General features: G+C 68.2%; 110 protein-coding genes (1 of these 110 running past the window's edge). 70 read left to right on the top strand and 40 right to left on the bottom strand.

The features are described 5' to 3' along the window. From AB0M14_RS37035 to AB0M14_RS37025, 3 genes are all read left to right on the top strand, one after another. Window positions 1–154 carry the 3' end of an AraC family transcriptional regulator gene (locus AB0M14_RS37035; protein ID WP_365004637.1) on the top strand. Its footprint begins 695 nt before the window's first position, so only the last 154 of its 849 coding nucleotides appear in the window; the start codon falls outside the window, past its left edge; its stop codon occupies window positions 152–154. Between the two features lie 20 nt (window positions 155–174). Further along, a complete protein-coding gene (locus AB0M14_RS37030) occupies window positions 175–591 on the top strand; it encodes a DoxX family protein (protein WP_365004634.1) in 417 nt (138 codons plus the stop codon). A 297-nt stretch (window positions 592–888) separates the two neighbouring features. Beyond that, window positions 889–1,341 (top strand): universal stress protein, encoded by a 453-nt coding sequence (locus tag AB0M14_RS37025; RefSeq protein WP_365004631.1) that lies wholly within the window; start codon window positions 889–891, stop codon window positions 1,339–1,341. 67 nt (window positions 1,342–1,408) lie between these two features. Here the strand turns inward: AB0M14_RS37025 and AB0M14_RS37020 are convergent, their stop codons facing one another. From AB0M14_RS37020 to AB0M14_RS37010, 3 genes are read right to left on the bottom strand one after another with little or no spacing between them, the layout of a single operon-like run. Then, window positions 1,409–3,676, bottom strand: a complete 2,268-nt coding sequence (locus AB0M14_RS37020) for an ATP-binding domain-containing protein (protein WP_365004629.1) — start codon at window positions 3,674–3,676, stop codon at window positions 1,409–1,411. A gap of 43 nt (window positions 3,677–3,719) precedes the next feature. Beyond that, entirely contained in the window at window positions 3,720–4,010 is a 291-nt protein-coding gene (locus tag AB0M14_RS37015; RefSeq protein ID WP_365004627.1) for an antibiotic biosynthesis monooxygenase, read from the bottom strand. Between the two features lie 11 nt (window positions 4,011–4,021). Continuing rightward, a complete protein-coding gene (locus AB0M14_RS37010) occupies window positions 4,022–5,347 on the bottom strand; it encodes a diguanylate cyclase (RefSeq protein ID WP_365004624.1) in 1,326 nt (441 codons plus the stop codon). Window positions 5,348–5,586: 239 nt separating this feature from the next. Here AB0M14_RS37010 and AB0M14_RS37005 point away from each other — a divergent pair, with 239 nt between their 5' ends. Next, the gene (locus AB0M14_RS37005) at window positions 5,587–6,732 is read left to right on the top strand and encodes a beta-ketoacyl synthase N-terminal-like domain-containing protein (RefSeq protein ID WP_365004621.1); all 1,146 of its coding nucleotides are present in this window, start codon (window positions 5,587–5,589) and stop codon (window positions 6,730–6,732) included. Here the strand turns inward: AB0M14_RS37005 and AB0M14_RS37000 are convergent. Further along, window positions 6,729–8,474: a GAF domain-containing sensor histidine kinase gene (locus AB0M14_RS37000; protein WP_365004618.1), complete on the bottom strand. Its 1,746-nt coding sequence runs from the start codon at window positions 8,472–8,474 to the stop codon at window positions 6,729–6,731. The two genes, AB0M14_RS37005 and AB0M14_RS37000, sit on opposite strands and share 4 nt — an antisense overlap. Before the next feature lie 138 nt (window positions 8,475–8,612). Here AB0M14_RS37000 and AB0M14_RS36995 point away from each other — a divergent pair, with 138 nt between their 5' ends. Continuing rightward, window positions 8,613–9,410: a sigma 54 modulation/S30EA ribosomal C-terminal domain-containing protein gene (locus AB0M14_RS36995; RefSeq protein WP_365004616.1), complete on the top strand. Its 798-nt coding sequence runs from the start codon at window positions 8,613–8,615 to the stop codon at window positions 9,408–9,410. Between the two features lie 9 nt (window positions 9,411–9,419). Here the strand turns inward: AB0M14_RS36995 and AB0M14_RS36990 are convergent, their stop codons facing one another. Then, window positions 9,420–10,052: a response regulator transcription factor gene (locus AB0M14_RS36990; RefSeq protein WP_365004614.1), complete on the bottom strand. Its 633-nt coding sequence runs from the start codon at window positions 10,050–10,052 to the stop codon at window positions 9,420–9,422. Window positions 10,053–10,495: 443 nt separating this feature from the next. Here AB0M14_RS36990 and AB0M14_RS36985 point away from each other — a divergent pair, with 443 nt between their 5' ends. From AB0M14_RS36985 to uvrA, 3 genes are all read left to right on the top strand, one after another. Beyond that, complete coding sequence (locus tag AB0M14_RS36985) at window positions 10,496–11,554, top strand: glycosyltransferase family 4 protein (RefSeq protein WP_365004611.1); 1,059 nt, start codon at window positions 10,496–10,498, stop codon at window positions 11,552–11,554. Window positions 11,555–11,621: 67 nt separating this feature from the next. Beyond that, window positions 11,622–13,715 carry a glycogen debranching N-terminal domain-containing protein gene (locus tag AB0M14_RS36980; protein ID WP_365004608.1) on the top strand — a complete coding sequence of 698 codons (2,094 nt, stop codon included), beginning with the start codon at window positions 11,622–11,624 and terminating at the stop codon, window positions 13,713–13,715. A gap of 184 nt (window positions 13,716–13,899) precedes the next feature. Then, on the top strand, window positions 13,900–16,869 hold the full coding sequence (gene uvrA / locus AB0M14_RS36975) for an excinuclease ABC subunit UvrA (RefSeq protein WP_365004605.1): 2,970 nt from the start codon (window positions 13,900–13,902) through the stop codon (window positions 16,867–16,869). Window positions 16,870–17,241: 372 nt separating this feature from the next. Here uvrA and AB0M14_RS36970 read toward each other — a convergent pair whose 3' ends face one another. Further along, the gene (locus AB0M14_RS36970) at window positions 17,242–17,583 is read right to left on the bottom strand and encodes a DUF1844 domain-containing protein (protein WP_365004602.1); all 342 of its coding nucleotides are present in this window, start codon (window positions 17,581–17,583) and stop codon (window positions 17,242–17,244) included. A gap of 338 nt (window positions 17,584–17,921) precedes the next feature. Here AB0M14_RS36970 and infC point away from each other — a divergent pair, with 338 nt between their 5' ends. The 6 genes from infC (at window position 17,922) to AB0M14_RS36940 (ending at window position 22,443) form a co-directional block, all read left to right on the top strand. After that, the gene (infC, locus tag AB0M14_RS36965; protein WP_365004838.1) at window positions 17,922–18,617 is read left to right on the top strand and encodes a translation initiation factor IF-3; all 696 of its coding nucleotides are present in this window, start codon (window positions 17,922–17,924) and stop codon (window positions 18,615–18,617) included. A gap of 61 nt (window positions 18,618–18,678) precedes the next feature. Then, window positions 18,679–18,873: a 50S ribosomal protein L35 gene (gene rpmI, locus AB0M14_RS36960; protein ID WP_356978697.1), complete on the top strand. Its 195-nt coding sequence runs from the start codon at window positions 18,679–18,681 to the stop codon at window positions 18,871–18,873. A gap of 74 nt (window positions 18,874–18,947) precedes the next feature. After that, entirely contained in the window at window positions 18,948–19,334 is a 387-nt protein-coding gene (gene rplT / locus AB0M14_RS36955) for a 50S ribosomal protein L20 (protein WP_365004598.1), read from the top strand. A gap of 26 nt (window positions 19,335–19,360) precedes the next feature. After that, on the top strand, window positions 19,361–20,158 hold the full coding sequence (locus AB0M14_RS36950) for an RNA methyltransferase (RefSeq protein ID WP_365004596.1): 798 nt from the start codon (window positions 19,361–19,363) through the stop codon (window positions 20,156–20,158). A 67-nt stretch (window positions 20,159–20,225) separates the two neighbouring features. After that, complete coding sequence (locus tag AB0M14_RS36945) at window positions 20,226–21,740, top strand: APC family permease (RefSeq protein ID WP_365004593.1); 1,515 nt, start codon at window positions 20,226–20,228, stop codon at window positions 21,738–21,740. Window positions 21,741–21,765: 25 nt separating this feature from the next. Continuing rightward, window positions 21,766–22,443, top strand: a complete 678-nt coding sequence (locus tag AB0M14_RS36940; RefSeq protein ID WP_365004590.1) for a class I SAM-dependent methyltransferase — start codon at window positions 21,766–21,768, stop codon at window positions 22,441–22,443. Here the strand turns inward: AB0M14_RS36940 and AB0M14_RS36935 are convergent, their stop codons facing one another. Next, complete coding sequence (locus tag AB0M14_RS36935; protein WP_365004587.1) at window positions 22,444–24,639, bottom strand: MMPL family transporter; 2,196 nt, start codon at window positions 24,637–24,639, stop codon at window positions 22,444–22,446. A gap of 103 nt (window positions 24,640–24,742) precedes the next feature. Here AB0M14_RS36935 and AB0M14_RS36930 point away from each other — a divergent pair, with 103 nt between their 5' ends. Beyond that, on the top strand, window positions 24,743–25,375 hold the full coding sequence (locus tag AB0M14_RS36930; RefSeq protein WP_365004584.1) for a TetR/AcrR family transcriptional regulator: 633 nt from the start codon (window positions 24,743–24,745) through the stop codon (window positions 25,373–25,375). Here AB0M14_RS36930 and AB0M14_RS36925 read toward each other — a convergent pair. Then, on the bottom strand, window positions 25,372–26,772 hold the full coding sequence (locus AB0M14_RS36925; RefSeq protein ID WP_365004581.1) for an MFS transporter: 1,401 nt from the start codon (window positions 26,770–26,772) through the stop codon (window positions 25,372–25,374). The two genes, AB0M14_RS36930 and AB0M14_RS36925, sit on opposite strands and share 4 nt — an antisense overlap. A 92-nt stretch (window positions 26,773–26,864) precedes the next feature. Here AB0M14_RS36925 and AB0M14_RS36920 point away from each other — a divergent pair, with 92 nt between their 5' ends. Beyond that, window positions 26,865–27,443, top strand: a complete 579-nt coding sequence (locus AB0M14_RS36920) for a TetR/AcrR family transcriptional regulator (protein WP_365004578.1) — start codon at window positions 26,865–26,867, stop codon at window positions 27,441–27,443. On the opposite strand, the gene AB0M14_RS36915 is transcribed toward AB0M14_RS36920, so the two are convergent. Continuing rightward, entirely contained in the window at window positions 27,444–27,800 is a 357-nt protein-coding gene (locus AB0M14_RS36915) for a hypothetical protein (RefSeq protein ID WP_365004575.1), read from the bottom strand. Window positions 27,801–28,028: 228 nt separating this feature from the next. Here AB0M14_RS36915 and pheS point away from each other — a divergent pair, with 228 nt between their 5' ends. Together pheS and pheT are read left to right on the top strand one after the other, a co-directional pair. Then, window positions 28,029–29,093: a phenylalanine--tRNA ligase subunit alpha gene (gene pheS, locus AB0M14_RS36910; protein WP_365004835.1), complete on the top strand. Its 1,065-nt coding sequence runs from the start codon at window positions 28,029–28,031 to the stop codon at window positions 29,091–29,093. 35 nt (window positions 29,094–29,128) lie between these two features. Next, complete coding sequence (gene pheT, locus AB0M14_RS36905) at window positions 29,129–31,636, top strand: phenylalanine--tRNA ligase subunit beta (protein ID WP_365004572.1); 2,508 nt, start codon at window positions 29,129–29,131, stop codon at window positions 31,634–31,636. Between the two features lie 52 nt (window positions 31,637–31,688). On the opposite strand, the gene AB0M14_RS36900 is transcribed toward pheT, so the two are convergent. The 3 genes from AB0M14_RS36900 to AB0M14_RS36890 all read right to left on the bottom strand — a co-directional run bounded on the left by AB0M14_RS36900 (window position 31,689) and on the right by AB0M14_RS36890 (window position 33,493). Continuing rightward, window positions 31,689–32,018 (bottom strand): hypothetical protein, encoded by a 330-nt coding sequence (locus AB0M14_RS36900; RefSeq protein WP_365004569.1) that lies wholly within the window; start codon window positions 32,016–32,018, stop codon window positions 31,689–31,691. A 99-nt stretch (window positions 32,019–32,117) separates the two neighbouring features. Then, on the bottom strand, window positions 32,118–32,834 hold the full coding sequence (locus AB0M14_RS36895; protein ID WP_365004566.1) for a cutinase family protein: 717 nt from the start codon (window positions 32,832–32,834) through the stop codon (window positions 32,118–32,120). Between the two features lie 80 nt (window positions 32,835–32,914). After that, a complete protein-coding gene (locus AB0M14_RS36890; RefSeq protein ID WP_365004563.1) occupies window positions 32,915–33,493 on the bottom strand; it encodes a hypothetical protein in 579 nt (192 codons plus the stop codon). Window positions 33,494–33,575: 82 nt separating this feature from the next. Between AB0M14_RS36890 and AB0M14_RS36885 the strand changes: the two genes are divergently transcribed. From AB0M14_RS36885 to AB0M14_RS36840, 10 genes are all read left to right on the top strand, one after another. Then, window positions 33,576–34,049, top strand: a complete 474-nt coding sequence (locus tag AB0M14_RS36885; protein ID WP_365004560.1) for a MarR family winged helix-turn-helix transcriptional regulator — start codon at window positions 33,576–33,578, stop codon at window positions 34,047–34,049. Between the two features lie 45 nt (window positions 34,050–34,094). Continuing rightward, complete coding sequence (locus AB0M14_RS36880) at window positions 34,095–34,862, top strand: alpha/beta hydrolase (protein ID WP_365004557.1); 768 nt, start codon at window positions 34,095–34,097, stop codon at window positions 34,860–34,862. A 33-nt stretch (window positions 34,863–34,895) separates the two neighbouring features. Continuing rightward, a complete protein-coding gene (locus AB0M14_RS36875) occupies window positions 34,896–35,402 on the top strand; it encodes a hypothetical protein (protein ID WP_365004554.1) in 507 nt (168 codons plus the stop codon). A gap of 33 nt (window positions 35,403–35,435) precedes the next feature. Next, a complete protein-coding gene (locus AB0M14_RS36870) occupies window positions 35,436–36,464 on the top strand; it encodes a hypothetical protein (protein WP_365004551.1) in 1,029 nt (342 codons plus the stop codon). Between the two features lie 268 nt (window positions 36,465–36,732). Continuing rightward, window positions 36,733–39,129 (top strand): nitrate- and nitrite sensing domain-containing protein, encoded by a 2,397-nt coding sequence (locus AB0M14_RS36865; RefSeq protein WP_365004548.1) that lies wholly within the window; start codon window positions 36,733–36,735, stop codon window positions 39,127–39,129. Window positions 39,130–39,184: 55 nt separating this feature from the next. After that, window positions 39,185–39,616, top strand: a complete 432-nt coding sequence (locus AB0M14_RS36860) for a roadblock/LC7 domain-containing protein (protein ID WP_365004545.1) — start codon at window positions 39,185–39,187, stop codon at window positions 39,614–39,616. Beyond that, a complete protein-coding gene (locus AB0M14_RS36855) occupies window positions 39,613–39,948 on the top strand; it encodes a DUF742 domain-containing protein (RefSeq protein ID WP_365004542.1) in 336 nt (111 codons plus the stop codon). Before AB0M14_RS36860 ends, AB0M14_RS36855 begins: the two co-directional genes overlap by 4 nt. Before the next feature lie 28 nt (window positions 39,949–39,976). Then, window positions 39,977–40,543 carry an ATP/GTP-binding protein gene (locus AB0M14_RS36850; protein ID WP_365004832.1) on the top strand — a complete coding sequence of 189 codons (567 nt, stop codon included), beginning with the start codon at window positions 39,977–39,979 and terminating at the stop codon, window positions 40,541–40,543. A gap of 32 nt (window positions 40,544–40,575) precedes the next feature. After that, on the top strand, window positions 40,576–41,133 hold the full coding sequence (locus AB0M14_RS36845) for a sugar O-acetyltransferase (protein WP_365004539.1): 558 nt from the start codon (window positions 40,576–40,578) through the stop codon (window positions 41,131–41,133). Window positions 41,134–41,189: 56 nt separating this feature from the next. Continuing rightward, complete coding sequence (locus AB0M14_RS36840) at window positions 41,190–41,609, top strand: VOC family protein (RefSeq protein WP_365004536.1); 420 nt, start codon at window positions 41,190–41,192, stop codon at window positions 41,607–41,609. Here the strand turns inward: AB0M14_RS36840 and AB0M14_RS36835 are convergent. Next, the gene (locus AB0M14_RS36835; protein ID WP_365004533.1) at window positions 41,594–42,097 is read right to left on the bottom strand and encodes a nitroreductase/quinone reductase family protein; all 504 of its coding nucleotides are present in this window, start codon (window positions 42,095–42,097) and stop codon (window positions 41,594–41,596) included. The two genes, AB0M14_RS36840 and AB0M14_RS36835, sit on opposite strands and share 16 nt — an antisense overlap. A gap of 89 nt (window positions 42,098–42,186) precedes the next feature. Between AB0M14_RS36835 and ppc the strand changes: the two genes are divergently transcribed. Beyond that, window positions 42,187–44,967, top strand: a complete 2,781-nt coding sequence (ppc, locus tag AB0M14_RS36830) for a phosphoenolpyruvate carboxylase (protein ID WP_365004528.1) — start codon at window positions 42,187–42,189, stop codon at window positions 44,965–44,967. A gap of 92 nt (window positions 44,968–45,059) precedes the next feature. Here ppc and AB0M14_RS36825 read toward each other — a convergent pair whose 3' ends face one another. After that, window positions 45,060–45,359, bottom strand: a complete 300-nt coding sequence (locus AB0M14_RS36825) for a PPOX class F420-dependent oxidoreductase (protein ID WP_365004526.1) — start codon at window positions 45,357–45,359, stop codon at window positions 45,060–45,062. Window positions 45,360–45,445: 86 nt separating this feature from the next. Between AB0M14_RS36825 and AB0M14_RS36820 the strand changes: the two genes are divergently transcribed. Both AB0M14_RS36820 and AB0M14_RS36815 read left to right on the top strand, forming a co-directional pair. Further along, on the top strand, window positions 45,446–46,741 hold the full coding sequence (locus AB0M14_RS36820; protein ID WP_365004524.1) for an amino acid deaminase: 1,296 nt from the start codon (window positions 45,446–45,448) through the stop codon (window positions 46,739–46,741). Between the two features lie 96 nt (window positions 46,742–46,837). Then, complete coding sequence (locus AB0M14_RS36815) at window positions 46,838–47,938, top strand: FAD-dependent monooxygenase (protein ID WP_365004521.1); 1,101 nt, start codon at window positions 46,838–46,840, stop codon at window positions 47,936–47,938. On the opposite strand, the gene AB0M14_RS36810 is transcribed toward AB0M14_RS36815, so the two are convergent. Continuing rightward, complete coding sequence (locus AB0M14_RS36810) at window positions 47,935–48,594, bottom strand: Clp protease N-terminal domain-containing protein (protein WP_365004517.1); 660 nt, start codon at window positions 48,592–48,594, stop codon at window positions 47,935–47,937. The two genes, AB0M14_RS36815 and AB0M14_RS36810, sit on opposite strands and share 4 nt — an antisense overlap. An 84-nt stretch (window positions 48,595–48,678) precedes the next feature. After that, the gene (locus tag AB0M14_RS36805; RefSeq protein ID WP_365004829.1) at window positions 48,679–49,644 is read right to left on the bottom strand and encodes a WYL domain-containing protein; all 966 of its coding nucleotides are present in this window, start codon (window positions 49,642–49,644) and stop codon (window positions 48,679–48,681) included. A 63-nt stretch (window positions 49,645–49,707) separates the two neighbouring features. On the opposite strand from AB0M14_RS36805, the gene AB0M14_RS36800 reads away from it, so the two are divergent. Next, on the top strand, window positions 49,708–50,910 hold the full coding sequence (locus AB0M14_RS36800) for an epoxide hydrolase family protein (protein WP_365004515.1): 1,203 nt from the start codon (window positions 49,708–49,710) through the stop codon (window positions 50,908–50,910). A gap of 28 nt (window positions 50,911–50,938) precedes the next feature. Here the strand turns inward: AB0M14_RS36800 and AB0M14_RS36795 are convergent, their stop codons facing one another. Further along, window positions 50,939–51,907 carry a WYL domain-containing protein gene (locus AB0M14_RS36795; protein ID WP_365004513.1) on the bottom strand — a complete coding sequence of 323 codons (969 nt, stop codon included), beginning with the start codon at window positions 51,905–51,907 and terminating at the stop codon, window positions 50,939–50,941. Window positions 51,908–51,969: 62 nt separating this feature from the next. On the opposite strand from AB0M14_RS36795, the gene AB0M14_RS36790 reads away from it, so the two are divergent. Then, window positions 51,970–52,458, top strand: a complete 489-nt coding sequence (locus AB0M14_RS36790) for a pyridoxamine 5'-phosphate oxidase family protein (protein ID WP_365004509.1) — start codon at window positions 51,970–51,972, stop codon at window positions 52,456–52,458. Window positions 52,459–52,461: 3 nt separating this feature from the next. Here AB0M14_RS36790 and AB0M14_RS36785 read toward each other — a convergent pair whose 3' ends face one another. From AB0M14_RS36785 to AB0M14_RS36770, 4 genes are all read right to left on the bottom strand, one after another. Continuing rightward, entirely contained in the window at window positions 52,462–53,631 is a 1,170-nt protein-coding gene (locus AB0M14_RS36785) for an alpha/beta hydrolase (RefSeq protein WP_365004506.1), read from the bottom strand. 62 nt (window positions 53,632–53,693) lie between these two features. Further along, window positions 53,694–54,308 carry an adenylate kinase gene (locus AB0M14_RS36780; protein ID WP_365004504.1) on the bottom strand — a complete coding sequence of 205 codons (615 nt, stop codon included), beginning with the start codon at window positions 54,306–54,308 and terminating at the stop codon, window positions 53,694–53,696. Window positions 54,309–54,409: 101 nt separating this feature from the next. Then, window positions 54,410–55,192: an isocitrate lyase/phosphoenolpyruvate mutase family protein gene (locus tag AB0M14_RS36775; protein ID WP_365004502.1), complete on the bottom strand. Its 783-nt coding sequence runs from the start codon at window positions 55,190–55,192 to the stop codon at window positions 54,410–54,412. Beyond that, on the bottom strand, window positions 55,189–55,911 hold the full coding sequence (locus AB0M14_RS36770; RefSeq protein ID WP_365004499.1) for a hypothetical protein: 723 nt from the start codon (window positions 55,909–55,911) through the stop codon (window positions 55,189–55,191). The genes AB0M14_RS36775 and AB0M14_RS36770 overlap by 4 nt, the downstream gene beginning before the upstream one ends. A gap of 65 nt (window positions 55,912–55,976) precedes the next feature. On the opposite strand from AB0M14_RS36770, the gene AB0M14_RS36765 reads away from it, so the two are divergent. From AB0M14_RS36765 to AB0M14_RS36725, 9 genes are all read left to right on the top strand, one after another. Continuing rightward, a complete protein-coding gene (locus AB0M14_RS36765; protein WP_365004496.1) occupies window positions 55,977–56,684 on the top strand; it encodes a winged helix-turn-helix domain-containing protein in 708 nt (235 codons plus the stop codon). Window positions 56,685–56,789: 105 nt separating this feature from the next. Beyond that, the gene (locus AB0M14_RS36760; protein ID WP_365004493.1) at window positions 56,790–58,031 is read left to right on the top strand and encodes a cation:proton antiporter; all 1,242 of its coding nucleotides are present in this window, start codon (window positions 56,790–56,792) and stop codon (window positions 58,029–58,031) included. Window positions 58,032–58,062: 31 nt separating this feature from the next. After that, on the top strand, window positions 58,063–59,136 hold the full coding sequence (gene argC / locus AB0M14_RS36755) for an N-acetyl-gamma-glutamyl-phosphate reductase (protein WP_365004490.1): 1,074 nt from the start codon (window positions 58,063–58,065) through the stop codon (window positions 59,134–59,136). Beyond that, the gene (gene argJ / locus AB0M14_RS36750; protein ID WP_365004487.1) at window positions 59,133–60,350 is read left to right on the top strand and encodes a bifunctional glutamate N-acetyltransferase/amino-acid acetyltransferase ArgJ; all 1,218 of its coding nucleotides are present in this window, start codon (window positions 59,133–59,135) and stop codon (window positions 60,348–60,350) included. Before argC ends, argJ begins: the two co-directional genes overlap by 4 nt. After that, window positions 60,347–61,258 carry an acetylglutamate kinase gene (gene argB / locus AB0M14_RS36745; RefSeq protein WP_365004485.1) on the top strand — a complete coding sequence of 304 codons (912 nt, stop codon included), beginning with the start codon at window positions 60,347–60,349 and terminating at the stop codon, window positions 61,256–61,258. Before argJ ends, argB begins: the two co-directional genes overlap by 4 nt. Further along, window positions 61,255–62,454, top strand: coding sequence for an acetylornithine transaminase (locus AB0M14_RS36740; protein ID WP_365004482.1), 1,200 nt, complete (start codon window positions 61,255–61,257; stop codon window positions 62,452–62,454). The genes argB and AB0M14_RS36740 overlap by 4 nt, the downstream gene beginning before the upstream one ends. After that, entirely contained in the window at window positions 62,451–63,392 is a 942-nt protein-coding gene (argF, locus tag AB0M14_RS36735; protein ID WP_365004478.1) for an ornithine carbamoyltransferase, read from the top strand. Before AB0M14_RS36740 ends, argF begins: the two co-directional genes overlap by 4 nt. Next, complete coding sequence (locus AB0M14_RS36730) at window positions 63,389–63,868, top strand: arginine repressor (protein ID WP_365004476.1); 480 nt, start codon at window positions 63,389–63,391, stop codon at window positions 63,866–63,868. The genes argF and AB0M14_RS36730 overlap by 4 nt, the downstream gene beginning before the upstream one ends. A 50-nt stretch (window positions 63,869–63,918) precedes the next feature. Continuing rightward, on the top strand, window positions 63,919–64,725 hold the full coding sequence (locus tag AB0M14_RS36725) for a class I SAM-dependent methyltransferase (RefSeq protein ID WP_365004474.1): 807 nt from the start codon (window positions 63,919–63,921) through the stop codon (window positions 64,723–64,725). A 56-nt stretch (window positions 64,726–64,781) separates the two neighbouring features. Here AB0M14_RS36725 and AB0M14_RS36720 read toward each other — a convergent pair whose 3' ends face one another. Together AB0M14_RS36720 and AB0M14_RS36715 are read right to left on the bottom strand one after the other, a co-directional pair. Next, window positions 64,782–64,934, bottom strand: a complete 153-nt coding sequence (locus AB0M14_RS36720; protein WP_365004472.1) for a hypothetical protein — start codon at window positions 64,932–64,934, stop codon at window positions 64,782–64,784. Between the two features lie 148 nt (window positions 64,935–65,082). Beyond that, window positions 65,083–66,522 carry a serine/threonine-protein kinase gene (locus tag AB0M14_RS36715; protein ID WP_365004470.1) on the bottom strand — a complete coding sequence of 480 codons (1,440 nt, stop codon included), beginning with the start codon at window positions 66,520–66,522 and terminating at the stop codon, window positions 65,083–65,085. A gap of 169 nt (window positions 66,523–66,691) precedes the next feature. Between AB0M14_RS36715 and AB0M14_RS36710 the strand changes: the two genes are divergently transcribed. From AB0M14_RS36710 to argH, 3 genes are read left to right on the top strand one after another with little or no spacing between them, the layout of a single operon-like run. Further along, window positions 66,692–67,894, top strand: coding sequence for an argininosuccinate synthase (locus AB0M14_RS36710; RefSeq protein ID WP_365004467.1), 1,203 nt, complete (start codon window positions 66,692–66,694; stop codon window positions 67,892–67,894). A gap of 57 nt (window positions 67,895–67,951) precedes the next feature. Beyond that, on the top strand, window positions 67,952–68,866 hold the full coding sequence (locus AB0M14_RS36705) for a class I SAM-dependent methyltransferase (protein ID WP_365004464.1): 915 nt from the start codon (window positions 67,952–67,954) through the stop codon (window positions 68,864–68,866). Next, complete coding sequence (gene argH / locus AB0M14_RS36700; RefSeq protein WP_365004461.1) at window positions 68,863–70,287, top strand: argininosuccinate lyase; 1,425 nt, start codon at window positions 68,863–68,865, stop codon at window positions 70,285–70,287. The genes AB0M14_RS36705 and argH overlap by 4 nt, the downstream gene beginning before the upstream one ends. A 12-nt stretch (window positions 70,288–70,299) precedes the next feature. Here the strand turns inward: argH and AB0M14_RS36695 are convergent, their stop codons facing one another. Both AB0M14_RS36695 and AB0M14_RS36690 read right to left on the bottom strand, forming a co-directional pair. Next, complete coding sequence (locus tag AB0M14_RS36695; protein WP_365004458.1) at window positions 70,300–70,629, bottom strand: hypothetical protein; 330 nt, start codon at window positions 70,627–70,629, stop codon at window positions 70,300–70,302. Continuing rightward, window positions 70,626–70,979 carry a hypothetical protein gene (locus AB0M14_RS36690; protein WP_365004455.1) on the bottom strand — a complete coding sequence of 118 codons (354 nt, stop codon included), beginning with the start codon at window positions 70,977–70,979 and terminating at the stop codon, window positions 70,626–70,628. The genes AB0M14_RS36695 and AB0M14_RS36690 overlap by 4 nt, the downstream gene beginning before the upstream one ends. A gap of 248 nt (window positions 70,980–71,227) precedes the next feature. Here AB0M14_RS36690 and AB0M14_RS36685 point away from each other — a divergent pair, with 248 nt between their 5' ends. The 6 genes from AB0M14_RS36685 (at window position 71,228) to AB0M14_RS36660 (ending at window position 76,023) form a co-directional block, all read left to right on the top strand. Further along, window positions 71,228–71,887, top strand: coding sequence for a hypothetical protein (locus AB0M14_RS36685; protein ID WP_365004453.1), 660 nt, complete (start codon window positions 71,228–71,230; stop codon window positions 71,885–71,887). After that, entirely contained in the window at window positions 71,884–72,726 is an 843-nt protein-coding gene (locus AB0M14_RS36680; RefSeq protein WP_365004450.1) for a hypothetical protein, read from the top strand. Before AB0M14_RS36685 ends, AB0M14_RS36680 begins: the two co-directional genes overlap by 4 nt. Window positions 72,727–72,797: 71 nt before the next feature. Beyond that, a complete protein-coding gene (locus tag AB0M14_RS36675) occupies window positions 72,798–73,121 on the top strand; it encodes a multidrug efflux SMR transporter (protein ID WP_194820381.1) in 324 nt (107 codons plus the stop codon). A 104-nt stretch (window positions 73,122–73,225) separates the two neighbouring features. After that, window positions 73,226–74,023 (top strand): ATP-binding cassette domain-containing protein, encoded by a 798-nt coding sequence (locus tag AB0M14_RS36670; protein ID WP_365004447.1) that lies wholly within the window; start codon window positions 73,226–73,228, stop codon window positions 74,021–74,023. After that, window positions 74,020–75,012 carry an ABC transporter permease gene (locus AB0M14_RS36665; protein ID WP_365004444.1) on the top strand — a complete coding sequence of 331 codons (993 nt, stop codon included), beginning with the start codon at window positions 74,020–74,022 and terminating at the stop codon, window positions 75,010–75,012. Before AB0M14_RS36670 ends, AB0M14_RS36665 begins: the two co-directional genes overlap by 4 nt. A gap of 45 nt (window positions 75,013–75,057) precedes the next feature. Then, complete coding sequence (locus tag AB0M14_RS36660; protein ID WP_365004441.1) at window positions 75,058–76,023, top strand: ABC transporter substrate-binding protein; 966 nt, start codon at window positions 75,058–75,060, stop codon at window positions 76,021–76,023. Window positions 76,024–76,042: 19 nt separating this feature from the next. Here the strand turns inward: AB0M14_RS36660 and ilvA are convergent, their stop codons facing one another. Then, window positions 76,043–77,263: a threonine ammonia-lyase gene (ilvA, locus tag AB0M14_RS36655; RefSeq protein ID WP_365004439.1), complete on the bottom strand. Its 1,221-nt coding sequence runs from the start codon at window positions 77,261–77,263 to the stop codon at window positions 76,043–76,045. A gap of 599 nt (window positions 77,264–77,862) precedes the next feature. Between ilvA and AB0M14_RS36650 the strand changes: the two genes are divergently transcribed. Next, window positions 77,863–78,375 carry a hypothetical protein gene (locus tag AB0M14_RS36650; protein ID WP_365004437.1) on the top strand — a complete coding sequence of 171 codons (513 nt, stop codon included), beginning with the start codon at window positions 77,863–77,865 and terminating at the stop codon, window positions 78,373–78,375. Here the strand turns inward: AB0M14_RS36650 and AB0M14_RS36645 are convergent. Then, entirely contained in the window at window positions 78,310–79,044 is a 735-nt protein-coding gene (locus AB0M14_RS36645) for an HAD family hydrolase (protein ID WP_365004434.1), read from the bottom strand. The genes AB0M14_RS36650 and AB0M14_RS36645 overlap by 66 nt on opposite strands. 10 nt (window positions 79,045–79,054) lie before the next feature. Then, the gene (locus AB0M14_RS36640) at window positions 79,055–80,227 is read right to left on the bottom strand and encodes a serine hydrolase domain-containing protein (protein ID WP_365004432.1); all 1,173 of its coding nucleotides are present in this window, start codon (window positions 80,225–80,227) and stop codon (window positions 79,055–79,057) included. Between the two features lie 124 nt (window positions 80,228–80,351). Here AB0M14_RS36640 and AB0M14_RS36635 point away from each other — a divergent pair, with 124 nt between their 5' ends. From AB0M14_RS36635 to AB0M14_RS36625, 3 genes are all read left to right on the top strand, one after another. Beyond that, window positions 80,352–81,077 carry a GntR family transcriptional regulator gene (locus AB0M14_RS36635; RefSeq protein WP_365004430.1) on the top strand — a complete coding sequence of 242 codons (726 nt, stop codon included), beginning with the start codon at window positions 80,352–80,354 and terminating at the stop codon, window positions 81,075–81,077. Window positions 81,078–81,161: 84 nt separating this feature from the next. Next, window positions 81,162–82,628: an NCS1 family nucleobase:cation symporter-1 gene (locus tag AB0M14_RS36630; protein WP_365004427.1), complete on the top strand. Its 1,467-nt coding sequence runs from the start codon at window positions 81,162–81,164 to the stop codon at window positions 82,626–82,628. Beyond that, entirely contained in the window at window positions 82,628–83,356 is a 729-nt protein-coding gene (locus tag AB0M14_RS36625; protein WP_365004424.1) for an aspartate/glutamate racemase family protein, read from the top strand. The genes AB0M14_RS36630 and AB0M14_RS36625 overlap by 1 nt, the downstream gene beginning before the upstream one ends. Window positions 83,357–83,366: 10 nt before the next feature. Here the strand turns inward: AB0M14_RS36625 and AB0M14_RS36620 are convergent, their stop codons facing one another. From AB0M14_RS36620 to AB0M14_RS36600, 5 genes are all read right to left on the bottom strand, one after another. Then, the gene (locus AB0M14_RS36620; RefSeq protein WP_365004421.1) at window positions 83,367–83,717 is read right to left on the bottom strand and encodes a hypothetical protein; all 351 of its coding nucleotides are present in this window, start codon (window positions 83,715–83,717) and stop codon (window positions 83,367–83,369) included. 276 nt (window positions 83,718–83,993) lie between these two features. Continuing rightward, window positions 83,994–84,551: an isopentenyl-diphosphate Delta-isomerase gene (idi, locus tag AB0M14_RS36615; RefSeq protein WP_365004419.1), complete on the bottom strand. Its 558-nt coding sequence runs from the start codon at window positions 84,549–84,551 to the stop codon at window positions 83,994–83,996. Beyond that, a complete protein-coding gene (locus tag AB0M14_RS36610; RefSeq protein WP_365004417.1) occupies window positions 84,548–85,414 on the bottom strand; it encodes a geranyl diphosphate 2-C-methyltransferase in 867 nt (288 codons plus the stop codon). The genes idi and AB0M14_RS36610 overlap by 4 nt, the downstream gene beginning before the upstream one ends. 5 nt (window positions 85,415–85,419) lie before the next feature. Continuing rightward, on the bottom strand, window positions 85,420–86,748 hold the full coding sequence (locus AB0M14_RS36605) for a family 2 encapsulin nanocompartment cargo protein terpene cyclase (RefSeq protein WP_365004414.1): 1,329 nt from the start codon (window positions 86,746–86,748) through the stop codon (window positions 85,420–85,422). A gap of 15 nt (window positions 86,749–86,763) precedes the next feature. After that, window positions 86,764–88,170, bottom strand: coding sequence for a family 2B encapsulin nanocompartment shell protein (locus AB0M14_RS36600; protein ID WP_365004410.1), 1,407 nt, complete (start codon window positions 88,168–88,170; stop codon window positions 86,764–86,766). Window positions 88,171–88,899: 729 nt separating this feature from the next. On the opposite strand from AB0M14_RS36600, the gene AB0M14_RS36595 reads away from it, so the two are divergent. From AB0M14_RS36595 to AB0M14_RS36570, 6 genes are all read left to right on the top strand, one after another. Beyond that, a complete protein-coding gene (locus tag AB0M14_RS36595) occupies window positions 88,900–89,685 on the top strand; it encodes a hypothetical protein (RefSeq protein WP_365004408.1) in 786 nt (261 codons plus the stop codon). 160 nt (window positions 89,686–89,845) lie between these two features. After that, window positions 89,846–92,863, top strand: a complete 3,018-nt coding sequence (locus AB0M14_RS36590) for an AMP-binding protein (protein WP_365004405.1) — start codon at window positions 89,846–89,848, stop codon at window positions 92,861–92,863. Window positions 92,864–92,937: 74 nt separating this feature from the next. Beyond that, window positions 92,938–95,139: a hypothetical protein gene (locus AB0M14_RS36585; protein ID WP_365004826.1), complete on the top strand. Its 2,202-nt coding sequence runs from the start codon at window positions 92,938–92,940 to the stop codon at window positions 95,137–95,139. A 13-nt stretch (window positions 95,140–95,152) separates the two neighbouring features. Beyond that, a complete protein-coding gene (locus tag AB0M14_RS36580; protein WP_365004402.1) occupies window positions 95,153–95,617 on the top strand; it encodes a GtrA family protein in 465 nt (154 codons plus the stop codon). A 407-nt stretch (window positions 95,618–96,024) separates the two neighbouring features. Continuing rightward, window positions 96,025–96,339 carry a L,D-transpeptidase gene (locus tag AB0M14_RS36575; protein WP_365004399.1) on the top strand — a complete coding sequence of 105 codons (315 nt, stop codon included), beginning with the start codon at window positions 96,025–96,027 and terminating at the stop codon, window positions 96,337–96,339. A gap of 133 nt (window positions 96,340–96,472) precedes the next feature. Continuing rightward, window positions 96,473–97,072: a methyltransferase domain-containing protein gene (locus AB0M14_RS36570; RefSeq protein WP_365004396.1), complete on the top strand. Its 600-nt coding sequence runs from the start codon at window positions 96,473–96,475 to the stop codon at window positions 97,070–97,072. 12 nt (window positions 97,073–97,084) lie between these two features. Here AB0M14_RS36570 and rffA read toward each other — a convergent pair whose 3' ends face one another. Further along, entirely contained in the window at window positions 97,085–98,227 is a 1,143-nt protein-coding gene (gene rffA, locus AB0M14_RS36565; protein ID WP_365004393.1) for a dTDP-4-amino-4,6-dideoxygalactose transaminase, read from the bottom strand. Continuing rightward, a complete protein-coding gene (locus tag AB0M14_RS36560) occupies window positions 98,214–99,287 on the bottom strand; it encodes a glycosyltransferase (protein ID WP_365004390.1) in 1,074 nt (357 codons plus the stop codon). Before AB0M14_RS36560 ends, rffA begins: the two co-directional genes overlap by 14 nt. 237 nt (window positions 99,288–99,524) lie before the next feature. On the opposite strand from AB0M14_RS36560, the gene AB0M14_RS36555 reads away from it, so the two are divergent. Together AB0M14_RS36555 and AB0M14_RS36550 are read left to right on the top strand one after the other, a co-directional pair. Then, entirely contained in the window at window positions 99,525–101,684 is a 2,160-nt protein-coding gene (locus AB0M14_RS36555; protein WP_365004823.1) for a hypothetical protein, read from the top strand. 10 nt (window positions 101,685–101,694) lie between these two features. Further along, window positions 101,695–101,928, top strand: a complete 234-nt coding sequence (locus AB0M14_RS36550; protein ID WP_365004387.1) for a Trm112 family protein — start codon at window positions 101,695–101,697, stop codon at window positions 101,926–101,928. 3 nt (window positions 101,929–101,931) lie between these two features. On the opposite strand, the gene AB0M14_RS36545 is transcribed toward AB0M14_RS36550, so the two are convergent. The 5 genes from AB0M14_RS36545 to AB0M14_RS36525 form a co-directional block, all read right to left on the bottom strand. Further along, window positions 101,932–102,558 carry a TetR family transcriptional regulator gene (locus AB0M14_RS36545; protein ID WP_365004384.1) on the bottom strand — a complete coding sequence of 209 codons (627 nt, stop codon included), beginning with the start codon at window positions 102,556–102,558 and terminating at the stop codon, window positions 101,932–101,934. Then, on the bottom strand, window positions 102,555–103,337 hold the full coding sequence (locus tag AB0M14_RS36540; RefSeq protein ID WP_365004381.1) for an ABC transporter permease: 783 nt from the start codon (window positions 103,335–103,337) through the stop codon (window positions 102,555–102,557). The genes AB0M14_RS36545 and AB0M14_RS36540 overlap by 4 nt, the downstream gene beginning before the upstream one ends. Next, window positions 103,334–104,062, bottom strand: coding sequence for an ABC transporter ATP-binding protein (locus tag AB0M14_RS36535; RefSeq protein ID WP_365004378.1), 729 nt, complete (start codon window positions 104,060–104,062; stop codon window positions 103,334–103,336). The genes AB0M14_RS36540 and AB0M14_RS36535 overlap by 4 nt, the downstream gene beginning before the upstream one ends. A gap of 90 nt (window positions 104,063–104,152) precedes the next feature. Further along, entirely contained in the window at window positions 104,153–105,688 is a 1,536-nt protein-coding gene (locus tag AB0M14_RS36530; RefSeq protein WP_365004375.1) for a multicopper oxidase domain-containing protein, read from the bottom strand. 64 nt (window positions 105,689–105,752) lie between these two features. Then, entirely contained in the window at window positions 105,753–106,226 is a 474-nt protein-coding gene (locus AB0M14_RS36525) for a MarR family transcriptional regulator (protein ID WP_365004372.1), read from the bottom strand. Window positions 106,227–106,322: 96 nt separating this feature from the next. Here AB0M14_RS36525 and AB0M14_RS36520 point away from each other — a divergent pair, with 96 nt between their 5' ends. From AB0M14_RS36520 to tyrS, 7 genes are all read left to right on the top strand, one after another. Then, window positions 106,323–107,018, top strand: a complete 696-nt coding sequence (locus AB0M14_RS36520; RefSeq protein WP_365004368.1) for an NAD(P)H-binding protein — start codon at window positions 106,323–106,325, stop codon at window positions 107,016–107,018. 112 nt (window positions 107,019–107,130) lie between these two features. After that, complete coding sequence (locus AB0M14_RS36515; RefSeq protein WP_365004365.1) at window positions 107,131–108,315, top strand: FAD-dependent oxidoreductase; 1,185 nt, start codon at window positions 107,131–107,133, stop codon at window positions 108,313–108,315. Between the two features lie 83 nt (window positions 108,316–108,398). Further along, window positions 108,399–109,289 carry an RNA polymerase sigma-70 factor gene (locus tag AB0M14_RS36510; protein WP_365004361.1) on the top strand — a complete coding sequence of 297 codons (891 nt, stop codon included), beginning with the start codon at window positions 108,399–108,401 and terminating at the stop codon, window positions 109,287–109,289. A 70-nt stretch (window positions 109,290–109,359) separates the two neighbouring features. Next, window positions 109,360–110,508, top strand: a complete 1,149-nt coding sequence (locus AB0M14_RS36505) for a low temperature requirement protein A (RefSeq protein ID WP_365004359.1) — start codon at window positions 109,360–109,362, stop codon at window positions 110,506–110,508. Window positions 110,509–110,530: 22 nt separating this feature from the next. Further along, window positions 110,531–111,145 (top strand): DNA-3-methyladenine glycosylase, encoded by a 615-nt coding sequence (locus AB0M14_RS36500; protein WP_365004356.1) that lies wholly within the window; start codon window positions 110,531–110,533, stop codon window positions 111,143–111,145. A 108-nt stretch (window positions 111,146–111,253) separates the two neighbouring features. Beyond that, window positions 111,254–111,694 carry a DoxX family protein gene (locus AB0M14_RS36495; protein WP_365004353.1) on the top strand — a complete coding sequence of 147 codons (441 nt, stop codon included), beginning with the start codon at window positions 111,254–111,256 and terminating at the stop codon, window positions 111,692–111,694. Between the two features lie 269 nt (window positions 111,695–111,963). Further along, window positions 111,964–113,247, top strand: coding sequence for a tyrosine--tRNA ligase (tyrS, locus tag AB0M14_RS36490; protein WP_365004820.1), 1,284 nt, complete (start codon window positions 111,964–111,966; stop codon window positions 113,245–113,247). Window positions 113,248–113,648 lie beyond the last annotated feature (401 nt).

The following is a 113,648-nucleotide window of genomic DNA, read 5'->3' as shown; positions in this document are numbered from 1 at the left end:
CGCCAAAGGCCGCACCGCGGATTTGGCCGCGCTCGCCGTGGAACTCGGCTATTTCGACCAAGCACATTTCTCCCGGGAGTTCGCCGCCGAGATCGGAATGCCTCCCCTGGAATATGCCCGCAATTCGTTACGCTCGGCCGAGGATGTTCGGTAAATACTCGGAGAGGTGTGACTGTGGACGCAGTAGTGCTGATCGGCCGAGTGTTGTTCTCGGTGCTGTTCCTGGGTTCGGCAATGGGGCATTTCACGAATACCGAGGCGATGGCGGGCTACGCGCAGAGCCAGGGGGTGCCCGCGCCCAAGGCCGGCGTTCTGGCCTCCGGCGGCTTGATGGCTCTCGGCGCGCTGAGCGTGCTGCTGGGGATCTGGGCCGACGCGGGCATGCTGCTGCTGGCGATCGTGCTGGTGCCGATCACCTTCATGATGCACGCGTTCTGGAAGGAGACCGGCCCGGAGGCCAAGCAGCAGCAGATGATCCAGTTCAACAAGAACCTCGCGCTGATCGGCGCGGCGCTCATGTTGTTCGCGTTCTTCGCCCACACCCCGGAACTCGGCCTCACCGTGACCGGCCCGCTATTCGACCGGGACTGACGACCGCGGAATAGTCGTTGTGATGAATCTCCCAGGGTCCCAAGCGCGTTCGTGACCTGTTGTGATGCGTCACAGAAATGGCCGGGAAGAATAGGATCGGCGCTGGTAGCTTCGGCCCCGGCGCCATTCACTCGACCAACGCGTGCTCTGAAAGCCCGACACCACCGAGTGTGATGTGTTGCGATTTCTGATATTTCCCCCCGTTTTGCGGCTATGGTCGACCGCAGTCGCCGCGACGGTGCTCCGACTTGTCCGGATGCACCGTACATAGGCACCCGACCCAAAGTTGGAGGAAAGATGACCGCCTACCGGACCATTGTTGTCGGTACCGATGGCTCGGACTCGTCGTATGTCGCTGTCGAGAAGGCCGCCGCACTGGCCGGCGCCGCCGATGCCACGCTGATCGTCGCCTGCGCCTACTACCCGACCGACGACCGCGACGTAGCCGCCGCCGCCGACGTGCTCAAGGAAGAGGCATACCAGGTGCGCGGCTCCGCGCCGACGAACGAGATCCTGCGGATCGCCCGCGATCGCGCCACCGAGGCCGGCGCCAAACAAATCGTCGAGCGCGCCGTCGTCGGCGAGCCCGTCGAATCGCTGCTCACCCTCGTCCGTGAGGTCGAGGCCGACCTGCTCGTGGTCGGTAACCGGGGCCTGAACACCCTGGCCGGTCGCCTGCTCGGCTCCGTGCCCTCGGATGTGGCCCGCAAGTCGCGGTCCGACGTGCTTATCGTGCACACCGTCCGCTAGACCAGAACCCGCTCGAGCCCCGTAGTGCCCGGAACCCGGTGCGCTACGGGGCTCGCGCGTTCGAGGCTCAGCGCAGCGCGCCGAGCACCTCGGGCAACTCGCCCGTGTGGAAGACCGTGAGCCGCTGCGTCGCACGGGTCAGCGCCACATAGAGATCGTTCAATCCTCGCGGCGACTCGTCCAGAATCCCCTGCGGCTGCACCAGGAACACCGCGTCGAACTCCAGACCCTTCACATCGTGCACGGTCAGCACCGACACTGATTCTCCGGCCAGCTCCGAGAATTCGGCCAGCAGTTCATGCGGCACGATGACCGCACTGGTGCCGGGCCCCTGCTCCCGCGCCACCGCTTCCCGGACCGTACTGATCATCGCCGATGCCGAAACCTCGTGTGCCGCAGGCGGATTCCCGCTCTCGCGCACCGACCGCGGCACCGTGACGCCCGGATCGATGGCGGCCAGCACGTCGGCCGCCACCGCCATGATCTCCGCGGGCGTACGGTAGTTCACCGTCAGCTCGGTCAGCTTCCAGCGTTGCGCCACATAGGGTTCCAGCATCCGCTGCCAGGACGACGCACCAGCCGGATCACCGGTCTGCGCGACATCGCCGACCACGGTGATCCACCGGTTCGGGATGCGCCGCATCACCATTCGCCATGCCATCTCCGAAAGCTCTTGCGCCTCGTCGACGATGACGTGCCCGTAGGTCCAGGTGCGGTCGCCCGCCGCCCGTTCGGCGGTGGTCTGATTGCTGCGGTAGGCCTGCCGGTCGGCGAGCTGCGAGGCGTCGATGAGGTCGTAGGCCATCAGGATCTCGTCGGCGTCCAGCGCGTCCTCGACCTCGGCGGCCGCGGACCCGGCCAGGATGTCGAGCGCCTCCTGTGCTTCGGCGATCTGCGCGTGCCGGCGGCGGCGCGACCGTTCGCGTTCCTCGCTGTCGTCGACGCCGAGGAGTTCGGCCAGCTCGTCCAGCAAAGGCGCGTCCGCGGCGCTGAATTCGCCGGTGTGCGGGCGCACCAGTTCGGCCCGGTCCGCGGCGGGCAGCGCCGCGGCGACCCGGTCCAGCCGCTTCGCGTCGGCCAGCAGATCGCCGAGCACCTCCTGCGGCGACAGGATCGGCCACAGCTTCGCGATCGCCGCCTGCACCTCCGGGTCGGACTTCATCTCGTCCCGAATCTCGGCGATATCGGTCCGGCTGAGCAGACTTTGACCACCCGACAGGTCCTGGCCCATGGTCTGGGCGACCTGATCGGTCAGCGCGTCGATGACCGAGCTCGCGAAGATCGGCCGCGCCAGGTTGTGCGGGCGGCGCGAGGACCGGGCCCGGCCGCGTGCCTTGGTGGCGATTTTGCGGTCCAGCGTCACCGGGTAGCCGTCGAAGCTGAGCAGGATCGGATCGGCGGGCGCCTCCTGCCGGTCCCGCACCGCCTGCTTGAGCACCTCGACGATCGCGAGCGAACCCTTGATCTCGCCGGCCCGCAGCGAATCCTCCCGCGTCGCCTTCACTCCCGGGTACAGATCGCCGATGGTGGACAGCAGCACGCCGGTCTCGCCGAGCGAGGGCAGCACCTGCCCGATGTAGTCGAGGAAGGTGGCGTTCGGCCCGATGATCAGCACACCGCTCTTGGCCAGCTGCTGCCGATAGGTATAGAGCAGGAAGGCCGCGCGATGCAGTGCGACGGCGGTCTTGCCGGTACCCGGCCCGCCCTGCACCACCAGCACGCTCTTGTGCTCGGAGCGGATGATCGTGTCCTGCTCGGACTGGATCGTCTCCACGATGTCGTTCATGTGCCCGGTGCGCGCGGCGTTCAGCGCCGACAGCAGCGCGCTCTCGCTGCCCACGCCGCCGTCGCCTTCGACCATGCCGTCGCGTTCGGCGGCCGCGAGATCGAGGTACTCGTCGTTGACGGCGGTGACCCGGCGGTTGCGGGTACGGATGTGCCGGCGCCGGGTCACCCCGTCCGGTGCGGCGGTGGTGGCCAGATAGAACGGCCGTGCCAGCGGCGCCCGCCAGTCCAGCAGCAGCGTCTCGTAGTCGTCCTTCTCGTCGAGAATGCCGAGCCGGCCGATGTAGCGGGCGGTCTCGTCACCGTTCAGATCGATGCGGCCGAAGCACAGTCCGTGTTCGGCGGCGTCGTACTTGGCCAGATCCTCGTTGTAGAGCTGGCTGAACGACTCCCGTTCGCTGCGGGCCTGAGGCGTGCCGCCGTTCTCCAGCAACACGGTCTTGAGGCGGTTCTTCGCGTAGGCGCGCATACCGTCGAGCCGGTCGTACAGGACCGACAAATAGGCCTGTTCCTGTGCTAACTCGCGGTCCTGAGCGAGAGGGTCGGGCAAACTGAACTCCTTGGGTCACCGCGTGAAAACAAGGTTGTCAAGTCTACGCCACCGGCTCGAAGTGCAGCACGGCCGGAAACGGATCGTAGAAGTGGTGCAGCAATGCCTTCCACTGCTGATACTCCGGCGAGCGGCGAAACCCCTCGACATGATCTTCGAGCCGATCCCATTCGACCAGCAGCAGATAGCTGCCGGGCGTTTCGAGGCACCGCGACAGCGACAACGACCGGAACCCGGGCATTCCGGCGATGATCGGCCGGGCTTCGGTGAACGCGGCCTCGAATGCTTCGGACAATTCGGGCCGGACGGGCAGCAGGACATGTTCGATGATCACGAAAGAAACCTTCAGGACGCGTGGGTGTTGTTGGGCCGGCGGCCCTTGACGGTGGCCTCGCGGTCACCGACCGGCTTGGCGCGATACATGGCCACGTCGGCGTCGTGCAGTACCGCTTCGGGGGTGCGGTGATCGCCCTGCACGAGCTCGGTGACGCCGATGGACGCGTTGACCTCGATGCGGTGCCCGCGCGCGACGATCGGCTCGGACATGGTCGACCGCAGCCGTTGCACCAGCGCGTCCAGATCCTCCCGCCGGGTCGGCCCGGCCAGCAGCACCAGGAATTCGTCGCCGCCGAGCCGCCCGACCAGGTCGTCGCCGCGCAGCGCCCGCTGTAGCCGCTGCGCCACGATCTGCAGCACGGTGTCACCGATGGCGTGGCCCAGCGTGTCGTTGATCGCCTTGAACCCGTCCAGATCGATGAACAGCACCGTGGACACCTGCGGATCGGCGCTGCTGGCCAGTGCGGCCGCGAGCTGGGACAGGATCAGCGACCGGTTCGCCAGCCCGGTCAGCGAGTCGTGGGTGGCCTGATACTCCAATTGCCTGCGGCTGGCCCGGAATTCGGTGACGTCGGCGAACGAGGACACCGCGGGGGAGGCCGGGTCGTCGGGGTTCAGCAGCCGGCTGGAACCGGAGAGCCAGCGGCGCTGCCCGTCGGCGCGATCGACCCCGAAGGTGTACCCGGTGATGGTTTCGCCGGTTTCCAGGGTGCGTGCGATCGGGTGCCGGGACGGCGGCAGCGGCTGCGCGTTCGCGTCCAGCAGCACCATCGGCAGTTCGTGGATGCTCAGCCCGACCAGTTCCTCGGCGTGTTCGGGCTTGCCGAAGATGCGCCCGGCGGCCGGGTTCGCCGATTCGATGCGGCCGTTGCGATCGATGACGACCACGCCCTCTTCGAGCTGCGAGACCACGGTGGTGAAGTGTTCCTCGGCCAGGCGCTGGGCCTGCTCGGCGGCGCGCTGCGCGGTCAGATCGTGGATGACCACCTGATAGGCGAAATGGTGCTGCCAGGGCGTCAGCACCGACACCGTCTCCACCGGAACCGGACGCCCGTCCAGGCGTAGCAGCTGCATTTCGGTGGGGTGCGAGGCCGCGCCCGCGGTGGTGAGGTGGCTGATGCGGTCGAGCATGCCCGGCACGGAATCAGGGTGCACGAATTGGGTGACCGGTTTGCCCAGGATGTCCTCGGAACCGGCGGCCCCGAGCAAGCGGATGGTGGCCTGGTTCACGTAGACGACGAGGCCGTCCTGGTGCACGCAGATCCCGTCCGGGGTGTGATCGACCAGCGACCGGTACCGCTGCGCGAGCTCCTCGGCATCGTATGCGTCTGCCACTCCGAACCCCCGATCGCTCGACCGACCTATGGCCATTGGAACATGGGAATTATCCTGGTATCGACATGAACAAGATCACGTCGGTATAGCGGTAGCTTTCGTGACTGATCGATCACAGTCCGGCTCTTCATCGGGTGCTGCCCGAAGATCATTACAGGTTTTACGAACAACGACAGCGCAGGCCGAGGAGCAAGGCTATGCCAGGCGTCAATGCGAGAACGGTAGAGCACCAAGATCATATGACGATCGCCGGGATCGGTGCCGTCACCGGATACGGCTGGGGTAAAGAGGCGCTCTGGCAGGGCCTGCTGAGCGGCAAATCCGCGGCTACGCTGCAGTCCGGCTACGGCCGGGGCCGCAACGAACACGCCTGGGTGGCGCTGGTGCCCGACGGCGGCGATCCGGCGATCAGCAAGAGCCGTTACGGCCGCGCCCTGCACGAGGCGGCGCGCGAGGCCATCGCCGACGCCACCGCGCGCGGCTGGCGCCCGGCCCGCACCGTCGGGATGGTGCACGCGATCGTGCTCGGTGACGTGGTGAATTGGCGCGACTTCTATCTCGTGGACCACGGGCACCGCCGCTCCCGCGACTACTTGCCGCTGCTGCCCTCCACGCCGATCTCGATGCTGATGCAGGAGTTCGGTTTCCACGGGCCCTCCATGAATGTCTCGGCGGCGTGCAGTTCGGCCAATGTCGGTCTGATCACGGCCAAGCTCTGGCTGGACGCGGGCGTCGCCGATGACGTCATCTGCGTGGCCTCGGACATGTCCGCGACACCGGACATGCTCGAGCATTTCGTGCACATGGGCGCCGCGGTGTCCGACGCCGAGCCGATGGACGCCTGCCGGCCCTTCCAGCGCGGCAGCCGCGGCTTCAGCATGGCCGAGGCCTCGACTGCATTCGTATTGAGCAGAGCCGTGGATCGGCCCTATGCCACGATCCTCGGCGGCGGCATGACCAACGACGCCTACCACGTGGTCTCGGTGGAACCCGATCACCGGCAGATCTTCGACTGCGCGCGCCGGGCGCTGGCCCAGGCCGGTCTGGAACCCGCGGACATCGCCTACTTCAACGCGCACGGCACCGGCACCCGCCAGTGCGGCGCCGCCGAAACCGACCTGATGGCAAGGATGTTCGACGACGGCCCGCTGATCTACGCGCTCAAGCCGCTGGCCGGGCACAGCCAGGGCGCCGCCGCCGGCGTCGAGGTGGCCGCCGCGGCCCTGGGCTACGAGCGCCGGGTCATTCCGGCCGCGCCGATCGTCGCGCAGGCGCATCCGCGGCTGATGGACGGCCCGCAGCCGTTCCAGGGCGGGTACACCCTGAAGGCTGCGCTGGGAATGGGCGGTCATAATTCCATGCTCGTGCTCGGGGAGCCGGGCTAACCGGTCGGCAGCGGCACCGACCAGCAGAGCCGGGTGCCGGGTAGCTCGTCCGGATTGCCGCTGGGCCGGATCGCGGGTCCGATGATGAACTCGCCGTTGGCCTTCTCGGCCCGCTGCTCCAGATTGCGCAGCCCGCTGCGGATGACGTGATGCGGAATGCCCCAGCCGTCGTCGAGCACCACGATGGTCAGGTTGTCGTCGACGCTGATCTCCACCGTGACGGTGCTGCCGCCGGAGTGCCGCACCGCGTTGCTCACCGCCTCGCGCACCACGGCCTCGGCGTGATCGGCGAGTTCGGCCTCCAGCACCGACAGCGGCCCGGTCACCTGGAGGCTGCCGCGCAGCGGGGTGTCCGAAGTCTGCTGCCGCACCGCGTGTTCCAGGCGCTGCTGGAGCCGGTTGGTCTGGGCGTCGCCGCCGTGCAGGTCGAAGATCGAGGTGCGGATCTCCTGCACCACCTCCTGAAGATCGGAGACCCCGGTCGAAATGCGCTGCCGCACCTCGGGCACCTGGGCCTGCGGCAGCGCGGCCTGCAGACTCAGGCCGATCGCGAAGAGCCGCTGGATGACGTGATCGTGCAGGTCGCGGGCGATGCGGTCGCGGTCGGCCAGGATGTCGAGTTCGCGCATCCGGCGCTGGGTACCGGCCAGCTGCATGGCCAGCGCCGCCTGATCGGTGAACGCCGCGGTGAGTTCGACGAGTTCGTCCGGGTACGGCGCGGAACCGGCGGGGCGGACCGCGACCAGCACGCCCAGCGTCGCGTCCGGGGTGCACAGCGGCAGGATCAGCACCGGGCCCACGTCGGCGAGCGGGACGCCGAGATCGATGGCGCCCGCGTCGTCGAACCGCAGCGGCGTGCGGCGATGGAACGCCTCGCCCAGCGCGGTGGCCTCGGTGAGCACCAGCCAGCCCTCGTGCCCGGCGCCGGGACCGGACCACTGGGTCAGCATCAGCTCGCTGACCTCCCCGGCGCGGCGCTGCACCCCGGTCGCGCCGGCCAGGAACGCGCGGTGCGAACCGGTGAGGGTGCGGGCGTGGTCGACGACGTGCGCGAGCACCTGCTCGGATTCGGTGCCCGCGAGGAATTCGGTGGCGATGTCGCGGGTGGCCTCGATCCAGGCCTGCCGGGTGCGCGCGGATTCGTAGAGCCGGGCGTTGTCGACGGCGATGCCCGCGGCCGCGGCCAGCGCTTGCACCAGGACGTCGTCGTCCTCGGTGAACGGGTGCCCACCGGCCTTCTCGGTGAGGTACAGGCTGCCGAAGACCTCGTCGCGGATCCGGACCGGCACGCCGAGGAAGGTGTGCATCGGCGGGTGGCCGGGCGGCAGGCCCACGGACTCCGGATGTTTGGTCAGGTCCTCCAGGCGCAACGGTTTGCTGCGATGGAACACCGCGCCGAGCACGCCGTGCCCCTCGGGGAGTTTGCCGATGCTTTCCCGAGTCGGTTCGTCCATGCCCTCGTCGAGGAACTGCGCCACCTGCATGTCGTGCCCGAGTACCGCGAGTGCGCCATAGCGGGCGTCTACCAGACTTGTCGCGGTGCGCACGATGGCGCGCAGGGTGTCGTCCAGGTCGAGCCCGGAGGTTACTGTCAGCATCGCCTCGACCAGGCCGTCCATCCGGTCTCGCGAGTCGATGATGAGCTCGACGCGTTCTTTGACCTCGCTGAGCAGCTCGCGCAGTCGTAGCTGGGACAGCGTGTCGCGCACCGAGTACAGGTCGTTGCCGCGGTCGTCGGGCATCTCGACTTCTCTCCTGAGCGGGGCGCGAAGTGCGTTGGTCCCAGTCTAATTCGCGGATCAAGGACTTTCGGCCCTGTTCGCGGCAGCGTTGCGGGAGTGGGATAGGGGCATCAGGTGAATAGAGAGCAGAGGTGTCCTATGAATTCGTCGCAGGCGTTGTATTCGGAGCGCGGCAACGCGCGGGGCAACTCGGAGCAGTGGACCACCGCCGCCGATCCGGGTCTCGCGGTCACCACCCGTGGTGCGGTACCCGCGGCGGATGTCACGCGCGCGGTGCGGGCCATCGGGCGCGTTCTGCGCCGCCATCACCTGGATGTCCCCGCGCGGGTGCGGGTTACCGCGCCCGCGGACGGCGACCAGCCGACGGTGGTGCAGGCCAATGTGCGGCTGCACGACACCCCGGCGCGGGTGCAGGTCACGGGGCCGCGCGGGTTCGCGGTCACCTTCGCGGTGGAGCGCCTGGATCGGCAGATCGCCCGGCTGGCCTCGAATCAGTCCCGGGCCTGGCCGGATCCGGCCCGCCCGCCGCTGGCCCGGGTCACCGAGCCGCGCCCGATCGTGCGCCGCAAGTCGGTCTCGCTGCTCACCGGCACCCCCGGCGAGGCGATGGCGATCCTGGACGCGATGGATTACGACGCCTACCTCTTCATCGATCAGGAGACGGGGGAGGAGGCGATCGTGCACTGGTGCGAATTACTGGGCGTCGGGGTCGCGCGTCAGCACAGCACCGACGAACCCGGGGAGCAGACGGTGAATTCGCTGCCGCTGTCGGTGGATTCGGAGCCTGCCCCGCAGCTCACGGAGCTGGACGCGGCGGCCTGGCTGTGCCGCACCGGCCTGCCCTACCTGTTCTTCACCGACGCCGACTGCGGGCGCGGGCGGTTGCTCTACCGCCGCTACGACGGCGACCTGAGCATCGTCATCCCGGCCGAGTGACCGAAACGCTCAGCCCTCACGCAGTTTCGAAGCCAGGACCGCCGCCTGCGTGCGGCGCTCCATGCCCAGCTTGGCCAGCAGGCGGGAGACGTAGTTCTTGACCGTCTTCTCGGCGAGGAACATCCGCGCGGCGATCTGCCGGTTGGTGAGCCCCTCGCCGAGCAGGGCCAGCAGTCGGCGCTCCTGGTCGGTGAGACCGGCCAGGGGGCCGTCGTTTTCGGCGCTGTTGCGCAACCGCGCCTTCAGCGCCGTCGCGGCCCGGGTGTCCAGCAACGAGCGGCCCGACCCGACCGCCTTGATCGCCTCCGCGAGCTCCATCCCCTTGATGTTCTTGACCACGTAGCCGCCCGCGCCCGCCAGAATCGCGTCGAGCATGGCGTGCTCGTCGGTGTAGGAAGTCAGGATGAGACACCGCAATCTGTCGTTTTCGGCGAGCAGATCGCGGCACAGTTCGATGCCGTTTCCGTCGGGCAGGCGAACATCGAGCACGGCCACGTCGGGCCGCAGCGCGCGGATGCCGGCCATGGCGTGCGCGACGTCGCCGGCCTCGCCGATCACCGACAGTTCCGGATCGCTTTCCAGCAGGTCGATCAGGCCGCGGCGGACGATCTCATGGTCATCGACCAGGAACACTTTGAGCACCACGGCCTCCCACCGGCGAACGGGCTACCACGCCAAGGTATCTCGTCGCGGGCTGTCGCGGCTACACCTCGGCGCGGCGGGTTGGAGACCTACGGTTAATTACGAGTAATGCCGACTCGAATTACAGAAAACCATGCCCGCATTGTGGTTTCGAGTATCATAGGACCGAAGTCATTCAAAGAGGGCTTATGGCAGCGGAGCCGCAGGGCCCGTGCACAGTTATCTCGGACAATGGCATATTCAGCAAATCTTGATTTCAGTAATATTTTCGGTCCACCGCGCAACTGCCCAGGATGTGGTTCGGGTGCGGTCGGTATCTACGACGACCTGCGGGATGCCCGCTTCCACTGCCTCGACTGCGGTGCGCGCTGGCGACTAGCGCACGGGAGGACGATTGTGGAATCCCTGATCGGAGAAGAAGACAGCGGCATACGGGCGGCCCGATGAAGATCGGACTTATTGTTCCGCCCTGGGTTCCGGTTCCGCCGCCTGCTTATGGCGGCACCGAAGCCGTAGTCGGAAACCTGGCTCTCGGTCTGGATCGGCTCGGTCATGAAGTTCATCTTTTCACCGTTGGGGAGTCCACCTGTCCGGTCAAATGTTCGTATCTGTTCGAACACCCGACCGCGCAGATCGGTGTCGGCGAAGCCGAATTGATGCACGTGCTGCACGCCTATGAAGCGCTCAGCGATTGCGACATCATTCACGACCACACCTCCCTCGGGCCGTTCATCGGCGCCTCGGCCGGCGGTCCGCCGGTAGTGGTGACCAATCACGGCCCCTTCACGCCCATGCGCCAGGACATGTTCCGCGCCATGGCCGAACAGCACGCGCACATCATCGCGATCTCGGAGTCCCAGAAGCGGGCGGCGGGCGCCAAGGTGCCCATCGACGAGGTCATCCATCACGGCATCGACCTCGACGCCTACCAGTACGGTCCCGGCGACGGCGGCTACGTGGTGTTCGTCGGCCGGATGAATCCGGAGAAGGGCGTACACCGAGCCGTGCAGGTGGCACGGCTGGCGAAGCGAAAGCTGCTGCTGATCACCAAGATCAGGGAACCCGAGGAGTGGGCGTACTACAAGGAGCGGGTACGCCCGCTGATGGCGCCGGACGATCCGGAACCGCGTGAGGAGCCGCTGGCGACCCGGGTGGAGCTGGTCCGGCACGCCGACGCGCTGATCAATCCGATCGGCTGGCCCGAGCCCTTCGGTCTGGTGATGGCGGAGTCCTTGGCTTGCGGCACACCGGTTCTGGCGTTCCCGAACGGCGCGGCGCCGGAGATCGTCGAGCACGGCCGTACCGGCTTCCTCTGCCGCGATATCTGGGACATGGCCGACGCGCTCGACCGTGTCGGCACCATAGATCGGCGCGTTTGCCGGAATTCGGCGGAGCGACGGTTTAGCCTGCTCCGCATGGCCCGTGACCACGAGCGGCTCTACCGCCGCATTCTGACCGGTGAACGGACGAGCCGGGCGATGGTGCCCGAAACGGTGTCGTGAGGGAGGCCGATGCGCGACCCGAAGTCCTGAGTTCCACTCATGCGTACCCGCGCGTCGGTGAGACGCCGTGGTGAACAATCCCTGGGGTGACGCCGCCGGCGAGGTAGGCGAGCCCAGCGTTGTCGGCGCCGGTGTGACGCTGGTCGAAGGCTCGACCTTCTGCATCAGCGAGAGCGGCGGCGTCATCAATCCGAACCGCCCCGAAGGGCTGTTCGTGCGCGACACCCGGGTGGTGTCGCAGTGGCGGCTGACCGTGGACGGTCAACCGCCGCAACCCCTTACGGTGCAGTACGCCGACCCGTACAGCGCGACGCTGCTGGCCCGCACGCCGCCGCGGCCCGGCCGCGCCGACAGCACCGCTCTGGTGGTGCTGGGCCGGCACGTCGGCGACGGCATGCGCGAGGACCTCACCGTGCGCAACCTTTCCGGCGATCCCATCACCTGCACCGTCGCCCTCGAGATGGACGCCGACTTCGCCGATCTGTTCGAGGTGAAGGAAGGCCGCATCGGCGAAGGCGTGGTCACGCAGTGCCGGGTCGTCGACGACGGGGCGTTCGAGATCAGCCGCCCCGAACTGAAACTCGCGGTCACCGTCGCCGGATCCGGCGCCACCGCCTCCGAACGGGCGCTGCGCTGGCAGGTCATGCTGCCCGCGCGCGGCGAATGGTCGGCCTGTATCCAGTACCGCCCGGCGCTGGGCTCGGTGCCGGTGACGCCGCGCTACGGCTGCGGCAGCCCGGTCTCGCACAGTGCGCCGTATCAGCGGCTGCGCGACTGGTATCAGAACTCCCCGACGGTGCTCACCGAGGACGAAACGCTCGCCGCCGTCCTGCAGCGCGCCGTCGGCGACCTCGGCGCGCTGCGCATCTTCGATCCCGGTCATCCCGAACGCGCGGTCGTCGCCGCGGGCGCGCCTTGGTTCATGGCGCTGTTCGGGCGTGACTCGCTGCTCACCTCGTGGATGGTGCTGCCGCTGGACCGGCGGCTCGCCGTCGGCACGCTGCAGAGCCTGGCGGGCATGCAGGGCAACGAGATTCGCCCCTTGCAGGAGGAACAGCCCGGCCGCATCCCGCACGAGGTGCGCTTCGGCCGCGCCGCGACGCTGCTGCTGGGCGGCGACACCGTCTATTACGGCACCGCCGACGCCACACCGCTGTTCGTGATGCTGCTCGGCGAACTGCACCGCTGGGGCCTGGACGCCAAAACCCGCGACGAACTGCTGCCGCACGCCGATCGCGCGCTGGAGTGGATCGAGCAGTACGGCGATATGGACGGCGACGGCTTCGTCGAGTACGCCCGCGCCGCCGAGCACGGCCTGGCCAACCAGGGCTGGAAGGACTCCTGGGACGGCGTCAACTTCATCGACGGCAGCATGCCGCACGCGCCGATCGCGCTCTCCGAGGTGCAGGGCTATGTGTACGCGGCCTACCTGGCGCGCGCCGACCTGGCCGACGAGATCGGCGAGGACGAGCTGGCCGTGCGGCTGCGCGCGAAGGCCGCGCGGCTGAAAAAGGCGTTCAACGAACAGTTCTGGCTGCCCGAGAAGGGCTGGTTCGCCATCGGGCTGGATCGGGACAAGCGCCCGATCGACGCGCTGACCTCGAATATGGGGCACTGCCTGTGGACCGGCATCGTGGACGACGACAAGGCCAAGTCCGTCGCCGACCACCTGCTCTCGCCGGAGATGTTCAGCGGCTGGGGGATTCGCACCCTCGGCACGAACATGGGCGCCTACAACCCGGTCAGCTACCACAACGGGTCGGTGTGGCCGCACGACAACGCGATCTGCGCGGCCGGCCTGATGCGGTACGGCTTCACCGAGCACGCCAACCGCGTTATCGACGGCGTGCTCGACGCCGCGGTCCGGTTCGGGCATCGCCTGCCGGAACTGTTCTGCGGTTTCGACCGCGCCGAGTTCGCGTCGCCGGTGCCGTATCCGACCTCCTGCTCGCCGCAGGCCTGGGCCTCGGCGACGCCGCTGCTGTTCATGCGGACCATGCTGCGGCTGGAACCGGGCAACGGCGACAAGGTGGTCGATCCGGTGATTCCGCAGCGGTATCTGCCGTTGCGGGTCAGTGGGCTGCGGGTCGGCGACGATGTGCTGACCGTCACGGTGAACGACGCCGGCTTCCGGGTGCACGGACTCTCCACCGGGCGCTGACCCGGTCATCCGGGTGTCACCCCGCATCGCCGATGCGGGGAATCCCCGCGTGCGGCATCCTGTTGAAAAGGGGAGGCTACGCGGGCGGGGCAGTCGCTCGGCAAAACTTGTCGGTGGGTCGGCCTAGCATGACGGCGGGGGTCAGTCTGTATGTAGCCGACACGTTCGAGAAGGGACTCACCTGGTGGCGGAACGCCTCACTGTGCGCGGAGCTCGGGAGCACAACCTCAAGGGGGTCGACCTCGACCTGCCCCGCGACAGTCTCATCGTGTTCACCGGTCTTTCCGGTTCGGGCAAATCCAGTCTTGCCTTCGACACGATCTTCGCCGAGGGTCAGCGGCGCTATGTGGAATCGCTCTCGGCCTACGCGCGCCAGTTCCTCGGGCAGATGGACAAGCCCGATGTCGATTTCATCGAGGGCCTCTCGCCCGCGGTGTCGATCGATCAGAAGTCGACCAACCGCAACCCGCGCTCGACCGTCGGCACCATCACCGAGGTCTACGACTACCTGCGCCTGCTCTACGCCCGCGCGGGCACGCCGCACTGCCCGACCTGTGGCGAGCTGATCGCGCGGCAGACGCCGCAGCAGATCGTCGACCAGGTGCTGGCCATGGAAGAGGGCATCAAGTTTCAGGTCCTCGCCCCGGTGGTGCGTACCCGCAAGGGCGAGTTCGTCGACCTGTTCGAGTCGCTGAACACCCAGGGCTATTCGCGCGTGCGGGTGGACGGCGTGGTGTACCCGCTCACCGATCCGCCGAAGCTGAAGAAGCAGGAGAAGCACGACGTCGAGGTGGTCGTCGATCGGCTCGCGGTGAAGCCGAATTCCAAGCAGCGCCTGACCGATTCGATCGAGACGGCGCTGCGGCTGGCCGACGGCATCGTGGTGCTCGACTTCGTCGACCGCGACGAGCACGCGCACGATCGGGAGCGGCGCTTCTCCGAGCGGCTGGCCTGCCCGAACGGCCACCCGCTCGACATCGAGGATCTCGAACCGCGCTCGTTCTCGTTCAATTCGCCCTACGGCGCCTGCCCGGACTGCACCGGCTTGGGCATCCGCAAGGAGGTCGACCCGGACCTCGTGGTGCCCGACCCGGAATTGAGCCTGGCCGAGGGCGCGATCGCGCCGTGGTCCCGGGGCCAGACCGCCGAGTACTTCAACCGGCTGCTGTCCGGTCTCGCCGAATCCGTGGGCTTCTCCATGGACACCGCCTGGCAGGATCTGCCGGCCAAGGCGCGCAAGGCGGTGCTCGAGGGCAGCTCCGACCAGGTGCACGTCTCCTACACCAACCGCTACGGCCGGAAGCGTTCCTACTACGCCGATTTCGAAGGCGTGATGCCGTTCCTGCAGCGGCGCATGGAGAACACCGAGTCCGAGCAGATGAAAGAGCACTACGACGGGTACATGCGCGACGTGCCGTGCCCGGTCTGCAACGGCGCCCGGCTGCGCCCGGAGATTCTCGCGGTCACCCTCGGCGCGGGCGCGGAGCACAAGTCCATCGCCGAGGTCAGCGATCTGTCCATCGGCGACTGCTCACACTTCCTGAACGCGCTGACGCTGGGGGATCGGGAAGCCGCGATCGCCGGGCAGGTGCTCAAGGAGGTGCAGGCGCGGCTGGGCTTCCTGCTCGACGTCGGCCTGGAATACCTGACGCTGTCGCGCGCCGCCGCGACGCTGTCCGGCGGTGAGGCGCAGCGTATCCGGCTCGCCACCCAGATCGGGTCCGGTCTGGTCGGCGTGCTCTACGTGCTCGACGAGCCGTCCATCGGCCTGCATCAGCGCGACAACCGCCGGTTGATCGAAACCCTCACGCGCCTGCGCAATCTCGGCAACACGCTGATCGTGGTGGAACATGACGAAGACACCATCCGCGCCTCGGACTGGGTGGTCGACATCGGCCCGCTCGCGGGCGAGCACGGCGGTCAGGTGGTGCACAGCGGTCCGTATCAGGAACTGCTGAACGAGCCGAAATCGCTGACCGGCGCGTACCTTTCGGGCCGGGAGCGGATCGAGCTGCCGCTGGTGCGGCGGCCGGTCGACAAGAAGCGCCAGCTCACCGTCGTCGGCGCGAACGAGCACAACCTGCGCGGTGTCGACGTCAACTTCCCACTGGGCGTGCTCACCGCCGTCACCGGCGTGTCCGGTTCCGGTAAGTCCACGCTGGTCAACGACATTCTGGCGACGGTGCTGGCGAACAAGCTGAACGGCGCCCGCCAGGTGCCGGGCCGGCATCTGCGGATCAAGGGCCTGGACCATCTGGACAAACTGGTGCAGGTGGACCAGTCGCCGATCGGGCGCACCCCGCGCTCCAACCCGGCCACCTACACGGGTGTGTTCGACAAGATCCGCACCTTGTTCGCCGCCACCACCGAGGCCAAGGTGCGCGGCTACCAGCCGGGCCGGTTCTCCTTCAACGTCAAGGGCGGGCGCTGCGAAGCCTGTTCCGGCGACGGCACTTTGAAGATCGAGATGAACTTCCTGCCGGACGTGTACGTCCCGTGCGAGGTGTGCCAGGGCGCGCGCTACAACCGGGAAACCCTCGAGGTGCACTACAAGGGCAAGACCATCGCCGAGGTGCTGGACATGTCGATCGAGGAGGGCGCGGAGTTCTTCGAGCCGATCACCTCCATCCACCGGTACCTGAAGACCCTGGTCGATGTCGGCCTGGGATATGTGCGGCTCGGCCAGAGCGCGCCGACGCTGTCCGGCGGTGAGGCCCAGCGGGTGAAGCTGTCGGCCGAACTGCAGAAGCGCTCGACCGGCCGCACCGTCTACATCCTGGACGAGCCGACCACGGGCCTGCACTTCGAGGACATCCGCAAGCTGCTCAAGGTGATCAACGGGTTGGTCGACAAGGGCAACACGGTGATCGTCATCGAGCACAACCTGGACGTCATCAAGACCTCCGACTGGGTCATCGACATGGGTCCCGAGGGTGGTTCCGGCGGTGGCACCGTGGTCGCCGAGGGCACTCCGGAAGACGTCGCGGCGGTCGCGGGCAGCTACACCGGGCAGTTCCTGAAGGAAGTGCTGGAGCAGCCGGCCGCGCCGAAGAAGGCGGCGGCCAAGAAGGCCCCGGCGAAGAAGGCGGCCGCGAAGAAGACGCCGGAGCAGACCGCCAAGCGTCTGGCCCGCAAGGCCGCCGCGCTGCGCTGAGGTTTGGTGGTGCTTTCCGAAACCGCCCGAAAGTGAAACACGCGTGTGTACGATCTGCTCACTGTTCGAGACCGACCGGACAGTAGTGAGAAAGGAACACGCGATGGAAGGCGTGGATATCGGTGCCATCATCACCCAGATCCTGGGCTTGATCACCGGCTCGTCGCTGAACTACACGCCGGGCAAATAGGCGCTGGCGATCTCGGAAGGAAGCACACTATGGACAGCGGAAGCGCGGGCTTCGGCGCCCTCTTCACGGCGCTCGCCAACTTGATCTCCAGCGGCTCATCCATCTCGGTGACTCCGCCGCCGGCCTGAAGACCGGGCAAACGACAGAACGGGATCGGCGCGCGGCCGATCCCGTTCTCGTTTTCAGAACACCGGGCCGGTGTACTTCTCGCCCGGACCCTTGCCCGGCTCGTCCGGATGCGCCGACGCCTCGCGGAACGCGCGCTGCAGCGACTGCAAGGCCTCGCGGATCGGGCCGGCGTGCGGGCCCAGGTACTCCACCGACGAGGTGACCAGCCCGGCCAGGGCGGTGATCACGCGGCGGGCCTCGTCCAGATCGCGGCGCGGGCTGTTGTCCGGATCCTCGTCGGCGAGCCCGAGCTTCTCCGCGGCCGAGCTCATGAGCATGACGGCGGCGCGGCTGATCACCTCGACGGCGGGGATGTCGGCCAGGTCGCGAACGGCGGTGTCGGGCTCTTCTGTCATGCGGAAAAGGCTAGGCTGTGTCATCTGTGGCGGCTCGAGCGCCCCGGTCGGCGCGCGCTCGCACCACGATTTCAGCTATAGCGGTCGGCAATGCTAAACTATTCGCTGACGACCGCCCCGGTCGTTCTTCTTTTGCGGAGACACAGCTGGGGCAGATAAGTGGAGCCCGACTCCCACCGTTGCCCGCGAGCGATCGCAGAGGTTAAACGGTCCGGTCACCCGCTCGGCTTCGAGTGGGTTCTCGACGCGCGTTGTGCGCGTCCTCTGACCGGTCGACTCGGGCCCCGTGGCGGTAGAAATATCGCTCGGGGCCTTTGTGTTGAAAAGGGGTTGCAGTTATTGCCTGCGGTCGTCCGACGACACCGCTTGACCTAGGAGGCCCCATCAGCACTGAGACCCGCATCAACGATCGCATCCGTGTTCCCGAGGTTCGGCTCATCGGACCCAGCGGCGAGCAGGTTGGGATCGTGCGTGTTGAAGATGCACTACGCGTCGCCCTCGAAGCCGACCTCGACCTGGTCGAGGTGGCCCCGGATGCCCGTCCGCCGGTCTGCAAGATCATGGACTACGGCAAGTTCAAGTACGAGACGGCGCAGAAGGCGCGCGAATCTCGCAAGAACCAAGTCCAGACCGTGATCAAGGAGCAGAAGCTCCGGCCGAAAATCGACGATCACGACTATGCAACCAAGAGGGGCCACGTGATGCGGTTCCTCGAGGCCGGGTCGAAGGTCAAGGTCACCATCATGTTCCGCGGGCGCGAGCAGTCCCGGCCGGAACTGGGCTACCGGTTGCTGCAGCGCCTCGCCGCTGACGTGGCCGACCTGGGTTTCGTGGAGACCTCCGCAAAGCAGGACGGTCGCAATATGACCATGGTCCTCGCCCCGCACAAGGGTGCGAAGACGCGGGTTAAGGCTCAGGAAGAGTCGGCCGCGCGGCCTGCGCCGCGTCCGGCCGCCGCTCCGGCGCCTGCGGCTCCCGCACCCACTGCGGAAGCGCCCGCCGCTGAGCCGTCAGCGCCGGCCGACCCGCAGTAGTACCGATCAGCACACCGGTAGTCCTCCCAGGGGGTACCGGCACGACCAGATAGAGGAATCCATGCCGAAGATGAAGAGCCACAGCGGCGCCTCGAAGCGTTTCAAGGTTTCGGGCCGCGGCAAGCTGCTGCGCCAGCAGGCGAACCGTCGCCACCTGCTCGAGCACAAGTCGACCCGCCGGACTCGTCGTCTGGATGGCACGGAGTCGGTTGCGGCCGTCGACGTTCCCCGCGTCAAGCGGCTGCTCGGCCTCTGAGGCCCGAAGCAGCATTCGACACCGACCAACCGGGCGCCACATCGCGCCCCCTATTTCGACTTAAGGACTGACCAGTGGCACGCGTCAAAAGGGCCGTCAACGCTCAGAAGAAGCGCCGTTCCATCCTCGAGGCCTCCAAGGGCTACCGGGGCCAGCGCTCGCGGTTGTACCGCAAGGCCAAGGAACAGCAGCTGCACTCGCTCACCTACGCCTACCGGGACCGCCGGGCGCGCAAGGGTGACTTCCGCAAGCTGTGGATCGCCCGCATCAACGCCGCGGCGCGCATCAACGACATCACCTACAACCGCTTCATCCAGGGCCTGAAGGCCGCGGGTGTCGAGGTCGACCGCAAGATCCTCGCCGAGCTCGCCGTCTCCGACGCCGAAGCCTTCGCCGGCCTGGTCGCGGTCGCCAAGGCCGCGCTGCCGGCCGACGTCAACGCTCCGGCCTCGGCTGCCTGAGGTTGACAGATACTTCGGAACGACCCGTGGATCCGCTCTCGCCGAGCAATCCACGGGTCGTTTCAGCTTCCAAGCTGCATCGTTCGGCGCAGCGCCGCAAGACCGGCCAGTTCCTCGCCGAGGGTGCGAACTCCGTCGCCGCGGCGCTGGAGACCGGTCGTGTGCGTGAGCTGTTCTACTCGCTGGACGCCGCGACCCGCGAACACGAGCTGATCGCCGGCGCCGCCGCCTCCGGCGTGCGCACCACGCTGGTCAGTGACCGCGCCGCGCAGCATCTCGGCGAAACCGTCACCGCGCCGGGACTCGTCGCCGTCTGTGACCTGCTCGACGTCCCCCTGGCCGGCGTGCTCGCCGAACAGCCCCGCATCCTCGCCGTCCCGGTCGAAATCTCCGAGCCCGGCAACGCGGGCACCCTGATCCGGGTCGCCGACTCCGTCGGCGCCGACGGAGTCGTGCTGGCCGGCGACACCGTCGATCCGCACAACGGTAAATGCGTCCGCGCCAGCGCGGGCAGCCTCTTCCACGTCCCGGTCGCCCGCAGCCGCGACGTCACCGAAACCCTGGATTCGATTGCGGCAGCGGGCATTACGCTCCTCGCCACCGCCGCCGACGGCGAAATCGACCTGGACGACGCCGATCACCTGTTCGCGGGCCCGGTCGCCTGGCTCTTCGGCAACGAGGCCCACGGCCTCGACCCCGCCGTCGCCGCCCGCGCCGACCACCGCCTCCGCATCCCCATCCGCGGCCGCGCCGAAAGCCTCAACCTGGCCACCGCCGCCGCCATCTGCCTCTACGCCAACTCCCGCGTCCGCTACGCGAAATAGCCTCGGCGGCATATCTCTCGGGGCGTGCCGGTGTGGTGTGCTGAATAGTTGCCCGTAGCCTTGTCCGGTGACTTCGCCCAGCACTCTGCGGTCCGGAGCGCTCTCCCTGGTCTCCTCTGTGGTGATCGGGGTGGCCTCGGCGGGACCCGCTTACAGCATCACCGCCACGTTGGGTCTCGTGGTGGCGGCGGTGGGGTTGCAGGCGCCGATCATCGTGGTGCTGGCCTTCGTGCCGATGTTGCTGGTGGCCATCGGGTATCGGGATCTGAATGCGGCGGAGCCGGATCCGGGGACCACGTTCGTGTGGGCGACGCGGGCGTTCGGGCCGTTCACGGGGTGGATGGCCGGGTGGGCGATCGTGGTGTCGGATCTGCTGGTGATGGCGAGCCTGGCTCAGGTCAGCGCGCAGTACACCTTTCATCTGTTCGGTGCGGACGGGATCGGATCGGATGCGACGAGTTGGTGGGTGCTGCTGGTCGGCATCGTCTATCTGGTGGTGATGACCGCGGTGGCGGTGGCGGGCATCGATGTGTCGGCGCGTGTGCAGTCGGTGCTGCTGACCATCGAATTCGCGATGCTGGTGGTTTTCTCGGTGGTTGCTCTGATCCGAGTGGCCTTCGGGAACGCGGCCGCGGGGGCGAGCCTGCCGCAGTGGGAGTGGTTCAACCCCTTCGCGATCGGGTCGTTCTCGGCGTTCGTGAACGCGCTGCTGCTGATGGCGTTCATCTATTGGGGCTGGGATTCGGCGGTCTCGGTGAACCAGGAGACGGTGGACCCGCGGCGCACCCCGGGCCGGGCCGCGGTGTTGTCGACGATCACGCTGGTGGCCTTGTATCTGCTGGTGACGGTCGCGGGTCAGGCGTTCGCGGGCGTCGGCACCGAGGGGCTCGGCCTGGCCAACCCGGAGCACGTGGACGACGTGCTCGGCGCGCTGGGCGTCGCGGTGTTCGGAGACAGCGCGATCGGCGGCGTGGCTGTGCATCTGCTGTTCCTGATGGTGCTCACCTCGGCGGCGGCCTCGACTCAGACCACCATCCTCCCGACCGCGCGCACCACCTATTCGATGGCGCTGCATCGCGCGCTGCCCGCGGCGTTCGGCCGCGTCCATCCCCGCTTCCGCACGCCCGTGGTCTCCACCGTCGCCTTCGGCGCGCTCTCGGTCGTGCTCTACGTGGCGTTGAACTTCGCCTCGGGCGGCCGCCTGATCGCCGAGGCGGTCACCGCGATCGGCATCTCCATCGGCGTCTACTACGGCCTCACCGGAGTCAGCTGCGCCTGGCTCTACCGCCACCGATTCGCCTCGGACCCAAGGGCACTCATCATGCAGGGCGTGCTTCCGGCATCCGGCGGATTCATGCTCCTGTTCGCCGCCGCCTGGACCGCCGTCACCTCCTGGCAGCCGGAAGACGAAGGTTCCTACTGGCAACTCCCGTTCCCGCCGCACTGGCAGATCGGCTCGATCTTCCTGCTCGGCGTCGGCACCCTGCTGCTGGGCATCCCGCTTTACCTGATCCTGGCCCGCCGCATGCCCGCCTTCTTCCGCGGCGAAATCCTCGCCCGCGAACTCCACTACGTGAAATAGCCCGCGCCGAAAGTAGGCTCGGAGAGTGAACGACGGGCGATTACTCGATGACGCGGCGCTGGAACGTTCGTCGGTGGTCGCCAACAACGCGATGAACCGGGAGCGGCGGCTCATCGGTTCGAATGGGTACGGCCGAGATCTCGGCATCGATGTGGCCGAACTGGCCCGCGAGCGCCTGGCCGCCGGTGCGCAGACCTTCCGCTGGCTCGACTTGTGTTGTGGCTCGGGCAGAGCGCTGCTCGAATGCGCGGCAGTCGTCGACGACGCACGACTCCGGATCACAGGTGTCGACCTGGTGGACGCCTTCGCAAGCGACCCGCCCTCGGGCGTCGAGTTCGTCACGGCCTCGGTCGCCACCTGGACCCCGGCTGATCGCTTCGACCTGATCACCTGTGTGCACGGCCTGCATTATCTGGGCGACAAACTGAAAATCCTTGCGGCGATCGCGTCTTGGCTCACCGACGACGGACTGTTCGTCGCGAACCTCGATCTCGCCAGTATCCGGTCGGCCGATGAGCTTCCGCTCGACCGCCGCCTGCGTACCGCGTTGCGCTCGAACGGTTTCGACTACGACGGCCGGCGCCGGCGGATCACCCGCAAGGGCAGCGCCGCGATAGCGCTGCCCTTCGAGTACGCCGGCGCCGACGATCAGGCGGGGCCGAATTACACCGGCCAGCCGGCCGTGAATTCCTACTACCGGTAGCTAACGGGTGGGCAGCGGGGCGGGCGCGGCCGGAATCGGTGCGGTCTCGGAGATTCCGATGCGTGCGTGCAGACGTTTCAGGGGTGCGGGCGCCCACCAGTTCCAAGCGCCGGTCAGGCGCATGATGGCGGGCACGAGCAGACCGCGGACGATGGTGGCGTCGACCAGGACGGTCACGGCCATGCCGACACCGAGCTGTTTGAGGAAGGTGATTCCGCTGCCGGCGTAGACCAGGAACGAGACGGCCAGGATCGCGGCCGCGCTGTTCACCAGCGGAGCCGAGCGTGAAATGCCCAGAACGACAGAGCGTTCGGTGTCGCCGGTGCGGTCGAACTCTTCCTTGATCCGGGACAGGAGGAAGACCTCGTAGTCCATGGACAGGCCGTAGGCGATGCAGAACATCAGGATCGGAATGCTGGTCTCGATCGAGCCGGTGGGGGTGAATCCGAGTGCGTCCGAGAAGTTTCCGTCCTGGAACACCCAGACCAGCACACCGAACATGACGGTCAGCGACGCCAGATTGAGCACGGTCGCTTTCAGCGGCGCGATGACCGATCCGGTCATCAGGAACAGGATCACGAAGGTCACCACCGCGATGAGTGCGAGGACCAGCGGCAGCCGCGCGACCACGCCGGTGGTGTAGTCGGCGAGCATGGCGGGCGCACCGCCGACCATGATGTCGAAGGGCGCGGGCACCGATCGGATGTCGTCGACGAGTTCGTCGGCGCCATCGTCGAGTTGTGCGCGGGTGGGTAGCACCGACAACCAGGTGCCCGCGCCGGAGACGAAGCGCGCCGCGGATACCGGGGAAGCGTGGTCGCGAACGCCCGCGGCGTAGGTGCCCGCCGCGGAGTCCACCCGCAGCACGCCGGGCAGTTGCGAGAGCCGCGCCGCGTACTCGCCGCTGCGCTGTACATCGCCCCCCGGCGCCACCACCATGATCGCGTCGGCGTCCTCGGTGCTGAACTCGGCGCGGATGGTGTCGTAGACCGCGCGCACGGGGTGGGTCGGGGGCATGATCCGGTCATCGGGCGCACCGAAGTTCACGCCGAGCGCGGGAGCGCCCAACGCGAGCAGCACGATCACGCCGGCCGTCAAGGCGGCCACTGGCCTGCGCATGATCGCCGCGGCCCAGCGGCCCCACCGGCCGTCCTCGGGCCGGGTCACCGCCGACTTGCCGGTGCGGGGGATCGCGCGGTGCCCGAGCAAGACCAACGCGGCGGGCAGCACGACCGTAGCGCCGAGCACGGCGGTCGCGACGACGGCGATTCCGGCGTATGCGAACGAGGACAGGAACGGAAACGGAAAGGCGAACAGGACCGCGACCGAAGCCGCCACCGTGGCGCCGCTGAAGACGATCGTGCGTCCCGCGGCGCTCGTCGCCGCGCGCACCGCGGTCGGCACGTTCACCGCGGTGCGCATCTCCTCCCGGAACCGGTAGATCAGGAACAGCCCGTAGTCGACTCCGAGCGCGATCCCCATCACCAGCGCGATATTGGCGGCGAAGGTCGATACCTCGGTGAAGGCGGTGACCACTCGCAGGATCGCCAGCGTCGCCACGACGGAGAACAGTCCGATCGCGAAGGTGGTCAGCGCGAGGGCGAACCGGCGGAATACCAGCCACAGCAATCCGACCACCAGCGGCAGGATCAGCAATTCCGCGCGCAGGAAGTCGGTTCGCGCTTGTGCGGCACCGGCTTTGAACACCTGATCCGATCCGGCGAGGGCGATCCGGGTGGCTCCGGTGTCGAGGTCGGCCAAACGTTCTTCGAGTGCGGGCAGTACGACCTTGCGGACGTGATCGGCGTCGCCGGGGGCCCAGGCCAGGATCAGCGCTTCGCCCTGATCGGCGCTGGCCAGTGTCGGTGAGGCGCCGTCGTCCCAGTACGAACGGACGTCCGCGATCCCCGGTTGCTGCCGCAGTAGCGCCGCTGCCTCTCGGCCGGCGCCGGCCGTGGCCGAGTCGGTGACGTCCGCTCCGGCGTCGGCGGTCACCAGGACCGCGACGTTCGGCGTGCCGGTGCCGAAGGCCGCCAATGCCCGTTCGGCGTGGGCGGATTCGGCGGTTTCGGATTCGAACCTGTTGAGCGACAACGCGTTCATCGTCCCGGCCGCGACCGCGGCGAGCAGGACGAATGTCAGTACTGCCATCGTCACGATCCAGCGCGGGTAGCGCGTGACCAACCTAGCGATCATGGGGACAATTCCTCCAGCCGAGCTATTTACGATTATTTGCTCGTATTACCGAGGTGTAGATTACGAGCAGATACTCGTAACGTCCAGCCGGAGAAGGAAAAGTATGTCCAGCGTTCACTCGACCGAAAACGGCCAGCGGCGCTCGGCAAACCGTCAGGCGCGCGGCATCCGCCGGCGGGCGGAGATCCTGGCCACCGCGGAATCGGTGTTCACGGAAGTGGGTTTCGAGGGCGCCACCACCAACCTCATCGCCCAGCGCGCGGGTGTCTCGCCGGGTTCGCTCTACCAGTTCTTCCGTAGCAAGCAGGACATCGCGGTCTCGCTCGCCGAGTTGTACGTGGCTGAACTCACCAAGGCGCAGTCCGCCGCGGTCGGTGCGCCCGGAGCGCGCGAGAGCGACCTGAACGAGTTCGTGGACCGGTCGATCGACGTGATGGTGCGATTCAACGCCGCTTATCCGGGGTTTCTCGCGCTGTTCATGCGCGCGGACAGCCCGCCCCCGCTGCGCGAGGCCATCGCACCGTTGCAGCACATGCTCTCGGCCCGCATCCACGAGGTTCTCGCGGCGCACATGCCGGACCGGTCCGAGGCCGAAATCGCCCGCTACACACTGATGGTCCTGCAGTTGGCACGCGGCGTCATGCCTGTAATCGCCACCGAGGAAAACCCGCTCGAGTCCCCGTTGACCGGGGAACTCAAGCGGGCGCTGCGGGCATACCTCGCCGAGATCGGCTAACGGATCACCCGGGGTATCAGCAGCGAGACCACCGCGCCGACCGCGACGATGACCGCGCCGACCCAGATGGCCGGGACCAGCCCGTCGACGTAGGACTGCGGGTCGGTGTAGGAGCCGTAGGAGGCGAACACCGAGGCAAGGATGGCGACACCCATCGCGACGCCTACCTCGCGCACGGTGCTGTTGGTGCCCGAGGCCATCGCCTGCTCATCGGGTCCGGCGCTGGCCATGACGACGGTGGCGCTCGGGGCGAAGGTGAGGCCCATGCCGATGCCGCCGAGCAGGAACGGTCCCACGAACGCGGCGTAGCCGACGTCGATAGTGGTGATGACCGCCATCCACGCCAAGGCCGCGGTCAGCAGGAACTGTCCGGTGGCCAGCAGGGCGCGCGCGCCGACCTTGTCCACGATGGCGCCCGCGATCGGCGCGACGAACATCGGCGCGAGCGTCCACGGCATGGTGCGGATGCCCGACTCCAGCGGCGAATAGCCTTGCACCACCTGGAAATACTGCGCGATCAGGAAGATCGCGCCGAAGACGCCGACCGAGAACGCGAAGCCGGTGATGTTGGCGACGCGGAACGCGCGCGACCGGAACAGCCGCAGCGGCAGCATCGGATCCGGTGTCCGCAGTTCCCATACGACCATCACGGCCAGCAGGATCGCGCCGCCGACCAGGGCGCTCAGCACGCCCGCGGAAGTCCAGCCGTCCTCGGCTCCGTGAATCACGCCCCACACGATGGCGAGCACGCCGCCGGCCGACAGCACCAGCCCGAGCGGATCGAGTTTGCGTGCGCCGCCGAAGGATTCGTTCAGCGCCCAGGCTACGAACGGCACCGCCAAGATCCCGATCGGCACGTTCAGCCAGAAGATCCACTGCCAGTTCAGGCCCTCGACGACCGCGCCGCCGACCAGCGGGCCGAGTGCGACGCCGAGTCCGGTAATGCCGCCCCAGATGCCGATGGCGGCGCTGCGCATGTTCTCCGGCACCGCGGCCGAGAGCAGCGTGAGCGACAGCGGCAGCACGCCGGCCGCGCCGACACCCTGAATCGCCCTGGCCAGGATCAGCATCCACGGTTCGGTGGCCAGCGCGCAGGCGGCCGAGGCCACGGTGAACAGCGCGATGCCGGCCAGGAAGACGCGGCGGCGGCCGAGCCGGTCGCCGATGGCGGCGGCGGTGAGCAGCAGCGAGGCGAAGGACAGCGTGTAGGCGTTGACGAACCATTGCAGGTCGGTGAGCGAGGCGCCGAGTTCGGTGCGGATCACCGGTAGCGCGTTCGTCACGACGAGGTTGTCGAGCACGACCATGAACATCGGGATGCCCACGGCGGCGAGCACCGCGGCGAGCGGGCGAGGGCGGGGTGGCGCGTCGCGGTTCGGCGTCAGCGTAACGGTCATGTCCGGCCTTTGTTGTAATCGACTGATAACTAATTGCTCGTAGAGTATGCATTGACTGATAACATGTCAACGCCGCCTTCGAAAGGAGCCCTGTGAGTTCCAGGACTCGGATGACCGCGACCGATCGTCGCGCCGAGGTGCTCGCCGCCGCCGTCTCCGCCTTCGCCGAATCCGGCTATGCCGCGACGAAGACCGACGAGATCGCGCGCCGCGCGGGCGTCTCGCAGCCGTATGTGATCCGGCTGTTCGGCACCAAGCAGCAGCTGTTCGTCGCTGTCATCGGGCAGGTCTGCGATCGCATCGAGGAGATCTTCCGCGAGGCGGTCGTCGACCTGGATCCCGCGGCGACCCCGGGCGAGGCGATCAAGGCCCTGGGCAACGCCTACGACAAGTTCCTCGACGAACGCGAACCGCCGCTCGGCATGCTGCACGGCTTCACCGCCAGCGGCGACCCGGTGATCGGCGACGCCGTGCGCGCCGGTTTCGGCGGCATCTACGACCTGGTGCGTGAACTGACCGGAGCTTCGGTCACCGAAGCCCGCCGCTTCATCGCCACCGGCATGCTGCTCACCGTGATGAGCGCGATGCGGGTGGTCGGCGACGACGCCATCCCGGCCTCGTGGGCCGCCGAGATCCTCGAGGACATCCAGGCCGCGCCCGACCCGGGCTGATCAGGCGCCGCGGATCGCCTGCTGGAGCACGCCGAGCACCTCGTCGAGCTTGTTGACCACGAACAACTCGACCGATCCGTCGGAGAGTTCCAGCCGCAGCCGCTTGCGCAGCCCGCCGTTGAACAGCGAACCGTCCGCCGGCTGCACCCCGACCGCCCGGATCGCGCCCAGCGGCGCGTGCCAGGATCGGCCCCCGGTGGCGCCGTCGAGCTGATTCGGCTCGAACAGCAGACGCGTCTGCGTCAGATACAGCCGCCCGCCGATCGCGCGGTTCCGCGACTGCGAGTGGTTGGCGAAGTGCTTCCAGGTGACCGTCTCGGAGCCCGCCAAAGTGGGCGAGCGCAACCAGATACCCATGTGTTCCTCCACCGATAGCCTGCGGTCCGGTGAAAACCGTTGCCGCCCAATTAGAACCTAGCAGCCCGGCGAGTCGGACGACCTTCCCGGATTCGGACAATTCGCACTGGTAGCGCCCGGTGGGCGGAGGGGGCCGGTAATCCGGATGAAGTGCGCACCGGCCATCGAATACGATTGCGACCAGCAGCAATCCTATTTACCACCCGATCCCCAGGGGAGAGTCGAACCATCGTGGCCGACAACGACGCAGTCGAGCAGACCGGCACCGCGCTGACCGAGGAGGCCCTCGCGGCCGCCGCGGCCGAGGCCGAGAAGGCGTTCGCGGCTGCCGCCGACCTGGACGCGCTCGCGGTCGCGAAGACCGAGTACATGGGCGGCAAGTCGCCGATCGCGCTGGCGCAGCGCGCCCTGGGCACCCTGCCCAAGGAGGAGAAGGCCGACGCGGGCAAGCGGGTGAACGTGGCCCGGCAGCGGGTGTCGCAGGCGTTCGAGACGCGCCAGCAGGAGTTGCAGGCCGAGCGCGACGCCGCCGTGCTGGTCGCCGAGTCGATCGACGTCACCCTGCCCGCCGCGCGCACCGCGACGGGTGCGCGGCACCCGATCACCGTGCTCTCCGAGCAGATCGCCGATGTGTTCGTCGCCATGGGCTGGGAGATCGCCGAAGGCCCCGAGGTCGAGACCGAGCACTTCAATTTCGACGCGCTGAACTTCCCGCCGGATCACCCGGCCCGCGCCATGCAGGACACCTTCTACATCGCTCCTGAGACCTCACGCCAGGTGCTGCGCACCCACACCTCGCCGGTGCAGGTGCGCTCGATGCTGACGCGTGAGCTGCCGATCTACGTGGCCTGCCCGGGTCGCACCTTCCGCACCGACGAGCTGGACGCCACCCATTCCCCGGTGTTCTCGCAGATCGAGGGCTTGGCCATCGACAAGGGCCTGACGATGGCGCACCTCAAGGGCACCCTGGATCTGCTGGCCCGGGCGCTGTTCGGCGCCGAGTCCAAAATCCGGATGCGGCCGAGCTACTTCCCCTTCACCGAGCCGTCGGCGGAGATGGACGTCTGGTTCCCGGACAAGAAGGGCGGCGCCGGCTGGGTCGAGTGGGGCGGCTGCGGCATGGTGAACCCGAAGGTGCTCATCGCCAGCGGCATCGACCCCGAGGTGTACAGCGGTTTCGCCTTCGGCCTGGGCATCGAGCGCACCCTGCAGTTCCGCAACGGCCTGCCCGACATGCGCGAGATCATCGAGGGCGACGTGCGGTTCACCGTGCCCTTCGGCATCCAGTCCTGACCTGACCATCACCGATCGAGGAAGCGAAACAACCCGTGCGAGTAGCGCAGTCCTGGCTGACCGAAATCCTGCGGCGCACCACCCCCGAGTGGGCCGTGACGCCGGAGGAGCTCGACGCCGCGTTCGTGCGGGTCGGCCTGGAGGTCGAGGAGGTCCAGACACTCGAGCGGATCGGCGGCGACGGCGACGGGCCGTTCCTGGTGGTCGGCCGGGTCGCCGAGATCACCGAGCTGACCGAGTTCAAGAAGCCGATCCGGTTCTGCAAGGTCGATATCGGCAAGCCGGAGCACCTGCAGGAGATCGTCTGCGGCGCGACCAACTTCGCGGTCGGCGATCTGGTGGTCGTGGTGCTGCCCGGCGGCGTGCTGCCCGGTGGCTTCCAGATCTCCTCGCGCAAGACCTACGGTCATGTCTCCAACGGCATGATCTGCTCGCTGTCCGAGCTGGGTATCGGCAAGGAGCACAACGGCATCCTGGTGCTGCGCCCCGGCACCGCGGAGCCGGGCGCGGACGCCAACGAGCTGCTCGGCCTGGGTGATTCCGTCATCGAGCTGGCCATCACCCCGGACCGCGGTTACGCGTTCTCGGTGCGCGGCCTGGCGCGCGAGGTGGCCTGCGGCTACGACCTGGAGTACGCCGATCCGGCGGTCCGCACCCTGCCCGACGCGCAGGAGGAGGCATGGACGGTCAAGCTGGAACCGGAGTCGCTGTGCACCCGGTTCGCGGTGCGCCGCGTCACCGGCATCGATCCCACGGCGATCAGCCCGTGGTGGTTGCAGCGACGCTTGCTGCTCGCCGGTGTGCGCCCGATCTCTCCCGCCGTCGACGTCACCAACTACGTGATGCTCGAACTGGGTCAGCCGCTGCATGCCTTCGACGCGTCGAAGGTCAACGGCGCCTTGGTCGTTCGCCGTGCCCACCGGGGCGAGACGCTGCGCACCCTGGACGACGCCGAGCGTGTGCTCGACGCCGAGGACGTGGTGATCGCCGACAATTCCGGTGTGATCTCCCTGGCCGGCACCATGGGCGGCGCCACCACCGAGGTGAGCGACGACTCCACCGACATCCTGCTCGAGGCCGCGACCTGGAACCCGGTCGCGATCGCCCGCACCGTGCGCCGGCACAAGCTGCCCTCGGAGGCGGCGAAGCGTTTCGAGCGCGTCGTCGACCCCGAGGTGAACCTGGCCGCGCTCGACCGCGCCGCCACGCTGCTGGTCGAAATCGCCGGTGGCACGGTCGAATCCGCGGTCACCGATGTGCGGGTCCCGGTGCCGGCCGCGGCGCCGATCCGGATGGACATCGATCTGCCCGACCGCACCGCCGGGATCAGCTACCCGACCGGCACCGCGGCCCAGCGGCTGGCTCAGGTCGGTTGTCAGGTCGAGGTGGGTGTCAGTGACGCCGGCCACGGACAGCTGATCGTCACCCCGCCGAGCTGGCGGCCCGACCTCACCCAGCCCGCCGACCTGGTCGAGGAGGTGCTGCGGCTGGAGGGCCTGGACAAGATCCCGTCCGTGCTGCCCACCGCCCCCGCTGGGCGCGGCCTGACCCCGGCCCAGCGTCGCCTGCGGGCCGTGAGCCGGGCGCTGGCGTTCTCCGGCGCCGTCGAGGTGCCGTCGCCGGTCTTCATGTCCGGCAACGTCTTCGACGTGTGGGGCCTGGACGCCGAGGACCCGCGCCGCAACACCATGAAGGTGCTCAACCCGCTCGATGTGGAGCGCGCCGATCTGCCCACCACGTTGCTGCCGGGTCTGCTGGAAGTGGCGGGCCGGAATATCTCACGCGGCGCGCGCGACCTCGCGATCTACGCGATGGCGCAGATCGTGCAACCGAGTGCGAACACGCGCGCGATCGACGCCCTCCCGGTCGACCGCCGCCCCACCGACGAGCAGATCGCCGAACTGAACGATTCGCTCCCGCACCAGCCGCTGCATGTCGCCGCGGTCCTCACCGGCCGTCGCGACCCGCGCGGCCCGTGGGGCCAGGGCCGCCCGGCCGAGGCCGCCGACGCGTTCGCGCTGGCCGACGCCGCGGCCGCCGCGGCGGGCGTCACCCTCGAGCGCCGGGCCGCCGCGCACCTGCCCTGGCATCCGGGCCGCTGCGCCGAACTGCTGGTCGACGGCGTCGTCGTCGGTCACGCCGGCGAACTGCACCCGGCCGTCCTGGAACGCTCGGGCCTGCCCAAGCGCACCTGCGCCGTCGAACTCGATCTCGACGCCCTGCCGCTGCGCGAAACCCGTCCGGTCCCCACGGTTTACCCGTTCCCGGCGGTCTTGCAGGACGTCTCGGTCAGCGTCGAGAAGGCCGTCCCGGCGGCGTCGGTGGAGTCCGCGCTCCGCTCCGGCGGCGGCGACCTGCTGGAAGACATCGCCCTCTTCGACGTCTACGAAGGCGCGCAGGCCGGTGAGGGCCGCAAGTCCCTCACCTACGCGCTCCGCTTCCGCGCGGCCGACCGCACCCTCACCGAGGACGAGGCCTCCGCGGCGCGCGACGCCGCCGTCGCGGCCGCCGCCGCCTCGGTCGGCGCGGTCCTGCGCGGCTGACACCGACAAACACCGAGACCCCTGTGGCGCCAACGCCACAGGGGTCTCGGGTCTAGGTCCAGGTGCCGATCGGGAGCGGCGGCAGGGCGCGGACGAGTGCCATCAGGCCGTCGCAGTAGAAGGTGGGGACGCCGGGCCCGGTGGGGCAGACCTCGTTGCCGAGTTTGTCGTAGTTGAGGGTGAACTTCATGCCGAGGTTGTCGGCCCAGGTCAACCCATCCGGCGACGGCGTGTACTGGCAGTCCTGTGGCTGTTTGCCTTTGCAGGGGCCTTCGACGCCCCACGGGCCGGCCGGGTACGCGTTGGCCGAGGGTGCGAGGCCCAATGTGAGCAGCGCTCCCGCGGTTGCGGCCAGCAGCAGTTGAATTGGCTTGTATGCCATGGATATTCCCCTCTCATCGATGATGGCCCAACCGCTGCACGCTAGTACACGCGTCGCCGATCAGAGGGGCTGTCAGGAGACCGCAAAGTAGATCGGCCGTCAGTGCGACCGGAGGCGCTCCTCGATGAAGGTCGCGGCCTGGTCGCGAGTTCCGTCGACGAAGTACGCGACATGGCCGGGGGTGAGCGCGTTGGAGAACCCGGCGGCCGGGTCGCCGCCGTTGCAGACCCGGTCTCCGGCGGCGCAGTAGTCGCGCAGCCGGTCAGCGAACTGCGCGAGCGCGCCGGCCGGGCGCGGCTGCACGCCGGTCAGGGCCGGGTCGAAACTGCCGCGGTTGTAGGGTTCGGCGTTGTTGAAGTTGGGGTTGCCGAACATCGCGACCGCGGAAACCTGCGCTGCGGCCTTGTCCGACAACCGGTTTCGGGCACTCAGTACTTCGCCGGTGACGCGCGCGCCTTGCGAGTAGCCGAGCACGACGAACCGCTGACCCGGGCAGCGGGCCGCCGCGGTGTTCAGCAAGCTGGTCAGGGCCTCGGCCCCCTTGGCGGAGCTGTCCGCGTCGCGGGACGCCGGGTACGGCAACTCGGTGACGCTGCCGCCGTGCTCCTGGGCGATTCGCGTAGCCAACGGGGTCAGCAGCAGGCTGCCGAACTGTGGCTCGAACGTGCCCCGAATGCTGATGACCCGCACGTCGTCGCAGCCCTCGGCGACTTCGGCGTGGGCCGTCGCGGCCGGCAGGCCCGCCACCGCCAGCGCCGCCGCGGCGACACCGGCGAAGCGCCGCAGGGAAATCGGGTGCCGCAACTGTTCACGCATATCCCGACCCTATTGGCGATGACCTTGGCGCTCAATACCTCGCAGTGCGCGATTTCGGGGCGGGCCATCGGTGCTCGGGCCTACGCGGGGGCCGGCGTGCGGCGGAAGTCGACGACTCGACGACCTTCCTGAGCCGCACTGGCGGTCAGCAGCGCGCCTGCCGCCAGGACGGTGACGCCGTAGCCGCTCATGGCGTCGAAGCCGACCGAGGTGAGCATCGCGACGGCGAAGGAGGCCAGCAGGGCTGCGGTGGCGGAAGCTGTTGCCCGCATAGCGATTCCGACGACCAAGGCGATCCCCAGGAGGGCTTCCGCAGCGGTGGCCGCGATCGCGGCGGGGGAGGTGAGCGCGTGCAGGAAGCTGGGGAGCAGGGAGCGCGTGTAGTCGGTGAAGGCGTCGAAGGAGCCCCACGAGACGCCGGAATCGCCTGGGGCGCCCAGCAATCCGAAGCGATCGGCGACCGAGCCCAGCAGCAGGAGACCGAGCGCCGTGCGGACGACGATAGTGACGGGGCGGAGTCGAGCGGCGGTGGCCAGCTGGAGCGCGACGCAGGCGACCGCGACCGCGGTGATCCAGCCGATCGAGCCGTGCAGGAACAGAATCCAGATCAGTTGCCCGGTCAAGGCGACGCCAGTGAGAACTATTGCGGCTGTGCGCATCTTCGTGCCTCTCAAGTAGTAAGGTTCCTTACTAACAGTAGAAGCGGAAGGAATTATGGTCAAGCGCCTTACTAATCCATTGGTGGATCGCCCCGCGCCGCTGGGCAACTTGCTCGCGGCCGCGGCGCGCACGCTGGCAGCCGAGCTGGATGCCGGGATCGCGGCGGCCGGGTTCGAGGATGTGCGGGCGGCACACGCGCCGGTGTTCCAGCTGATCGAGCCCGCGGGCACCCGGCTGACCGTGCTCGCCGAGCGCGCCGGAATGACGAAACAGGCTATGGGAGAGCTGGTTCGGCACCTGGATCGCCAGGGCTACGTCGAGGTGGCGGGTGATCCGGACGACCGCCGGGCCAAGCTGGTCCGCCTGACCGAGCGCGGCTGGGCCGTCGTCGACGCGGGCGTCGCCGTGATCGAACGTTTCGACAACCACCTGGATGACATCGTCGGCGCCGACGAGGTCACCCGCCTGCGCCGCACGCTGCTGCGGATCATCGGCGGCGCCGGCTCGACCTATGCGGGCGACTCGCCGAGCACCGCCGTGATGCGCATGGAATGAGCGGCGGGTACGCGGGCGTCGCGCGGGGAGAGTAAGAACAGGGGCATGCGACATCCGGCCAGTCCTATTCTGAACGCGCTGACGTACATGCGGGATCGGCGCATCCTGCAGACGCCCGACGTCCTCGGGCTGGCCTATCGGGATCTGTCGATCGAGACTGCCGACGGGGAGACGGTCAACGCCTGGTGGCTGCCCGCACGGCGCTCGATCGGCCATGTCCTGTTCGCGCACGGCAACGCGGGCAACATCGGTGACCGCATCCCGATCTACGCGCTGCTGACCGATGCCGGATTCGACGTCCTGGCCTTCGATTACCGCGGCTACGGTCGCAGTACCGGCCGTCCGAGCGAACGCGGCACCTATCTGGATGCCCGCGCGGCGCGGCAGGCGTTGCTCGAGCAACCCGGCGTCGATCCGGAACGTGTTGTCTACCTTGGCAAGTCGCTCGGCGGCGGCGTCATGCTGGAGCTGGCCTCGGAGTTCCCGCCCGCGGGCCTGGTGCTGGTCTCCACCTTCACCGGAATCCGTGACGCCGCCCGCTCGGTGTACCCGTTCCTGCCCGCCCCGTTCGTCCCGAACGCCTACCCGAGCCTGCGGCGGATCCGGAAACTCAACGTGCCCGTACTGATCACGCACGGCGACCGGGACGACCTGCTGCCGCTGCGGCACGCCGAGCGACTGTACGAGGCCGCGCGCGAGCCCAAGCGGCTGGAAGTCTTCGCGGGCGCGGGCCACAACGATCTGATCTTCTCCGCGGGCTCACGCTGGATCGACCTCATCGGCGCGTGGGCGAAAGGCGTCCTGCAACGCTGACCTGGTCGCCACGCGCGTGCGTAGCCTGGCTCTATGACTGAGTACAGCGAGATCGCCGCCCGGCTGGCGGCGTTGCCGGACGCGGAATTGGCCAGCGTGCTGCACGCGGCGACCGCCGGTCGCCCCGCGTTCTGGGCGGTGCGCGCGGCGCTGGAGGAAATGGCGGGTGTGGCCCATGCGACTTCGACCGGGGATGTGAGTCCCGCCACTGAATCGGCCCAGGCGCATGACCAGGCCGTCGACGGCGGGGCATCGGGCCAGGTCGGGACCGCTTCTGCGGTACCGGTGGTACCGGTACACCCCGCCGGTATCCCGGCGTCGCCCGCGACGGGTGGATATTCCAGCGGTGGAGTCCCTACTTTCGAGTCAGTTCGCGATAAGGTCGAGCAGCGCTTCGGCACCGCCCAGGGGATGGGCGAACTCGACCGGCAGACTCCGGCGGGCCGCAGCGCCGATGAGCAGTGGGAGGCGCGCGAGAAAGCCGCGCGCGAGCGTCTGGACCAGATTCGGAAATCGGTGCACGGCAACGACAATCCGTAATCCTGGTCCGGGCATACCGGACGAAGGAAGAATATGAGCGAGCCGCGCGAGATCGCCGATCGACTACTCGATGCCCAGGTGGAGTTCCTGCTCGCCGAGGTGACCGGCGAGCGTTTCGCGGAGGTCATCGCGCGCGACACCGAAGCGGTGCTCGGGGTCGCCGACACCCTCGTCTTCCGTGACGTGGTACAGATCGCCGACGCCAAGGAAACCGTCCGCACCGTCATCGAGCTGATCGGCGGCAGCCCCGTCATCGCCGACATGGTGGGCGTCTTCGCCGATTCGATCTACGACAACATCGCCGAGAACCACGACTACACCCTGGGCCAGGTCGTCGACCGTGAGCCGGTGGAAGCGTTGCTGGAGAAGATCTTCGGCATGCACCAGGCGCAGGAGCGCATCCTGGACCGGCTCACCGAGAGCCCGCTGGTCGCGACGGTCGCCTCGAAGTTCGTCGACAAGCTGGTCAACGACTTCATGGCGTCCAATATGGAACGCGCGGAGAAGATTCCGGGTGTCTCCTCGCTGATGTCGCTGGGCCAGTCCGCCGCCAATCGCGCCAAGAAGGCCGCGGAGAGCACCTTCGTCGGCGATCTGGCCGGCAAGGGCGCCATGTTCGCGCTCAAGCGCACCAACAACGCCATCCGCGAGATGCTGCGCGACGCGCCCGTGCACTCGGCCGCCATGCAGTTCTGGGATCTGCACGCCGACGAGCCGGTCAGCGGCCTGAAGGAATACCTGACCCAGAAGGATCTGAACGAGCTGGTCCTGATCTGCTACGAGATCGCCATGACCACCCGGGAGAAGGAATTCTTCGGCGAACTCGTCGACGAGTGCGTCGAGGTGTTCTTCACCAAGTACGGCGACTACACCCTCGCCGCGATGCTGCCCGAACTCGGCCTGACCGGCGACGATATCGCCAAGGAGATCCTGCGCTACGGGCCCGCCGTGATCGAGGGCGCGAAAGCGAACGGCGTGCTGGCCAAGCTGATCCGCGAACGGCTGGAGCCGTTCTATACCTCCGACGCGGTGCTGGGCATCCTGGGCGACGTGTCCAAGTAGAAACTTTCCGGCGTGAGGCCGGGGTCCGGAGTCCGGGCCCCGGCCTTTTGCGTACGCGAGTCGTTTGCGTCACGGTTGCCCGCGCTCCGGTGTGAGCGGATCGAAACTACGAAAATTGTTGATTACCAGCGTGTATCCATCTCTAGGCGTTGTCCGTTTTGCCCGATTTGCGCGTTGACACGGGGTAGCCGCTGTGGAAATTTGCTCCCTGTCTTTTCCGTGCGCTCACCGTGGAGCCGCCACGGCTACGCGTTGGAGGAGCAGGGTGGTGCGTACACGTCCGAAACCGGAATCAGCCGGTGCGGCAACAGCTGTCGTACCCAGGCTGGTCCGGCCGCGCACCATCCGCGGGCAGTTGGCGCGCATCCTGCTGGTATCGCTGACGCTGGTGTTCGCGCTGCTCGGCGTCGCCATCGCTGGGGAAGTCCAATCCTATTGGCGCAGTGGGGATACCGTCGCCGAGGTCGGCCTCGCCCTGGCCGTGCAGGACGTCCTGCACGAGACGCAGCGCGAACGTGGCCTCAGCAACGGCCTGCTCGGCGGCGGCCGACTGGAACAGGCGGTCACCGACCAGCGCGGGAACACCGACCGGGCGCTGCGCGCACTCGACACCGCGCTGACCGGGAACGCTCCGGGCGTATCGCAGGTACGGCAAGCCGTCGACCACCTGTCCGGGTTGGCCGATGTCCGCGCCCGGGTCGACGCCAGGCGTATCGCGCGTCCGGCGGCGTTCCAGTTCTACACCGATGCCATCAACGCGCTGAACTATCTCGAACTGGGGTTGGATCAGGCCGATGACGCTGCGGTCCGGCACGGCTTGCAAGCGCTCTACGCGCTGGCCGAGGCGAAGGAGCAGACGGCGCGGGAACGCGGGTTCCTGAACGGCGTTTTCGCCGCCGACGGGTTCGCGCCCGGCGAGTACGTGCAGTTCCTCGATATCCGGGCCGCCAAACTGGCCGGCCTGGCGGCATTCGGCCGGGACGCCACCGGACCTCAGCAAGCGCTGCTGGACACCGCGATGCGCAGCGAAAATGCCGTCCGGGCAACCGAATCCGAAAGCATCGCCATCGCGTCCAGCACGGGTCGGCTGGCTCGATCGGTGGACTCGAGTACTTGGTGGGCGCAGATGACGGCCGTTATCGACGCGCAGCGTGAGGTGCAGCAGGCCGTCGGCGCCGCCGTGCGGCACCGCGCCGAAGATCTGCGCACCAGCGCCGCGATCAAGCTGGGTGGGTTCCTGCTGCTCGCCCTGACCGCGCTGGCCGTCGAAATCGCCCTGGTCTTCGCCAGTTTGCGGGCCATCGTGCGCCCGTTGGCGACCCTGGCGGCCGAAGCCGACGAGGTCGCGGGGCAGCGTCTACCCGCGGTGATCGCGGCCTGGCAGACCGCCGACTCCCCGCCCGACCCACCCGCTCCGGTCCGCACGCCGCCCGGCGCGAGCGTCGAAATCGTGGCTGTCGCAGACGCTTTGGACCGCGTTCAGGGCACTGCCTACGAATTGTCCTCGCAGCAGGCACTATTGCGCCGCAACAGCACCGAATCCATGGCCAACCTGGCGCGCCGCAACCAGAACCTGGTACGCCGCCAACTCGGCCTGATCAGCGAATTCGAGCGCGAGGAAATGGATCCGAAGGCGCTGTCCAACCTCTTCGAACTCGACCACCTCGCCACCCGCATGCGCCGCAACGCCGAAAGCCTGCTGGTCCTGGTCGGCGAAGCCGGCCCGCGCCGCTGGGCCGCACCCATCCCGCTCACCGACGTCATCCGCGCCGGCCTCTCCGAAGTCGACGACTACCGCCGGGTCGCCCTGCGCCGCATCGACGACGTCGCCGTCACCGGCGCCGTCGGCAGCGAACTGGCCCACATGCTCGCCGAACTGATCGAAAACGGCCTGGCCTTCTCCCCACCCGACCTCGAAGTCGAAATCTACGGCCGCAAGACCCCCACGGGCTACGTCCTCGCCGTCGTCGACCACGGCGTCGGCATGCCCGCCGACCAACTCGCGGAAGCCAATTCCCGCCTCAGCGGCGCCACCGACTTCCTGCTCACCCCCACCCGCTACCTCGGCCACTACGTCGTCGGCCGCCTGGCCCGCCGCCTCGGTATCGAAGTGGAGCTCACTGTCTCCCCGGTCAGCGGTGTGGTTGCTCGCCTGCTGCTGCCGCCGGAACTCCTGGGCGAAGCGAAGGATCAGCCGACGCCCTCCGCTGCTCAGCAGCCGATGCCGCTCGAATCGCGAGCCGCCGAACCCGCAAACAGCGTCGAGCCCGCAAACAGCGCCGAACCCGCGGAAATTGCGGCCTACGGCGCGAAACCGGCAATGCTGGGCCGAGGGTTGTATGCCGAACCTGCCGACAAAACGCGCTCTCCCAAGCATGCGGCCTCGGTGAAGGCCCGCGCCGGCGCTCCGTCGGACGCCGAGACCGCGGCCCCCGCCGACAGCCGATCGGCGGCTGAACCGGACAGCGTCCAGCGAACCCGGAATGGACTCGTCAAGCGCACCAAGAGATCTCGGTCGATCGACGCGGCACAGCGTCCAGCGGCCGCACGCCCGAGCGCGCCGTTGCCGGAGCGATCCCCGGAGGAGGTGCGCGGCATGTTGTCGGCGTTCCGGGCCGGGCATCAGCGCGGCAATTCCGCGGAGAGCGTTGTGGAGAGCCGATGACCATGCATTCCAGCCGAAGCAAGCCACCAGCAGAGCGCACCGCGAAGGGGAGCCGATGACCACACAACTACCGACCGCCGCCGATCCGCATACCTTCAATTGGCTGCTGGCCAACTTCGTGCGCAATACCGACGGTGTGCGCGACACCGTGGCGGTGTCCTCCGACGGTCTGCTCATCGCGATGTCCGAGGGACTGGACCGGAACGGCGCGGACCGGCTGGCGGCGATGGTGTCGGGTCTGTCGAGTCTGGCCCGAAGCGCCGCGCGCAGTTACGCGTTCGACGGGTTGAAGCTGATCATGATCGAGATGCAGCGCGGTTTCCTGCTGGTGTCCGCACTCGGTGACGGGAGCTGTCTGGGTGTGATCGCCGAGGGCGGTTGCGATGTCGGGCTGGTGGGTTACGAGATGGCGGTGCTGGCCGAGCGGGCAGGTGCGCTGCTCGATCCGGCGCTCATCTCGCACTTGCGAGAGACCTTGCGCAGATGACCTTCGACCGTGACGAGGCGTTCGTGCGCCCGTTCATCGTGACCGCCGGACGCACCACCCCGCTGGTGGACGGGTTGCGGATCGAGACCCTGGTGCAGGCGCCGCCCGCCGCGCTGTCCGCCCCGCTGCGCTTCGAGGAACGCACGGTGGTGCGCCTGTGTCAGGCGCCGCACTCCATCGCCGAAATCGGTACCGCGCTGCGGGTTCCGGTGGGCGTCGCGAAAGTCATCGTCAGCGACCTGGCCGCCGCGGGTCATGTCACCGTGCGCGATGGGCAGGAACTGTCGACCGCGGCCATCGAGAGGATCAGGGATCTTGTTCGGGCACTCTGAAATTGGCACACCGGCGGCGGAACGCCCCTTGGCGTCCTCGGTGAAGATCGTCGTCAGCGGTGGATTCGGCGTCGGCAAAACGACATTCATCGGCGCCATCTCCGAAATCGAGCCGCTGGTCACCGAGGCCGCCATGACCGAGGTCGCGATCGGCGTCGACGATCCCGGCGGACACGCGGGCAAAACCCAGACCACCGTCGCCCTGGACTTCGGCCGCGTCACCTTGGATTCGTCGCTGATCCTCTACCTCTTCGGCACCCCCGGCCAGGACCGCTTCGTCTTCCTCTGGGACGACCTGGTCGACGGCGCGCTGGGCGCGGTGATCGTGGTCGACACCGGCCGCGTCGAAGACTGCTACCCGGTCCTCGACTACTTCGAAGCGCACAGCACCCCCTTCGTCGTCGTGGTCAACCGCTTCGACCGGGCCCCGGCCTTCGCCCTCGACGAGGTCCGCGAAGCCCTCGGCCTGGACGAATGGATCCCGCTGCTCGAATGCGATGCCCGCCAGCGGGACTCGGTCCGCGACGTCCTGGTCGCCCTGCTCGAGCAAGTCCTCGTCCACCGGCTGTCGGCTCCCCGCCTCCAGGTGAGCTGACCGAGATGATCTTGAACCCGTAGCCTGACGGGGTGGGCGAACAGCGGGAGCGGATGCTCCGGGGCGAGTTGTATCGGGACAGCGACCCGGAGCTGGTGGCGGAGCGGCGGCGGGCGCAGCGGTTGTGCGACGAATTCAATCGGACCGGGCCGGAGGAGACCGAGCGCCGGGACGGGGTGCTGCGCGAGTTGCTCGGGAAGCTGGGGGAGGGGTCGTGGATCATGCCGCGCTTCCAGTGCGACTACGGCTATCTGATCGAGATCGGCGCGAACAGCTTCCTCAACTACGACGCGATCCTGCTGGACTGTGCGCCGATCAGCATCGGTGACGACTGCTCGATCGGCCCGCGATGCCAGCTGCTGACCGCCCTGCATCCCATGGAAGACCACGAATTACGCAGGCAGCGCTGGGAATCGGCCGCGCCGATCACCATCGGAAACAATGTCTGGTTCGGTGGCGGCGTCATCGTCTGCCCCGGCGTCACCGTCGGCGACAACACCGTGGTGGGCGCGGGCAGCGTGGTCACCCGCGACCTCCCGCCCCGTGTCTTCGCCGCGGGCAACCCGGCCCGCGTCCTCCGCGAGCTGTAGCCGCGGCCGCCGCCGAGTTTGTACACTTCCCTTCCGATTCGACAGAGAGAAATGCAATGAGCAACGGCAAAGACCTCGCCCTCACCCATGTCTCCTTGCTGGTCGGTGACCAAGAGCAGGCGCTCGAGTTCTATCGCGATGTCATCGGGCTGGAGGTGCGCCAGGACATGCCGTTCGCCGGTGTCCGCTGGCTGACTGTCGGCCCGGCCGGTCAGCCGACAATCGAGTTCTTGCTCGAGGTCCCGGAGATGGTGCCGGACGAGCCGCGGCGGCAGGCGGCGCAGGCGCGCCTGGCGGGCGGTGCGCAGGGCACGCTGATCTTTACGACCGACGATTGTGAGGCGACGTTCTCGCGGCTGCGGGATGCGGGCGCGGTGGTGGCGCAGGAGCCGATCACCCAGCCGTACGGCATGAAGGACTGCGGCTTCGTCGATCCGTGGGGCAATCACCTGCGGTTCTCTCAGATCCTGGGCTGATCACCCGCGGCGGCGCGGCTGAGAACGGCTACGGGGAGCTTGCGGGGGCTCAGGGCCTGGTAGGTGGTGAAGTCGGGGTAGGCGGCGGCGAGGGTGCGCCAGTGGGCGGCGTATTCGTCCGGGTCGGTGATGACCCGGGCGGTGACGGGCCAGCTGTCGCGGCCGACCCGGACGGTGCCGCCGCCTGCGGCGACCAGGTTGTGCCACCAGGCCGGGGCGGTGGGGCGGCCGCCGAAGGAGCCGCAGACCAGTAGGTCGTCGCCGTCGCGGACGAGCATCAGGATGACCGCGCGGGGCGCGCCCGATTTGCGGCCGGCGACCGTCAGTTCGAACACCGGGCGGTTCATCCACTTGCCGAACCGGGTGCCGCCGAAGCGGTGGTACAGGCGCTGGTGCACCCGCCCGGACAATTTGCTGATTCCGGTCAGATGAGTGCTGCCGAAATTCGCGAACCGGCCGCTGACACTCAGGGGGTTCTGCTCCACCATGATCGACCTCACTCCTGACCGCCCGATGCCTGGCAGGCTACCGCGTGGTCGCTCCGGCCGGAAAGATCAACCGCAAGTAGGGTCGGGGTATGACCGAATCGCGGATCGAATCAGCACAGGACGCGACCCGGCCGCTGCGCGACGACATCCGGTTTCTGGGTGGCGTGCTCGGTGAGACCATCCGAGATCATGAGGGTCCGGAAGTGTTCGACCTCATCGAGCGGGTGCGCATCGAGGCCTTCCGGGTGCGGCGCGAGGAGGTGGGACGCAGCGCCGTCGCCGACATCCTGGCCGGCGTCGATATCGAGACCGCGATCCCGCTGATCCGTGCGTTCAGTTACTTCGTCCTGCTGGCGAACCTGGCCGAGGACATTCAGCGCGATCGCCGCCGGGCCGCGCATGTGGCGGCCGGTGAGCCGCCGCAGGATTCGTCGCTGGCCGCCACCTACCGCAAACTCGACGCGGCCCGCCTCGACGGCGCTCAGGTCGCCGATCTGCTGGTGGACGCGCTGGTCTCCCCGGTGATCACCGCGCATCCCACCGAAACTCGCCGCCGCACCGTCTTCGACGTGCAGACCCGCATCACCGACCTGATGCGGATGCGGCAGCGCTACGACGACACCGAGGCCGAGCGCGCCGATTTCGAGTTGCAGATCCGCCGGCAGGTGCTGGCGCTGTGGCGGACGGCGCTGATCCGGCTGGCGCGCCTGCGGATTCAAGACGAGATCGCGGTGGGTCTGCGGTACTACGAGCTCACCCTGCTGGAGGTGATCCCGGCGATCAACGCCGAAGTCCGTGCGGCGCTGCGGTCCCGCTGGCCGGGCGCCGACCTGCTGCCGCGCCCGATGCTGCGGCCCGGCTCCTGGATCGGCGGCGACCGCGACGGAAACCCGTATGTGACAGCGGAGGTGGTACGCCACGCGGCGCAGCAGGCCGCCGGGGTGGCGTTCGGGCATTATCTGCGCGAGCTGGTGGAGCTGGAGAAGTCGCTGTCGCTGTCGGCGCGGCTGGCCGAGGTGTCGCCGGCGGTGACCGCGCTGGCGGACGGCGGTTACGCGGACCCGCTGGTGCATGCCGACGAACCGTATCGTCGTGCGCTGCACGCGATCCGGGCCCGGCTCACGGTCACCGCGGAGCGTGCTCTCGGCAGCGCGCCCGCCTACGGGCTGGCCGGTCGGATCGACGGGGTCGAGCCGTATCCGTCGCCGCGCGCGGTCCTCGACGACCTCGACGCGATCGACGCCTCGCTGCGCGCCAGCCGCGACGATCTGCTCGCCGACGACCGCCTGGCCGCGTTGCGAAATGCCGTGGAGACCTTCGGTTTCCACCTGCAGGGTCTGGACATGCGGCAGAACTCGGAGGTGCACGAGCAGGTCGTCGCGGAGATATTCGCCTGGGCCGGTGTGCATTCCGACTACGCGAGCCTGCCGGAAGCGCAGCGCGTCGAGCTGCTGGCCGCGGAACTGCGCACCCGCCGCCCGCTGCTCGGCCCGCACGCCCGGCTCAGCGAACTCGCCGCCAAGGAACTCGGTATCGTCCGCGCCGCCACCGAGGTAGTGGAAACCCTTGGTGCGGAGGCGATTCCGAACTACATCATCAGCATGTGCACTTCGGTCAGCGACATGCTCGAGGCCGCGCTGCTGCTCAAAGAGGGCGGCCTGCTCGATCCGGGACCGCCGGACGGCGGGCCCAGCTGCACGGTGGGCATCGTGCCGCTGTTCGAAACCATCGAGGATCTCGGCGCGGGCGCGGCGACGCTGTCGGCGGCCCTGGAAGTACCGGTGTACCGAGATCTGGTGGCCGCCAGGGGAATGCGCCAGGAGGTCATGCTCGGCTACTCCGACTCCAACAAGGACGGCGGGTATCTCGCGGCGAACTGGGCGCTGTACCGGGCCGAACTCGACCTGGTCGAGATCGCGCGCAAGGCGGGAATTCGCCTGCGACTGTTCCACGGTCGCGGCGGCACCGTCGGTCGCGGCGGCGGCCGCAGCTACGACGCCATCCTCGCCCAGCCCGCCGGCGCCGTGCGGGGCGCGCTGCGGCTGACCGAACAGGGCGAGGTGATCGCCGCCAAGTACGCCGAACCCCGTGCGGCACACCGCAATCTGGAGTCGCTGATCGCGGGCACGCTGGAATCGACCCTGCTGGACGTGGAAGGTCTCGGCGCCGACGCCGAACCCTCCTACGCGCTCATGGACGACCTGGCCGCCCGCGCCCGCGCCGCCTACTCCCGGCTGGTGCACGAAACCCCGGGCTTCGTCCAGTATTTCCGCCAGTCGACCCCGGTCGCGGAGGTCGGCGACCTCAATATCGGCAGCCGTCCCGCCTCCCGCAAACCCACCAACTCGGTGTCGGACCTGCGCGCCATCCCGTGGGTGATGGCCTGGAGCCAAGCCCGCGTGATGCTGCCCGGCTGGTACGGCACCGGCACCGCGCTCGAAGAGTGGGTGGGCGACGATCCCGAACGCCTGGCCACCCTGTCCGACCTGTACCGGCGCTGGCCGTTCTTCGGCACCGTCCTGTCCAATCTGGCCCAGGTGATGGCCAAGTCCGACCTAGAGATCGCCGCCCGCTACGCCGACCTGGTCGACGACAAGACCTTGCGCGACACCATCTTCGAGATGATCCGCGACGAGCATGCCCGCACCGTCCGCATGCACGCCGCCATCACCGGCAACGATCAGCTACTGGCCGACAACGCTTCGCTGGCCGAGTCCATCCACAACCGCTTCCCTTATCTGGAGCCGCTGAACCAGATGCAGGTCGAGCTGCTGCGCCGCCTGCGCTCCGGCGACGACAGCGATCTGGTGAAGCGCGGCATCCTGCTCACCATGAACGGCCTCGCCACCGCCCTGCGCAACTCCGGTTAGGTGATGTAGCCGGTGACCTTCTCCGGTGTCACCCGTACGACGACGCGCACCGCTCCGGGCGCGTCGTCGCCGGCCGGCCGGCCGTGATACTTTCAGGAGAGTTTGTCGTCGAGTTCGCGGCCGCCGTCCTCGACGATGGTCGCGTGCCCGCGGATCTCGGCGTACGCCTCCGGGTCCGACCGCAGCATGATCGTCACGCTCACCCGGGGATCACGCCGGATATTGCGCTCTTTGCGGCGGCCGGCGACGGTCGAGAACACCAGGTCGTCGCCGTCGAGCCCGATCCACATCGCGGAGCTCTGCGGGCTGCCGTCGGCGTTGATCGTGCACAGCGTCGCGTAGTTGGCGGCGTCGACGAGTGCGCGGACCCGTTCGGATAGCTGAATACCCATGCCCGCACCGTACTGGCCAGTCCGCTGGTTCGCGCGAGATTCGCCAGGCGGCCGCTAGGGTGTGACCTTCGTTCGGAAGGAGTGTTGTGGAGATCGACGAGAGGGCAGTCGCGGCGCTGGGCGATCGGGTCCTCGGACCAGAGCACAAGAGCGTGCCGGCGGTGGCGTGGGGCCGCACGGTCCGCGAGTTTCTCGGTACCGGCCCGCGCCTCGAGGATTTCCAGACGCCGGTATTCACCCTGGATCGCTCGGCGCTGAACCACAACTCGGCGATCATGGCGGAGCTGGCCGACGCCGCCGGCGTCCGCCTGGCCCCGCACGGCAAGACGACGATGGCCCCGCAGCTGTGGGCCGAGCAGCTGGCGGCGGGTTGCTGGGGCATCACCTTCGCGACACCCTGGCAGGCGCAGGTCGCGCGGTCGTTCGGGGTGCGCCGCATCGTGCTCGCCAACGCGCTGGTCGATCCGCTCGGATTGCGCTGGATCGCCGGGGAATTGGCACGCGACCCGGCTTTCGAGTTCGTCTGCTGGGCCGACAGCGTCGCCACGGTCGAGCTGATGGATCACCAGCTGCGGTCTGTGCCCGGCTCCGCCCGAATCCGGGTCCTGGTGGAACTCGGTGGCGCGCAAGCGCGTACCGGCGCCCGCACGCTCGGGGAGGGCCATGCCATCGCCACGGCGATCGAGCGCTCGGACCGCCTGACGCTGGCGGGTGTCGGCGGATACGAGGGTGCGCTCGCCCGCGACCGCAGCCCGGAATCGATGGCGGCACTGCGCCGTTACCTCGATGACGTCGCCCGTCTGCACCGCGAACTCGCCGCCGCGGGTCGTTACCGGGACGGCGCGATCGTCACGGCGGGCGGCAGCGCCTACCAGGACCTGGTTCTCGAACGCCTGGCCGGCCTCGCGGACGAGCAAGGCGCACACGGTGTTCCGACCACCGTCGTGCTGCGTTCGGGCGCTTACCTCATCCACGACGACGGCCTGTACTCCGAGGTCTCCCCGCTCACCCCGAATCGCAGCCCGCACCCGCTACGCGCGGCCATGCACGCCTGGGCCCGTGTGCTGTCCCGTCCGGAACCGGACCTGGCGCTGCTGGACGCGGGCCGCCGCGACGTCCCTTACGATTCCGGACTGCCGACGCCACAACTCGTTGGGACACAACCGGTTTCGGAGGTCGGCGCGCTGACCGTCGCCAAGCTCGCCGACCAGCACGCCTTCCTGCGCGTCCCGGCAGCGGCCGATCTCCCGATCGGCTCGGTCGTCCGCCTCGGCCTCTCACACCCCTGCACCGCGTTCGACAAGTGGCGCCTGATTCCGGTAATCGATGACGCGAACGCCGCCCGCCCGCGCGTCGTCGACCTCGTCCACACCTTCTTCTGACCCGCCGGAACCCGGTGAGCTCGGACACTGCCGGTACCGATGTCGAAGCGGCACCATAGGCTCGGTGAACGTATTCCACTAGAGCGGGGAGCGGCAATGTCGAAGGTGATCATTGTTGGCGGCGGCATCGGTGGGTTGACGGCGGCCGCGGCGTTCCACCAGCAGGGCTGGGACGTGGAGGTGCTGGAGCAGGCGCCGGAGATCGCCGAGGTCGGTGCGGGAATTTCGCTGTGGTCCAATGCGCTGCGCGCCCTCGATGTGATCGGCTTGGGAGCCCAGGCGCGCGACCGGGCCCGCGCGGAAGCGTCCGCGGGTATCCGGGAGAGCAAGGGCGGCTGGCTGTCGCGCGCCGACGTCGCCGCGATTCGCGACACCTACGGCCTGCCGATTCTGCTGCATCGCGCCGACCTGCTCGACCTGCTGCGGGCCGCGGTCCCGGAATCCGCGCTGCGCCCAGGTATCTCGGTGCGCGAGGCGCGCTCCGACGGCACCGTCGTGCATTCGGCAGGCAGCTCCACCGCCGACCTGATCGTGGGCGCGGACGGCCTGCGCAGTGTCGTGCGCCGTGCGGTCTGCGGCGAGATCGCCCCGAGGTACGCCGGCTACACCGCGTGGCGAGTCCTCGTCACGCCGACCGCCCCGATCGGTGACCTCGCGGAAACCTGGGGTCGCGGTGAACGTTTCGGCTACGCCGCGCTGGCCGACGGCCGCGTCTACTGCTACGCCACCGCGAACCTGCCCGAGGGGACCCGCACCGACGGCCGCGCCGAACTGCGCCGTCGTTTCGGCAGGTGGCACGACCCGATCCCGGGTCTGCTCGCCGCCGCTGACGACGACGCGGTGCTGCAACACGATATCTACGCGCTGCCACCGCTGAAAACCTATGTCGCCGAACGCATCGCGCTGGTCGGTGATGCCGCCCACGCGATGACCCCGAATCTCGGCCAGGGCGCCTGCCAGGCCATCGAGGACGCGATCGTGCTCGCCCGGGTCGCGAAGGAGGACGGCGACCTGACCCGCTACGACCGGCTGCGCCGCCCGCGCACACAGATGATCGTCGCCCGTTCGGGGCGGATCGGGCAGGTCGCGCAGCTGTCCTGGCCGCCGGTGGTCGCAGTCCGCAACGCGATGCTGAAACTCGTGCCCGCCGCCGCGCAGGTGAAAGCCCTTGGTGCGGTGGTGGATTGGACGCCCTAGTCGGTGCCGGTGACGATTCCGCGCACCTTCGCGGTCACCTCGTCGGTGTCCACGCCCAGCGCCCCGAACACCCGCTTTGCCAGTTCCGGATCGGCGTCGAGCAGCCCGAGCAGCATGTGCTCGGTGCCCACCAGGTCGCTACCCGCCCGCTGCGCTTCGGCGTTCGCGTGCAGGAACGCCATCCGGACCAGCGGCGCCATCTGCAACCGGCTCGGGCCGACGGGGCGGCGCAACTCGTCGGCGGTGAGCCCGAGGGCGGTGATCGCCGCGGCGGCGGTGGAGTCGACGTGCGCGGATTCACTGCGAATAATGCCCAGCAGCACGTGATCCGGGGTGATCGCGGTGTGGCCCAGCGCGATCGATTCCCGCAGCGAGGCCTGCAACGCCGCTTTGGCTCCGTCGGTGAAGGGCAGGAATTCCGGCGTCGCCGCGGTGTCGGGGTCGGCGGCCAGCCCGATCCGCTCGATCGCCTCGGACGGTGTAAAGCCGTGCCGGGACAGCGCTTTGGCGGTCGGCGAATTCGCTTCGGATTCCGCTTCGCGCAGGACCGCCACGAGTAGATGTTCGGCCCCGATGACATGGTGGTTGAGCGCCCGCGCCTCTTCCTGCGCGAGCACCACCACGCGGCGCGCCCGGTCGGTGAATTTCTCGAACACTTCGCCTCCTAGTCCGGAAGCTGTCGGCGATTTCCATCGTAGTGCGGATTCGCACGGCCGCCGCCGGATTCAGCGACGCGAGGGCTACTCCGGGAACTCGCGCACCGCGCCCGAGCAGCGCGCGGACTGCCTGCGCAGCGCCGCGACGAGCTCGGGCGGGCCGGTGAGCAGCGTGAAATCGAGGTCGGAGGAGGAGATCATCCAGACCAGGGCTTCGGGAGTCTCGGCGCCGACGTGCAGGCGGCAGCTGTGGTCGTCGACCGCTTCGACCGTGCCCATGCCCGGCCAGATCCGCGCGCTGGCGATCTCGGCGGACACGTGCAGCAATACCAGCGCCTGATACGGCCAGGTGCGCACCGACAGCTGGCGCGAAAGATAGGTCGCCACATCGCTTTCCGGCAGTTCCCGCGGCGTGAAACGGGGACCGGTCGGTATCCGCGGGGTCAGCCGATCCACCCGGAACGTGCGCCAGTCACCGCGATCGACATCCCAGGCCACCAGATACCAGTGCCGGCTGAAGTGAACGAGGCTGTGCGGCTCCGCTTTCCGGATGCTGGACGCGCCACCGTGGGCGCGGTAATCGAAGCGCAGCTGTTCGTGGCGCTGGCAGGCCTCGGCGATCGCCATCAGCGTGTCCGGCGCCACCGTCGGCCGCGGCGCGCCGACCCGGACCGTCGCGCCTTTGAGTGTGCGGACCCGATGCCGCAGCCGCGGCGGCAGCACCTGCTCCAGCTTGCTCAACGCCCGCACCGCCGCCTCCTCGATACCGGCGACACTGCCGTCGGAGGCGCTGCGCAGGCTCACCGCGACCGCCACCGCCTCTTCGTCGTCGAGCAGCAGCGGCGGCAGCGCCGCCCCCGCGCCCAGCCGGTAACCCGCCGTGCCCTGGCTGGCGTGCACCGGATAGCCCAGTTCCCGCAGCCGCTCCACGTCCCGGCGTACGGTGCGCCCGGTGACGCCGAGGCGTTCGGAGAGTTCGGTGCCGGTCCAATCGCGGTGGGTCTGCAACAGGGCCAGCAGTTTGAGCAGTCGCGCCGAGGTTTCCAACATGACTTCGAGCATGCCAGCTGCTTAGGAACGGAGCTGTCCTAACACGCTTCTACTGTTCTGGTTATGAGCAACAGCGAGATCCGCCCCTTCCGCATCGACATCCCGCAGGCCGACCTCGATCGGCTGCACAGCCGGCTGGCCGACACCCTGTGGCCCGACGAACTGCCGGGAGTCGGATGGGATTACGGCATGCCGGTCAGCTACCTGAAGGAGCTGGCCGAGTACTGGCGCACCGGCTACGACTGGCGTGCGCAGGAAGCTCGGCTCAACGAGCTGCCGCAGTTCCTGACCGAAATCGACGGGCAGCAACTGCATTTCGTGCATGTCCGCTCGCCGGAGCCGGACGCGCTGCCGCTGCTGCTGACCCACGGCTGGGCGGCGACCTACACCGAGTTCCTCGATGTGATCGGGCCGCTGAGCGACCCGCGGGCGCACGGCGGCGACCCGGCCGACGCTTTTCATCTGGTGATCCCTTCGCCGCCCGGGTTCGCGTTCTCCGGCCCGACGCAGCAGGTCGGCCAGAGTTCGACCGAACGGTACGCGGCATTGTTCGCGCAGTTGATGGCGCGGCTCGGCTATGACCGCTACGGCGCGCAGGGCGGTGACGTCGGTTCGTTCGTCTCGCCGGAGCTGGGGCGCATCGACGCCGAGCACGTGATCGGCATTCATATGAACGGCCCGATCACGATGCCGTCCTGGGACGAAGAATCCGGGGCGGGCGACGAGCAGTCCTGGGGTGCGGAGGACCAATCCTGGGGCGGCGGAACCGAATACAGCGACGCCGACAAGGCGCGGCTCGAAGAGCTCACGGGCGAGGGCAGTTTCACCAGATTCGGCTATGCCATGGTGCAGGCCGGGCGGCCGCAGACCCTGGCCATCGGGCTGCATGATTCACCTGCCGGCCTGCTGGCCTGGCTGGTGGATCTGTTCCAGCGCTGGACCGATCCGGCCATCGAACTGCCCGATCGGGCGGTGGACCGGGACGCGCTGCTCACCACGATCAGCATCTATTGGCACACCAAGACCTTCGCGTCCTCGATCCGGCTGTACAAGGAATCCGAGTCCTGGGGTGCGCAATTGAAGAACTCGGGCGTGCCGACCGGCGTCGCGATCTTCCCCGGCGACCTGTCCATCCGGGCCCTCGCCGAGCAGCAGCACACCATCGTGCACTGGAAGGAATACGACCGCGGCGGTCACTTCGCGGCGATGGAAGCGCCTGATCTGCTGACTGCCGATGTCCGCGAATTCTTCCGCGGCTTGCGCTGATTCGCCGCCGGACTACCGCCGGTGCGGGTCACCGGCGGTAGTTCTCGGCCATGGCCGCGGCGATGGCGGCCACCTCGGCCCGCAGCTCCGGCGGATCCAGGATCTCCGCGGCCGCGCCCAGGGGCAGAATGCTGTGCACGAGAACGGGATAGGACTCACAGGCCAGGTCGATCTCGGCCCAGCCGTCCGCGTCCGGTTCGGTCATCGACGCCAGCGCCGCGGTGACGACGGCGGGATCGAAACTGTGCCGGAGCAGCCGGACGTGATCGGCCCGGATGCGGCAGCGGGCGTGCACGCGCAGCATGGATTGCGCGAAGCCTTCCTGAACTTCGACCCAGTGCGCGGCGAGGTCGAAATCCACTGGGCGGGTGAAGAATTCGCCGGTCTGCTGGGCGGACGAGATGCGCCCCACCCGATAGGAGCGGATGTCGTCGCGATGGCGCGCCAGCAGGTACCAGGTGCCGGCCTTGAGCACCAGGCCGAGCGGGTCGAGCAGGCGTTCGACCGGGCGGTCCTTGCGGCCGTAGGTCACCTGGAGTCTGCGGTCGTGCCACAGGGCGTCGGCGAGGGTGGCCAGGGTCGGGGTTTCCTCGGGGCGATGGAACCAGCCGGGCACGTCGATGTGCACGCGCTCGGCGACCCGGGTGGCGCGCCCGCGCAGTTCCGGTGGGAGCGCCGCGAGCACCTTGAGCTGGGCGGTCGCGAGCACCGTGCCCAGCCCGAGGTCGGCGGCCGCACCGGGCAGGCCGGCGAGCAGCACCGCGTCGGCTTCCTCCGAGGTCAGGCCGGTCAGCCGGGTGCGATAGCCGTCGACCAGCCGGATGCCGCCCAGCCGGCCGGGCTCGCTGTACACCGGAACCCCCGCCTCCGAGAGCGCCTCGACGTCGCGGTACACCGTCCGTACCGACACCTCCAGGGCCTCGGCGAGTTCCGGTGCGGTGGCCCGGCCGCGGGTCTGCAGCAGCAGGAGGAGTTGCACCAGTCGGCTCGCACGCATCTCTCGAGACTAGCCAGATAACCTGACATAGGGTGTCAAGGTTGGCTCGTACGGTTGCTGACATGACCCTTTGGAGCGAGTTCGTCCAGGAAGCACCGAAAATCGCGTCCGTGTTCCACCGGCGGCACAAAGCGACGGGCAATCTCTGCCTGCTCGCCACCCTGCGCGCCGACGGATCCCCGCGCATCAGCCCGATCGAACCGCGCGTCTTCGACGGCATGCTGGTGATCGCGGGCATGCCGAACACCACCAAATTCCAGGACCTGGAGCGCGACCCCCGGTTCTGTCTGCACACCGCCACCGTTGACACCATGGTCGGCGACGGCGACGCCAAACTCTTCGGCACGGTCACCGACCTTCCGGACAAGGAGGTGCACGCCCGCTTCGCGCAGGACCTGTTCGAGGAATCGGGCTTCGACATCCGTGGTCAGGAGTTCGACCACTTCTACGTAGCCGACCTGAGCGGTGCCTCGTGCGTCGAGGCCACCGACGACCAGCTCGCCATCACCATCTGGAAGCCGGGCGAGGGCGAGCGCGTCGTCCGGAAGTGAGGGTCAGGCCGCCGGGAAGTGCCGGTCGAGGAACCGGGCGAACACCTGACGGGTGATCTGGGTGCCCCAGTCGCCCCAGCTGAAGTCGTAGACGTGGTCGCCGTAGGGGATCGGCAGCAGATCATGCTGCACCCCTGCGGTTTCCAGCTTCGCCGCCAGCAGCTCGGACTGGGCGTAGGCGACGATGTGGTCCCGGGTGCCGTGCAGCAGCAGGGTCGGTGGGACGCCGGGGCGGACGTAGGTGATCGGCGAGGCCGCGGCGTACCGGTCCGGGAACTCCTCCGGGGTGCCGCCGATGTAGTCCCGCAACACTTTTCGCGCGTAATCCGGGTCGCCGGAGTCGCGGTAGCCCAATGCCAGGTCGGCCGGCGGATAGAACGCGGCGACCGCGCGCACGGCGGTGTCGCCCACCGGGCAACTCGGCGACACCCGGTCATCGGCGTAACCGCCCAGCAGGGCGAGGTTTCCGCCCGCCGAGCCGCCCGCCAGCATGACCCGCTCCGGATCCACGCCGAACTCCCGCGCGTGCTGCTTGACCCAGCCCACAGCGCATTTCACATCACCGGGCGCCTGGTTCCAGCGCGCCGGCGGCGCCAGCCGGTATTCGATGGCGAACACCGCGTAGCCCTTGTCGTTGAGCCATTGGTGCCACCGCGGAGCCTCACCCCGGTCGCCTTCCGACCAGCCGCCGCCGTGCACCCACACCACCGCCGGGCGCGGGGTGTCCGAGGCGCGGGACGGAAGTTTCGGATCCAGCAGCAAATTCGTGCCGTCGACGGTGGCGTAGGTGGTCGACATCGATTCCAGCGGTTTGCCGTTGTTCGATCCGCCGGTGAGGTAGTCCATGACCGACAATTCGGCGCCACGCCGGTGCGCCTCCCGCCAGGAGGCGACCAGCGGAAAGCACGCGGCGATCATCGCCACCACGCACACGACGCCGACCAGCTTGCCGGTAATTCGCAGTGCGCCGGAATTGCGCCGTTGCAGCAGTATCGCGCTGATTCCGAGGCCCAGCAGGCCCGCCGGCAGCAAATAGAATCCGAAATTGCTGACCAGCAACGAGAGTGAAATCAGTCGCGCTGGAATATCCGACCAGGCGATCACGAACGTGATCACGGCCAGCAACGCGGCCAGCGCCAAACCGATTGCGGCAACAATCCAGCGGATCACCATGCGCCCATTAACCCACGGGCCCTGCGGTCTCCGGCTCCGGCGCGCCGCGTCCTCGTGCGCGCTCAGTCCGGCGGCAGCACCGCACGCACTCGCTCCGCGACCGTTTGCACGTCGCCCACTCCGTCAACGCGACGCAGCACCCCGCGCGCTTCGTAGAAGGGCAGCAATTCCGCCGTCATCGCCTCGTAGTTCTCGATCCGCTGCCGCACGACGTCCTCGTGATCATCGGAACGGTGTTCCAGCTCGACGCCTGCCGGCGGCGGATTCGACTTCAGGTGATAAATCTTTCCGGTCTTCTTGTCCGCGCGCCGATAAACCGCCCGCTCGATCAGTTGATTCGCAGGCACTTCCAATGCCACGACCACATCGATGGCGGCGCCCTGGTTGCCGAGAATGCCGTCCAGCCCGGTGGCTTGCGCTGTGGTCCGCGGAAACCCATCCAGCAAGAACCCGTCCCGGCAATCGTCCGCGCGCAGCCGCTTATCGATCAGCTCGAGCACCACCTCGTCCGGCAGCAACCCACCCTCGGCCATCTGCCGTGCCAATTCCCCGGGCAACTCACCCGCGGCCTGCGCCGCCCGCAACATGTCGCCGGTCGAAATCTGCGGGATGCTCAGCCGCTCACAAAGAATCCCGGCCTGCGTCCCTTTACCCGCCCCCGGCGGGCCCACCAACACCAGTCGCATACCTGTCCTCCTGCGCCATGCACGGCCCCTGCGCCCGAACTGGATTCCGAGATTACTGGAGTCGAGCGCGGGAACCGGCTGGCCACGCGGGGTTACCGGAGGGGTGAATACGCCTGAATGTCTTTGTAGCTCGGGAGTCCTGTAGGTATCGCGGCGCCATCGCGGACCGCGCGTGCCGTGCCGACGGCCGTGGCGAGGGAAGCCCGGTACAGCAGTGATCCGGTACTGATCCGGCGAACACCCAGGGCGGCGAGCTCGGCGACGGAGGGGCCGGTGCTCAGGTAGAGGACGTTGAGGGGGAGTCCGGTCGCATGGACCACCGTGCGGATCTGCTCCGAATCGGTCAGCCCGGGGACGAAAATCCCATCGGCGCCTGCCTTTTCGTACCGGGCGACGCGGGCGAGGGTGGAGCTGGGATCCACACCGAGCCAGTGCGTGTCGACGCGCGCGTTGACGAACAGCTCGGGCACGCGGGCTTTGACCGCCGCGATCAACTCCGATTGGTGGCCCGGGTCGGCCAGCGCTGTGTCCGCGCGACCGTCCTCCAGATTGACTCCGGCGATTCCGAGTTCCCCCAGCTGCCAGGCGAATTCAGCCACCTCGTCGGGATCTTCGCTGAAACCGCCTTCGATGTCGACGGTGATCGGCACCGCCAATCGGCTGAGTCGCGTTGCCAGCACCAAAGTCTCGTCGCGGGTGACGCCGGTGCCATCGGGCAGCCCAGCCCCCGCCGCCACCCCGAGGCTGGTCGTGCCGACCGCCGGAAAGCCTTCGGCGGCGAGCATCGCCCCCGAGGCGAAGTCCCAGGCGTTGGGCAGCACGAGCGGTTCACCGCGGTAGTGGAGGTCGCGAAACACTGTTGCCTTGGCGGTCATCGAGAGTCCTTTCGTTGGCCGGGATCGTGGCCTTCGAGGATTCCGGCTGCGATAGCGATGGCGTGCGTCCGCCCGGGGCACTCGTGGGGTCCCGCGCCGAAACCGAGTCCGTCTCGTGTCAGATCGAGTTCGACAAGTTCTCCGTCGACGATCCGGCGGGTCCGCGGGACCGGTGGATGCTGGTCCATGGTGCGTGCGAGAACCTCGGCGGCCCGATTACTCGCACCTGCGCGGAGCTGCTGCGTTCGAGCGTTGGCGAGCAGGTCTGCGGTTGCCTGGCACGCCTGTACCAGCAGGGATATCCGTGCCGCGGTCACCTCGTCGGCGACGCCCCCGCAGGCCGCGATGAGATCCTCGACCGCTCCGTCGGCGGCCGGGTTGTCGGGCGTATGTGGTTGATAGTGTGCCGCAACGAGTTCCACGGCTTCGACGGAAATGTCCGGCAACCCGAGTGCGTCGGCGAGCACCCGTACGTGGGGGAGCGGGCCGCGGGTGGTTCGCGCCGCGGTTCGGAGCGCATGCGGGTCGAGCCGTTCCAATTCCGCGAGCACCAGAGCCCGCCTGCGGCGATGCTCGTCGCCGTTGCTGAAGCGTGGAACCTGTGCCCGTAGCCAACCGATCCCGGTAGTCGCCGCTCGATGTACCGCGGGCACGGGGCAGTGGGTCAGTGCCTCGCGCACGCGCTGAGGTTCGCTGATCAGGGGCAGTGTCGCGTCCATGCCGCGACGGTAGCCCCGGGACAGTTCGGTGGCGGCCGAACTATCGGCAGCGCATCCTGGGTGGCATGCGAACTCGCGGAGCGGAGCTGGCCGGACTGGCGGCCCTGCTGGCTGACCCCACCCGAGCCGAGATCTGCCTGTCCCTGCTCGACGGGCGGGCCTGGACGGCGGGCGAATTGGCTCGTCATGCCGGTGTAGCTCCCTCGACTGCGACCGAACACCTGAACCGGCTGCTTGCGGGCGGCCTGCTGGCCGAACGCCGCCAGGGGCGGCACCGCTATGTCCAGCTGGCCGACGCTCGCGTGGCCGAACTCCTCGAAGCCATGGTCGGGCACTTCGAACCGCAGCGAGCCAACCCGTCGTCCCTGCGCGCGGTCACCGCCACGGCGGCCCTGGCTCGCGGCCGCACCTGCTACGACCATCTCGCCGGTCGCCTCGGCGTCACGATCGCCGACGCCATGATCGACCGCGGCCTGCTCGACCCGGACTCCGGCTTCGCGCTCACCGATACCGGGCTGACCTGGCTCACCGGCCCACTCGGCATTGATCTTGCCGAACTCCGAAAGACTCGCCGCCCACTGGCCAAACCCTGCCTCGACTGGACCGAACGCCGCACTCACCTCGGCGGCGCGGCGGGCGCACACCTCTGCCGCCGGCTGCTCGACCTGGACTGGGTACAGCGCAGCGGATCCGGCCGTGCCGTCCGCGTCACGCCCCGCGGCGCCGCCGGGCTCGCGGATCTGCTCGACATCCCGCCCGCGGCGTTGAACTGAGCGTCAAAGCTGGTTCGACTTCCTTGTGGCTATTTTCTGGCGAGGCTTCGTCTCGGGCTGATGTCGGAGCCGCCGAATCCCGTACTGCTGTGCCAATATTGGTCAATGGACCTGCTCGGCGCGGCTCATGAGGTGGTGCACCCCACTGCGATCACCTCCTTGTTCTTGATCGCCCTGGTCGCCGTCATCGGCCCGGTCGCCTCACGGTTACTGCGCGGCTACATCCCTGACGTGGTGATTCTGCTGCTGCTCGGCGCGATCATCGGCCCGAACGCGCTGCACTGGGCGGGCACGGAAGGCGGCGTCGACCTGCTCAGCGAACTCGGGCTCGGCATGCTGTTCCTGCTCGCCGGGTACGAGCTGGATCCGAAACTGTTGCGCGGTAAACCGGGGCACACCGCGTGGCTGGTGTGGGCGGGTTGCCTGGTTTTCGCGTTCTTGCTGGTGAGCGGTGCGGTGCTGGTGGAATCCGGCGCGGAGGCCGGATTCACCGCCAAGGTCGCCGTCGCCATCGCGATGACCTCGACCGCCCTCGGGACGTTGCTGCCGATCGTGAAACAGGCCGGGTTCCTGGATCAGCCGCTGGGCCGGGCGGTGCTGGCGCACGGGGCGGTCGGGGAGCTGGGCCCGATCGTGGCGATGTCGGTGCTGTTGACCAGTCGCAGTCCGTGGGCCGCGGTGGTGGTGCTGCTGATTTTCGCGGCGGCGACGGCCTGGATCGGGTTCGTTCCACAGCGCGTCTTCCAGCGGTCGCCGTCGGTGGGCCGGACCCTGGGCGGGCTGGGCGGCGGCACCTCGCAGCTGCCGGTGCGCGGGGTGTTCCTGCTGCTCCTGGTGCTGATGGCGGTCGCGGAGACCTTCGATCTCGATGTGGTGCTCGGCGCGTTCGCGGCGGGCGTGGTGCTGCGCGGCATGATCGCCGACGCGCATCCGGAGGTGGAGACGGCGCTGGAGACGATCGGGTTCGGGATCCTGATCCCGGTGTTCTTCGTGGTCTCGGGGATGGGCATCGATATTTCGGCGGTGCTGAGCAACCCGGTGCTGTGGGTGCTGTTCGTCCTGTCGATCGCGATCGCCCGCGGCCTGCCGGTGTGGCTGAGCGAGCGGTATGTCCCGCACGGCGAGAACCTGCCGACCGCGCAGGAGCGGGCGCAACTGGCGCTGTACGCGGCGACCGGTTTGCCGATCATCGTCGCGGTTACCCAGGTGGCGACGAGTTCGGGTCTGATGGGAGCCGACCTCGCCTCGGTACTGGTGGCCGCCGGCGCGACGACCGTGCTGCTGTTCCCGCTGATCGCGCGAGTGATCGGGCGGGGGAACCTGCCGGCCGTCGAGCCCCGAGTATGAATGAGCTTGCATTGTCGTGCATAATCATTTCATGGCTGATTCCTCTGATGCCGGAGCCTCGAACAGCGGGGTAACGCGGATCGCAGTCGCGGGTGCGAGCGGATACGCGGGCGGTGAAGTACTCCGACTACTCCTGGCGCATCCCCGATACCGAGACGGGCGTCTCGAGATCGGGGCGCTGACCGCGGGGTCCAACGCCGGCACCACGCTGGGCGCACACCAGCCGCATCTGCTGCCGCTGGCCGACCGCGTGCTCGGCCCGACCACCGTCGAGGAGCTCGCCGGGCACGACGTGGTCTTCCTGGGCCTGCCGCACGGCCAGTCCGCGGTCATCGCCGAGGCGCTGCCGGAATCGACCGTCATCATCGACTGCGGCGCGGACTTCCGGCTGCGCGATGCCGCCGCGTGGGAGAAGTACTACGGCAGCGCGCACGCGGGCACCTGGCCCTACGGTCTGCCCGAATTGCCGGGCGGCCGTGCGGCTTTGCGCGGCGCGAAGCGGATCGCGGTGCCCGGCTGCTACCCGACGGTGTCGAGCGTGGCGCTCGCGCCGGCCATCGCGGCGGGCATCATCGAGCCCGCGGTGCACGTCGTCGCGGTGAGCGGCACGTCGGGCGCGGGCCGCAAACTCGATGTGGGCCTGCTGGGTTCGGAGGTGATGGGCTCGGCCCGCGCCTACAGCATCGCCGGCGCGCACCGGCACACCCCGGAGATCGCGCAGAATCTGAGCGCCGCGGGCGGTCAGGAGGTCGCGGTGTCGTTCACGCCGGTGCTGGCCCCGATGCCGCGCGGCATCCTGGCCACCTGCACCGCGCGCACCACCGTGGACGCCGCGCAGGCTCGCGCGGTCTACGAAAAAGCTTACGCCGAAGAACCTTTCGTGCACCTGCTGCCCGAAGGCGTACTGCCGCAGACCGGTTCGGTGCTCGGCTCCAACGCCATCACCTTGCAGGTGGCGGTGGACGCCGACGCGGGTCTGCTGGTGGTCGTCGGCGCGATCGACAATTTGACCAAGGGCACCGCGGGCGCCGCGGTGCAGTCCATGAACCTGGCCCTCGGATTCGAAGAGACCGAAGGACTTTCCACCGTAGGAGTGGCACCGTGACGACGACCGAAACCAACTCCGGGAAGCTGGTTCGGACCCAGGGCGTGACCGCCCCGCTCGGCTTCCGGGCGGCCGGCATCGCCGCCGGAATCAAGGCCAGCGGCAAGCCGGATCTGGCGCTCGTGCTCAACGAGGGCCCCGAGTACGTGGCGGCGGGCGTGTTCACCCGCAACCAGGTGAAGGCCGCGCCGGTGCTGTGGTCGCAGCAGGTGCTGACCGCGGGCCGGTTGCGCGCGGTCATCCTCAATTCCGGTGGGGCGAACGCCTGCACGGGCCCCGGCGGCTTCCAGGACACCCACCAGACCGCCGAGGAACTGGCGAAGGTGCTGAGCAACTGGGGCGCCGAGACCGGCGCGGGCGAGATCGCGGTCTGCTCAACGGGTTTGATCGGTGACCGGCTCCCGATGGGCAAGCTGATCCCGGCGATCACCGAGATCGTGCACGAGATGGGCGGCGGCCTCTCCGGCGGCACCGACGCCGCGCACGCCATCATGACCACCGACACCGTGCCGAAGGAAGCCGCCTTCCATCACAAGGCGAAGTGGAACGTGGGCGGCATGGCCAAGGGCGCGGGCATGCTCGCGCCGTCGCTGGCCACCATGCTCGTCGTGCTCACCACCGACGCCGTCGCCACCCCCGAGCAGCTGGATTCCGCGCTGCGCAAGGCGACCCGGCTCACCTTCGACCGGCTCGACGTGGACGGTTCCTGCTCCACCAACGACACCGTGCTGCTGCTGGCCAACGGAGCCAGCGCCGTCACGCCCGCGCAGGACGAACTGGACGCCGCCGTGCTCGCGGTCTGCGACGACCTGGCGACCCAGCTGATGGCCGACGCCGAGGGCGTCACCAAGCGGGTGCGGGTCGTCGTCCAGGGTGCGGCCAGCGAGGACGAGGCGCTGATCGCGGCGCGTGCCATCGCCCGCGACTCGCTGGTCAAGACGGCGCTTTTCGGCTCCGACCCGAACTGGGGCCGCGTGCTGGCCGCGGTCGGCATCGCGCCGATCACCCTGGACCCGAACCGGATCTCGGTGTCGTTCAACGGGAATCCGGTCTGCGTCGACAGTGTCGGCGCGCCGGGCGCGCGGCAGGTCGACCTGTCCGGCGCGGACATCGACGTGCTCGTCGAACTGAACGTCGGTGACGGCGCGGCGATGGTGCGCACCACCGATCTCTCGCACGGCTACGTCGAAGAGAATTCGGCCTACAGCTCATGACCGAGGTACTGCACACCCTTTCGGCCCTGGATAAAGCGCACATTCTGGCCGACGCGCTGCCCTGGCTACAGAAGTTCCGCGACAAGATCGTCGTCGTGAAGTACGGCGGCAACGCCATGATCGACGACGAACTCAAGCGCGCCTTCGCCGCCGACATGGCGTTCCTGCGCACCGTCGGCGTGCACCCGGTGGTGGTGCACGGCGGCGGCCCGCAGATCAGCGCGATGCTGAAGAAGCTGGGCTTGCAAGGCGAGTTCCGCGGCGGCTTCCGCGTCACCACACCCGAGGTGATGGATGTGGTGCGGATGGTGCTCTTCGGTCAGGTCGGCCGGGAACTGGTGGGCCTGATCAACGCGCACGGCCCGTACGCGGTCGGCATCTCCGGTGAGGACGCGCACCTGTTCACCGCGACGCGGCGCACCGTCGACGTCGAGGGCATCGCCACCGACATCGGGCTGGTCGGCGACGTCACCGCGGTGAACCCCGACGCGGTGCTGGATCTCATTGCCGCGGGGCGTATTCCGGTGGTGTCCACCATCGCGCCCGACGCCGGCGGCGTGGTGCACAACATCAACGCCGACACCGCGGCCGCCGCGCTCGCCGAGGGCATCGGCGCGGAAAAGCTGGTCGTGCTGACCGATGTCGAAGGTCTGTACACCGATTGGCCGGACCGCTCCTCGCTGACCTCTCGCATCGATGCCGATGAGCTGGCGACGTTGCTGCCCCGGCTGGACGCGGGCATGGTGCCGAAGATGGAAGCCTGTCTGCGGGCCGTCCAGGGCGGGGTGCCGACCGCGCACGTCATCGACGGGCGGGTGCCGCATTCGGTGCTGCTGGAACTGTTCACCGGAGAAGGAATCGGAACAATGGTGACGCCTGCCGGCGCGCCGGACGGAACGAAATCATGAACTCAGTCGAGGAAATGCAGTCGCGGTGGAACACCGTGATGATGAACAACTACGGCACCCCGAAGGTCGCGCTGGTGCGCGGCTCGGGCGCGGTGGTCTACGACGCCGACGGCAAGCGCTACGTCGATTTCCTCGGCGGTATCGCGGTGAACGCGCTCGGCCACGGGCATCCGGCGATCATCGAGGCCGTCACCAGCCAGCTCGGCACGCTCGGGCACACCTCGAACCTGTACGTCAACGAACCGGCGCTGGAACTGGCCGAGAAGCTGGTCGCGCACTTCGGCGACGGGCACGGGCGGGCGTTCTTCTGCAACTCCGGCACCGAGGCCAACGAGGCGGCGTTCAAGATCGCGCGGCTGACCGGTCGGTCCAAGATCGTCGCCTGCGAAGCGGCTTTCCACGGCCGGACCATGGGCGCGCTGGCCCTGACCGGTCAGCCCGCCAAGCGGGCGCCGTTCGAGCCGATGCCGCCCGGCGTCGTGCACGTGCCCTACGGTGACGCGGACGCGCTCGAGGCCGTCGTCGACGCCGACACCGCCGCGGTGTTCCTGGAACCGATCATGGGGGAGAGCGGCGTCATCGTGCCGCCGATGGACTACCTGGCCCGGGCCCGGGAGATCACCGCCCGCCACGGCGCGCTGCTGGTGCTCGACGAGGTGCAGACCGGCATCGGCCGGTGCGGAAAGTTCTACGCGCACCAGGCTTTCGGCATCGTGCCGGACGTGATCACGCTGGCGAAGGGCCTCGGCGGCGGCCTGCCCATCGGCGCGGTGCTGGCCACCGGGCCCGCCGCGGAGCTGCTCACCCCGGGTCTGCACGGCACCACCTTCGGCGGCAACGCGGTGTGCACCGCGGCGGCGCTGGCCGTGCTGCGCACCATCGACGAGGAAGATCTGCTCGCACACGTGGAAGCGCTGGGCAAGCACATCGTGGACGGCATCGAGGGGCTGGACCATCCCCTGGTCGACCACGTGCGCGGCGCCGGCCTGCTGCTGGGAATCGGACTGACCCAAGACATTTCGGCCCACGTCGAAGCCCGCGCCCGGGCTGCCGGTTACCTGATCAACGCGCCCAAGCCGGATACCATCCGGCTCGCGCCCCCGCTGGTGCTCACCGAGACCCAGGCCGACAACTTCGTCGCCGACCTGCCCGAGATCCTGGACGGCGCAGCCGAAGACGCGAAGGGAACCAAATGACCGAGCTCAGGCATTTCCTCCGGGATGACGATGTCACCCCGGTCGAGCAGGCCGAAATCCTCGCTCTCGCAGCCGAACTGAAGCGGTCGCCGTTCGCGCACCGGCCGCTGGACGGGCCGCGCGGCGTCGGGGTGATCTTCGAGAAGAACTCCACCCGCACCCGCTTCTCCTTCGAGGTCGGCATCGCCCAGCTCGGCGGGCACGCCGTCGTAGTCGACGGCCGCGACACCCAGCTGGGCCGCGAGGAAACCCTCGCCGACACCGGCCGCGTGCTCTCCCGCTACGTCGACGCCATCGTCTGGCGTACCTTCGAGCAGGCGCGGCTGGACGAAATGGCTCCGGCCGCAACGGTTCCCGTGGTGAACGCGCTGTCCAACGAGTTCCACCCGTGCCAGGTGCTGGCCGACCTGATGACCTTGCAGGAGCGCAAGGGCGATCTCGCGGGCCGCAACCTCACCTACTTCGGTGACGGCGCCAACAACATGGCGCACTCGCTGCTGCTCGGCGGCGTCACCGCAGGCCTGAACGTCACGATCGCCGCACCCGCGGGTTTCGAGCCGCTGCCCTGGATCCTGGAGGCCGCGCGCAAGCGCGCCGCCGAGACCGGCGCGACCATCACCCTCACCGGTGATCCGGACGCCGCCGCCGAGGGCGCCGACGCGCTGGTCACCGACTGCTGGACCTCCATGGGGCAGGAGAACGACGGCCTGGACCGGGTCGGCCCGTTCCGGCCGTTCCAGCTCAACACCGGCCTGGTCGCCCGCGCCCAGTCGGATGCCGTTGTCCTGCACTGTCTTCCGGCGCATCGCGGTGAGGAGATCACCGACGAGGTGATCGACGGGCCGCACAGCGTCGTCTGGGACGAGGCCGAGAACCGGCTGCACGCCCAGAAGGCACTGCTCGTCTGGTTGCTGGCGAAGCGAGGTGACGCGCGTTGACCATCGCCCGTACCCGCGCCGGACGGCAGTCTCGCATCATCGAACTGCTGTCCGCGCACGCGGTGCGCAGCCAGACCGAACTCGCCGCGCTGCTGTCGGCCGAGGGCATCGAAACCACGCAGGCGACCCTGTCCCGTGACCTCGACGAACTCGGCGCGGTGAAACTTCGCGCGGCCGACGGCGGCGCGGGCGTCTACGTGGTCCCCGAGGACGGCAGCCCTGTCCGCGGTGTCACCGGCGGCACCGACCGGCTCTCGAAGCTGCTCGGCGACCTGCTGGTCTCCACCGACGCCAGCGGCAACATCGCCGTCCTGCGCACCCCGCCCGGCGCCGCCCACTTCCTGGCCAGTGCCCTCGACCGCGCGTCGCTGCCGTTCATCGTCGGCACCATCGCCGGCGACGACACCATCGCGGTGATCGCCCGCGAGCCGCTCACCGGCGCCGAACTGGCCGCCAAAATCGAGGAACTCGCCTAGGGACGCTTGGTCTTTCGCCGGGGCCCGCCGCCCCGGCGTACCGTTGCGGCATGGCCAAGATCAGTTTGTCCGGGCCGCAGGCGACCATGCTCGCGACCCTCTACGGCAAGGCTCTCGACGCCCAGTCCGCGAACTCGATCCTGCACGACACCATGGCTTTACACGCCGTCGAGCAGATCGACTTCGACAAGTCCGCGACCGGTCTACGCAAATCCGACGCCGTCGCGGTCGCCCTGCGCAGCCTGCACTTCGACAACTGGACCCGCGAATTCCTCGCCGCCCACCCCGAAGCCACCGTCCTGCACCTGGGCTGCGGCCTGGACACCCGGGTCTACCGCATCGACCCGGGCCCCGGAATCCACTGGTACGACATCGATTTCCCCGACGTCATCGACTTGCGTCCCGAGCTGTACCCCACCCGCCCCGGCTACGAACTGCTCGCCACCCCGCTCACGCCCGCCGACTGGCTCGACCGCATCCCCGCCGACCTCCCTGTCCTCGTCGTCGCCGAGGGCGTCACCATGTACCTCCACGAAGCCGCCGGCCGAGACCTGTTCCGCCGCATCGTCGACCGCTTCCCGTCCGGCCAATTCCTCTTCGACGGCTTCAGCCGAGCCGGCATCAAAGTCCAGAAGATCAACCCGGTCGTCCGCAAATCCGGCTCCACCCTCTACTGGGGCATCGACACCCCGGCCGACCTCGAATCCATCCACCCCCGCCTGCACTGCCGCACCACCACCACCGCCTTCGACCACACCGCCCCCACCCTCACGCCCCTCTACCGCCTAGGCATGACCATCGGCCGCCACTTCCCCGTCTTCCGCCGCATGGCGATCTCCTACCGCCTCGACTTCTGACCCAGAAGATCACCCGTGATCCTTGGTGCGGAGCAGCGGGGTTGCGGCGCTGGGCATTACGCGAAGGGGTACTCCCCGCCGCCGTGGCCGCCCTGGCCGCCGGGGGTGGAGAGGTTGATGATGTCCTGGATCAGCTCGATCACGGCGCGGCCGATGTTCAGGATGTCGTTGCCGAGGATGGAGAATTCGTTCGCGATCAAGTGCATCATGGGTGCTCCTCGGGCAGGAGATGTTCGGCTGGAAGGCAGCGTGTTCGGGGTGCGGGCCGACTCCGCGCGCTGGTGATACCCATGCCGCGGCCGGGTAATCGCGCAGGTGGCAACAGGGGGAACGACGGCCGCTCGCGCCGCTGTGGCGTCAACGGTATCGGCGCAGGTATTGGCGGTATTCGATCCAGTGTTTGGTCTGCCGGGCGAGCGCGCACCCCAATCCGATTCCGCTGAGGGCGAGTCCGATCGCGCCGACGATCAGCGCGGGGCCCGGGTAGCCGTCCGCGCCGATGATCCCGGCCATGAGCATGGCCAGGCCCGCGGTGAGGCCGAAACCCACGGCGACCGCTACGCGTCCACCAGGCCGCCCGGCCAGCAGGAATCCTGCTCCGACGAGGAACAATCCGGTGAGGGCGGCGCAAATTGCTGCCACGGCGAGCATTTCGGGGGCGTCGCCCTCGTTGTCCATCTCGCCCGTCGCGAGCATGATGCTCAAACCGAGGCTGTAGAAGGCGGCCGGGAGGCCGCACAGGATCGCCAGCACCGAGGCCGCCACGGCGGTGAATCGGGTGGGGCGAGGCAGCCCCGGCGGCTGTGGCCACATGCCCCCGGGCTGCGGCCGCCATTGCTGCTGTCCCCACTGTTGGGGCTGTGGCGCCCAAGGCTGCGGCGGTGTTCCCCGCCCGTGTGCCAGCTGTTCGGTCGGCTGGTCGAGTAGCACCGTGGGCTCGGCTTTCGCCCACACCATGGTGGGTGCGCCGCGCAGCGCGTCGGTCGCCGCCGCCGCGAAGTCGCCGCAGCTGGCGAAGCGATCCTCCCGCCGCTTGGCCATCGCGCGGGCGATCACGTCATCCAGGGCCTGCGGCAGATCGGGCCGCGAAACAGTCAGGCGGGGTACGGGTTTCGAGAGGTGTCCGGCGATGACCTGGCCGGGGTTGGTGGCGGTGAACGGTGCGTGCCCGGCCAGCAGCGTGAACAGCGTGCAGGCCAAGGAGTATTGGTCGGCGAGATGGTCGAGCGGTTCGCCGGAGAGCTGCTCTGGCGAGGCGTAGGCGAGGGTGGCCGTGAAGGTTCCGGTGGCGGTCAGCTTCGAATCCGATTCCAGCAACCGGGCGATGCCGAAATCGGTGAGCAGGGCCCGTTCTTCGAGTCCGCCGTCGCCCTCGGCCAGCAAGATGTTCGCGGGCTTCACGTCGCGGTGCAGCACCCCTTGGCTGTGCGCGTAGTCGAGCGCCTTGGCCGTATCGGTGATGAACCCCAGCAACCGCTCCGGCGCGACTGCCCGCCCATCCAGCTGATCGGCGTCGGAGCCGCGAATGTATTGCATGGAAATCCACAGGTGACCGTCCTGCACGCCCCGGTCGTAGATCCCGACGATCCCCGGATGATCCAGCCGTGCAACAACATTGGCTTCCTGCTCGAATCTCCGCCGCAGTTCCTCGTCCGCGGAGACGTCCTGATTGAGCAGCTTCAGCGCCACCATCCGCGGCAACCGCGGATGCCGCGCCCGATAGACCGTCCCCATCCCGCCCTGCCCGAGCACCCCATCGATCACATACCCGGCGAAAGTCTCCTCCACCCCCAGCACGGCACGTCCCTCCCATTACCTCGGCGACGGCCCAACCCTAATGCCCAGTCCCGGTTAACGCCCGAACCTTGCCCCCCGATTATGAATGGGATTGCAACATCGTGCATAATCATTTGTAGAACGGCACGGGGGCGCCGACACCACACACCAACTCGAGGAGCACAGAGAAATGTCCGAGCGCGTCGTACTCGCCTACTCCGGTGGGCTTGACACCTCCGTCGCCATCAGCTGGATCGCGAAGGAGACCGGCGCCGAGGTCGTGGCCGTCGCCATCGACCTGGGCCAGGGCGGCGAGGACATGAACGTGGTGCGCCAGCGCGCGCTGGACTGCGGCGCCGTGGAGGCCATCGTGGTCGACGCGCGCGACGAGTTCGCCGATGAATACTGCCTGCCCACCATCCAGGCCAACGCCATGTACATGGGCCAGTACCCGCTGGTGTCCGCGATCAGCCGCCCGCTGATCGTCAAGCACCTGGTCGAGGCGGCCAAGTTCCACAACGCGACCACCGTGTCGCACGGCTGCACCGGCAAGGGCAACGACCAGGTCCGCTTCGAGGTCGGCATCGGCGCGCTCGCCCCTGACCTGGAGGTCATCGCCCCGGTCCGCGACTACGCCTGGACCCGGGAGAAGGCCATCGCCTTCGCCGAGGAGAACAAGCTCCCGATCAACGTCACCAAGAAGTCGCCGTTCTCCATCGACCAGAACGTGTGGGGCCGCGCCGTCGAGACCGGCTTCCTCGAGGATCTGTGGAACGCGCCGACCAAGGACGTCTACGACTACACCGCCGACCCGACGGTCAACTTCGAGGCGCCCGACGAGCTCATCATCACCTTCGACAAGGGTGTGCCGGTCGCCATCGACGGCAAGCCGGTCAGCGTGCTCGAGGCCATCATCGAGCTGAACCACCGCGCCGGCCGCCAGGGCATCGGCCGTCTGGACATGGTCGAGGACCGGCTCGTCGGCATCAAGAGCCGCGAGATCTACGAGGCCCCGGGCGCGATCGCGCTGATCACCGCGCACCAGGCGCTGGAGAACGTGACCATCGAGCGCGAACTGGGCCGCTACAAGCGCCAGGTCGAGCAGCGCTGGGGCGAGCTGGCCTACGACGGCCTGTGGTTCTCCCCGCTCAAGCGCGCGCTGGACGCCTTCATCGCCGACACCCAGCAGTCGGTCTCCGGCGACATCCGGATGGTGCTGCACGGCGGCTCCGCGGTGGTCAACGGCCGCCGCTCCGAGCAGTCGCTCTACGACTTCAACCTGGCCACCTACGACGAGGGTGACACCTTCGACCAGTCGCTGGCCAAGGGCTTCGTCCAGATCCACGGCCTGTCCTCCAAGGTCGCCGCGCGCCGCGACCTGAACCAGAAGTAAGGGTGCCGAATCGGTCGTAGCCTCGTAGGAAGTTGCGACCGATCGGAGGCTGGAATCATGCGTAGCGACGACGACAGTTGGGACATCACGAGCAGCGTCGGCGTCACCGCGCTGGGAGTCGCCGCCATGCGAGCCGCCGAGACCAGGCGCCCCGACGCGCTGTTCGCCGACCCGTTCGCGGAGCCGCTGGTGGTTGCCGCGGGCGCGCCGGTGTGGTCCCGGATCGTGCGTGGTGAATTCGGCCCGGGTGAGCAGGAAGCCGCCGAGTCCTACGCGCCGCTGATCGCCAGCATCGTCGCCCGCACCTGCTACTTCGACGCGTACTTCGCCGCCGCCGAAGCCGCGGGTATCCGGCAGTTCGTGCTCGTCGCCTCGGGTCTGGACGCGCGGGCCTACCGGATGGAGTGGCCCGCCGGCAGCGTCGTGTTCGAGCTCGACCTGCCGGCGGTGCTGGACTTCAAAGCCGCCGCGCTGGCCGGGTATCAGCCGCGGGCCGATCGTCGTGCGGTACCGGTGGACCTCCGCCAGGATTGGCCGAAAGCCTTGCTGGACAACGGCTTCGATCCGGCTGCCGAGACGGCCTGGCTGGTCGAGGGGCTGCTGCGCTACCTGCCCGTCGACGCCCAGGACCGGTTGCTCGACGACATCGTCGCACTCAGTGCCCCGGGGACCCGGGTCGCGTTGAACACCTTGCTGGAACAATCCGAGGGAGCCGGGGAACGCCGCCGGGAACGCGCCGCGCACAGCGCGCACCTGGGCCTCGGCATCGACCTGGACCAGCTCTTCTACCCGATCGAGGGGCGCGCGCACCCCGTGGAATGGTTCGACCGGCGCGGCTGGAGCACCTTCGCCGCCGACCCGGTCGAGGTCCTGACCGGCCACGGCCGCGCTGTCACCACGGCCGAGGCCGAGGAGATCGGCCGCCACATACTGATGACCGCAATCCGACCCGGAGGAGACAGCACACGATGAGCAGCGACAGCCACGGCACCAACGAGGGCGCGCTCTGGGGTGGACGTTTCGCGTCCGGTCCGGCGGCGGCGATGGCGGCGCTGAGCAAGTCGACGCACTTCGACTGGGCGCTGGCGCCGTACGACATTCGCGCGTCCAAGGCGCACGCCCGCGTGCTGCACAAGGCCGGGCTGCTCTCCGACAGCGACCTGTCCGGCATGCTCGCCGGCCTGGAACAGCTTGCCGCGGACGTGCATTCGGGCGACTTCGGTCCCGCCGAGTCCGACGAGGACGTGCACGGCGCGCTGGAGCGCGGCCTGATCGAACGGGTCGGCACCGAACTCGGCGGCCGGCTGCGGGCCGGACGTTCCCGCAACGACCAGGTCGCCACGCTGTTCCGGATGTGGTTGCGAGATGCGGTGCGGCGCATCGCCTTCGGTCTGCTCGAGGTGGTCGACGCGCTGGTCGAGCAGGCCGCCGCGCACCCCGGCGCGGTGATGCCGGGCAAAACCCATCTGCAGGCCGCGCAGCCGGTGCTGCTCGCACACCATCTGCTGGCGCACGCGCACCCGCTGCTGCGCGATATCGATCGGCTGCGCGACTTCGACAAGCGAGCGGCGGTGTCCCCGTACGGTTCCGGCGCGCTGGCCGGTTCCTCGCTCGGCCTGGACCCGGAGCAGATCGCGGCCGAACTGGATTTCACCGCCTCGGCGGCGAATTCGATCGACGCCACCTCCGCCCGCGACTTCGCCGCCGAGGCGGCCTTCGTGCTCGCCATGATCGGCGTCGACCTCAGCCGCATGGCCGAGGAGGTGATCATCTGGAGCACACCGGAATTCGGCTACATCACTCTCGCCGACGCCTGGTCCACCGGTTCCTCGATCATGCCGCAGAAGAAGAACCCCGACGTCTCCGAGCTGACCCGCGGCAAGGCCGGCCGGCTCATCGGCAATCTGACCGGCCTGCTCGCCACGCTGAAGGCGCAGCCGCTGGCCTACAACCGCGACCTCCAGGAAGACAAGGAACCGCTCTTCGACTCGGTCGCCCAGCTGGAGCTGCTGCTCCCCGCCATCGCGGGCCTGGTCTCCACCCTGACCTTCCACACCGATCGCATGGCCGAACTCGCCCCCGCCGGTTTCACTCTCGCCACCGACATCGCCGAATGGCTGGTCCGCCAGGGCGTTCCGTTCCGCGTCGCCCATGAAGCGGCGGGCGCCTGCGTGAAGGCCGCCGAATCGCGCGGCGTCGGCCTCGACGAACTGACCGACGCCGAATTCGCCGCCATCGACCCGGCCGTCACCCCGCAGGTCCGCGAAGTCCTGACGGTCCAGGGTTCGATCGCCTCCCGCAACGCCCGCGGCGGCACCGCGGGCGTCCAGGTCGCCGCCCAACTCGACGAGATCCGTTCGGACGTAACCGAACTCCGCGCCTGGTTGCGCTGAACGCCGTCGGTGCTACCGCCGGGGCGGGACAGTTAACCAAGGCCCGATGCCGTCGCCGAGGAGGTCCGCCACGCGCAGGAGCTGTGGGACGCAGGCCGGGATCATGCCGGCCTGCAACCGGCCCGGGTAGTGCGCGAGCAGGTCTTGCCCGAGGACGCTCCACAGCGGGACAGTGCCCGCGAGATGGGCTTCGATCAAGGGCGGGCCGATCAGCTGGTGGGCGGCCCATTCGTCCGGCGCGGTAATCCGGAAGCGGCTGTCGAACACCGCATGCCCGGTCGCGGTGGGCTTGTCGCCGAACAGCGATCGGCCCAGCTGCGACAGCGCGCCGCGACCGCTCACCTTGACCGGTGGCAGCGGTCGACGAAGTGCACCAGCACAACCGACAAGGGGTGCCGCTTCTTCGAGCCCTCGCTGTCAGAGGTCTCGTAGAAGTAATCGGCGACAGTGACCCACCGTTGGCCTACCCGGCCGGTCATCGTCAGGCCCACCCCGTTCGGGTTGCTGCCGGGCAGCCGGGACGTCCACGGCGGGCGTGACCCCGCGGACACCTGCCAGCCTTCGTGCGCGGCAAACCGGTGCAGCGCGTCCTTCCGCTCCCGTTCGGCCCGGGCCTGCTGCTTTGCCAGCAGCACCATGAGCACGAGCAGTCCCACGCATGGCAGTCCGAACAGCAATGCCCATGCATCCATGTCTGACCTCCCGGTACGAGCCGTCGATCTCGAGATCAATTCTCCGGCGGCGCCTTTCCGGATCCTTAAAGATCGCCTGTACGCGCGATGTCCAGCAGCGGTTCGTTCAGCGGACCGGAATTGTTACCCCACTTTTCGGATCCGCCAAATGCCGCTGAATCGAGTACGGAATTACTCGCGAATCGAGGGCGCGGACTGGCCAGGATCGGTGCGTGCGCAATCGTGCACGCACCCGAATGGAGACTGTCATGTCCGAAAAATTCACGCTCCCACCGCCGGGATTTCTGAAAACCGAGATTCTGAACCTGGGTCCGGCCCTGGATCCGAAATTCACGGATGCGAACGACTGGAATGAATTCATGCCGCGCATCGAGACCACGCCGGTCGCGGTCCAGCACCGCAGCATGGCCGCGGTCGACGAAGCCCGGGCGGCGGCGCCCGTTATCGCGTTGGCCAACTACGGTGTCCGGGATCTGATCGACGGCAAGCGGTACGAGATCATCAGCATCGGTACCAGGGCGGTGGATCGGACCACCGAATTCCCGGTTGTCGTCCTCTACAACTATGACGACAACGTCACCGTCGAGGCCATTGTCGACCCGGCGGTGCGCGACGTGCGCGAGGTGCGCACGACGACGAATCAGCCCGCGGTCTCCGACGCGGAAACCGATCGGGCGATCGAGCTGGTCCGTCGCGACGGCAGGCTGCCCGACGGCGGTGTCGATGTCGGCACCGGCCGTGGCCTGATCGTGGAGGAGACCGATTTCCACAGTCCCCGCTACGGTCATCGCCTCGTCGATCTCCGGTTCGGCCCCGCCGACCGCCGACTGCCCACCGCGTTCGCGATCGTCGACCTCAGTACCGAGGCCGTCGTCGAGGTGGGCCTGATCCCGGAGGGACTACTGTGAGCGTGTCCGGACAGGTGAGCTGGCCGCCGGAAGCGCCGGTATGGAATTTCGTCTGGCAGGTCGTCGACGGCGACAGTGAAGCCATCGCTTTCCTCAATGTGAGTTACCGCGGAAAGAAGGTGCTGCACAAGGCGAGTGTGCCGATGATCAGGGTGCATTACGACCAGGGCGGCGGTCCGTACAAGGATCAGATGAGCATCGGCAATATGCGGCGCCCGGTCGCGGTGTACGAAGGAAATCCGGGCAGCGGTTTCCGATTCCTGGTGGTCGAGAGTTACCACGAAATCGGCCGATATCGATTGCTCAACCGCTGGATATTCCGTGACGACGGCATCATCCTGCCGCAGATGTACAGCGCCGGATTGCAGCATCCCTACAACCATCGGCACCATGTGTATTGGCGGTTCGATTTCGATATCGACGGCGCGGCGAACAATCTGGCGCTGCAACATCTTCCGACCGGTCAGGACTACGGGTACGGGCCCGGATGGCATCCCAAGCGAACCGAAGTGTCCACCACCCATACCGGCGAGAACCGCTGGGCGGTCATGAACAAGGCCACCGACCGCGGCTTCCTGATCGACAAGGGGCCGTTCGACGGACACAGCGACTGGTTCGGACCCCGGGACGTGGCGGTCGTCGGCTACCGCGGTGCGGAGGACCTGCGCGGCGGGCTCGGCACCGCGCACGACGATCAGATCCCGCACCACGTCAACAACGAGAACATCGACGGTCAGGACGTCGTGATGTGGTACGTCGCGCACCTCGCGCACGTGGCGCACGACAACGGTGACGAATGGCACGTCTGCGGGCCGATTCTGCGGCATTTCCGCTATTGACCGGCCGGATTCGGCAACCGCGCGCCGCGGGCCGGCGCGGTTGCCGAAGCCGCGGCGGTTACTCTGCGGCCATGACCCTCCTGCTGCTGGCGCTGGCCATCGTCTCCGAGATCACCGCGACCATCTCGCTGAAGCTGTCCGAGGGATTCAGCAAACTGGTGCCCTCGATCATCGTGGTGATCGGCTATTGCGCGGCGTTCTTCTTCCTGTCCCAGGCGTTGAAGCGCGGCATGAGCATCGGTGTCGCCTACGGCATCTGGTCGGCTATCGGCGTCGCGGCGGTCGCCACCATCGGCGCGCTGTTCCTGGGGGAACGGCTCACGCTGGTGCAGATCGGCGGGATCGGGCTGGTCATCCTCGGTGTGCTGGCGCTGGAACTCGGTGCGGCACACTGAGAGTCCACTTTCGATGAATCACCCCGGCGGGGGAGCGGGTGATCGTAGGATCGGGCGATGGACTGGTCGTTTGGTCAGCCGAGTCTGCGGGGGGCGGACTGACAATGGCGTCGGAGGAAGAACTGCCGCCCGCGACGGGCGGCGCTGTCGCGCTGGAAGCCCGCGGGCTGATCAAGCGGTACGGCGGCGTGGAAGCGCTGCGCGGGGCCAGTTTTCAGGTGTGCGCCGGCGAGGTCGTCGCGCTGATCGGTGACAACGGCGCGGGCAAATCGACTCTGGTGAAGAGTCTTTCGGGCGCCGAGCAACCCGACGGCGGGACCATCCTGCTGGATGGCAAGCCGGTGGTGTTGAACACCCCGACCGCCGCACGCAAACTCGGCATCGAAACCGTGTATCAGGATCTCGCCGTCGCTCCCGATCTGGATCCCGCCGCCAATCTGTTTCTCGGGCGGGAACTGGTCCGCCGGGGCATCGCGGGCAAGCTCGGGATGCTGGACAAGGCCGCGATGCGAAGCCAGGCGGTGGAGCACTTCCAGCGGCTCGGGGTCACCTTGCAGCGTGCCGACGTGCCGATCGGATCGCTGTCCGGCGGACAGCGGCAGAGCGTCGCGGTGGCCCGCGCGGTGCTGTGGGCCAGCAAGGTCGTGTTCATGGACGAGCCGACCGCCGCCCTCGGCGTGGTGCAGCGCGAGCGGGTACTCGACGTCATCCGCCGGGTTCGCGACGAAGGCATCGCCGTGGTGCTGATCAGCCACAACATGCCGGAGGTGCTCGCGGTGGCAGACCGGATCGAGGTGCTGCGGCTCGGGCGGCGGGTAGCCCGATTCACCGCCGCCGAAGCCACTTTGGAGCATCTGGTCGCCGCCATGACCGGCGCGCTGTCGCAGGAGGGGGCGGCGTGAGGGTGCTGCAGCGGGTGATGGGCATCAGTACGGTGTGGATCGGCGTGGTGCTGGTCGGGCTGTGCGTGGTGTTCAGCGTGCTGCGGCCCGACGCCTTCCCGACCCGCTTCACCTTTCAGACGCTGCTCATCGAAACCTCGGTGCTGCTGGTGCTTTCGGTGGGCATGACCTTCGTCATCATCACCTCCGGGATCGATCTGTCGGTGGGGATGGTGCTGATCTTCGCCGGCGTGATCGGCGCCAAAACCATGGAGTGGCTCAGCCCGAACGAGGACGCGACCGGCGCGGGCTGGGGCATCATCGGGCTCGGCTTCGCCGGAGCCGTTGCGGGCGGCGGCATCTGGGGTCTGCTCAACGGACTGCTGGTGGCCAAGGCCAAGATTCCGCCGCTCATCGTCACACTCGGCTCCTTCGGTGCGGCGCTGGGCGCGGCGCAGCTGATCACCGGCGGCGTCGACACCCGCACCGTGCCCGACAAACTGCGCAACACACTGGGTTTCGGCACCTCCCTGGGCGGGGTGCCGAATCTGGTGCTGGTCGCCGCGGTGGTGACGGTGCTGGCCGCGTGGATCCTGCACACCACCAAGTTCGGCCGCTACACCTACGCCATCGGCTCCAACGAAGAGGCCGCGCGGCGCTCCGGTATCGCGGTCACCCGGCATCTGGTGCTGGTGTACCTGATGACCGGAGTGCTCGCCGGGCTGGCGGGTTTCATGAACCTGGCGTATTTCGGCACCACCACCATCGGCGGGCACACCACCGACAACCTGGACGCCATCGCCGGTGTGGTCATTGGTGGCACCAGCCTCTTCGGCGGCGTCGGTTCCGTGGTCGGCACGGTGATCGGGGTGTTCATTCCGTCGGTGCTGAAGAAGGGTTTCGTGATCGTGGGCGTGCCGGTGTTCTGGCAGCCGATCGCGGTGAGTGTGGTTCTCGTGGCGGCGGTCTGGTTCGACCAGGCCCGCCGCCGGGCGCGGGACCGGAAGTAGAGGTCCGTAGCACAGCGTTGACCGAACAGATTCGGAGGTTCGAGGATGAGGAAACAATTCGGGGTGGTGGCCGGCGCGCTGATCGCCGGGGTGCTGGTGGTGGGTTGCACGGGGAACGTGGGTGATTCGGGTGGCGGCGACAGTAAGAAGCTGGTGCTGATTCCCGGTGTCGCCGACGAACCGTTCTACATTTCCATGCAGTGCGGCGCCGAAACGAAAGCCGAGGAACTGGGCTATGAACTCGGCACCCAGGCCCCCACGAAATTCGATGCGGCGCAACAGACTCCGATCCTCAGCGGCGTCGTCTCCAACAAGCCCGGCGGGATCCTGATCGCCCCGACGCACGCCACCGCCATGGCCAGCCCGATCAAGCAGGCCCGGGACGCCGGCATCAAGATCGTCGAAGTGGACACCGCTCTGGACGACACCTCCGTCGCCCTCTCCTCGATCGCCTCCGACAACGCGAAGGGCGGCGAACTGGCCGCGCGGACGCTCGCGAAGCTCGTCGGCGACAAGGGGCCGGTGCTGGTGATCAACACCAAGGCCGGTACCTCCACCACCGACGCCCGCGCGCGCGGTTTCGAAGACGCCCTCAAAGCCTTCCCCGGAATGACCTCGCTCGGTGTGCAATACAACAACAACGAAGCCGCGCAGGCCGCGTCCATCGTCACGGCGACCCTGGCCGCGCATCCCGATCTGGCCGGCATCTTCGCAACCAACCTGAGTTCCGCCGAAGGCGCCGCCACCGGCCTGCGCAACGCGAACAAGCTCGGACAGGTGAAGCTGGTCGGCTTCGATGCCAGTCCCAAGCAGGTCGAGGACCTGAAAGCGGGCACCGTTCAGGCGCTCATCGTGCAGGACCCGGGCGGGATCGGTGCGAAAGGCGTCGAACAGGCGGTCGCGGCCATCGAGGGCAAGCCGGTGACGCGCACCATCCAGACCGACATGGTGGCGATCACCCAGGCGGACATGGACGCCAACTCGAAGTATTTCTACAAGCGCAAGTGCTGACGCCCGCCGCGTGGGGGAGCTAATCCTCCACGCGCACCGCGTATCCCGCGTGGATCAGCGCGTCGAGCACCTCGCCGCGATGATCCGGGCCGCGGGTCTCCAGGGTCAGCGACACCTCCACCTCGTTGACCGCCAGCCAGGTGCCGGTCCGGGAATGCGCGACGTCCACCACGCTGGCGCCGGTCTTGCCGACCACCGTCAGCAGGCTGCTCAGCGCACCCGGCAGATCGGAAATGGTGATCCGCAGCTCGAGGTAGCGGCCCGCCGCGCTGAGCCCGTGCCCGATCAGCCGGGTGAGCAGCAGCGGATCGATATTGCCGCCGGACAGCACCGCGCACACCGGGCCACGCAGGTCCAATTCCGCCGGAGTGCAACTCATCAGCGCCGCGACCGCGGCGGCCCCTGCCGGCTCGACGATCAGCTTCGCTCGCTCCAAACACAGCAGCAGGGCCTTGGACAGCGCCTCCTCGTCGACTGTCACGATCCGCGGCCCATGCGCGGCGACGTGCGCGAACGGCACCTCACCCGGCAGTCCGACCGCGATACCGTCGGCCATCGTCGACATCCGCGCCACCCGCACCGGCTTCCCGGTGTGCAACGACTCCGGCCACGCCGCCGCCTCCGCGGCCTGCACCCCGATCACCCGCACCTCGGGCGCGAGATGATGCAGCGCGATCGCGATCCCCGCCAGCAACCCACCCCCGCCGGTCGGCACCAGCACCGTCCCCACCTGCGGCAACTGCTCCACAATCTCCAGCGCCACCGTCGCCTGCCCCGCCACGATATCCGGATGGTCGAACGGGTGGATCAGCGTCGCCCCGGTCCGCACCGCGAAATCCTGCGCCGCCTCCAACGCCTCATCGATGGTCTCGCCCACCTGCCGCACCCGCGCCCCATAAGCCTTGGTAGCGGCCAACTTCGGAATGGAAGCCCCCACGGGCATGAACACCGTCGACTCGATCCCCAGCGAGCTGGCCGCCCACGCCACCCCTTGCGCATGATTCCCCGCACTCGCCGCAACCACCCCGCGAGCCCGATCCGCCTCGGCCAAATTCGCAATCCGGTTATACGCCCCCCGCGGCTTGAACGACCCGGTCCGCTGCAAATTCTCGCACTTCAAAAACACCTCACCCCCCACCCGCTCCGACAAAACCCGCGACGCCACCACCGGCGTCCGCCGCATCACCGGCGCCAACTCCGCCGCCGCCGCCTCGATCTCTGCCAGCCCGAGCAACTCCATGCGCCCATGCTGCCACCCGCCCCCCGATTCGTCCCACGACTCCACAATCTTCCCCGCTGGCCATCCACCCCGCCGCAGCGCTACACAGTGGGACACCACCGTATAGAAGCCGAATCAGCTAGGGCGGCAAATGGATTCAGCGGATTCGTACACATGTTCCATAGCTGACGGCTATGGTCGTGGATACCTCAGCTCCGAATGTTGGCGGTCGGTCCGGCCGCCACCGTCAGGAGAGGAGGGAATATGGGGCGTCACAGTAAAGATGAGCCGACGACCGCTGCAGCTTGGTTTGCAGCCACTGCGGCGATCGTCGGTCTCGTCATTCTGCTGGTCCGCATGAAGCGGGCTAGGTAACCCCAAGGGCAGGGCGTCGGTAGAGGGCCGGCGCCTTGTCACTTCATCCATCACCTAAGTGATGCGTCAATGATACTCGGCTCAGCGATCTGCGTCAGGCGGATGCGGCACACAGTCCGGATCGGTAGCTTCGGCCGCGCGGCGTACGGCTGGGGGAGTACGGGGAAAGTCGTTCCGCGGCGGGATGATTCGTGGTTCGCGGGCTGGGATCGTGATCTGCGAGGCATCGAACAGCGGAGGTCGTGATGCGAGATCGTTGGGGATCGGTGGTGCTGGTGCTGCTGGTTGTCGTCAGCGTGTACGGGGCCGGGCTGGCTTGGATGACGCAGATGCATCATCGGGCGTTGCGGTACCTCGCGCCGGGGGAGATGGCGGCGTTCGATGACGGGTATGAGCGGCTGTCGGATCTCACGGTGATTCCGGTCGGTGTCCTCGGCTTGGCTGGTTGGGTAGTGCTGCTCTGGTTGCGTCCGCGCGGGGTGCTCGTCTGGTTGGCCGGACTTGGATTGGCGTTGCAGGTCTCGGTGTTCATCGCGCGCATCTGGTTCTGGGGTGCTTGGGCGGAGACGGTTCGCGAGACCGGGTCGGTATGGCTCGCCGATGGGGCATTGCACCCTGATTACGTCCGCTATATGGACACGAACTGGATCCGCATCGTGATCATCAGCAGCTACGCGCTGCTCGCCGCCGGGCTACTGCTGCGGATGACCTACGTCCGCTCCGACGCAACGGCGACCGAGGTGCAACAGTTCCGGTAGCTCGGCGAGGGTTGTGATGCGCAGGACGTCGGGTGGCAGCGGGACGTCGCCGCCCGCACGATCCAGCCACACGGCGGTCAGGCCGGCGTCGCGGGCGCCGAGGCCGTCGATGTCGAGCCGGTCTCCGACATAGACCACCTCGGCTGGCGGCAGATCCATCGCGGCGCAGGCGGCGTGGAACGCCTCGGCGGCCGGTTTGGCGTAGCCCAGCTCGTCGGAGCACAGTACGGCTTCGAAATGGGTACGGATGCCCAGTGTTCGGAGCTTGCGCTCCTGATTGGCCATCGAGGAGTTGGACAGCACCGCCTGCCGGACCAGCGGTGCGAGGGCGGTCAGTACGCCGGGGACGTCGGGAAAGAGCGTCCAGCTGTCCTGATAGTGCGCGATGTAGCGGTTGAACCAGGCGTCCGCCTCGGCATCGGGAAGATCAACTCCCAGGAACACCCGGGCCCGGCACCGGCGATGCTCGAAAATATCCACCTCACCGGCGAGGAAGCGGGCGAACTCGGCCTCCATGATCGCCCGCCACCGCTCAACGGCCAACTCCGCGCCGCCGTGCGCTTCGAGCAAACCCTCCGCCTCGAGATGCCGCAGCACCCCGGCCCGATCCGACCCCGAGTAGTCGAAAAGAGTGTCGTCGATATCCCAGAGCACGGCCCGCACGATCATGACGCCGACCCTACGTGGCCTGCTTCGCGATGTTGTGGGCGATGGCGCCGAGGCGGGCCAGGCGGGCGTCGCCGAGGGGCGTCAGTTTGCCGCCGAGGCGGTTGGTGACGAAACCGAGGGACATGCCGGTGGCGGGGTCGGCGAAGGCGCCGGAGCCGCCCAGGCCGAAGTGGCCGAAAGCCGAGACGGGGTCGGCTTTGGAGGGCTTCATGGGGACGCCGTGGTAGCCGAGCGCCCACGGGATGCGGAAGGCGAGGACGTAGTCGGGGGTGAAGATTTGGCGTTCGGTGATCGTGGCGATGGTTTCCGGGCGGAGCAGCTGATAGCCGTCGAGGGTGCCGTTGTTGGCGAGGGCGCCGTAGAGGCGGGCCAGCGAGCGGGCGGAGAAGACGCCGTTGACGCCGGGCATCACCGAATCGTGCAGGCGGGGGTCGGCGACGAGATCGGCGAAGCCGGCGGGTGTGGTGTCGGCGGCGGCGGCGAATTTGGTACGGCCGAGCAAGGTGCTGCTGCGTTCCCAGTTCATGCCCGCGATGGTGAGGCGAGGAAAGTTCGGGGCGATGCGGTGCCGCTGGTGATCGGGCACGCGGAACCAGAGTTCTTCGGCACCGAGCGGTTCGGCGATTTCGGTGCGGAGCAACTCGGTGAATTTCGAGCCGCTGACCCGGCGGATCAGTTCGGCGACCAGATGGCCGTAGGTGATGCCGTGATAGCCGCTGGTGACGCGATGGCGCGGATCGGGCGGACTGGCGGCGAGGGCCGCGGTCACCGCCGCGTCGTCGAGGAATCCCTCGGCGGGGCCGGCCAGCAGGCCGCGCAGCCGGTGCAGGCCGGCCCGATGGGTGAGCAGGTCGCGCACCGTGATGTGTTCCTTGCCCGCGGCGGCGAATTCGGGCCAGTACTCGGCGACCGGCGAATCGTAGTGCAGCAGATCACGTTCGGCGAGACGGTGCAGCAGCGTGGAGGCGACGCCCTTGCCGGTCGAGTAGGCCATGGCCACGGTGTCGTGCTGCCATTCCCGCCCGGGCCGGGCGAATCCGGCCCAGACGTCCACCACGGGCTCGCCGTGCTGATAGACGGTGAGCGCCCCGCCGCCGTCCTCGGGTTTGCGGAACAGCCGGTCGAACTCAGCGACCAGCCGCACATAGCGGCGGTGTACGAACTGCTTCGGAATCTCGGTCATCGTCGATCAGCCTCTCCGTCGTCCATACAGCGTAAATCAGCGACGAAAAGCAACGACGAGTGCGTTTTCGTGAACGTCACACAGGCGGCGGCGCACGCAACACGGGCCGCCTACGGTGATCACCATGCCGCCACGCAGACGTTCGGCCCTGCTCGCGAGGTTGGTTGTCGACGAACCGGGCAGGCCGCAGGTGATTCTCGGTGAACTGCGCCGGGTGATTCTCGACGGCGCGGTGCTGCCCCGCACCGTGATCCCGCTGCGCGAGGTAGCCGAGCTGTTCGGCGTCAGCCACATCCCGGTGCGGGAGGCGCTGAAAACGCTGATGGGGGAGGGCCTGGTCACCCATCAGCCGCACGGCGGATACACCGTCGCGCAGCTCACCGCCGGCGAGCTGCGCGAAATGTACATCGTGCGTGAGACTTTGGAGACGGCCGCGCTGGCCGCCGCGGTGCGCAACGCCTCCGACGCCGACCGGGCGGCGCTGCTGGAGGTGAACGTGCTGCTGGAGCAATCGATCCGGGACGACGACCCGGCCGCCTACCAGCGCCGGTCCCGGCAGTTCCATCTCGCGCTGACCCGCCCCTCGCGCCTGTTCCGGCTGCTGCACATGCTCGAATCCGCCTGGAACGTCACCGAGCCCGTGCAATCGATGGTGCATATCGACCACGCCGACCGGGCGCGGCTGCACACCGATCACAGCCTGATGCTCGAGGCCTTCCTCAGCGCCGACGTGGACCGGCTGCTGCACTTGGCCGAACACCATCACCGCCGGCTGGAGTCGGTGATCGCGACCCTGCCGACCGACACCGGTCTGCTCGCGCCGATGGAAGATATATCGATCGCGCAATAGCCGGGCAATAACCGCGCAATGGCCGGGCAATCGGGGATTCCTACCGTCGATCCAGCCACGTTTCGCCTTCGGATCGGAACCACCATGACCGAAATACTCGTCCCGTCCGCCGTACCGGCGCCCGCGCCCAGCTATGACCCGCGCCTGACCAACGCGGATCTGGCTCCGCTGCGGAAGCAGACCTGGGGCTCCTACAACATCTTCGCTTTCTGGATGTCGGACGTGCACAGCGTGGGCGGCTACGTCACCGCGGGCAGCCTGTTCGCGCTTGGCCTGGCCAGCTGGCAGGTGCTGGCCGCGCTGCTGATCGGCATCACCATCGTCTACTTCTTCTGCAATCTGGTGGCCAAGCCGAGCCAGGTGACCGGCGTCCCGTATCCGGTGATGTGCCGCAGTGCGTTCGGCGTGCGCGGCGCCAACATTCCGGCCATCATCCGCGGCCTGATAGCGGTGGCCTGGTACGGGATCCAGACCTTTCTGGCTTCGGCCGCGCTGGATGTCGTTCTGATCAAGCTGTTTCCGGGCTTGGCGCCCTACGCGGTAGTGGAAGACTATGGCTTTCTGGGCCTCTCGGCGCTCGGCTGGTGCAGTTACCTGCTGCTGTGGGTAGTGCAGGCCTGTGTGTTCTGGCGCGGCATGGAATCCATCCGCCGGTTCATCGACTTCTGCGGCCCGGCCGTCTACGTGGTGATGTTCGTGCTGTGCGGGTACCTGATCGCCAAGGCCGGTTGGGGCGCCATCGACTTGAGCCTCGGTGCGGTGAAATACACCGGCTGGGACTCGATCCCGGTGATGCTCGGCGCGATCGCGCTGGTGGTCTCCTACTTCTCCGGCCCGATGCTGAACTTCGGCGACTTCTCCCGCTACGGAAAGACCTTCGCCGCCGTCAAACGCGGCAACCTGCTGGGCCTGCCGGTGAACTTCCTGCTCTTCTCGCTGCTGGTGGTGATCACCGCCGCGCTGACCGTGCCGGTGTACGGCGAGCTCATCACCGACCCGGTCGCCACCGTGGCCCGCATCGACTCGACCTTCGCGATCGTGCTGGGCGCGCTGACCTTCACCATCGCCACCATCGGCATCAATATCGTCGCCAACTTCATCTCGCCCGCCTTCGACTTCTCCCACGTCAGCCCGCAGAAGATCAGCTGGCGGGCCGGCGGGATGATCGCCGCGGTCGGTTCGGTGCTGATCACGCCCTGGAATCTGTACAACAACCCGGACGTCATCCACTACACGCTGGAGGTGCTCGGCGCGTTCATCGGCCCGCTGTTCGGTGTGCTCATCGCCGACTACTACCTGGTCAAGAAGCAGCGCGTGCTGGTCGACGACCTGTTCACCATGGCCGAGACCGGAACCTACTGGTACCGCAAGGGATACAACCCGGCAGCGGTCGCGGCCACCGCGGCCGGCGCCGTCGTGGCGGTGATTCCGGTGCTCGCCAAGGGCGTCCCCGGTATGTACACCGCGGCGCAGTACAGCTGGTTCATCGGCTGCGCGCTCGGTTTCGCCGTCTACTACCTGCTCGCCATGCGCAAGGAGGTCACCGCCTGATGCGGATCCGGGTGATCAACCCGAACACCACGCCGTCGATGACCTCGACGATCGAGCGGTGCGCCGGAGCTGTCGCGGCGCCGGGCGTTTCGATCGACGCGGTCACCGCGGCGATGGGCCCGGCCTCGATCGAAAGCCACTACGACGAAATCCTCAGCGGCCCGGGCATTCTCGCCGCGATCGCGCAGGGGGAGCGGGCGGGCGCCGACGGCTACGTGATCGCCTGCTTCGGAGATCCCGGCCTGGACGCGGCCCGGGAGCTGGCCCGGGGCCCGGTCATCGGCATCGCCGAGGCCGCGATGCGGACGGCCACGCACCTGGGCCGCGGGTTCAGCGTGGTCACCACGCTGGCCCGCACCATCGGCCGAGCCGAGGATCTGGCGGACCGCTACGGTGTGCGGCGCTACTGCCGCGGCATCCATGCCTGCGAACTTCCGGTTCTCGCCCTGGAGTCGGACCCGCGGGCCCGGAAGATCGTCCTGGAAGCCTGCCGCGCAGCCGTCGACGCCGACGGCTCGGACGTGGTCGTGCTGGGGTGCGCGGGAATGGCCGACCTCTGCGCCGAGATCGCCGACGAGATCGGGGTCCCGGTGATCGATGGGGTGGCCGCGGCCACCCTGACGGTGCAAGCGCTGGTCACGCTCGGCTTGCGTAAATCGGGGCGCGGCGAGTTCGCCGCGCCCCGCAGGAAGTCCTATGCCGGTCTGCTGTCGGAATTCGGTGCGTGAGGGGTCGAGTTCAGGCGGCGACGGCGGAGGTGAGTTCGGCGAGGGCCGCGCCGGGGTCGGCGACATCCACGACCAGCCGGGTGTAGCCGGGGCCGGCCAGGTCGATGCGGATGGCGTGGCCCTTGAAGTTGGTGTCCCAGAACTCTTTACGGCCCTTGCCGCGGAAGGTGCCGGCGGCGATGGCGCCGGGGAAGAAGGCGCCGGGGGTGCGGATCCACGGCGGACGAAGGTCGACCTCGGCGATCCGGACCTCTTTGATGGCGCCGACGTCGAGGGTGACCTCGTCGCGCAGAGCCAGGAGGCGATGTCCACCGAGCACGTGGACCTTCACCGTGTCATCCGTGACTTCGACTTCGACCATCGCACACCTCGCTTGCCGGAAATTTCGGTACGCCCATAACAATCCGCCGCCGGGCTGGCGGGACGCTGTGGCCTACCTGTGAATTGCCCAAGGTTTCGTTCGCGGATGCGGCGTTCGGCCTGGGCGGGACAGTGTGGTTGTCGCGCACCACTGTGCAGTTGTTACAGACATCCCTTTACCTAGATATGCGCATCTGAGCATGTGATGCAGCCTCCTTTGGAGTGCCCAGTATTAGCTGAATGCTGGGGTTCTAGAACAGCATTGAGGGGGAGGGGCTCAGAAGCCCGCTTCGGTCGCGATCTTCAGCACCGGCCCGAGCCACGGCGTATACCGGTCCGGATGCTCGGCCATCGCCGCCTGCACCGCCTCGGGCGCGATCCACTCGAACGCCGCCACCTCGGCCGGATCCGGATGCGGCACACCCGCCGCGAGCCGGCCCACGAGCACGTGATCCCACTCGTACTCGACCCGCCCCGTCACCGGATCCAGCGCCTGATAGACGAACTCGCCGGCCTCGGCGAGCGGCGTCGCCAGCCCGAGTTCCTCGGCCAACCGCACCGCCGCCGCGGCCTCGACCGGTTCGCCCGGCGCCGGATGCCCGCAACAGGTGTTGGCCCACAGCAGCGGGAACCGCGTCTTCACCGCCGCCCGCTGCTGCAACAGCACCCGCCCGGTCTCGTCGAACAGCAGCACCGAGAACGCGCGATGCAACCGGCCCGGCGCGGTGTGCGCCTCCGCCACCGGGCACGCGCCGACCGCGCGCCCCGCCTCGTCGACGAGCTCGACGGGCAGGGCTTCGCGGTCGGTCAGTGCTCGAGCCTGGTGATCGGTCACCGGCCCACCTTATCGGCGGCGATCAGCAGGTATTGGAAGCTCCCCTCTCGGTACGCGGTCAGGAAGGGTTTCTCCACGCCGGTCGCGAGCTCGGAGTGGGTACGCAGGTCCCAGTAGGGAATGGTGGCCGCGGTGAGGTCCACCACATCGATCGGCACCAGGTTGTTGGCCGCCAGCGCGCGGAAGTATTCGCCGCGCGGATGGATCATGCAGCCGTAGTGCGCGTCGATCCAGCTGACCGAGGACGAGCGGCCGCCGGTGACGTCGTTGGAGCATCCGGTGATGCAGACATAGCGCCCGCCCGGTTCCAGCAGTCGCGAGAATTCCGCGAACAGTTCGAAAAGGTCGACGTACATGGTGGTTTCGTTGGTCCAGATGCCGCGCCGGGATCCGCTGTCGAAGCCGGTCTCGAGCATGTTGCGGAAGTGGAACTGCACCTTGTCCGCGACGCCGCGCTGCTGGGCCTGCTCGTTGGCGAAATCGACCTGGTACTGGGAGATGGTGACCCCGTCGACCTGGCAGCCGAAACGCTGATTGGCCATGACGCTGGTGCCGCCGCGCCCGGATCCGCCGTCGAGTAGCCGGTCGCCGGGGCGGACGTCGCCGAGATGATCGAGCAGCAGGTCGGCCTGTGCGGTCTCCAGCCGGTGCAACTCGTTGACGATGCGCTGCTGCCGGGTCTCCTCCGGGCCTTCCAGCACCGACAGATCGGGTTCGCCGATGCCGTAGTGGTGGTGGTAGAGCCCGTCGACTTCACCGAGTTTGGTGTTGACGCGATCGTCGTTGGGGTTGTTGTTCCAATATTCGGCGACCGACTTCTGATACCGGGTGCGCAGTACTGCGTCAGGGTTGAGCATGGTCATCGGGATCATCCTCTCTCGGTAACGTCGTAACGCTTGCTGTCGGCATGCCAGGCGCGGTTGCCACCCATCCATGCCCACAGGCCGATCAGGAACCGGCGCAATTCGGCCGAGCCCGCGGCGGCCAGCGGTGCGGCTTCGGCTTCGAAGCGGTGCACCAGTTCGTCGTGAATCGTCGCGGTCCGCAGTACGGCTTCGCGCCGGGAACATTTCTCCTCGGCGGCGAGGACCGTGGGCAGGTTGAATTCCCGGCCCTGGGAACGGTCTTCGCGCGCCATCGAATACAGGTCGTTCACCATCTGGCTGGCGAGTGCGGCCGTGGTGACCACGCGTCGCACCCGGGGATCGGTGTATTCGGCGGCCTGGAGTTCGTAGCCGCCGACCACATCGATGGGCGCCATGCACGGCAGGAAGCTGTGCGGCTGGCGATTGGTGAGGTACTCCCAGACCGGAGGCATGCGCCCCGCGGTCCGCCAGCCCGCTTCCGCGCCCAAAGCGATGAACCAGCCGGCGATTTCGGTGCGCAGGCGGGCGAGTTGGGCGGAGGTCGCGTAGCGGGACAGGTGCTCGAAACTGGTCCGGAAGGCACGCAGAATCGGGTCTGCCCGCATCGCCTCTTCCAGCTGTGCGGTGTAGCGCACCGGCAGGTGCACCGGATCCATTGCCGCGGCGGCCATTTCGAGTCGCGGCCCGAGTTCGGCTTCGGCGCTGGACGGTGTGCCGTCGGGTGCCCGGTTGTCGGCTCCTTCCTCGCAGTAGTAGTCGTCGACGGACCATTCCGACACTGCGCATTTGGCCGCGGCCAGCAGTCGGTCGGCGTCGTCGCAATCGGGGTGGGCGAGCATGATCAGCCGGCCGAAGTCGGCGTCTCGGAGTTCGTCCAATCGTCCTTCGTACAAACCGATCTCGGCCGCCCAGTCGATCAGGCCGTCGTTGACGGCGCGGGCGAGCGCGGGATCGTCGCGCATCGGTGGCGGGCAGTAGAGCGGCGGGATCGGTGCGTCGTTCGAGCGCACGACTGCCGCCGTGGTTCCTAATCCCTTCGGGCCGTGCGGTATTCGTGGCGCCGGCGGGGCGGCCGGCGGCGGCGGAGCCGCGCGCACCGTGGGCGTCGGCAACCGCAACGCTGCCGCGCCCAGTCCGCTCGGCCCGAGCAGCCGTGGTGGATCCGCACGTTCGAGAGCACTCGAATCACCTTGGGGGACTGGGCCTTCCGGTGCGCCGGAGAGCAGCAGGGTGGCGGGAGCGCTGGTGTCGTGATTGGTCAGGAGCGCGGCAACGGCAGCCGCCACTTCGTGGGTGGCAGCGGGCGCGCCGGCGCGGGAGAGCACCGACATCTGGGCACCCCCGGCTCAGTCGGCTTGCCGGGCGACCAGGACGTTGTCCAGCATCCCCAGCGCATCCGGCACCAGGACGGCCGCCGAGTAGTAGCAGCTGACCAGGTACGAGATGACCGACTGGTCGTCGATCCCCTTGAACCGCACATTGAGACTGGGCTCGTACTCGTCGGGGATGCCGGTCTGATGCAATCCGATGACGCCCTGATCCTTCTCCCCGGTGCGCATGGCCAGGATCGAGGTGGTCTGGTTCTCGCTGACCGGGATCTTGCCGCACGGGAAGATCGGCACGCCGCGCCAGGCCGGCACCCGATGCCCGTCGACCTCGACCGGATCCGGGTAGAGCCCGCGTTTGCTGCATTCCCGGCCGAACGCGGCGATCGCTTTCGGGTGTGCCAGGAACAGTTTCGTGCTGCGCCGCATGCTCAGCAGCTCGTCCATGTCGTCGGGCGTCGGCGGACCCGATTCCGGATAGATCCGCTGTTTCAGATCGCAGTTGTGCAGCAGGCCGAAGTCGGGATTGTTGACCAGGTCGTGTTCGCGGCGTTCGTAGAGCGCCTCGACGGTGAGCCGCAACTGCTGCTCCACCTGGTTCATCGGATCGTTGAACAGGTCGGCGACTCGGGAGTGCACGCGCAGCACGCTCTGGGCCAGGCTGAGTTCGTATTCCCGGGGCGCGGCGTCGTAGTCGACGAAGGTACTGACCAATTCGGGTTCGCCCGCGTGACCCGAGGCGATCTCGATGTTGGCCTCGCCGTGTTTGTTCTGCGGCCGGTCCGGGGCGCTGGCCACGCGCTCCAGGTGTTCCCGCAGCTCCGGCACCCGATCCAGGGTCTGCTCCAGGTCGGCTCTGGAGAGCGTCAGCAGTGTGGTCGGCGTGACGGTTTTGAAGGTGGCTTCCCAGAGCGTGGAGGAGTCGGTGAGCGCCGAGCCGCCGGCGAACTCGCCGGCGCCGATGGTGCCGAGCACGGTCTGCTCGCCGTACTCGCCGCGGCCGATCTTGCTGATCTTGCCGTGCACGACCAGGACGACCTGGTCTACCGGATTCCCGAATTCGGCGATGACGGTGCCGGGTTCGAGATCCTGCTGCTGGAAGCGGCGGCCGAGTTCGGCGAGCGCGTCCTCGTCCTCGAAGCCGTGCAGCTGATGGAGTTCGGTGAGTTCCAGGGGAATCACCTTGGCCTGGCTGCCGTTGATCGCGAAGGTGACGATGCCGTCGCCGACGGTGTGGGTCAGGCGCCGGTTCACGCGGTAGACGCCACCGTTGACCTGTGTCCAGGGCAGGGATCGGGTGAGCCACCGCGAGCTGATGCCCTGCATCTGCGGTTCGGATTTGGTGGTGGTCGACAGCTGATGAGCGGCCGTAGTGCTGAGGCTGGTGCGCTGTTCCCGAGCGCGAGCCGGCATTTCTTCGATAGTCATGCGTGTTCCTCATCTCGGTGAGATAACCCGCGGCACGCGCGGACGGACAAGCAATGATTCGAGCGAATTGTTGTACGCGACAATGCGTTTGAGACATGTAGATGTTAACGGGAACAGCGTTGCCTGGCAGCGGAATGCCAGCATTGGGTGAATTTGCTGGGGGCACAAAAAACCGCACGCCCGGAATGTCGCGCTGGGACGGACATTCCGGACGTGCGGTGCGGAAGCATCCTGATCGGCGGCTCAGGATGCGCGGCATAGGTGCCAGCCACTGGCCCGTCCGGACCGGCAGCGATGGCTGCGTGCGGCCGACGATCGGGGGACGGCGCGGCGGCGGGCCGTCGATAGTCGGTACTTCGGGCCGTCGGTGCGGCTTAGGTGAATCATCATCCTCCACTGAGCAATTCGGTACGGTTGCGCGGCTCAGCGCGAGCGCGACGGGGTGAAGCGGGTGCTTACGGGCGGTGCTGAGCTGCACGGTTCACGTCGAACGGCAGGCCTGGAGCGGCCTGCGGGATCGGCGATGAGCGGCCGATCTACGCGGCAGGGCTTGTGAACGGCATGAAATATAGGCGGGAACCCGCAGGTACGCAGCAGAATTCGCAGATTGCCGAGATCGAATTCGGATGGTAACGAAACGTGCTCGATCGAGACAACGCCAGATAACGTCCTGGGACGAATCGCGGCGCAGCCGGGGCGTTTGCTAAACCGTAGCTATGGTTACGGCTCATGTTCACATGGATCTACGGGCTGCCCATCTGGCTGGTGTTCCTGATCATCACCGGCGTACCGGTTCTGCTCACCTGCACGGGCATCGTGCTGGCCCGGCCGACGGTGCACCGGATCTTCGGACCGGAACCGGGCAACAACGACACCGTCATCATGGTGCTCACCGTCGGCGGCGTCTTCTACGGTTTGCTGCTCGGCTTGATCGCCGCGGCGACCTACGAGTCCAACGACCACGCCCAGGGCTTGATCGCCGACGAGGCCGCCGCGGTCGGCACGCTCTACCGCGAGGTGGGCGCCTACCCGGAGCCGCATCGCACGGTGCTGCGGAACGACCTCGTCGACTACACGCAGGACGTGCTGACCGTCGTCTTCCCGAAACTGCGCGTCGGGGAGGAGCCGATGGGCGGTACCGCGCTGGTCACCCGGTTCCAGGGACACCTGCTGGAGTTCCAGCCGGACACCAAGGCCGAGGAGATCGTGCACGCCGCGACGATCGAACAGTTCGCCCGCTTCGACTCCGACCGCCGGCACCGGATCAACGCCAGCCAGGGCGGCATCCCGGACGTGCTGTGGTGGGTCATCCTGGTCGGCGCGGCGATCAATATCGCGCTGCTGTGTTTGTTCAGTCTCCAGCGCGGTGCGCATTTGCTGCTCGGTGGCTTGTTCGCCTTCTTTCTCGGAACAATGCTGTTTCTCATCGCGGCGATGGACTATCCGTTCCGCGGCGATCTGAGCGTCAGCCCGCAGCCGTTCGAGAGCATGTACGCCAATGTGATGGATCGTTGAGTCATGCAACCTGTCACAGCCGCCCCATAGCCGACACCCGATGTGGGAAGCTCTTGGCAACACATAGACGGCGTGCGTCTTTGGGGGCCGGCGGGAACATCTCGCCGGTGCGTCGCGCCGTAGTGCGTGGCATGCGTGCAGGGTAGGGCCAGGAGCAATCGTGAAGTTCAGTTCGAAGGACGTGGTGGGATCGATGCAGCGGTTGATGGCGACCGCGCAGAACGGTCTCGAGGTGATCCGTTTCGGCGGGCTCACCCATGACGTCGAATCGTCCCCGTTCGAGGTGGTCGAGCGCCGGCGGATGTATCGCCTGCGCCGCTACTTCCCCGACGACGCCGCGCAGCAGTCACCCACCTCGCCGACGTCGTCGGCGGCCGTCTCCGGGCGCCCGGTCGCGCTGCTGGTGCCGCCGCTGATGGTCAACGCCGACATCTGGGATGTGAACGCCGAGGACGGCGCGGTCGGGATCCTGCATCGCGGCGGAGTCGACTGCTGGGTGGTCGATTTCGGCTCGCCCGCCTCCGAGGAAGGCGGCTGGGAACGCGACCTGGCCGACCACGTGCTGGCGGTCAGCAGCGCCATCGACACGGTCTACGAGGCGACCGGGTCGAACGTGCACCTGATGGGCTACTCGCAGGGCGGCATGTTCGCCTACCAGACCGCCGCGTTCCGCTACGGCAAGGGCGTGGCCAGCATCGTCACCTTCGGCAGCCCGGTCGACGTGGTCGCGGGCATGCCGTTCGGGCTGCCCTACGGCCTGGTCCGGGAGGTCGCCGATTTCCTGGCCGACCACGTGGTGACCCGGTTACCGATCACCGACTCCATGGTGCGTTTCGGATTCCAGATGCTGGATCCGGTGAAGACGGCCAAGGCGCGCGTCGATTTCCTGCGGCAGTTGCACGACCGGGAAGCGCTGCTGCCCAAGGAACGTCAGCGGCGCTTCCTCAACAACGACGGCTGGGTCGGGTACGCGGGCCCGGCGGCCGCGGACCTGCTCCGGCAGTTCGTGGTGCACAACCGGATGATGCTGGGCGGCTTCGTGATTCGCGATCAGCCGATCTCGCTGGCGGAGTTGAAGATGCCGATCCTGGCCTTCGTCGGCGAGGTCGACGACATCGGCCAGCCCGCCGCGGTGCGCGGCATCGTGCGCGCCGCGCCCAATGCCGAGGTCTACGAGGCGACCCTGATGGCCGGGCATTTCGGCCTGGTCGCGGGCAGCACCGCGACCAATCACACCTGGCCGCTGGTGCGGCAGTGGATCGACTGGATGGATCGCGACAAGGCGCTGCCGGCGGAGATCACCCGGATGGCCGAGCACGTGCCGACCACGGGCCCGCGCACCGCGGCGACCCGGGTGGTGCACACCGCCGCCAGCCTGGCCGAGGCCGGAGCGGGCGTCGGCAAGGCGCTGGAGGGCATCGCGAGCAATACCGTGCGCGGGTCCATCGAACTCGCCGGTGAGGCCGCCCGCGCGCTGCCCCGGCTGACCCGCCTGGGGATGATCCAGCCCAACACCCGGATCTCGCTGGGCCGCTTGCTCGCCGAGCAGGCCCGCCGCGCCCCGCTGCGCGATCTGTTCCTGTTCGACGACCGCGTGCACAGTAATGCCGCGGTGGACACCCGCATCAACAATGTGGTGCGCGGGCTGATCTCGGTGGGCGTCCGGCCCGCGGCCCGGGTCGGTGTGCTGATGGAAACCCGCCCGAGCGCGCTGGCCACGGTCGCTGCGCTCTCCCGCCTCGGTGCGGTGGCGGTGCTGCTCGCCCCGGGCAGCGAAGTCGACCGCGCCGTCGAACTCACCGGCATCACCACCGTGGTCTCGGATCCGGAGAACCTGCGCCAGGCCGCGGCCACCGGCATCCGCGTGCTGGTGCTCGGCGGCGGCAACGCGCGCACCCTGGACCTGCCGGTCGGTGATCAGGTCGTCGACCTCGAGCAGATCGACCCGGCCCAGGTGCGGCTGCCCGCGTGGTACCGGCCGGATCCGGGCTTGGCCCGGGAACTCGCGTTCGTGCTCGTCACCGGCACCGGCGACCGCCTGGAAACCAAGTACATCAGCAACCACCGGTGGGCGCTGTCGGCCTTCGGCACCGCGAGCGCGGCCGACCTGGACCGCCGCGACACCGTGTATTGCCTTGCGCCGCTGCATCATTCGTCGGGTCTGCTGGTCAGCCTGGGCGGCGCCATCGCGGGCGGCAGCCGGATCGCGCTGGCCCGTTCGCTGGCCGGACCCACGCAGGATCCCGCGCGCTTCGCCGAGGAGGTGCACCGCTACGGCGTCACCGTGGTGACCTACACCTGGACCATGCTGCGCGACATCCTCGACGCCGACGTGTTCCCGGCCGGGCATGCGCATCCGATCCGCCTGTTCATCGGCTCCGGCATGCCCGCGGGCCTGTGGCGGCGCACCACCGAGCAGTTCGCGCCCGCGCGCGTGCTCGAGTTCTACGCCTCCATCGAAGGCGATGTGGTGCTGGCCAACGTGACCGGCGCCAAGGCCGGGTGCAAGGGCCGCCCGGTGCCGGGCACCGCGAAGGTCGAACTCGTCGCCTTCGATCCGGTGACCGGACGCGTGCTCACCGACGAATCCGGGTTCGCGCGCCGCTGCGCCGACAACGAGGTGGGCCTGCTCATCGGCAAGGCCTCCGAGCACATCGACATCTCGGCGGGCGGCCTGCGCGGCGTGTTCAGCCGCGGCGACTCCTGGATGCCGACCGAGAATCTGTTCCGCCGCGACGGCGACGGCGACTACTGGCTGGTCGACCGCAAGGACACCGTGATCCAGACCGGGCGCGGCCCGGTCTACACCCAGCCGATCGTGGACGCGCTCAACGACATCGCCGCGGTCGACCTGGAGGTCGCCTACGGGTTGCAGGTCGCGGATCGAGCGGGGACGGCAGCCGGCGGAGCCGGCGGGGTGGGTAAGCGCTGCCTGGCGGTGGCCGCGGTCAGTGTCCGTGCGGGCATGCGCTTGGACCACAAGGACGTCACCGAGGGGTTGCGCGCGCTCGACCCCGAGCAGCGCCCCGACATCGTCTACGTCGTCGACGACATTCCGCGCAGCTCGTCGTATCGTCCCTCCACCCGCGCCGTGCAGGCGGCCGGTCGCCCACAGCCGGGACCCGACACCTGGTGGTACAACCCGGAAACCGACGCCTACGAGATCCTGACCGACTGAACGATCCGTTCGGAGCCGTCTCCGTGTAGGGTCTGGAACTCGTGGTGGACAGTGGAACTCGCGATTCGCGAGCCGTGTACAAGTGGGGCGGCATAACCGCGCTCGGCGTCGTCGCGGGCTATATCGCGGTGCTGCTGGCCAACGTCCGGCATTTCTACACCGACGACACCGAATCCCAGTACGCGCCGCTGTGGGTCATGCTGGGCCGGCGGCTGCGCGAGGGCGAGCTGCCGACGATGGTGCCCGAGCACTGGATGGCGGGCAACTACACCATCGAGGAAGCGGGCCTGCTGAATCCGCCGCAGCTGCTGATCGATCTGATCGCGCCGTCGGTGCCGAACCTCGCGCTCTACGCGACCGTCGTCAAGCTGATCTTCGCGATCATCCTGGCGCTCGGCGTGTACCGGATCTGCCTGGTCTACGGGGCGAAATTGCCGTGGGCGGCGGTCGCCGGCGTCTGCATGCCCTTCACCGGCTGGATGCTGTTCTTCGATTCCTCGACCTGGTGGACCGCGCTGACCGGCACCGCGTGGCTGGTGCACGCGTGGGCCTCCGGCGTGCGCTACGCCCGTGGATACAGCGGTCCGATCCCGACTTTCGTGTTCCTGTACCTGACCATCTCGGTGCAGTACGTCTTCCCGGCGGTCGAGGCCGCGATCATGATCGGCGCGGTTGTCGTCGGCGAGTGGGTCTATCAGAAGCAGTGGCTGCCCGCGCTGCGACTGGCCACGGTCGCGGCGTGCGCGGCACTGGCCGGGCTGGCCACCTACCTGCCGAGCGCGCTGTCGGCGAAGTCGACCTGGCGCGGCACCGCGCAGATCAACAACGATCAGCTGCTGACCGTGCCGTGGTCGGAATCGCTGAACGCGAGCCTGCCGAGCACGTTGCCCGCGTTCACCTCCTGGTGGGGTTACGTGCAGCCGATGCCGGTCGTCTATATCGCCTGGTTCCTGATTCCGGGTCTGGCCTTCGTCGACTGGCGCCGGGTGCGCACGCACGCCCGGGAGCTCACCGCGCCCGTGCTGTTCACGACGCTGGTGCTGTTCTGGACCGCCGGGCCCGGCACCATCGGCCCGCTGCGCTGGCCGGCCCGCGTGCTGCCGATGGTGGCGCTGGGGCTGCTGATCCTGGTGTGCGTGCTGCTCGGTCGTTTCGCGACCGGGCGGGAGTGGCGCAACCGGTCCATCGTGGCGGCGCTGCTGGTCGGATTGCTGTGGGTGCGTTCCTATTCCGCCGCGCCGAATGAGATGGGCTGGCATCTGGCCGCCGTCTTCGTGGTGCTGGCGCTGGGCGCGGCGGCGGTCTGGCTCGGCCTCAACCGCGGTCTGACCGCGGCGGCCACGCTGGTGCTGGTCTCGGTCGCGCCGATCGCCTTCTGGCAGGTGCAGCACGCGCAGCCGACGCCGCTGGGGTGGAACCTGCCCGAGAACCGCTCGGCGATGAAGGCCGCGTTCCCCGAGTTCGCGGGCACCACGCTGCAACTCGCGGACCGGGCGCTGATCCCGCCCGACGAGCGGACTCTCGAGGGCGGCTACGGTTCGCTGGTGTTCGGCAACTACGCCAAGAACTTGGAGAAGAACTACGTCAGCGGCTACACCCCCAACGGCCACTACTGGTTCGGCGAGACCCTGTGCATGCGCTGGGACACCAGCGTCTGCCCCGACGCTTACCGCCGCGCGTTCGCGCCCGAGCCGGGTACCGGCAAAACCATCGTCGATCTGATGAACATCGACCGGGTGGTGCTGCAGAAGGCGCTGTACCCCGAGGCCCGCAACCAGCCCGCGCCCACCGGCTGGCGGTGGGTCGACTACCCCGGCCACGAGAAGTACATCGATGTGCTCGAACGCGTCGACGGGCCGATCTCCGCGAAGAACGGCCGCGTCTCGGCCGTCACCGGCGCCACCGCCGTCTCGGAGTTCGAATCCGACACCGAGAGCCGGGTCCGGGTCGGCTCCGAGTCCGGCGGCCAGGTCGTCTTCGCCCGCCTGGCCTGGCCCGGCTACCAGGCCACCCTGAACGGCGCGGAGGTCCCGGTCGAGCAGATCGGGAAAACCTTTGCCGCCGTGCGGATCCCGGCCGGCACCCGGGACGGCGAGCTGGTCCTGTCCTGGAGCCCGCCGGGCTGGCCGATCGGCGCGGGAGCCGCGCTGTTCGCCGTCCTCGACATCGCGTTGCTGCAATGGATCTACCTGCGCGGCAAGCGCCGAGCGGACGACGAGCCGGAAGAACCTCGGGAACCCGAGGCAGCCGAGCCGGAGCCGGTGGGCGTGGCGTGATATGAGTAGAGCGGTGAACACGACCGCGACAGACTCCGATCCGGGGCCCCTGCTGCGGCTGGTGCGGCGCCAGGAAATCGCGTTCGCGATGGTCGGCATGGTCAACACCGGGCTCGGTATGGCGTTGACGGTGATGTGGCTGAAGGTCTTCGGTGATCGGGTACCCGCCGCGCTCGCGCCCGCCGCGGCCTACGCGGTCAGCATCGTGATCGCCTTCGTCCTGCATCGCACGCTGGTGTTCCGGGTGCGCGGGCATGTCGTGCGCGACTTCCTGGCCTTCTGCGGCGTGAATTCCGGTGGGCTGCTGATGAACATGGTGCTGCTGCAAGTGGCGGTCTCGGTGCTGCACCTGCCCGACATTCCCTCGGCGGTCGTGGTGATGGGGTTGGTCGCGGTCGCGAGTTTCTTCGGTCACCGCCATATCTCGTTCCGCCGCAAGCCGGACAGCGCCGTAGTCGTTGCGGCGGACACGGCCTGATCCCCGGCCGGGTTCCTCGGCAACAGTACGATTACGCCCTCGCAAGAGGCGTTGACCGGTCAACCGCACGTCGATAAGGATCGTGAACATCTCGACTGTTTCGATCAACCCGGCGTGAGGGGTCGAGTCAGGGCCCTGAACCGCCACAGACGCCGCCTGCGGTGCAGACCCGGCGGCAAGGCCAGGAGGTCGGCGTGATGATGAGCAGCACTCGTGTACGAAGAGCATCGGCCGGATACGCCCTGTTAGCGGGCATCGCCGTAGCCGGAATGCTCACGGCGCCCACGGCACACGCCGATCCACTCTGGCCCGGCGGACCCGAGATACCAGGTGTACCGGCCCTCATCCCGCCACTGCCCCCGGCGCCGGTGTTCGCCCCGTGCACGGCCGCGGGAGCGAAAGTCTGCATGAGCAAGTCGATGAACGAGGCCTGGTTGATGGAGGACGGCAAGGTGACCTACGGTCCGACGCCGATCTCGCACGGCCGGCCCGGCTATGAGACCCCGCCGGGAGTGTTCAAGGTCGCCTTCAAACGCGAGGACCACTGGAGCACCATGCACCACGTGCCCATGAAGTGGGCGGTCTTCTTCAACGGCGATATCGCCACCCACATCGGGCCGATCGAGGAGCAGTCGCACGGCTGCATCCGGATGGTGCCCGACGGCGCCGAAAGGTTGTACTACCACGTGAACCCCGGCGACGTCATCGAAGTCGTCGAGTAACCCACCGTCGTAATGATCCGGCCCGCCTCGAGATTCGAGCGGGCCGGATCTCGGTGCGGACCAACCGGATTCACCTGGCATAGTTGTCACCGATGCCGCAGCCGATGTCCGACGACTGTCCAGGGGTTATTTCGTGAGCACCAGCCTCATCTACCGCAACCGCACCCTCTACGAGGTGCTGATGCGCGGACTGTACGGCCGGTACTACGCCGCCCGCTATCGCGCGGTCGCCGGCCTGATTCCGGCCGGAGCCAGTGTCGCCGACGTGTGCTGCGGGCCCGCGACCCTCTACACCCGGTACCTGCGGCAGCAGTCCGTCGAGTACACCGGCCTGGATCTCAACGACGGTTTCATCGCCGATCTCACCAAAGCGGGTGGGCAGGGCCTGGTGTGGAACATGAATTCCGATTCGCCGCTGCCCGCGGCGGACTATGTGATCATGCAGGCCAGCCTGTACCACTTCCTGCCCGATCCGGCCGAGGTGGTCGATCGCATGCTGGCCGCGGCCCGCACCCAGGTGATCGTCGCCGAGCCGATCCGCAACCTCGCGACCAGCCAGAACCGCCTGCTTGCCGCCATCGGCCAGCGTTTCACCAATGCCGGCACCGGCGCGCAGGCGCACCGGTTCACCGAGGACACTCTGGACGCGTTCTTCGCCCGCTACGCATCGCGCCTCGTGCGCAGCGAAGTGATCGCGGGCGGCCGCGAGAAGCTCTACGTCCTGTCCGCTTAGGGTGCTGCCGGCTCAGACCGTGAACGCGGTGACCGCGTCGACGACGCGGGCGATCTGCGCGTCGGCCAGATCCGGCCACAGCGGCAGCCGCACCACCGTCGAGGAGAACTCGGCGCTGCGCACGCACGGTGCGGGTGTGCGGCCCAGCTTCAAACCGGCCGGGCTGGAATCGAGCGGTACGTAGTGGAACGGCGCGACGATGCCGTGCGCACGCAGGTGCGTGATCAGGTCGTCGCGCCGGTGCTCACTCGGCGTGCGCAGGTAGTAGAGGTGTGCGGTGTGCTCGCGGTCGGCGGGCACCGTCATCAACCGGACGTCGTTGCGGGCGGCCCAGCCGGGCAGCGCGGCGGCGTAGGCGTCCCACACCCGGTGCCGCCCGGCCTGGATGGTCGCGAACTCGTCGAGTTGCGCGTCCAGCACGGCCGCGTTCAATTCGCTGGGCAGATAACTGGATCCGATGTCCTGCCAGGAATACTTGTCCACCGCGCCGCGCAGGAACCGGGCCCGGTCGGTGCCCTTCTCCCGGATGATCTCCGCGCGCGCCATCAGGATCTCGTCGGTGAGCAGCAGTGCGCCGCCCTCACCGCAGTGCACGTTCTTGGTGTCGTGGAAGCTCAGCGTGCCCAGGGCGCCGATGGTGCCGAGCTTGCGGCCCTGCCAGCTGCCGCCGAGACCGTGCGCGTTGTCCTCGACGATCGCCAGCCCGTACTGCTGTGCGACGGCGAGCAATCCGGCCATGTCCGCGGCGACGCCGCCGTAGTGGATGACCACCACGGCTTTGGTGCGCGGGGTGACCGCGGCGGCCACCGAGGCCGGATCCAGATTGCCGGTCTCGACGTCGATGTCGGCGAACACGCAGGTCGCTCCGCGCAGCGCCATCGAGGTCGCGGTCGAGGTGAACGCGAAACTGGGCACGATCACTTCGTCGTCGGGCCCGAGCTCGAGCAGCAGCCCGGCCATTTCCAGCGCGGAGGTGCACGAGGTGGTCAGCAGGGCGTGCGGGGCCTCGGTGATCGCCTTCAGCTTGGCGGTCGCGGCGGCGGTGAACTGCCCGTCGCCGTGGCTGTGGTCGGAGGCGAGCACTGTCTCCAGATTCGCGAGTTCCCGGCGGGCCCGGTAGGGCCGGCTGAAGATGACGCGGTCAGTGCTCGACACGATCGTTTCCCCTACTGGCGACGGTGCTGGACAATTCCCGCGCGGCTGCGGGGCGCGGTGTCGGCGAATCTACCGTCAGATACAGGGGTTTGCCTACCAGCACGTGCAAGGCCACACCGAGGTACTCGGCGATCAGGCCGAGGGAGAACAGGATCGCGCCGGAGACCAGCAGCAGCACGACCATGAGCGAGGTCCAGCCCTCGGGGGCCCAGTTGTCGCGGGTCAGCGCCTCGAAAGCGAAGACCGCGGCCAGCGCGACGCCGATCAGAGCGAGGGTGACGCCGAGCAGGCTCACCACCCGCAGCCCGCGGGTTCCGCTGCACAGCACCATCTTCCAGAACAGCGAGAACAGCCGCCGGTAGTTGTAGCCGGATTCCTCCCGGCCCTCCGCGCGCAACGCCACCGGCACCTGCGCGACAGTCCCGACCACCCAGGTCAGCGCCACGTCCAGATAGACGCCGTTGGACGCGACCCCGGCGAGCTGGCGGCCGATGTCGCCGCGGATCAGCCGGTAGCTCTCGAAGCGGGTGGAATCGGGGAAGGCGAACACCGTAGCCAGCACGATCTTCGCGCCCCGGGAGGTGATGTTGCGCAGGAAACCGTGCGGGCGGGTGTTGCTCGGCTTCGAATAGACCAGGTCGGCGCGTTCGGTCAGCGCCGCGTCCAGGAAGGCGCCGATCGCGCCGGGATCGTGCTGGCCGTCCTCGTCCATGGTGACGATCCAGTCGGCGCGCGCGGCGGACATGCCGGCGATGGTCGCGGCGTCCTGACCGTAGTTGCGGCTGAGCCAGATGACGCGGACTTCGTCGTAGGTCTGGGCCAGTTCCTGGAGCACCACATCGGAGCGGTCCGGGCCGTGGTCGTGCACGAGCACGATCTCGTCGATGACATAGGCGGCGCCGCCGGGGCTGATGCTGGGCTGGGTCATCCGATGCAACTCGGCGACCAGCGCGCCGATGGTGTGCTCGCCCCGATAGATCGGCACCACCACCGACACGGTGTGCGGCCGGTCCGCACCCGGACGGCCGCCATCGCCATTATGTTCGGGGGGTATCGGCATCAGCTGAATCGACTTTCGCTATCGGTTGCGTGCCAGCTGCCGAACTCTAACACGGTGCCAGTTCGGTGCTTTCGCCGCTCACGAGGCCGTGCACGGTAGGGTACGGAACTCGTGACGGACAGTGCAGTGGCAGCGGCCTCGGAGGACCAGGTTCCCGCCCCCGAGCTCGATGCCCCCGAGGCGAAACCGGCCGCCGATCGCTGGGATTTCCTCCGCGGCGACGTCTTCCGGTGGGGCGTGGTCACCTCGCTCGGCGTCGTGCTCGGCTACCTCGCGGTGCTGCTGGCCAATGCCCGGCATTTCTACACCGACGACACCGAATCCCAGTACACCGGTCTGTGGATCGGCCTGGGGCAGTCGCTGCGCAACGGCGAGTTCCCGGTGCTGGTGCCCGAACGCTGGATGTCGGGCAACAACACGATGGACGACGCGGGCCTGTTCAATCCGCCGCAGCTGCTGATCGATCTGATCGCGCCGTCGGTGGACAACATGGCGCTCTACGCCACCGTGGTGAAGCTGATCTTCTCGATCATCGCCGCCCTCGGCGTGTACCGGATCTGCCTGGCCTACGGCGCGAAGCCGTGGTGGTCGGCGGTCGCGGGCGTGGCGTTCCCGCTGTCGGGGTTCTTCCTGTTCTTCGACCAGGCCAGCTGGATGACGGCGCTGACCGGGACCGCGTGGCTGGTGCACGCGTGGGCGTCGTCGGTGCGCTACGTGCGCGGGATCGCCGGGCCGATCCCGGTTTTCGTCTTCCTCTATCTGACCATCAGCACCCAGTACATCTTCCCGGCCGTGGAGGCGGTGCTGATGCTGGGCGCGGTCGCCGTCGGCGAGATCCTGTACCAGCGCAAATGGCTGAACGTGCCCAAGCTGGTCGCGGTGGCGGGCTGTGCGGGTCTGGCGGGACTGCTGACCTTCCTGCCCAGCATTCTCTCGGCCAAGGTGACCTGGCGCGGCACCTCGGCGGTGATCAACGACCAGTTCCTGACCATTCCGTGGTCGGAGTCGCTGAACGCCAGCTTGCCCAGCACCCTGCCCGCGTTCACCTCCTGGTGGGGTTATGTGCAGCCGCTGCCGGTCACCTATATCGCCTGGTTCCTGATTCCCGCGCTGGCGTTCATCGACTGGCGCCGGGCCCGGGAGTCGTGGCGGGAACTGTCCGCGGTGGCGCTGTTCGCGGTGATGATCCTGATGTGGAGCGCCGGACCCGGCACTGTCGGGCCGCTGCGCTGGCCGGTGCGGTTGCTGCCGATGCTGGCCATCAGCCTGCTGGTGCTGGTGTGTGTGCTGGTGTCGCGCTACGGGACCTTGTCGAGCCTGCGGACTCGCGCGCTCGCGGCCGGTGTGCTGATCGCGGCGCTGTGGCTGCGCTCGTTCTCGGCGGACCCGCATAATTTCGTCCGGCATCTGATCGCGGTGGTCGTGGTGGGCGCGCTGGTGGCGGGAGCGGTGTGGCTCGGACAGAACCGGGGCGTGGCCGCGGTGTGCCTCATGAGTATCGCCGCCATGTTCCCGATCGCGTTCTGGCAGGTGGAGGCCGCGCAGCCGACGCCGATGTCCTACAACTATCCGACCAACCGTTCCGAGGCCAAGGCCGCGTTCCCGGATTTTCCCGGCAACACCATCCAGCTCGCCGAACGCGGCCTGGTGCAGCCCGGGGACAAGAGCCTCGACGGCGCCTACGGGTCGCTGGTCTTCGGCAACTACGCCAAGTCCCTGGACCTGAGCTACGTCAACGGATACACCCCGACCGGCCACTTCTACTTCGGTGAGCTGCTGTGCATGCGCTGGGATTCCAGCGTCTGCCCCGACGCCTATCGACGGTTGTTCGCGCCCGAGGAGTCCACCGGTCGCCCGCTGGTCGACTTGATGAAGCTGGATCGGGTGGTGCTACAGCGCGCGCTGTTCACCGACATGGCGGGTCAGCCGGCCCCGGCGGGCTGGAAGTGGGTCGACTATCCCGGCCACGACAAGTACATCCTCGTGCTGGAGCGGGAGAACGGGCTGATCTCGACCCAGAACGGCCGCGTCGCCGATGTCTCGGCGGGGCAGGCGACTTCGCTCTCCGAGACCGCCACCACCAGCCGGGTCCGGGTGAACGCGCCCGACGGTGCGCACATCGTGTTCGCGCGATTGGGTTGGCCGGGGTACCGGGCCACCCTCAACGGCCGTCCGATCCCGATTTCGGTGACGGCGAAATCCTTTGTCGCCATAGATCTTCCGCCGGGCACCGAAGCCGGCGAGCTGGTGCTGACCTGGCGTCCGCCGGGCTGGAAGATCGGCGTCACGTCCGCGCTGGCCGGTGTGGCGGGGCTGGCGCTGCTGCAACTGATGTATGTCCGGGAACGCCGTCGCGAAGCGCGGGAGCGTGCTCGGGTCGCCGCGGACGTCGGGTAAGTTTTCGGTCATGCCGGAGGAAACCGCGTTGGACGCCACCCTGTTGAGCCTGCTGGCCTGCCCGCAGGACAAGGGCCCGCTGCTGCTGGTCCGTGCGGGCGGCGGCGAATCCCTGCTGTACAACCCGCGTCTGCGCCGCGCCTACCCGATCGAGAACGGCATCCCGGTGCTGCTCGTCGACGAGGCCCGCGACGTCACCGACGCCGAGCACGAGACCTTCACCGGTCAGCACACCTCGGCCTGAGGGTCAGCCGCGTTCGATCTCGCCGGTGAGGTAGCGCTGCAACGTCGGCCCCACCGCCGCGACCAGAGCGGGAATCGGCATGGACGCGATCGGCTCGACCCCGACGATCTTGCGTGCCACCAGCACCCCGATCATCTGCGAGGCGACCAGCGCGATCCGGGTGCGCCCGTCGTCCTCGGGCGTCGCGATCCGCAGCCGCACCCGTTCCAGCACCACCTCGAGCAAGAAGGTGCGCGCCAGGTCGGGATCGCTGCCGCCGAGCAGCGTGCGCACGGCGGCGATCAGACCGGGTCCGGCCGGGGAATCCCACACCGTCGCGACCGCCTGCAAGATCGTCGCGCCGAGCTGGTCGATCGGTGCGGCTTCGATGAGCCGCAGCGTCGCCTCCGGGTCCACCGGGAGCTCGACCACGGCGGCGAACAACTTCTGTTTCGTCCCGAAGTAGTGATGCACCAGCGCCGGATCGACTCCGGCGGCGGCGGCGACTCCGCGGATCGAGGTCTTGTCGAATCCGGCCTCGGAGAACCGGACGCGCGCCGCCGCCAGAATCGCCTCCCGCGCACCGGATTGCCCGGGTCTGCGCCCGGACCGTCCGTTGGGTGCTTGCGCGCCAGGCTTTTCCGCCGTCATGCGGTGCGCCGCCGCAGCGTCGCCGCGCCCAGTATCAGGGCGACGACCGCGAACCCGGCCACCACAGCCAGATCCCGCCACATCTGCCCGGTCGCCTCGGGATTGCGCGAAACCTCTTGCAGCGCATCGACGGCGTAGCTCAGCGGCATCACGTTGCTGATCGGCTCCAGCCAGCTGGGCAGCTGATTGCGCGGAACCAGCAAGCCGCACAGGAAGATCTGCGGCGCGACCACTACCGGCATGAACTGCACGGCCTGGAACTCGGTGCGCGCGAACGCGCTTGCCAGCAGCCCGAGGGCCACACCGCAGACCGCGTCGACCATCGCGATCAGCACCACCCAGCCCGGATTGCCGGCGGCGTCGAGACCGAGCAGCCCGAAGGACACCAGACATGCCACCCCCGCTTGCGCGGCGGCGGCCAGCGAGAACGCGGTGCCGTATCCGGCCAGCAGGTCGAGCTTGGAAAGCGGTGTGGTGAGCAGTCTTTCGAGGGTGCCGGAGGTGCGTTCGCGTTGCATGGCGATCGCGGTGATCAGGAACATCACGATGAACGGCAGGATGCCGAGCATGCTGATGCCGACCTTGTCGAACAGGGTGGGGCCGTGCGGGGCGTGCGGGGCTTCCTCGTAGATGAAGTACAGCAGGGTCATCAGCAGTGCGGGGACCACGAGAATCATGGCGACGGTGCGGTGGTCGTTGCGCAGCTGCCGCAGAATGCGTTCGGTCGTGGCGAGATACGGCCGCAGCGACGGGCGCGGCCGCGCGAGGGTGGCGGTCATGCGGAGGATCCCATCGTGATGAGGGTCAGGAAGGCGCGTTCCAGGTTCTGTTCGCCGGTGCGTTCGCGCAGCTCGTCGGGGGTCGATTCGGCCAGGACGTGGCCGTCGCGCATCAGCAGCAGCCGGTCGCAGTGCTCGGCCTCGTCCATGACGTGGCTCGACACCAGCAAAGTCGTGCCGCCCGCGGCCAATTCGTGGAATTGCTGCCACAGATCCACGCGCAGCACCGGATCCAGGCCGACGGTCGGCTCGTCGAGGATCAGCAGGTCCGGTTGGGCCACCAGCGCGCACGCCAGCGAGGCGCGGGTCTTCTGGCCGCCGGAGAGTTCGTCGCCCCGCTGCCGCGCGTGCTCGCCGAGCCCGACGGCATCGATCGCGGAGTCGACGGCGGCGCGCTCGCGGCCGTAGAGCGCGGCGTAGTAGCCGACGTTCTCGCGGACGCTGATGTCGGCATAGATGCTGGGGGACTGGGTGACGTACCCGATCCGCCGCCGCAGTTCCGGCGCCCCGGCCGGGAGGCCCAGGGCCCGCACCTCGCCGGATTCCACGATCTGGGTGCCCACGATGGACCGCATCAGCGTGGTCTTGCCGCAGCCGGACGGGCCGAGTAGGCCGGTGATCGACCCGCGCGGCACCGTCATCGAGATCTGGTGCAGCACTTCACGTTTACCGCGCCGGACGGTGAGATCCCGGACATCCACAGCCGGTGCTGAGGGTTGCGACATGGTCGCCTCGATTCCTCGGTGCGCTCAATTCATCGAGCGTTGAATTCATTATGTGATGAATTTAGCGCGGCACCGCCCCGGACGCAAGACTCAATGACCGTGGGAAGGCGGTGTCCCCGCGCTCTGACCAGGCTCGACGACCACGAACTGGCCCATCATGCCCTGGTCCTCGTGCCAGAGCAGATGGCAGTGATACATGTACGGGGTGTCGGGATCGGCCGGCCCGTCGAAGCGCAGCGCCAGCCGCACCGTGCTGTTGGGCGCCACGAACACCGTGTCCTTGGCCCCCGACAACGGTGCCGGCGGCGGCGCGTCGTTCACCGAGAGCACCCGGAACTGCACATCGTGGACATGGAAGTTGTGCGGCATCCCGTCGGCGTTGCGCACCACCCAGATCTCGGTGCTGCCCCGGGTGACGGTGAGGTCGATCCGATCCATCGCCATCGGAACGTTGTTGATCCCGGCCAGATTCAGGTCGAACCGCCGCTCGCGCACCGCATCCGAGCCGTCGGGCACCGCCGGCTCGGCGAGCGTGGCCGGCAGTTCGGGGGCGGAGCGCAGGGTGGCGGCCGCGCGCAGCTCGAGGATGTCGAACCGGTCGTCCCCGCCCGAGAAGCGCTGATTCCAGAAGTCGAACCCGGCGTCGAGGGTGTTGCTGCGCAGCACTGTTCGCTCACCGGCGCGCATCCGCACCACGATCTCCGCGCGCTCGCCGGGGGAGAGCTGGACGCGATCCAGCGTGATCGGGCGCTGCACCAGACCCCCGTCGGTGCCGATCAGGGCGAAGGTGCGGTTGTCCTCGAAGGCGAAATTGTAGATCCGCGCGGTGGAGGCGTTGAGCAGGCGCAACCGCACCAGGTCGTCGCCGACCTCGCGATAGGGCGCGAGGGTTCCGTTGACCAGGATCTGCTCGCCGAGGAACCCGGCGTTGCGGAAGATCTTGTGCGAGTTGTCGAAGCCGGAGCCGTCGAACTTCACGTCCTGCACGATCACCGGCAGATCGTCGACGCCGTAATTGCTCGGTAGCGACAGGGATGCGGAGTTCTCGTCGTCGAGCAGGAACATTCCGGCCAGCCCGCGTCGCACATGCTGCTCGGTCTTGCCGTGCGGATGCGGGTGGTACCAGAGCGTCGCGGCGGGCTGATCCACGGTCCACTGCGGTGTCCAGGTGCGGCCCGGGTCGACCATCTGGTGTGGTCCGCCGTCCATGGCCGCGGGCAGATGCATGCCGTGCCAGTGCACGGTCGAGGCTTCGGGCAGCGCGTTGCGCACTCGGACCTCGACCCGTTCGCCGCGCCGCGCCCGCAGCGTCGGGCCCAGGTAGTCACCGTTGAATCCCCAGGTCTCGGTGATCTTGCCCGGCCGGAATTCCTTTCTCCCGGAACGCATGTCGAGCTCGAAGACGCGCCGGCCGTCCGGCCCGAGGACGCCCTCCTGGAGCGGTGGAATCGCCAGCTGATTGCGGAAATCCGTGGCGCCGACCGTGGATACGGCGGCGCCGGTGTACACCCAGGCGAAGACCCCGCCCAGCAAGGCGGGCACCAGGACGGCCAACGCGACAACACTGAGCAGCAGCCGCCGCAACCGGCGCGGTCGCGCAGGGGTATTCGAAGACACCGAAGACATGCACCGACGGTAGAAATCGGGACGTCCTCAGGGCATCGGGGAGCGGCCCCATTTCCCCCCTGGTCTACCCCTGAGTGAGTTCCTGGGTCGCGTCCTGGCCCGCGGTGGTGGTACGGCGCAGGAAGTCGGCGATCAGCTCGAGCTGTTCCTCGGTGTACTGCTCGCACAGCGCGTCCATGCGGGTGTTCATGCCCGACAGCATGCGGTAGAGCTCCGGATTGCGATCGCGCACCGCGCGCACCGTGACCGCGCGGCGATCGGCCGCCTCCGGATCGCGCTCGCGGGTGATCCAGCCGCCGCGCTGCAGGCGATCGAGTACGCCGGTCATCGTCGCGGGATGCAGGCCCGCCAGCTTGGCCAGCGCGCCCGGGCTGATCGGCCCGTGCCGGTTGACCAGGTCCAGGCAGTTCCAGTCCGCGTCCTTGAGTTCCAGTTTCGTGCCGAACTGGCGATTCAGCAGGGCCAGTTGCGTATTGAGCTCACGCAGGGAGTCCTTGACGGCGGCGGCCGCCCGCCTCTTGTTCCTTACGTCACTCATATATTACGGTCCTCGTATTAGATGGTATGGTTCTCATATGATACGGCGCTCCAATCGAACGGCGCCGGAGGCATACCGCTTCATCTGGAGGAAGACATGCGGATCATCGTTTTCGGGGCCAACGGACCCACCGGCCGGCTGCTGACCGGCCGAGCGCTCGACGCGGGTCACGACGTCGTCGCCGTCACCCGCAAGCCGGCCGAGTTCCCGCTCGCGCACGATCGGCTCACCGTCTTCGAAGGCGATGTGCTGCAACAGGATTCGGTCGACACCGCGATCGCGGGCGCGGACGCGGTGCTGTCCACCCTCGGTGTTCCGTTCGGCAAGGAGGAGATTCGCACCTACTCCGCCGGGGTCGCGAACATCGTCGCCGCCATGCGGCGGCACGGTGTGCGGCGCGTCGCGGTGGTCTCCTCCAGCGCGGTCGACCCGAAGCCGTACCCCGACGCCGGATTTCTGTTCAACCGGGTGCTGCAGCCCTACGTCGCCAGGGTGCTGGGCAAGACGCTCTACGACGACATGCGCCGGATGGAAGCCTTGATCACCGCCACCGATCTGGACTGGACCGTGGTGCGCCCGAGCGGGCTGTACGAACTGCCCGCCGGCACGGAATACACGATGGCCGAAGGTCACTTGGACAAGCGGTTCACCGCGCGAATCGACCTGGCTGCGAGCCTGTTACGGCTGGCCGAGGAGGAATTGTTCGTGCGCAAGACCGTCGGCGTGGTCACGACCACCGACAACCCGAGCATGCTGCAAGTGCTGCGCAGCGAGGCTCTGGGCAAGCACTGAATCGGGACCTCCGCACGGATGTGACACAGGTCACTTCGGGATGTGTCACGTCCGGCGCCGGTCATCTGTCCCATGGTCGTCACCAACCAAGACACCATCGGGAGCAACCGCCATGAGCACCAACACCACCACCCACCGGATCGTCGTCCTCGGCGCGGGCTACACCGGCATGCTGGCCGCGATCCGGCTGGCCCGGCGCACCCGCAAACTCGACGTGCGGGTCACCCTGGTGAATCCCTCCGACCGGTTCACCGAGCGGCTGCGCATGCACCAGGTCGCGGCCGGTCAGGAGCTGACCAACCACAATATCCCCGCCATCCTCGACGGCTCGGGCGTCGAATTCGTCCAGGGCTGGGCCACTTCCATCGATCCGCGGACGCAGCGCGTCTACCTCGAAGGGACCGCCACCCTGCACTATGACGAACTGATCTACGCCCTGGGCAGCAGCACCGACACCAGCACGGTGCCCGGCGCCGCCGACCACGCCTGGACCCTCAACGATCCGCGCGCGGCCCGCCGGTTCGCCGAGCAGCTGGCCGTCGTCGAGGCCAACGGCGGCACCGTCGCGGTCTGCGGCGGCGGCCTCACCGGCCTCGAGGCCGCGACCGAGATCGCCGAGCAGCACCCAGGTTTGACCGTGACCCTGATCAGCAGCGGCGAGCCGGGCGCGATGATGGGCGACAAGGCCCGCGCCTACCTGAACAAGGCGCTGGACCGGCTGGGCATCGTCCGCGAGCTCGGCCGGCACGTCACCAAGGTGCTGCCCGACGCGGTGGAACTCGCGGGCGGCGAACTGATTTCGGCCGACCTGACGCTGTGGACCACCGGCGTGCGGGTCTCCCCGCTGGCCGCCGAGGCGGGCATCGACACCGACGCCCGCGGCCTGATCGTGGTCGATCCGACGCTGCGCTCGGTCTCGCATCCGACCATCTACGCGGTCGGCGACGCGGCCGCGGTCCGCCAGGCCTGGGGCCAGATCCACGGCACCTGCCAGTCCGGATTGCCCACCGCCGCCTACGCCGCCGACACCATCGCCCGCCGGCTGCGCGGAAAGACCGTGCGCCCGTTCCGGTTCGGCTACTTCCATCAGCCGGTCAGCCTGGGTCGCAAGGACGGGATCATCCAGTTCACCAAGGCCGACGACACCCCGGGCCGGTTCTACCTGACCGGTCGCGCGGCGGTCATGTACAAGGAAAGCGTCAGCAGCACACCGCCGTTCGCCTTCAAGATGAGCCAGAAGATGACGGTGTCGGTGCAGCTGTCCAAAGGCGGCAAGGCCACCCGTGCCGCGGCCTGAGGATCGCGGATAGCCCGCCGGGCGACCACCCGGCGGGCTATCCGGTGATTGCGCAGGTGAATCCCATTCAGGAATATGAGCAGATGATCGACGCGATGCCCACCGACGACGCCTTCATCGAACACCGCCGACTGCTGTTCGCCACCGCGTACCGGATGCTGGGCACGGTCACCGACGCCGAAGACGTCTTGCAGGACGCCTGGCTGAAATGGCACGCCACCGACCAGTCGACCGTGCAGCATCCGAAGTCCTACCTGGTGCGCACCGTCACCAATCTGTCGCTGAACCGGCTCACCTCCGCGCGGGCCACCCGTGAAACCTACGTCGGCCCTTGGCTGCCCGAGCCCCTGCTGACCACACCGAACATCGCCGAGGACACCGAATTGGCCGATACCGTCTCCACCGCGATGCTGGTGGTCCTGGAGACCCTGAACCCGGTCGAGCGCGCGGTCTTCGTGCTGCGTGAGGTGTTCGGCTACACCCACGCCGAAATCGCCGACACCCTGGACAAACCCGAAGCCACGATCCGCCAGATCGCACACCGCGCCCGCGCCCACGTGCAGTCCCGCCGGCCCCGGTTCGACACCGACACCGCTGAACGCGCGCACGTCACCGAACAATTCATGTCCGCCTGTGCCGGCGGCGACCTCAACGCCCTGATGGACTTGCTGGCCCCGGACGTCACCTCCTGGTCCGACGGCGGCGGTGTGGTGACCGCGGCCCGGCGCCCGCTCTACGGCCCCGACCATGTCGCCCGCTGGGTGCTCGGCGTCCTCGCCAAGCCCACCGTCGCCGGGGTCGAACTGACCTCCGCCCATATCAACGGCGAACTCGGCACCCTGGCCAGCATCGGCGGAAACCCGGTGGCCGCCTTCACCTACGACTTGGTCGACGGGCGGATCCAGAATCTGCGTTTCCAGGTGAACCCGTCCAAGTTGAAGGGGCTCTACCTGGACCCGGGCACTGTCGCCTGAATCGTACGGCCGAGCCGTAGACCGCCTCGCCATACCGGCTACATCGTGGTCTTCGTTCTAGGCTGCTGCCGTGACCAGTGCGCCCACGGGAACCGCTCCCGACGGTGGACAGCTCCGGGTGTCGACCCTGGAACTGTTCTTCGACCTCGTTTTCGTCTTCACCATCACCCAGCTGACCCATGTCTTCGTGCACCATCCGGGCTGGCCCGCGGTCGCGCAGATCGCGCTGATGTTCGGCGTCATCTGGTGGATGTACTCCGGCTACGCCTGGCTGACCAACGAGGTCGCGCCGACCACCAGCGGCCGGCGCACGCTGCTCACGATCGGCATGTTCGGCTTCTTCGTGCTCGCGCTCGCCGTGCCCGACGCCTTCCACGGCACCGGCGTCGCGTTCGGTCTCGGCTACGTCCTGGTGACCACGATTCACACCGCCCTGTTCGCGACCAGCGGCGGCGCCTCCGCGACCATCGCCATCAAACGGATCGCGCCGTTCAACGCGGTGGCCGCGATCCTGGTGCTGGTCGGCGGGTTCCTGCACGGATGGGCGCAATACCTGTGCTGGGCGCTGGCATTCGCGTGTCAGGTGCTGAGTCCCTACCTGATCGACACCAACGATTTCGTGGTCCGGCCCCGGCACTTCGCCGAACGTCACGGTCTGGTCATCATCGTCGCGATCGGTGAATCCATCGTCTCCATCGGCGTCGGACTGACCGGGCGCGATCTCACCGTCGGCCTGGTCGCCAATGTGGCGGTCGGGCTGGGACTGGCCTATGTCCTGTGGTGGGCCTACTTCGGCATCGACGACGAACGCGGCGAACACGCGCTGACCGCGATCCCGTCGCGGGAACGGTCCCGGCCCGCCGTTCTGGCCTACGGCTATTCGCTGTATCCGATGCTGATCGGCGTCACCCTGGCGGCGGCCGGAATTCAGATGAGCATCGCGCACGGCAACGAACCCGCGAGCCTGGCGGCCGCGACGGCGCTGTCCGGTGGCGTCGCACTGTATTTCGTCGGCCAGTGGGCCTTCCGGGTTTCCCTCGGACTGCCCCGCCCGTGGACCCGGCTGATCTGCGCGGCCGCGGTCTGCGCCACCATTCCGATCGGCGTCGCCTGGGTGGCGTGGGCGCAGCTCGCCACGCTGGTCGCCGTCGCCTACGCGGCGGTCATCATCGATGACGTGATCACGCTGCGCTCCGGGCACCACAGCTCCTACATCTGAGTTTCCGGAACAATGGGGAGCCGTGTCCGCTGACGAACTAGCTGTCGAACCACCCGTCGCCGCCCGCAGACTGCTCGGTGCGACCCTGTGGTCGGGCGCGGTCGGGCTGCGCATCGTCGAGGTCGAGGCGTACGGCGGCGACCCGGCCGGACCGTGGCCCGACCCGGCCTCGCATTCCGGCCGCGGACGGACCACCCGCAACGCGGCAATGTTCGGCCCGGCCGGGGTGCTGTATGTCTACCTCTCCTACGGCATGCACAGATGCGTGAACGTCACCAGCGGTCCCGACGGCATCGCCAGCGCGGTCCTGCTCCGCTCCGGCGAGGTGATCGCGGGCCGGGACGAGGCCCGCGCGCGTCGCACCACCGCCCGCACCGACGCCGATCTGGCCAGGGGCCCGGGCAATCTCGGTAGCGCGCTGGGAATCACGTTGGCCGACTACGGCACCGACCTCTTCGACCCCGCCGCGCCGATCCGGCTGGAACTCGACGGCGTTCTCGATCCCGGGGAGATCGCGGGCGGGCCGCGCGTGGGCGTCAGCACCGCCGCGGAGGTGCCCTGGCGTTTCTGGTTGCCGTCCTCGCCCGCTGTTTCGGCCTATCGCCGCAGCCCACGGGCCGCGAAACCGATGCCGTAGCAACTCCCGGAAAAAGTTTTCGCGGACAGCGATGAATTCGCGAACGAGGGTCCGTCCTATCTGTTGAACGCGCTACCAACCCAGCGCGACCGACCAGAAGGACCTGAAATGACCACCGCCGACGCTTCCGCCAACTACTCCAACGACGCCAGCACCAACCGCCCCGGCAAGATCCGCAACCGGGTGCTGTGGACCCTGCAGATCGTGCTCGGACTGTTCTTCATCATCGCCTCGGGCGGGCCCAAGCTCGTCATCCCGAACACCTTGATGGACAACGCCCCCGAGAACCTGACCATCCCGCTGGGTCTGCTGATCTTCATCGGTGTCGTCGAGGTCGCCGGCGGTATCGGCCTGATGGTGCCGCGGCTGAGCGCCCTGGCCGCCGCGGGCCTGTCCGTGCTCACCGTGCTGGCCGCCGCGACGCAAGCCTTCATCGCCGACAAGCCGCTGATGGGGATCTTCCCGCTGGTGCTCGCGGGGATCTTCGCCTGGATCGCCTACGAACGCCGCGCCACCCTCACCGACCTGCGCAACACGATCAAGCGATGACACAGTCCTGAAGCACGGCCGGCGATCGGTGGTTCCGCCCACCGATCGCCGTGCCGTGCTCTCCGGGATCGATCACTGTCGGGTTGGCGGTGATCGATCCAGCGGCCATCTGGTCCGCGGCGCCCCGGCCCGGGCGCCGCACCAGATGGCCGTCGTCGTGCCGGGGCGTTAATCGCTGGCCCGTCGCCTGCCGCTGCCGCACAATTCAGCCCGGGACCTGCGCATCGGCGCAGGATCGGCGTACGGAAAGATGGGAAAGCGTGAGTGAACTGAGCGGCGACATCATCGATGAACTGACCTGGCGTGGACTGATCGCACAGTCCACCGACCTGGATGCCCTGCGCGCGGCGCTGGCGGCCGGTCGGCTCACCCTCTATGCCGGTTTCGATCCCACCGCCGCCAGCCTGCACGCCGGACACCTGGTGCCGTTGCTCGCGCTCAAGCGTTTCCAGCGCGCCGGGCACCGCCCGATCGTGCTGGCCGGCGGCGCCACCGGACTCATCGGCGACCCGCGCGACGTCGGCGAGCGCAGCATGAACTCCACCGATACCGTCGCCGAATGGGCCGGGCGGATCCGTTCGCAGCTGGAGCGTTTCGTCGACCTCGACGACTCCGACACCGGCGCGATCATCGTCAACAACATGGACTGGACCGGCCCGCTGTCGACCGTCGACTTCCTGCGCGACATCGGCAAGCACTTCTCGGTCAACGTGATGCTGGCCCGCGACACCATCAAGCGGCGCCTCGACGGTGAGGGCATCTCCTACACCGAGTTCAGCTACATGCTGTTGCAGGCCAACGACTACCTGCAACTGCGCCGCCAGCACGACTGCACGCTGCAGGTCGGCGGGTCCGATCAGTGGGGCAACATCATCGCCGGCGTCGAACTGAACCGCCGCGTCGACGGTGCCGCCGTGCACGCCATGACGGTGCCGCTGGTCACCTCCTCCGACGGCAAGAAGTTCGGCAAGTCGACCGGCGGCGGCAGCCTGTGGCTGGACCCGGAGATGACCAGTCCCTACGCCTGGTACCAGTACTTCGTGAACACCGCCGACGCCGATGTCATCCGGTACCTGCGCTGGTTCACCTTCCTGTCGCGGGAAGAACTGGACGAGCTGGAAGCGGCGACCGCCGAGCGCCCGCATGCCCGGGAGGCGCAGCGCCGGCTGGCGGCGGAGATGACCACGCTGGTGCACGGCGCGGAGAACACCGAGTCGGTGCAGCTGGCGAGCCAGGCGCTGTTCGGCCGCGGCGAATTGCGGGAGCTGAACGAGCCGACGCTGGGCGCGGCGTTGCGCGAGGCGGCGGTCGACGGCGTGGTCGCGGAGGTCAAGGCGGGGGAGACGATCGTCGATCTGCTGGTGGCCAGTGGTCTGTCCGAGAGCCGCGGCGCGGCCCGGCGCGCGGTGAACGAGGGCGGCGCGTACGTGAACAACGAGAAGATCTCGGACCTGGAATGGACGCCCGCCGAGGCCGACTACCTGCACGGAAGCTGGCTGGTGCTGCGCCGGGGCAAGAAGAACCTGGCCGGCGCGCGGCGCGCGGAATTCTGATCTTGTCGTGGCTTGGGTCACAAAATAGTGGCCCAAGCCCGCTTTCGACCGGCCTGAACCAGGTCTGACCAGCGGAATTACAAGCGTGTAGTGCGGATTTGACCTTGCGTTCCTCGCCGCGTAACTTATGTCGAGTCAGAGCGACACGGACACCGACCCGGAGCCGAGAGGCGAGGGAAACGAGGTAGGACGAGGAGCGCCTGACATGCCAGATTGCATGTCCGAGCGGGGATTTGACACCGCATGGTGCATGCCTTAGGCTGGAACAGTTGCCTCACGGAAGTCCCGGTTAAGACCGGTCCTGAAGTGTGTGCGTGTGTTCTTTGAGAACTCAATAGTGTGTCGATGAATGTCAGTGCCAATTATTTATTGGTGCCAGCCATTTCATACCCCCCGGTTGG

This window comes from Nocardia sp. NPDC051832, from assembly GCF_040681285.1.
Classification (GTDB): Bacteria; Actinomycetota; Actinomycetes; order Mycobacteriales; family Mycobacteriaceae; genus Nocardia.
This window is presented reverse-complemented; position numbering and strand designations above follow the sequence as displayed.

What these genes read in the sequence shown, in the direction of transcription:
- AB0M14_RS37025 (WP_365004631.1), top strand. Translation starts at nt 889, where the DNA reads ATGACCGCCTACCGGACCATTGTTGTCGGTACCGATGGCTCGGACTCG.
- AB0M14_RS37005 (WP_365004621.1), top strand. Translation starts at nt 5,587, where the DNA reads ATGACGATCGCCGGGATCGGTGCCGTCACCGGATACGGCTGGGGTAAA.
- AB0M14_RS37000 (WP_365004618.1), bottom strand. Translation starts at nt 8,474, where the DNA reads ATGCCCGACGACCGCGGCAACGACCTGTACTCGGTGCGCGACACGCTG.
- AB0M14_RS36995 (WP_365004616.1), top strand. Translation starts at nt 8,613, where the DNA reads ATGAATTCGTCGCAGGCGTTGTATTCGGAGCGCGGCAACGCGCGGGGC.
- AB0M14_RS36985 (WP_365004611.1), top strand. Translation starts at nt 10,496, where the DNA reads ATGAAGATCGGACTTATTGTTCCGCCCTGGGTTCCGGTTCCGCCGCCT.
- AB0M14_RS36970 (WP_365004602.1), bottom strand. Translation starts at nt 17,583, where the DNA reads ATGACAGAAGAGCCCGACACCGCCGTTCGCGACCTGGCCGACATCCCC.
- rpmI (WP_356978697.1), top strand. Translation starts at nt 18,679, where the DNA reads ATGCCGAAGATGAAGAGCCACAGCGGCGCCTCGAAGCGTTTCAAGGTT.
- AB0M14_RS36935 (WP_365004587.1), bottom strand. Translation starts at nt 24,639, where the DNA reads ATGATCGCTAGGTTGGTCACGCGCTACCCGCGCTGGATCGTGACGATG.
- AB0M14_RS36930 (WP_365004584.1), top strand. Translation starts at nt 24,743, where the DNA reads ATGTCCAGCGTTCACTCGACCGAAAACGGCCAGCGGCGCTCGGCAAAC.
- AB0M14_RS36925 (WP_365004581.1), bottom strand. Translation starts at nt 26,772, where the DNA reads ATGACCGTTACGCTGACGCCGAACCGCGACGCGCCACCCCGCCCTCGC.
- AB0M14_RS36915 (WP_365004575.1), bottom strand. Translation starts at nt 27,800, where the DNA reads ATGGGTATCTGGTTGCGCTCGCCCACTTTGGCGGGCTCCGAGACGGTC.
- AB0M14_RS36900 (WP_365004569.1), bottom strand. Translation starts at nt 32,018, where the DNA reads ATGGCATACAAGCCAATTCAACTGCTGCTGGCCGCAACCGCGGGAGCG.
- AB0M14_RS36895 (WP_365004566.1), bottom strand. Translation starts at nt 32,834, where the DNA reads ATGCGTGAACAGTTGCGGCACCCGATTTCCCTGCGGCGCTTCGCCGGT.
- AB0M14_RS36890 (WP_365004563.1), bottom strand. Translation starts at nt 33,493, where the DNA reads ATGCGCACAGCCGCAATAGTTCTCACTGGCGTCGCCTTGACCGGGCAA.
- AB0M14_RS36880 (WP_365004557.1), top strand. Translation starts at nt 34,095, where the DNA reads ATGCGACATCCGGCCAGTCCTATTCTGAACGCGCTGACGTACATGCGG.
- AB0M14_RS36875 (WP_365004554.1), top strand. Translation starts at nt 34,896, where the DNA reads ATGACTGAGTACAGCGAGATCGCCGCCCGGCTGGCGGCGTTGCCGGAC.
- AB0M14_RS36870 (WP_365004551.1), top strand. Translation starts at nt 35,436, where the DNA reads ATGAGCGAGCCGCGCGAGATCGCCGATCGACTACTCGATGCCCAGGTG.
- AB0M14_RS36860 (WP_365004545.1), top strand. Translation starts at nt 39,185, where the DNA reads ATGACCACACAACTACCGACCGCCGCCGATCCGCATACCTTCAATTGG.
- AB0M14_RS36855 (WP_365004542.1), top strand. Translation starts at nt 39,613, where the DNA reads ATGACCTTCGACCGTGACGAGGCGTTCGTGCGCCCGTTCATCGTGACC.
- AB0M14_RS36840 (WP_365004536.1), top strand. Translation starts at nt 41,190, where the DNA reads ATGAGCAACGGCAAAGACCTCGCCCTCACCCATGTCTCCTTGCTGGTC.
- AB0M14_RS36835 (WP_365004533.1), bottom strand. Translation starts at nt 42,097, where the DNA reads ATGGTGGAGCAGAACCCCCTGAGTGTCAGCGGCCGGTTCGCGAATTTC.
- ppc (WP_365004528.1), top strand. Translation starts at nt 42,187, where the DNA reads ATGACCGAATCGCGGATCGAATCAGCACAGGACGCGACCCGGCCGCTG.
- AB0M14_RS36825 (WP_365004526.1), bottom strand. Translation starts at nt 45,359, where the DNA reads ATGGGTATTCAGCTATCCGAACGGGTCCGCGCACTCGTCGACGCCGCC.
- AB0M14_RS36815 (WP_365004521.1), top strand. Translation starts at nt 46,838, where the DNA reads ATGTCGAAGGTGATCATTGTTGGCGGCGGCATCGGTGGGTTGACGGCG.
- AB0M14_RS36805 (WP_365004829.1), bottom strand. Translation starts at nt 49,644, where the DNA reads ATGTTGGAAACCTCGGCGCGACTGCTCAAACTGCTGGCCCTGTTGCAG.
- AB0M14_RS36800 (WP_365004515.1), top strand. Translation starts at nt 49,708, where the DNA reads ATGAGCAACAGCGAGATCCGCCCCTTCCGCATCGACATCCCGCAGGCC.
- AB0M14_RS36795 (WP_365004513.1), bottom strand. Translation starts at nt 51,907, where the DNA reads ATGCGTGCGAGCCGACTGGTGCAACTCCTCCTGCTGCTGCAGACCCGC.
- AB0M14_RS36790 (WP_365004509.1), top strand. Translation starts at nt 51,970, where the DNA reads ATGACCCTTTGGAGCGAGTTCGTCCAGGAAGCACCGAAAATCGCGTCC.
- AB0M14_RS36785 (WP_365004506.1), bottom strand. Translation starts at nt 53,631, where the DNA reads ATGGTGATCCGCTGGATTGTTGCCGCAATCGGTTTGGCGCTGGCCGCG.
- AB0M14_RS36775 (WP_365004502.1), bottom strand. Translation starts at nt 55,192, where the DNA reads ATGACCGCCAAGGCAACAGTGTTTCGCGACCTCCACTACCGCGGTGAA.
- AB0M14_RS36770 (WP_365004499.1), bottom strand. Translation starts at nt 55,911, where the DNA reads ATGGACGCGACACTGCCCCTGATCAGCGAACCTCAGCGCGTGCGCGAG.
- AB0M14_RS36765 (WP_365004496.1), top strand. Translation starts at nt 55,977, where the DNA reads ATGCGAACTCGCGGAGCGGAGCTGGCCGGACTGGCGGCCCTGCTGGCT.
- AB0M14_RS36760 (WP_365004493.1), top strand. Translation starts at nt 56,790, where the DNA reads ATGGACCTGCTCGGCGCGGCTCATGAGGTGGTGCACCCCACTGCGATC.
- argC (WP_365004490.1), top strand. Translation starts at nt 58,063, where the DNA reads ATGGCTGATTCCTCTGATGCCGGAGCCTCGAACAGCGGGGTAACGCGG.
- argB (WP_365004485.1), top strand. Translation starts at nt 60,347, where the DNA reads ATGACCGAGGTACTGCACACCCTTTCGGCCCTGGATAAAGCGCACATT.
- AB0M14_RS36740 (WP_365004482.1), top strand. Translation starts at nt 61,255, where the DNA reads ATGAACTCAGTCGAGGAAATGCAGTCGCGGTGGAACACCGTGATGATG.
- argF (WP_365004478.1), top strand. Translation starts at nt 62,451, where the DNA reads ATGACCGAGCTCAGGCATTTCCTCCGGGATGACGATGTCACCCCGGTC.
- AB0M14_RS36725 (WP_365004474.1), top strand. Translation starts at nt 63,919, where the DNA reads ATGGCCAAGATCAGTTTGTCCGGGCCGCAGGCGACCATGCTCGCGACC.
- AB0M14_RS36720 (WP_365004472.1), bottom strand. Translation starts at nt 64,934, where the DNA reads ATGATGCACTTGATCGCGAACGAATTCTCCATCCTCGGCAACGACATC.
- AB0M14_RS36710 (WP_365004467.1), top strand. Translation starts at nt 66,692, where the DNA reads ATGTCCGAGCGCGTCGTACTCGCCTACTCCGGTGGGCTTGACACCTCC.
- AB0M14_RS36705 (WP_365004464.1), top strand. Translation starts at nt 67,952, where the DNA reads ATGCGTAGCGACGACGACAGTTGGGACATCACGAGCAGCGTCGGCGTC.
- argH (WP_365004461.1), top strand. Translation starts at nt 68,863, where the DNA reads ATGAGCAGCGACAGCCACGGCACCAACGAGGGCGCGCTCTGGGGTGGA.
- AB0M14_RS36690 (WP_365004455.1), bottom strand. Translation starts at nt 70,979, where the DNA reads ATGGATGCATGGGCATTGCTGTTCGGACTGCCATGCGTGGGACTGCTC.
- AB0M14_RS36685 (WP_365004453.1), top strand. Translation starts at nt 71,228, where the DNA reads ATGTCCGAAAAATTCACGCTCCCACCGCCGGGATTTCTGAAAACCGAG.
- AB0M14_RS36675 (WP_194820381.1), top strand. Translation starts at nt 72,798, where the DNA reads ATGACCCTCCTGCTGCTGGCGCTGGCCATCGTCTCCGAGATCACCGCG.
- AB0M14_RS36670 (WP_365004447.1), top strand. Translation starts at nt 73,226, where the DNA reads ATGGCGTCGGAGGAAGAACTGCCGCCCGCGACGGGCGGCGCTGTCGCG.
- AB0M14_RS36660 (WP_365004441.1), top strand. Translation starts at nt 75,058, where the DNA reads ATGAGGAAACAATTCGGGGTGGTGGCCGGCGCGCTGATCGCCGGGGTG.
- ilvA (WP_365004439.1), bottom strand. Translation starts at nt 77,263, where the DNA reads ATGGAGTTGCTCGGGCTGGCAGAGATCGAGGCGGCGGCGGCGGAGTTG.
- AB0M14_RS36650 (WP_365004437.1), top strand. Translation starts at nt 77,863, where the DNA reads ATGCGAGATCGTTGGGGATCGGTGGTGCTGGTGCTGCTGGTTGTCGTC.
- AB0M14_RS36645 (WP_365004434.1), bottom strand. Translation starts at nt 79,044, where the DNA reads ATGATCGTGCGGGCCGTGCTCTGGGATATCGACGACACTCTTTTCGAC.
- AB0M14_RS36640 (WP_365004432.1), bottom strand. Translation starts at nt 80,227, where the DNA reads ATGACCGAGATTCCGAAGCAGTTCGTACACCGCCGCTATGTGCGGCTG.
- AB0M14_RS36635 (WP_365004430.1), top strand. Translation starts at nt 80,352, where the DNA reads ATGCCGCCACGCAGACGTTCGGCCCTGCTCGCGAGGTTGGTTGTCGAC.
- AB0M14_RS36630 (WP_365004427.1), top strand. Translation starts at nt 81,162, where the DNA reads ATGACCGAAATACTCGTCCCGTCCGCCGTACCGGCGCCCGCGCCCAGC.
- AB0M14_RS36625 (WP_365004424.1), top strand. Translation starts at nt 82,628, where the DNA reads ATGCGGATCCGGGTGATCAACCCGAACACCACGCCGTCGATGACCTCG.
- AB0M14_RS36620 (WP_365004421.1), bottom strand. Translation starts at nt 83,717, where the DNA reads ATGGTCGAAGTCGAAGTCACGGATGACACGGTGAAGGTCCACGTGCTC.
- AB0M14_RS36610 (WP_365004417.1), bottom strand. Translation starts at nt 85,414, where the DNA reads ATGACCATGCTCAACCCTGACGCAGTACTGCGCACCCGGTATCAGAAG.
- AB0M14_RS36605 (WP_365004414.1), bottom strand. Translation starts at nt 86,748, where the DNA reads ATGTCGGTGCTCTCCCGCGCCGGCGCGCCCGCTGCCACCCACGAAGTG.
- AB0M14_RS36600 (WP_365004410.1), bottom strand. Translation starts at nt 88,170, where the DNA reads ATGACTATCGAAGAAATGCCGGCTCGCGCTCGGGAACAGCGCACCAGC.
- AB0M14_RS36595 (WP_365004408.1), top strand. Translation starts at nt 88,900, where the DNA reads ATGTTCACATGGATCTACGGGCTGCCCATCTGGCTGGTGTTCCTGATC.
- AB0M14_RS36575 (WP_365004399.1), top strand. Translation starts at nt 96,025, where the DNA reads ATGAGCAAGTCGATGAACGAGGCCTGGTTGATGGAGGACGGCAAGGTG.
- AB0M14_RS36560 (WP_365004390.1), bottom strand. Translation starts at nt 99,287, where the DNA reads ATGCCGATACCCCCCGAACATAATGGCGATGGCGGCCGTCCGGGTGCG.
- AB0M14_RS36550 (WP_365004387.1), top strand. Translation starts at nt 101,695, where the DNA reads ATGCCGGAGGAAACCGCGTTGGACGCCACCCTGTTGAGCCTGCTGGCC.
- AB0M14_RS36545 (WP_365004384.1), bottom strand. Translation starts at nt 102,558, where the DNA reads ATGACGGCGGAAAAGCCTGGCGCGCAAGCACCCAACGGACGGTCCGGG.
- AB0M14_RS36540 (WP_365004381.1), bottom strand. Translation starts at nt 103,337, where the DNA reads ATGACCGCCACCCTCGCGCGGCCGCGCCCGTCGCTGCGGCCGTATCTC.
- AB0M14_RS36535 (WP_365004378.1), bottom strand. Translation starts at nt 104,062, where the DNA reads ATGTCGCAACCCTCAGCACCGGCTGTGGATGTCCGGGATCTCACCGTC.
- AB0M14_RS36530 (WP_365004375.1), bottom strand. Translation starts at nt 105,688, where the DNA reads ATGTCTTCGGTGTCTTCGAATACCCCTGCGCGACCGCGCCGGTTGCGG.
- AB0M14_RS36525 (WP_365004372.1), bottom strand. Translation starts at nt 106,226, where the DNA reads ATGAGTGACGTAAGGAACAAGAGGCGGGCGGCCGCCGCCGTCAAGGAC.
- AB0M14_RS36520 (WP_365004368.1), top strand. Translation starts at nt 106,323, where the DNA reads ATGCGGATCATCGTTTTCGGGGCCAACGGACCCACCGGCCGGCTGCTG.
- AB0M14_RS36515 (WP_365004365.1), top strand. Translation starts at nt 107,131, where the DNA reads ATGAGCACCAACACCACCACCCACCGGATCGTCGTCCTCGGCGCGGGC.
- AB0M14_RS36510 (WP_365004361.1), top strand. Translation starts at nt 108,399, where the DNA reads ATGATCGACGCGATGCCCACCGACGACGCCTTCATCGAACACCGCCGA.
- AB0M14_RS36495 (WP_365004353.1), top strand. Translation starts at nt 111,254, where the DNA reads ATGACCACCGCCGACGCTTCCGCCAACTACTCCAACGACGCCAGCACC.